This is a genomic window from Lacrimispora xylanolytica (assembly GCF_026723765.1).
In the GTDB taxonomy this organism is placed as follows: domain Bacteria; phylum Bacillota; class Clostridia; order Lachnospirales; family Lachnospiraceae; genus Lacrimispora; species Lacrimispora xylanolytica.
Genome location: NZ_CP113524.1, coordinates 2,356,785 through 2,472,127 on the forward strand (window position 1 = coordinate 2,356,785; position 115,343 = coordinate 2,472,127).

Annotated in this window: 112 protein-coding genes, 1 tRNA gene and 1 other annotated feature (2 of these 114 cut by a window edge); of the genes, 22 read left to right on the top strand and 91 right to left on the bottom strand. The window is 42.7% G+C overall.

Annotation, left to right across the window (positions count from 1 at the left end):
- On the bottom strand, positions 1-280 hold the 5' portion of the coding sequence (locus tag OW255_RS11135) for a non-oxidative hydroxyarylic acid decarboxylases subunit C (protein WP_024835855.1). 1,160 nt of this gene lie to the left of the window's left edge; the window shows 280 of its 1,440 coding nt (coding positions 1-280); the start codon lies at positions 278-280; its stop codon lies off the left edge, out of view.
- 434 nt (positions 281-714) lie between these two features.
- On the opposite strand from OW255_RS11135, the gene OW255_RS11140 reads away from it, so the two are divergent.
- The gene (locus OW255_RS11140; RefSeq protein WP_024835854.1) at positions 715-1,629 is read left to right on the top strand and encodes a LysR family transcriptional regulator; all 915 of its coding nucleotides are present in this window, start codon (positions 715-717) and stop codon (positions 1,627-1,629) included.
- A gap of 51 nt (positions 1,630-1,680) precedes the next feature.
- Here OW255_RS11140 and OW255_RS11145 read toward each other — a convergent pair whose 3' ends face one another.
- Entirely contained in the window at positions 1,681-2,304 is a 624-nt protein-coding gene (locus tag OW255_RS11145; RefSeq protein WP_024835853.1) for a DUF47 domain-containing protein, read from the bottom strand.
- Positions 2,305-2,333: 29 nt separating this feature from the next.
- A complete protein-coding gene (locus OW255_RS11150) occupies positions 2,334-3,395 on the bottom strand; it encodes an inorganic phosphate transporter (protein WP_024835852.1) in 1,062 nt (353 codons plus the stop codon).
- Between the two features lie 458 nt (positions 3,396-3,853).
- On the opposite strand from OW255_RS11150, the gene OW255_RS11155 reads away from it, so the two are divergent.
- The 3 genes from OW255_RS11155 to OW255_RS11165 are packed head-to-tail and all read left to right on the top strand — an operon-like array spanning position 3,854 to position 6,806.
- Positions 3,854-5,107 carry an ABC transporter substrate-binding protein gene (locus OW255_RS11155; RefSeq protein WP_268114140.1) on the top strand — a complete coding sequence of 418 codons (1,254 nt, stop codon included), beginning with the start codon at positions 3,854-3,856 and terminating at the stop codon, positions 5,105-5,107.
- On the top strand, positions 5,104-5,805 hold the full coding sequence (locus tag OW255_RS11160) for a GTP-binding protein (RefSeq protein ID WP_268114141.1): 702 nt from the start codon (positions 5,104-5,106) through the stop codon (positions 5,803-5,805). Before OW255_RS11155 ends, OW255_RS11160 begins: the two co-directional genes overlap by 4 nt.
- A complete protein-coding gene (locus OW255_RS11165) occupies positions 5,802-6,806 on the top strand; it encodes an ATP-binding cassette domain-containing protein (RefSeq protein ID WP_024835849.1) in 1,005 nt (334 codons plus the stop codon). The genes OW255_RS11160 and OW255_RS11165 overlap by 4 nt, the downstream gene beginning before the upstream one ends.
- Positions 6,807-6,894: 88 nt before the next feature.
- Here OW255_RS11165 and pepT read toward each other — a convergent pair whose 3' ends face one another.
- From pepT to OW255_RS11240, 15 genes are all read right to left on the bottom strand, one after another.
- A complete protein-coding gene (pepT, locus tag OW255_RS11170) occupies positions 6,895-8,121 on the bottom strand; it encodes a peptidase T (RefSeq protein WP_268114142.1) in 1,227 nt (408 codons plus the stop codon).
- A gap of 175 nt (positions 8,122-8,296) precedes the next feature.
- On the bottom strand, positions 8,297-9,580 hold the full coding sequence (gene hisIE / locus OW255_RS11175; protein WP_268114143.1) for a bifunctional phosphoribosyl-AMP cyclohydrolase/phosphoribosyl-ATP diphosphatase HisIE: 1,284 nt from the start codon (positions 9,578-9,580) through the stop codon (positions 8,297-8,299).
- The gene (hisA, locus tag OW255_RS11180; protein ID WP_024835846.1) at positions 9,577-10,320 is read right to left on the bottom strand and encodes a 1-(5-phosphoribosyl)-5-[(5-phosphoribosylamino)methylideneamino]imidazole-4-carboxamide isomerase; all 744 of its coding nucleotides are present in this window, start codon (positions 10,318-10,320) and stop codon (positions 9,577-9,579) included. The genes hisIE and hisA overlap by 4 nt, the downstream gene beginning before the upstream one ends.
- Positions 10,321-10,332: 12 nt before the next feature.
- On the bottom strand, positions 10,333-10,920 hold the full coding sequence (gene hisB / locus OW255_RS11185; protein ID WP_024835845.1) for an imidazoleglycerol-phosphate dehydratase HisB: 588 nt from the start codon (positions 10,918-10,920) through the stop codon (positions 10,333-10,335).
- Positions 10,921-10,941: 21 nt separating this feature from the next.
- A complete protein-coding gene (hisD, locus tag OW255_RS11190) occupies positions 10,942-12,243 on the bottom strand; it encodes a histidinol dehydrogenase (protein ID WP_268114144.1) in 1,302 nt (433 codons plus the stop codon).
- Positions 12,240-12,890: an ATP phosphoribosyltransferase gene (hisG, locus tag OW255_RS11195; protein WP_024835843.1), complete on the bottom strand. Its 651-nt coding sequence runs from the start codon at positions 12,888-12,890 to the stop codon at positions 12,240-12,242. The genes hisD and hisG overlap by 4 nt, the downstream gene beginning before the upstream one ends.
- 13 nt (positions 12,891-12,903) lie before the next feature.
- Complete coding sequence (gene hisZ, locus OW255_RS11200; protein WP_268114145.1) at positions 12,904-14,166, bottom strand: ATP phosphoribosyltransferase regulatory subunit; 1,263 nt, start codon at positions 14,164-14,166, stop codon at positions 12,904-12,906.
- 129 nt (positions 14,167-14,295) lie between these two features.
- On the bottom strand, positions 14,296-14,829 hold the full coding sequence (locus tag OW255_RS11205; RefSeq protein WP_024835841.1) for a Holliday junction resolvase RecU: 534 nt from the start codon (positions 14,827-14,829) through the stop codon (positions 14,296-14,298).
- A 9-nt stretch (positions 14,830-14,838) separates the two neighbouring features.
- Entirely contained in the window at positions 14,839-15,801 is a 963-nt protein-coding gene (locus OW255_RS11210) for an RluA family pseudouridine synthase (protein ID WP_024835840.1), read from the bottom strand.
- A gap of 24 nt (positions 15,802-15,825) precedes the next feature.
- A complete protein-coding gene (locus tag OW255_RS11215; protein ID WP_268114146.1) occupies positions 15,826-16,614 on the bottom strand; it encodes an SDR family NAD(P)-dependent oxidoreductase in 789 nt (262 codons plus the stop codon).
- A gap of 34 nt (positions 16,615-16,648) precedes the next feature.
- The gene (locus OW255_RS11220) at positions 16,649-18,586 is read right to left on the bottom strand and encodes a YgiQ family radical SAM protein (RefSeq protein ID WP_268114147.1); all 1,938 of its coding nucleotides are present in this window, start codon (positions 18,584-18,586) and stop codon (positions 16,649-16,651) included.
- The gene (locus tag OW255_RS11225; RefSeq protein ID WP_268116600.1) at positions 18,583-19,248 is read right to left on the bottom strand and encodes an HAD family hydrolase; all 666 of its coding nucleotides are present in this window, start codon (positions 19,246-19,248) and stop codon (positions 18,583-18,585) included. The genes OW255_RS11220 and OW255_RS11225 overlap by 4 nt, the downstream gene beginning before the upstream one ends.
- Positions 19,238-19,984 (bottom strand): pseudouridine synthase, encoded by a 747-nt coding sequence (locus OW255_RS11230; protein WP_268114148.1) that lies wholly within the window; start codon positions 19,982-19,984, stop codon positions 19,238-19,240. Before OW255_RS11230 ends, OW255_RS11225 begins: the two co-directional genes overlap by 11 nt.
- On the bottom strand, positions 19,984-21,339 hold the full coding sequence (locus OW255_RS11235) for an RsmF rRNA methyltransferase first C-terminal domain-containing protein (RefSeq protein ID WP_268116601.1): 1,356 nt from the start codon (positions 21,337-21,339) through the stop codon (positions 19,984-19,986). Before OW255_RS11235 ends, OW255_RS11230 begins: the two co-directional genes overlap by 1 nt.
- A 53-nt stretch (positions 21,340-21,392) precedes the next feature.
- On the bottom strand, positions 21,393-22,202 hold the full coding sequence (locus tag OW255_RS11240) for a M23 family metallopeptidase (protein WP_035317596.1): 810 nt from the start codon (positions 22,200-22,202) through the stop codon (positions 21,393-21,395).
- A gap of 51 nt (positions 22,203-22,253) precedes the next feature.
- Between OW255_RS11240 and OW255_RS11245 the strand changes: the two genes are divergently transcribed.
- Positions 22,254-23,180, top strand: a complete 927-nt coding sequence (locus OW255_RS11245) for a nucleoside recognition protein (RefSeq protein WP_268114149.1) — start codon at positions 22,254-22,256, stop codon at positions 23,178-23,180.
- Here the strand turns inward: OW255_RS11245 and OW255_RS11250 are convergent.
- The 10 genes from OW255_RS11250 to OW255_RS11295 form a co-directional block, all read right to left on the bottom strand.
- Positions 23,137-23,718 carry a vacuolar family H+-ATPase subunit H gene (locus OW255_RS11250; RefSeq protein WP_051629703.1) on the bottom strand — a complete coding sequence of 194 codons (582 nt, stop codon included), beginning with the start codon at positions 23,716-23,718 and terminating at the stop codon, positions 23,137-23,139. The genes OW255_RS11245 and OW255_RS11250 overlap by 44 nt on opposite strands.
- 21 nt (positions 23,719-23,739) lie before the next feature.
- Entirely contained in the window at positions 23,740-24,228 is a 489-nt protein-coding gene (gene coaD / locus OW255_RS11255) for a pantetheine-phosphate adenylyltransferase (protein ID WP_268114150.1), read from the bottom strand.
- Positions 24,229-24,247: 19 nt separating this feature from the next.
- Positions 24,248-24,802, bottom strand: a complete 555-nt coding sequence (gene rsmD, locus OW255_RS11260; protein ID WP_268114151.1) for a 16S rRNA (guanine(966)-N(2))-methyltransferase RsmD — start codon at positions 24,800-24,802, stop codon at positions 24,248-24,250.
- A gap of 194 nt (positions 24,803-24,996) precedes the next feature.
- Entirely contained in the window at positions 24,997-25,200 is a 204-nt protein-coding gene (locus tag OW255_RS11265) for an alpha/beta-type small acid-soluble spore protein (protein WP_024835829.1), read from the bottom strand.
- 162 nt (positions 25,201-25,362) lie between these two features.
- On the bottom strand, positions 25,363-25,980 hold the full coding sequence (udk, locus tag OW255_RS11270; protein ID WP_268114152.1) for a uridine kinase: 618 nt from the start codon (positions 25,978-25,980) through the stop codon (positions 25,363-25,365).
- A 41-nt stretch (positions 25,981-26,021) separates the two neighbouring features.
- Positions 26,022-27,872 (bottom strand): leucine-rich repeat domain-containing protein, encoded by a 1,851-nt coding sequence (locus OW255_RS11275; protein WP_268114153.1) that lies wholly within the window; start codon positions 27,870-27,872, stop codon positions 26,022-26,024.
- A gap of 144 nt (positions 27,873-28,016) precedes the next feature.
- On the bottom strand, positions 28,017-28,712 hold the full coding sequence (locus OW255_RS11280; RefSeq protein ID WP_268114154.1) for a DUF975 family protein: 696 nt from the start codon (positions 28,710-28,712) through the stop codon (positions 28,017-28,019).
- Positions 28,713-28,745: 33 nt separating this feature from the next.
- Entirely contained in the window at positions 28,746-30,797 is a 2,052-nt protein-coding gene (gene recG / locus OW255_RS11285; RefSeq protein WP_268114155.1) for an ATP-dependent DNA helicase RecG, read from the bottom strand.
- An 80-nt stretch (positions 30,798-30,877) separates the two neighbouring features.
- On the bottom strand, positions 30,878-32,548 hold the full coding sequence (locus OW255_RS11290) for a DAK2 domain-containing protein (protein ID WP_268114156.1): 1,671 nt from the start codon (positions 32,546-32,548) through the stop codon (positions 30,878-30,880).
- Between the two features lie 14 nt (positions 32,549-32,562).
- Positions 32,563-32,919, bottom strand: coding sequence for an Asp23/Gls24 family envelope stress response protein (locus OW255_RS11295; protein WP_024835823.1), 357 nt, complete (start codon positions 32,917-32,919; stop codon positions 32,563-32,565).
- 168 nt (positions 32,920-33,087) lie between these two features.
- Here OW255_RS11295 and rpmB point away from each other — a divergent pair, with 168 nt between their 5' ends.
- The gene (gene rpmB, locus OW255_RS11300; protein ID WP_024835822.1) at positions 33,088-33,273 is read left to right on the top strand and encodes a 50S ribosomal protein L28; all 186 of its coding nucleotides are present in this window, start codon (positions 33,088-33,090) and stop codon (positions 33,271-33,273) included.
- 336 nt (positions 33,274-33,609) lie between these two features.
- Here rpmB and OW255_RS11305 read toward each other — a convergent pair whose 3' ends face one another.
- From OW255_RS11305 to OW255_RS11350, 10 genes are all read right to left on the bottom strand, one after another.
- Positions 33,610-34,020 carry a GerW family sporulation protein gene (locus tag OW255_RS11305; protein ID WP_026891390.1) on the bottom strand — a complete coding sequence of 137 codons (411 nt, stop codon included), beginning with the start codon at positions 34,018-34,020 and terminating at the stop codon, positions 33,610-33,612.
- A gap of 17 nt (positions 34,021-34,037) precedes the next feature.
- Positions 34,038-34,931 carry a DUF2953 domain-containing protein gene (locus OW255_RS11310; RefSeq protein ID WP_024835820.1) on the bottom strand — a complete coding sequence of 298 codons (894 nt, stop codon included), beginning with the start codon at positions 34,929-34,931 and terminating at the stop codon, positions 34,038-34,040.
- Between the two features lie 7 nt (positions 34,932-34,938).
- Positions 34,939-35,271 carry a hypothetical protein gene (locus OW255_RS11315; protein WP_268114157.1) on the bottom strand — a complete coding sequence of 111 codons (333 nt, stop codon included), beginning with the start codon at positions 35,269-35,271 and terminating at the stop codon, positions 34,939-34,941.
- The gene (locus tag OW255_RS11320) at positions 35,249-36,589 is read right to left on the bottom strand and encodes a hypothetical protein (RefSeq protein WP_268114158.1); all 1,341 of its coding nucleotides are present in this window, start codon (positions 36,587-36,589) and stop codon (positions 35,249-35,251) included. The genes OW255_RS11315 and OW255_RS11320 overlap by 23 nt, the downstream gene beginning before the upstream one ends.
- A 23-nt stretch (positions 36,590-36,612) precedes the next feature.
- Positions 36,613-37,860, bottom strand: coding sequence for a competence/damage-inducible protein A (locus tag OW255_RS11325; RefSeq protein WP_268114159.1), 1,248 nt, complete (start codon positions 37,858-37,860; stop codon positions 36,613-36,615).
- A 5-nt stretch (positions 37,861-37,865) separates the two neighbouring features.
- Positions 37,866-38,408, bottom strand: coding sequence for a CDP-diacylglycerol--glycerol-3-phosphate 3-phosphatidyltransferase (gene pgsA / locus OW255_RS11330; protein ID WP_024835816.1), 543 nt, complete (start codon positions 38,406-38,408; stop codon positions 37,866-37,868).
- Positions 38,392-39,732, bottom strand: a complete 1,341-nt coding sequence (gene rimO, locus OW255_RS11335; RefSeq protein ID WP_024835815.1) for a 30S ribosomal protein S12 methylthiotransferase RimO — start codon at positions 39,730-39,732, stop codon at positions 38,392-38,394. Before rimO ends, pgsA begins: the two co-directional genes overlap by 17 nt.
- A gap of 69 nt (positions 39,733-39,801) precedes the next feature.
- Positions 39,802-40,056 (bottom strand): DNA-directed RNA polymerase subunit omega, encoded by a 255-nt coding sequence (rpoZ, locus tag OW255_RS11340; protein ID WP_024835814.1) that lies wholly within the window; start codon positions 40,054-40,056, stop codon positions 39,802-39,804.
- 23 nt (positions 40,057-40,079) lie between these two features.
- On the bottom strand, positions 40,080-40,700 hold the full coding sequence (gene gmk, locus OW255_RS11345) for a guanylate kinase (protein ID WP_024835813.1): 621 nt from the start codon (positions 40,698-40,700) through the stop codon (positions 40,080-40,082).
- A gap of 16 nt (positions 40,701-40,716) precedes the next feature.
- Positions 40,717-41,595, bottom strand: a complete 879-nt coding sequence (locus tag OW255_RS11350) for a YicC/YloC family endoribonuclease (RefSeq protein WP_024835812.1) — start codon at positions 41,593-41,595, stop codon at positions 40,717-40,719.
- A gap of 145 nt (positions 41,596-41,740) precedes the next feature.
- Here OW255_RS11350 and OW255_RS11355 point away from each other — a divergent pair, with 145 nt between their 5' ends.
- Complete coding sequence (locus tag OW255_RS11355; protein ID WP_024835811.1) at positions 41,741-43,483, top strand: Rqc2 family fibronectin-binding protein; 1,743 nt, start codon at positions 41,741-41,743, stop codon at positions 43,481-43,483.
- Between the two features lie 120 nt (positions 43,484-43,603).
- Here the strand turns inward: OW255_RS11355 and OW255_RS11360 are convergent, their stop codons facing one another.
- The 4 genes from OW255_RS11360 to OW255_RS11375 all read right to left on the bottom strand — a co-directional run bounded on the left by OW255_RS11360 (position 43,604) and on the right by OW255_RS11375 (position 47,485).
- Positions 43,604-45,862, bottom strand: a complete 2,259-nt coding sequence (locus OW255_RS11360) for a rhamnogalacturonan lyase family protein (protein ID WP_268114160.1) — start codon at positions 45,860-45,862, stop codon at positions 43,604-43,606.
- Positions 45,863-46,242: 380 nt separating this feature from the next.
- Positions 46,243-46,422: a hypothetical protein gene (locus tag OW255_RS11365; protein WP_024835809.1), complete on the bottom strand. Its 180-nt coding sequence runs from the start codon at positions 46,420-46,422 to the stop codon at positions 46,243-46,245.
- Positions 46,423-46,775: 353 nt separating this feature from the next.
- The gene (locus OW255_RS11370) at positions 46,776-46,913 is read right to left on the bottom strand and encodes a hypothetical protein (protein ID WP_024835808.1); all 138 of its coding nucleotides are present in this window, start codon (positions 46,911-46,913) and stop codon (positions 46,776-46,778) included.
- Positions 46,914-46,930: 17 nt separating this feature from the next.
- Positions 46,931-47,485, bottom strand: coding sequence for an accessory gene regulator B family protein (locus tag OW255_RS11375; RefSeq protein ID WP_268114161.1), 555 nt, complete (start codon positions 47,483-47,485; stop codon positions 46,931-46,933).
- 398 nt (positions 47,486-47,883) lie between these two features.
- On the opposite strand from OW255_RS11375, the gene OW255_RS11380 reads away from it, so the two are divergent.
- Both OW255_RS11380 and OW255_RS11385 read left to right on the top strand, forming a co-directional pair.
- Positions 47,884-48,972, top strand: a complete 1,089-nt coding sequence (locus OW255_RS11380) for a sensor histidine kinase (protein WP_197029648.1) — start codon at positions 47,884-47,886, stop codon at positions 48,970-48,972.
- A 10-nt stretch (positions 48,973-48,982) separates the two neighbouring features.
- Positions 48,983-49,723: a LytR/AlgR family response regulator transcription factor gene (locus OW255_RS11385; protein ID WP_024835805.1), complete on the top strand. Its 741-nt coding sequence runs from the start codon at positions 48,983-48,985 to the stop codon at positions 49,721-49,723.
- Positions 49,724-49,825: 102 nt separating this feature from the next.
- Here the strand turns inward: OW255_RS11385 and ilvA are convergent, their stop codons facing one another.
- From ilvA to OW255_RS11440, 11 genes are all read right to left on the bottom strand, one after another.
- Positions 49,826-51,055, bottom strand: coding sequence for a threonine ammonia-lyase (gene ilvA, locus OW255_RS11390; protein ID WP_024835804.1), 1,230 nt, complete (start codon positions 51,053-51,055; stop codon positions 49,826-49,828).
- A gap of 4 nt (positions 51,056-51,059) precedes the next feature.
- Positions 51,060-52,001, bottom strand: coding sequence for a signal recognition particle-docking protein FtsY (gene ftsY / locus OW255_RS11395; RefSeq protein WP_024835803.1), 942 nt, complete (start codon positions 51,999-52,001; stop codon positions 51,060-51,062).
- Between the two features lie 11 nt (positions 52,002-52,012).
- Entirely contained in the window at positions 52,013-55,573 is a 3,561-nt protein-coding gene (gene smc / locus OW255_RS11400; RefSeq protein WP_268114162.1) for a chromosome segregation protein SMC, read from the bottom strand.
- A gap of 64 nt (positions 55,574-55,637) precedes the next feature.
- The gene (rnc, locus tag OW255_RS11405) at positions 55,638-56,333 is read right to left on the bottom strand and encodes a ribonuclease III (RefSeq protein ID WP_024835801.1); all 696 of its coding nucleotides are present in this window, start codon (positions 56,331-56,333) and stop codon (positions 55,638-55,640) included.
- A gap of 73 nt (positions 56,334-56,406) precedes the next feature.
- A complete protein-coding gene (acpP, locus tag OW255_RS11410) occupies positions 56,407-56,637 on the bottom strand; it encodes an acyl carrier protein (RefSeq protein WP_024835800.1) in 231 nt (76 codons plus the stop codon).
- Between the two features lie 19 nt (positions 56,638-56,656).
- Positions 56,657-57,673: a phosphate acyltransferase PlsX gene (plsX, locus tag OW255_RS11415; RefSeq protein ID WP_268116602.1), complete on the bottom strand. Its 1,017-nt coding sequence runs from the start codon at positions 57,671-57,673 to the stop codon at positions 56,657-56,659.
- 165 nt (positions 57,674-57,838) lie between these two features.
- On the bottom strand, positions 57,839-59,185 hold the full coding sequence (locus OW255_RS11420; RefSeq protein WP_268114163.1) for an MATE family efflux transporter: 1,347 nt from the start codon (positions 59,183-59,185) through the stop codon (positions 57,839-57,841).
- Between the two features lie 163 nt (positions 59,186-59,348).
- Positions 59,349-60,011, bottom strand: coding sequence for a YczE/YyaS/YitT family protein (locus OW255_RS11425; RefSeq protein ID WP_051464602.1), 663 nt, complete (start codon positions 60,009-60,011; stop codon positions 59,349-59,351).
- Positions 60,012-60,063: 52 nt separating this feature from the next.
- Positions 60,064-61,968, bottom strand: a complete 1,905-nt coding sequence (locus tag OW255_RS11430; protein WP_268114164.1) for an FAD-binding protein — start codon at positions 61,966-61,968, stop codon at positions 60,064-60,066.
- A 13-nt stretch (positions 61,969-61,981) separates the two neighbouring features.
- Positions 61,982-62,737: a 3-ketoacyl-ACP reductase gene (locus OW255_RS11435; RefSeq protein ID WP_024835795.1), complete on the bottom strand. Its 756-nt coding sequence runs from the start codon at positions 62,735-62,737 to the stop codon at positions 61,982-61,984.
- 13 nt (positions 62,738-62,750) lie between these two features.
- A complete protein-coding gene (locus OW255_RS11440) occupies positions 62,751-64,121 on the bottom strand; it encodes an oxidoreductase (protein ID WP_268114165.1) in 1,371 nt (456 codons plus the stop codon).
- Positions 64,122-64,379: 258 nt separating this feature from the next.
- On the opposite strand from OW255_RS11440, the gene OW255_RS11445 reads away from it, so the two are divergent.
- Entirely contained in the window at positions 64,380-65,249 is an 870-nt protein-coding gene (locus OW255_RS11445; protein WP_024835793.1) for an AraC family transcriptional regulator, read from the top strand.
- A 54-nt stretch (positions 65,250-65,303) separates the two neighbouring features.
- Here OW255_RS11445 and rbsK read toward each other — a convergent pair whose 3' ends face one another.
- From rbsK to OW255_RS11480, 7 genes are all read right to left on the bottom strand, one after another.
- Complete coding sequence (gene rbsK, locus OW255_RS11450) at positions 65,304-66,251, bottom strand: ribokinase (protein WP_268114166.1); 948 nt, start codon at positions 66,249-66,251, stop codon at positions 65,304-65,306.
- A gap of 142 nt (positions 66,252-66,393) precedes the next feature.
- Complete coding sequence (locus tag OW255_RS11455) at positions 66,394-67,407, bottom strand: LacI family DNA-binding transcriptional regulator (protein WP_268114167.1); 1,014 nt, start codon at positions 67,405-67,407, stop codon at positions 66,394-66,396.
- A gap of 102 nt (positions 67,408-67,509) precedes the next feature.
- Entirely contained in the window at positions 67,510-67,959 is a 450-nt protein-coding gene (locus tag OW255_RS11460; protein WP_268114168.1) for a PTS sugar transporter subunit IIA, read from the bottom strand.
- 11 nt (positions 67,960-67,970) lie between these two features.
- The gene (locus OW255_RS11465) at positions 67,971-69,938 is read right to left on the bottom strand and encodes a BglG family transcription antiterminator (RefSeq protein WP_268114169.1); all 1,968 of its coding nucleotides are present in this window, start codon (positions 69,936-69,938) and stop codon (positions 67,971-67,973) included.
- A 13-nt stretch (positions 69,939-69,951) separates the two neighbouring features.
- Entirely contained in the window at positions 69,952-70,836 is an 885-nt protein-coding gene (locus OW255_RS11470; protein ID WP_268114170.1) for a class II fructose-bisphosphate aldolase, read from the bottom strand.
- 32 nt (positions 70,837-70,868) lie between these two features.
- Positions 70,869-71,975 (bottom strand): PTS fructose transporter subunit IIC, encoded by a 1,107-nt coding sequence (locus tag OW255_RS11475; protein WP_024835787.1) that lies wholly within the window; start codon positions 71,973-71,975, stop codon positions 70,869-70,871.
- Positions 71,976-72,010: 35 nt separating this feature from the next.
- The gene (locus tag OW255_RS11480; RefSeq protein WP_024835786.1) at positions 72,011-72,319 is read right to left on the bottom strand and encodes a PTS fructose transporter subunit IIB; all 309 of its coding nucleotides are present in this window, start codon (positions 72,317-72,319) and stop codon (positions 72,011-72,013) included.
- Between the two features lie 229 nt (positions 72,320-72,548).
- Between OW255_RS11480 and sufC the strand changes: the two genes are divergently transcribed.
- From sufC to sufU, 5 genes are read left to right on the top strand one after another with little or no spacing between them, the layout of a single operon-like run.
- Complete coding sequence (sufC, locus tag OW255_RS11485) at positions 72,549-73,295, top strand: Fe-S cluster assembly ATPase SufC (RefSeq protein ID WP_024835785.1); 747 nt, start codon at positions 72,549-72,551, stop codon at positions 73,293-73,295.
- 4 nt (positions 73,296-73,299) lie between these two features.
- Entirely contained in the window at positions 73,300-74,718 is a 1,419-nt protein-coding gene (gene sufB, locus OW255_RS11490) for a Fe-S cluster assembly protein SufB (RefSeq protein ID WP_024835784.1), read from the top strand.
- Between the two features lie 14 nt (positions 74,719-74,732).
- Positions 74,733-75,821 carry a SufB/SufD family protein gene (locus tag OW255_RS11495; RefSeq protein WP_268114171.1) on the top strand — a complete coding sequence of 363 codons (1,089 nt, stop codon included), beginning with the start codon at positions 74,733-74,735 and terminating at the stop codon, positions 75,819-75,821.
- Positions 75,802-77,022 (top strand): cysteine desulfurase, encoded by a 1,221-nt coding sequence (locus OW255_RS11500; RefSeq protein WP_024835782.1) that lies wholly within the window; start codon positions 75,802-75,804, stop codon positions 77,020-77,022. Before OW255_RS11495 ends, OW255_RS11500 begins: the two co-directional genes overlap by 20 nt.
- On the top strand, positions 77,012-77,473 hold the full coding sequence (gene sufU / locus OW255_RS11505; RefSeq protein ID WP_268114172.1) for a Fe-S cluster assembly sulfur transfer protein SufU: 462 nt from the start codon (positions 77,012-77,014) through the stop codon (positions 77,471-77,473). The genes OW255_RS11500 and sufU overlap by 11 nt, the downstream gene beginning before the upstream one ends.
- A 123-nt stretch (positions 77,474-77,596) precedes the next feature.
- On the opposite strand, the gene OW255_RS11510 is transcribed toward sufU, so the two are convergent.
- From OW255_RS11510 to OW255_RS11530, 5 genes are all read right to left on the bottom strand, one after another.
- Positions 77,597-78,733, bottom strand: coding sequence for a sodium ion-translocating decarboxylase subunit beta (locus tag OW255_RS11510; RefSeq protein WP_268114173.1), 1,137 nt, complete (start codon positions 78,731-78,733; stop codon positions 77,597-77,599).
- Positions 78,734-78,753: 20 nt separating this feature from the next.
- The gene (locus OW255_RS11515; protein ID WP_155857717.1) at positions 78,754-78,909 is read right to left on the bottom strand and encodes a hypothetical protein; all 156 of its coding nucleotides are present in this window, start codon (positions 78,907-78,909) and stop codon (positions 78,754-78,756) included.
- Positions 78,910-78,980: 71 nt separating this feature from the next.
- Positions 78,981-79,045 (bottom strand) — a sequence feature (sodium ion sensor (DUF1646 type); this cis-regulatory element may regulate processes involved in with the transportation of sodium ions).
- Positions 79,046-79,112: 67 nt separating this feature from the next.
- Positions 79,113-79,967, bottom strand: coding sequence for a carbohydrate ABC transporter permease (locus OW255_RS11520; protein ID WP_024835779.1), 855 nt, complete (start codon positions 79,965-79,967; stop codon positions 79,113-79,115).
- 13 nt (positions 79,968-79,980) lie between these two features.
- Positions 79,981-80,868 (bottom strand): carbohydrate ABC transporter permease, encoded by an 888-nt coding sequence (locus tag OW255_RS11525; RefSeq protein ID WP_024835778.1) that lies wholly within the window; start codon positions 80,866-80,868, stop codon positions 79,981-79,983.
- Positions 80,869-80,943: 75 nt separating this feature from the next.
- Positions 80,944-82,302: an ABC transporter substrate-binding protein gene (locus tag OW255_RS11530; RefSeq protein ID WP_268114174.1), complete on the bottom strand. Its 1,359-nt coding sequence runs from the start codon at positions 82,300-82,302 to the stop codon at positions 80,944-80,946.
- Positions 82,303-82,619: 317 nt separating this feature from the next.
- Between OW255_RS11530 and OW255_RS11535 the strand changes: the two genes are divergently transcribed.
- Positions 82,620-83,480: an AraC family transcriptional regulator gene (locus OW255_RS11535; RefSeq protein ID WP_024835776.1), complete on the top strand. Its 861-nt coding sequence runs from the start codon at positions 82,620-82,622 to the stop codon at positions 83,478-83,480.
- On the opposite strand, the gene OW255_RS11540 is transcribed toward OW255_RS11535, so the two are convergent.
- The 6 genes from OW255_RS11540 to pduL all read right to left on the bottom strand — a co-directional run bounded on the left by OW255_RS11540 (position 83,477) and on the right by pduL (position 89,395).
- The gene (locus tag OW255_RS11540; protein WP_268114175.1) at positions 83,477-85,003 is read right to left on the bottom strand and encodes a glycoside hydrolase family 43 protein; all 1,527 of its coding nucleotides are present in this window, start codon (positions 85,001-85,003) and stop codon (positions 83,477-83,479) included. The two genes, OW255_RS11535 and OW255_RS11540, sit on opposite strands and share 4 nt — an antisense overlap.
- A 28-nt stretch (positions 85,004-85,031) precedes the next feature.
- A complete protein-coding gene (locus OW255_RS11545; RefSeq protein WP_268114176.1) occupies positions 85,032-86,543 on the bottom strand; it encodes a sialate O-acetylesterase in 1,512 nt (503 codons plus the stop codon).
- Positions 86,544-86,786: 243 nt separating this feature from the next.
- A complete protein-coding gene (rpmF, locus tag OW255_RS11550; protein ID WP_024835773.1) occupies positions 86,787-86,969 on the bottom strand; it encodes a 50S ribosomal protein L32 in 183 nt (60 codons plus the stop codon).
- A 2-nt stretch (positions 86,970-86,971) separates the two neighbouring features.
- Complete coding sequence (locus OW255_RS11555) at positions 86,972-87,499, bottom strand: YceD family protein (protein WP_024835772.1); 528 nt, start codon at positions 87,497-87,499, stop codon at positions 86,972-86,974.
- 111 nt (positions 87,500-87,610) lie between these two features.
- On the bottom strand, positions 87,611-88,804 hold the full coding sequence (locus OW255_RS11560) for an acetate/propionate family kinase (protein ID WP_024835771.1): 1,194 nt from the start codon (positions 88,802-88,804) through the stop codon (positions 87,611-87,613).
- Positions 88,805-88,825: 21 nt separating this feature from the next.
- The gene (pduL, locus tag OW255_RS11565) at positions 88,826-89,395 is read right to left on the bottom strand and encodes a phosphate propanoyltransferase (RefSeq protein WP_024835770.1); all 570 of its coding nucleotides are present in this window, start codon (positions 89,393-89,395) and stop codon (positions 88,826-88,828) included.
- Between the two features lie 163 nt (positions 89,396-89,558).
- Between pduL and OW255_RS11570 the strand changes: the two genes are divergently transcribed.
- Entirely contained in the window at positions 89,559-90,821 is a 1,263-nt protein-coding gene (locus OW255_RS11570) for a nucleotidyltransferase (protein WP_268114177.1), read from the top strand.
- Here the strand turns inward: OW255_RS11570 and OW255_RS11575 are convergent.
- From OW255_RS11575 to OW255_RS11615, 9 genes are all read right to left on the bottom strand, one after another.
- A complete protein-coding gene (locus OW255_RS11575) occupies positions 90,816-91,325 on the bottom strand; it encodes an NUDIX hydrolase (protein WP_035317591.1) in 510 nt (169 codons plus the stop codon). The two genes, OW255_RS11570 and OW255_RS11575, sit on opposite strands and share 6 nt — an antisense overlap.
- A gap of 34 nt (positions 91,326-91,359) precedes the next feature.
- Positions 91,360-91,704 carry a phenylpyruvate tautomerase MIF-related protein gene (locus OW255_RS11580; RefSeq protein WP_024835767.1) on the bottom strand — a complete coding sequence of 115 codons (345 nt, stop codon included), beginning with the start codon at positions 91,702-91,704 and terminating at the stop codon, positions 91,360-91,362.
- Positions 91,705-91,782: 78 nt separating this feature from the next.
- Complete coding sequence (locus tag OW255_RS11585) at positions 91,783-92,955, bottom strand: class I SAM-dependent methyltransferase (RefSeq protein ID WP_024835766.1); 1,173 nt, start codon at positions 92,953-92,955, stop codon at positions 91,783-91,785.
- A 61-nt stretch (positions 92,956-93,016) separates the two neighbouring features.
- Positions 93,017-94,381, bottom strand: a complete 1,365-nt coding sequence (locus OW255_RS11590) for a PFL family protein (protein WP_024835765.1) — start codon at positions 94,379-94,381, stop codon at positions 93,017-93,019.
- Positions 94,382-94,420: 39 nt separating this feature from the next.
- Entirely contained in the window at positions 94,421-94,693 is a 273-nt protein-coding gene (locus OW255_RS11595; RefSeq protein ID WP_024835764.1) for an ACT domain-containing protein, read from the bottom strand.
- Positions 94,694-94,710: 17 nt separating this feature from the next.
- Positions 94,711-95,508 carry an MBL fold metallo-hydrolase gene (locus OW255_RS11600; RefSeq protein ID WP_024835763.1) on the bottom strand — a complete coding sequence of 266 codons (798 nt, stop codon included), beginning with the start codon at positions 95,506-95,508 and terminating at the stop codon, positions 94,711-94,713.
- Positions 95,505-96,098: a dephospho-CoA kinase gene (coaE, locus tag OW255_RS11605; RefSeq protein WP_024835762.1), complete on the bottom strand. Its 594-nt coding sequence runs from the start codon at positions 96,096-96,098 to the stop codon at positions 95,505-95,507. The genes OW255_RS11600 and coaE overlap by 4 nt, the downstream gene beginning before the upstream one ends.
- 17 nt (positions 96,099-96,115) lie before the next feature.
- Positions 96,116-98,659, bottom strand: a complete 2,544-nt coding sequence (polA, locus tag OW255_RS11610) for a DNA polymerase I (protein ID WP_268114178.1) — start codon at positions 98,657-98,659, stop codon at positions 96,116-96,118.
- An 11-nt stretch (positions 98,660-98,670) separates the two neighbouring features.
- A complete protein-coding gene (locus tag OW255_RS11615) occupies positions 98,671-99,018 on the bottom strand; it encodes an anti-sigma factor family protein (protein ID WP_024835760.1) in 348 nt (115 codons plus the stop codon).
- 133 nt (positions 99,019-99,151) lie between these two features.
- On the opposite strand from OW255_RS11615, the gene OW255_RS11620 reads away from it, so the two are divergent.
- Positions 99,152-99,234: transfer RNA gene (locus OW255_RS11620), tRNA-Leu, on the top strand.
- Between the two features lie 124 nt (positions 99,235-99,358).
- On the opposite strand, the gene OW255_RS11625 is transcribed toward OW255_RS11620, so the two are convergent.
- The 7 genes from OW255_RS11625 to OW255_RS11655 form a co-directional block, all read right to left on the bottom strand.
- Positions 99,359-100,603 (bottom strand): nitrogenase component 1, encoded by a 1,245-nt coding sequence (locus OW255_RS11625; RefSeq protein WP_268114179.1) that lies wholly within the window; start codon positions 100,601-100,603, stop codon positions 99,359-99,361.
- Between the two features lie 25 nt (positions 100,604-100,628).
- Positions 100,629-101,879, bottom strand: a complete 1,251-nt coding sequence (locus tag OW255_RS11630; protein WP_268114180.1) for a nitrogenase component 1 — start codon at positions 101,877-101,879, stop codon at positions 100,629-100,631.
- A complete protein-coding gene (locus tag OW255_RS11635) occupies positions 101,872-102,630 on the bottom strand; it encodes a nucleotide-binding protein (RefSeq protein ID WP_024835758.1) in 759 nt (252 codons plus the stop codon). Before OW255_RS11635 ends, OW255_RS11630 begins: the two co-directional genes overlap by 8 nt.
- A 109-nt stretch (positions 102,631-102,739) precedes the next feature.
- Positions 102,740-103,780 (bottom strand): FecCD family ABC transporter permease, encoded by a 1,041-nt coding sequence (locus OW255_RS11640; protein WP_268114181.1) that lies wholly within the window; start codon positions 103,778-103,780, stop codon positions 102,740-102,742.
- Entirely contained in the window at positions 103,777-104,817 is a 1,041-nt protein-coding gene (locus OW255_RS11645) for a FecCD family ABC transporter permease (protein ID WP_268114182.1), read from the bottom strand. Before OW255_RS11645 ends, OW255_RS11640 begins: the two co-directional genes overlap by 4 nt.
- 81 nt (positions 104,818-104,898) lie before the next feature.
- Positions 104,899-105,855 carry an iron-siderophore ABC transporter substrate-binding protein gene (locus tag OW255_RS11650; protein WP_268114183.1) on the bottom strand — a complete coding sequence of 319 codons (957 nt, stop codon included), beginning with the start codon at positions 105,853-105,855 and terminating at the stop codon, positions 104,899-104,901.
- An 87-nt stretch (positions 105,856-105,942) separates the two neighbouring features.
- Positions 105,943-106,773, bottom strand: a complete 831-nt coding sequence (locus OW255_RS11655) for a helix-turn-helix domain-containing protein (protein WP_268114184.1) — start codon at positions 106,771-106,773, stop codon at positions 105,943-105,945.
- Positions 106,774-106,970: 197 nt separating this feature from the next.
- On the opposite strand from OW255_RS11655, the gene OW255_RS11660 reads away from it, so the two are divergent.
- From OW255_RS11660 to upp, 3 genes are all read left to right on the top strand, one after another.
- Positions 106,971-107,759 carry a polysaccharide deacetylase family protein gene (locus OW255_RS11660; RefSeq protein WP_268114185.1) on the top strand — a complete coding sequence of 263 codons (789 nt, stop codon included), beginning with the start codon at positions 106,971-106,973 and terminating at the stop codon, positions 107,757-107,759.
- A 71-nt stretch (positions 107,760-107,830) separates the two neighbouring features.
- Positions 107,831-109,171 (top strand): uracil-xanthine permease family protein, encoded by a 1,341-nt coding sequence (locus tag OW255_RS11665; protein ID WP_268114186.1) that lies wholly within the window; start codon positions 107,831-107,833, stop codon positions 109,169-109,171.
- 16 nt (positions 109,172-109,187) lie between these two features.
- Positions 109,188-109,817, top strand: coding sequence for a uracil phosphoribosyltransferase (gene upp / locus OW255_RS11670; protein ID WP_024835751.1), 630 nt, complete (start codon positions 109,188-109,190; stop codon positions 109,815-109,817).
- A gap of 58 nt (positions 109,818-109,875) precedes the next feature.
- On the opposite strand, the gene OW255_RS11675 is transcribed toward upp, so the two are convergent.
- The 4 genes from OW255_RS11675 to OW255_RS11690 all read right to left on the bottom strand — a co-directional run bounded on the left by OW255_RS11675 (position 109,876) and on the right by OW255_RS11690 (position 114,781).
- The gene (locus OW255_RS11675) at positions 109,876-111,123 is read right to left on the bottom strand and encodes an MFS transporter (RefSeq protein WP_268114187.1); all 1,248 of its coding nucleotides are present in this window, start codon (positions 111,121-111,123) and stop codon (positions 109,876-109,878) included.
- Between the two features lie 278 nt (positions 111,124-111,401).
- Positions 111,402-111,881, bottom strand: a complete 480-nt coding sequence (locus tag OW255_RS11680) for a MarR family transcriptional regulator (protein ID WP_268114188.1) — start codon at positions 111,879-111,881, stop codon at positions 111,402-111,404.
- 146 nt (positions 111,882-112,027) lie between these two features.
- Complete coding sequence (locus OW255_RS11685; protein WP_268114189.1) at positions 112,028-112,711, bottom strand: LbetaH domain-containing protein; 684 nt, start codon at positions 112,709-112,711, stop codon at positions 112,028-112,030.
- Positions 112,712-112,723: 12 nt separating this feature from the next.
- Positions 112,724-114,781 carry a DNA topoisomerase gene (locus tag OW255_RS11690; RefSeq protein ID WP_268114190.1) on the bottom strand — a complete coding sequence of 686 codons (2,058 nt, stop codon included), beginning with the start codon at positions 114,779-114,781 and terminating at the stop codon, positions 112,724-112,726.
- Positions 114,782-114,937: 156 nt separating this feature from the next.
- On the opposite strand from OW255_RS11690, the gene OW255_RS11695 reads away from it, so the two are divergent.
- On the top strand, positions 114,938-115,343 hold the 5' portion of the coding sequence (locus tag OW255_RS11695; RefSeq protein ID WP_024835746.1) for a YbaK/EbsC family protein. It continues 77 nt past the right edge of the window; the window shows 406 of its 483 coding nt (coding positions 1-406); it begins with the start codon at positions 114,938-114,940; its stop codon lies off the right edge, out of view.

The following is a 115,343-nucleotide window of genomic DNA, read 5'->3' on the forward strand; positions in this document are numbered from 1 at the left end:
GGTTAATCTCATGAAATTGTTCTTTTGTCGAAGCTGTTTTAGGCATACCAAGCATAAGGGCATGATTGGCCCAGGAACCATGTACATTGGTTACAACGCTGTAGGGATACCCTTTGACTTTTTCAAATAGTACTGCCGGAGCATTCTCGATATTGGCCGCAGCTCTGCCAGCCGCTGCAATGTCAGGTTCTGGATTTACTTCTTCCTTAATACGAACCAATTGACCGTTTTCTTCTAACGTGGAAAGAAAACTTCGCAAATCTTGATAAACGTTTGCCATAACTCATCCTCCTGATCTTTTGTGACCTGTTTGCGGTTTCCAGGTGAAATACCACCAGTTTCTTCGATTATAGCATTTGAAGAAACCATGGCAATTCGAAAAGAAACGGGAGCATATTCCAAAACAGAAAGACGCACTCCATATCGGCTCATTACATTTGGAGGAAATAACAAAAAAATAGGTTGAATTCAAAGAATAACAAATGAATTGTACTAAATTAGGTATAGTTGTATGTCACTGTTTGTCGAATTTAATCACTTGGCCCTATTCTAAAATGTCAGCACAAATTAGTAAAATTGTATTTTCCTTCTGGTGATTCTGTATTATAATATGATCAATGACAAAATATCTTATAAAAAGACAATTTTTCATTATTTTATAACTACAAAAGATGCTTTATAGACCATATGAGGCAAAAGGGGGGGGCACCAATCATGATCAGATGGATCGACGATTTTTTGGCATTGGCGGAGCACAAGAGTTTTTCTACAGCAGCTGATAGTATTTATATCTCACAATCAGCGTTATCAAAGCATATTAAAGCGATCGAAAATGAACTTGGTGTAGTATTGTTTGTAAGAAGCAACACAAAGGCAGAGCTAACGGAAGCGGGAAAAATATATTTAGAATACGCTCTTAACATACGGAATTTTTCCCATGAACTCCGGCTCAAACTAAATAAGTTTGGTATCTCTCCATGTATTTACCGCTTAAACATTGGGACAATCCCATGCTTGGCAGAAAGCGGAATCATGGAGCCGCTTCTGGATTTTCAAGAAACATACACCAACTATTCCGTTCAGATCTCGGAATCAGATCAAAGCTACCTGATGAAACAGCTTACACAAAAGGAAATTGACGCTGCGATCTGCCGTACTGATTTATTGCCGGATAAAGGATATGACATCGTACCTCTTGTAACAGATGAGATGGTCCTCATTTGCAATAAGGATACATTTCCCTTTGAACAGGGAAGTGAAATCGATCTGGCTGGTTTTAAACCGGATCACGTATATACCATCTCTAAGAATTCAGATATCTATAGATTAGCTAAAATGCAGTTAGATCAAATTGGATATAAAAAAGAAATATCAGGTACCGTTCCAAGACATATGATGATTTTTCCCATCCTGATTCAAAAGGGAGGCTGCGCCTTGCTGCCAAAGCAGTTGGCTAATCTCTATATGTTTCCCCAGCTTACATACTATCGGATCAGAGGTGCGGTCAAAACAGGCATTGGACTTGTGAAGTTGTCTGCTAACGACGATAATCCCCAGTTATATGAAAAAACAAATGTATTACTGGATTTCTTTAAACAGATGAAAGAGAATAAGAAAGTAATGATGTGATATCAAAAAAACCTTGATTTTCTTTCTATAAAGAAACCAAGGTTTTTTTGATTAAGTATTTTTAACAATGACGCACTCAACAACATCTGCAGCGTGTTCACAAGTGTCGCAGCATTTTTCCAGCTGCTTGTAAACTTCTGACCAGGCGATAACTTCCAGAGGATCGCCGCCCTTTGTGTAAAGGTTACGGAACGCTTTGATGTATAAATCATCGCCGAGCTCTTCTAAATGGTTGATCTCAACAATGTCCTTTAAGATAGTATCTGATTTACGGAAGTTTGAGAATTCTACCACTAAACTGTTCACTTTTTCACAACACTGTCCAACGACTTTAAGCATTTCCATCGCTTCTGGTGTAATGGATTTGATATTATACATGTAGATTTTAATCAGGATATCTTCTATATTATCTGTAATATCATCAAGCTCTCTTCCAAGGGCAATGATATCATCTCTCTCAATTGGAGTAACAAAATCCTTTGCAACTCTCTTCATAAGCTCATGGGTATGACGGTCTCCTTCTGATTCAAGCTCGTGAAGATTGTCAAGCTGTTCCGGCAGCTTGTCCAGATCAAAATTACTCAGTATCTCTGTCAGCATCTTATGAGTCTTTAACGCAACCTCTGACATTTTGACAAACAGCGTAAAATACTCATTGTCACTTCTTTTTGCCATTCCTTTATCTCCCTTCAGAATAACTCACTTTAAAAAATACGCAAAAACAGATGGGTCATCAAAAATCCAACCAATCCACAACCCGGAAACGTAAGAATCCATGCAAGTGCCATCTCTCTTGCAACTCCCCAGTTTACAGCACTGATACGCTTTGAAGCGCCTACTCCCATCATTGCTGTCGTTTTTGTATGGGTGGTACTAACCGGCATTCCGGTCAGAGTGGAAACCATCAAACAGGCAGCCGCCGCAATATCGGCAGAAAATCCCTGATATTTTTCCAATTTAACCATACTCATACCTACTGTTTTGATGATGCGCATACCACCAATGGAGGTTCCAAGTCCCATAACTGCGGCACAAAGAACCATGAGCCAGAAAGGCACTGCAAAGGTACTTTCACCACCATTTCCTCTAGCAAGAAATGTACCCAGCAAAAATACACTCATGAACTTCTGTCCATCCTGTGCTCCGTGCATAAATGCCATGGCCGCAGCACCAGCAATCTGAGCCCCTTTAAAAAATGGCTGAGCAGCTCCTCTGTCTACGTTCCGGCATAAGCGTTCCGTCAGCTTTGTCATGATCCATCCAAGGCTAAAGCCTAATACTGCAGATGCCACCAGTCCGTACAATACTTTCACCCATTCACTTCCGTTTACGCCGGAAAGGCTTCCGTGAAGAGCAATGGCTGAACCGCTAAGACCTGCAATCAGTGCATGACTTTCGCTTGTAGGAATACCAAACTTCCAGGCAAGAACTGCCCAAAGTACGATAGCTGCCAATGCTGCACAAAGTGCGGTCAGCGCATCACCGGCCTGGTTTGCTCCCTGCCCGAAATCTACCATATTATAAATGGTCATGGCAACGGTAGCATTAAAAGAGGTCATAATCAAAATCCCGGCAAAATTCATTATTGCCGCCATTAAAATCGCCGTTCTTGGCCTCATAGAACGGGTGGATATGCATGTCGCTATCGCGTTCGGTGCATCAGTCCAGCCATTAACAAGTATAACACCTAATGTCAGAACAGATACGATAAGGAGTGGCAGATTTTTTGTCAGCTCCACTAAAAACTCACCTAAGGTAACACCCAAGCAATCACCTCCAAATTTTTTGCCGCAAAAGTAAATACTAAATAATCAGCGGTCAACAATATTCTTTGTGGCGTGCCATTTTAACACAAAATTAGCATTCATTTTACAAAAAAATGACAAACCTTAGTAAGTATAGCATAAACCTTAAAACAACACAATCCTTTTTCCGCGCCACAAAGACAGATATTTTTAAGGTTTTTAATGAGAAATATTTAGAATTCCAGATTTTTCGAGGCTTTCACTTAAAAAAATAATAAGAAAATCTACAATAATTTTATCAAAGTATGGTATCATTTTAGTTACATGCCTCCAATGAGGTCTCATAATAATTTATATCAATAATGTTTTGGTACTTGGTTGTATCTACAACAAACAAAGAGGAAATGTTATGGTATGATAGTACCTACGAAAGATAGTTTGAAAAACATTTACTTATTACCATCAGAAAGGAAGAAACTATGTCAAATCATTTAAAAGTAACTGATACTATATATGATATAACAGAAAAATACCCGGAGACAATCAACTTCTTTGTGGCTAACGGCTTTGATAAAATGAGCAATCCCATCATGCGAAACACCATTGGTAAGACAGTCACACTGGAAATGGCTCTTTCCATGAGAAAGATGAATGCGGAGGCATTCCTTGCAAAACTTGACGAAGTCATCCATCAGGCACTTCCGGATGCGGGCACAGGACTTGCTCCTATGGTAAAGGAAGATGGCGGTGATATCAGAATTGAAGGAGTCCTTCCCTGTCCCATCCGCCTTCCGCTGATGGAAAAATTCGAATCCTGGCTCAGTGAGCAGTCCGATAAGCTTGGCTATAAAGTGGATTATAATTTGAAATCTGCCAATTTAGGCCTGGATGATGTAAAAGAACGTGTGATTGCTGCAAATGGCAATGCAGATGCACTTTCTGATCTGTATTTATCCGCAGGCTTTGATCTTTTCTTTGATAAGGAAATGATGGGCCGTTACCGGGAAGCTGGAGAATTTGAAGATATCTCCGGTCTGGATCATATTAATCCTGATTTTGATAACGAAAAGATATCCTTAAAGGACCCAAAGGGCCAGTACGCGATTATTGGCGTGGTTCCAGCTATCTTCATGGTAAATACCAATGTTCTTGGAGATCGTCCTATGCCTGAAAGCTGGGCGGATTTAATGAAGCCTGAATTTGAAAACAGCATCAGCCTTCCCATGAAGGATCTTGATATGTTCAATGCATTCTTACTCCATATCTACCGCTACTACGGAGAAGAAGGCGTAGAAAAAATGGGAAAGGCACTTCTGCGCAGCATGCATCCTGCTCAGATGGTGAAAGCACATCTTGCAAAGGGAGAGGGTAAAGTTCCAACCATTACGGTTACCCCTTACTTTTTTGCCAGCATGGCTGATGGAAAAGGACCAATGCGTCCTGTATGGCCAAAAGACGGCGCTATTTTAAGCCCAATCTTCCTTCTGGCGAGAGCTAAGAATAAGGATAAGGTGAAGCCTTTCGTAGACCTTCTTTATTCTAAAGAGATCGGCGAGATCCTTTCCTCCAACGGAAAATTCCCATCTACCAATCCTCTGGTTGAAAATAATCTAAAAGAAGACCAGAATTTCATGTGGCTTGGCTGGGACTTTATCCACAATCATGATATCGGCGAACTGATAAAGAACATAGAGCAGAAATTTTATCAGGCGGCAGAAAAGGAGATTTTATGAATCTGATTATATTTTCAGGTCCCCCTTCTTCCGGGAAGACCTCCATTATATTAAAGGTCATTGCTTCTTATAATAGAAGAAACATTAAAGTCGGTGTGGTGAAATTCGACTGTTTGTATACCGATGACGATGCTGCCTATGAAAAAGCAGGCATCCCCGTAAAAAAGGGATTATCCGGCGCTTTATGTCCCGATCATTTCTTTGCCTCTAACATTGAAGAAGTGGTCAGCTGGGGCAATCAGGAGAAACTAGATCTCCTGATTACAGAATCAGCAGGGCTGTGCAACCGCTGTTCTCCTTACTTAAAGGACATTAAGGGCGTTTGCGTCATCGATAACCTATCCGGTATCAATACTCCGAAAAAAATTGGCCCCATGTTAAAGTCCGCAGATTTTGTAGTCATCACCAAGGGAGATATTGTATCCCAGGCAGAACGCGAAGTTTTTGCTTCCTGTGTAAGCTCCGTCAATCCCCGTGCTGTTACCATGCATGTAAATGGCCTGACCGGACAGGGTGCTTATGAACTTGGCAGCTTATTATACGATGAAGACCAGGATATAAAATCGGTTCAGGGAATGAAGCTTCGGTTTCCTATGCCATCTGCGCTCTGCTCCTACTGTCTTGGCGAGACCAGGATCGGAGAAGCTTATCAGATGGGTAATATTAAAAAAATGGATTTGGGGGCTGATAAGAAATGACAAACTGGACAATTTCAAGGATATTAGAAGAATACCCATACTCTATGTCTTACTTTGAGCAGAATAAATTAGATATCACAGGTTTTGAGAATCAGACACTGGAAGAATATTTGGATCATTTTTCCGAAGTGGAATTAGAAGATCAGGCCATTGATAAAGAAAAGGTCTTATCCGATCTTCCGGTATATATCGAACAGATGCAGGCGTTTCTTGGTATTGAAAAGAAGAACCAGGTACTCTCTCTGACCATTCTTGCGGGACATGATAAGTCAGGAGTGACAGAAGGCTTTGAGGAGCTGACCATTCACACCTCTCAGATTATCTCTATTGTAGGCCCTACCGGTTCCGGGAAAAGCCGCCTTCTTGCAGATATCGAGTGGGCAGCGCAAAATGATACACCTACCGGCCGGAGCATCCGCATCAACGGAGATGTACCGGATAATAAGTGGCGTTTTTCCTCCAACAACCGATTGGTCGCTCAGCTCTCTCAGAACATGAATTTTGTTATGGATTTAACGGTTCAAGATTTCTTAAATATGCATGCAGTCAGCCGTCTGGTGGAGGATCCACAGTCAGTGATCAATGAAATTATAAAAGCGGCCAATAATCTGGCTGGCGAGAAGTTTGATCTGACCACGCCCGTAACCAGCTTAAGCGGAGGTCAGTCAAGAGCTCTTATGATTGCAGATACTGCTATTTTAAGCTCCTCTCCCATTGTCCTGATTGATGAAATTGAAAATGCAGGAATTGACCGAAAAAAAGCCCTGGAGCTGTTGGTCACTTCAGACAAAATCGTCTTGATGGCGACCCACGACCCATTGCTTGCACTTATGGCAGATAAGAGAATTGTCATTAAAAACGGTGGAATCAGCAAAGTCATTCATACCAGTGACGAAGAAAAAGAGCTGTTAAAGGAACTGGAAAAGATGGATACCCTCATTCAGCATGCAAGACAGGAACTTAGAAAAGGAAGCAATTTAACTTCTGATCTATTAGGATAATCGAAGAAATAAAAAAGAGCTGTTGGTAAGGCAAAGAAACTATTCTTTTAGCCGTCCAACAGCTCTTTTATTTGAAACAGTAAAAAGCTTACCGCTCTGTAAATTTCTCAACAATCTTTAACAATAACTCTACTACCTTCTCCATGGACTGAACCGGAATAAATTCAAATTTACCATGATAGTTGTAACCACCAGTACAGATATTAGGACAAGGAAGTCCTTCATAAGAAAGACGGGCCCCATCGGTTCCTCCTCTGATTGGTGTTACCAAAGGTTCAATTTCCAGTTCCTCCATGGCTGCTTTCGCAATGTCGATGAGGTACATATGTGGCTCGATTTTTTCTTTCATGTTAAAATAACTGTCTCTTAACAACACCTCGACAGTGCCTGCTCCATAGCGGCTGTTCAAATACTCCTCCACTCTGCGGATGAACTGTTTTTTCTCTTCGAACTTTTCTTTGCTGTGGTCACGGATAATATAATCCATGGCTGCTTCCTCAACGCTTCCCTCCATGGAATCCAGGTGGAAAAAGCCTTCGTAGCCATCTGTATACATAGGATTGTCAAAGGCAGGAAGCATGTTATGGAATTCCATAGCCATTAATAGCGCATTCTTCATCTTTCCTTTGGAAGAGCCTGGATGAATGCTTGTACCATGAATCTTCACCTTAGCAGAGGCTGCATTGAAATTCTCATATTCCAATTCTCCCAGACCACCGCCGTCAACGGTATAGGCAACCTCCGCACCAAATCCCTTGACATCAAAGAAATCAGCTCCTCTTCCAACCTCTTCATCTGGAGTAAAGCCAATACGGATTTTTCCGTGAGGAATTTCAGGATGAGATAACAGGAATTCTGCCATCGTCATAATCTCTGCTACTCCGGCTTTATCATCAGCTCCTAAAAGGGTGGTGCCATCCGTTGTAACAATATCCTGACCTTTATATTTTAATAAATATGGAAAATCACTTACCTTCATGGTGAGTCCTGTTTCCTGATTCAGCAAAATATCATTTCCGTCGTAATTTTTTACAATCTGTGGTTTTACTCCTGCTCCTGAAAATGCCGGAGAGGTATCCATATGAGAAACAAATCCCAGAACTGGTACGGGCTTATCTGTGGTTGCAGGAATCGTTGCGTAAACATAGCCATGATCATCCACGATCACATCTTCTGCCTTCATGGCCCGAAGTTCTAAGGCCAGTTCCTGTGCCAGCACCTTTTGTTTTTCTGTACTTGGAACCGCCTCCACTCCATCTTTTGACTGGGTATCATAGGATATATACTTTAAAAAATGATTTAGTACTTCTGACATAATAATCGCCTCTTTTTCATGATTTTAGTTTTAATAGCTTTCCCTTATCCCAATTGGTTTATTATACCATAGTGATATTATACTGTCTACGCTGTGGTATCCACAAAATTTCAAGTACACAAAAAGGGCATCTAACATAAGCTTTAAAAGCTATGTATAAGATACCCTTAATTATCTAACGATTAGCCAGTTCCCTGGTTATGTCTTCCCAGGTAACACCTTTTTGAGCCATTAGAACCATCATATGATAAAGAAAATCTGAAATTTCGTATTTTACCTCTTCCGGGTTAGGGTTTTTAGCAGCAATGATAATTTCTGTCGACTCTTCTCCCAGCTTTTTCAGTATTTTATCCAGTCCCTTATCAAAGAGGTAATTGGTATAGGAGCCTTCTTTGGGGTTGATTTTTCTATCGAGAATCACCTGAAAGACGTCTTCGAATACTTTAAGTGGATTGGAGTCCTTGAATTCTTTTTTAATCAGGCTCTGGTGGAAACAGCTTTGCTCTCCTGTATGGCAGGCAGCCCCGATCTGATTGACTTTTGCAAGCAGCGTATCATTATCACAATCAAGAGATAAAGCCTTTACATATTGGAAATGGCCGGAAGTCTCTCCTTTTTTCCAGAGACTTTGACGGCTGCGGCTATAATATGTCATACAGCCGGATTTTAATGTTTCCTTAAAGGCTTCCTCATTCATATATGCCAGCATGAGAACTTCTCCTGTGCGGTATTCCTGAACTACCACCGGAATCAGGCCATCGGAATTTAACTTAAACTGGGAAAAATCCACGCTGCTTTCAAAGGTATCTACTCCAATGCCCTGGGACTTTAATTCCTGTTTTAAATCCATGAATACGGAATCTTCTAACAGACAGGCGATAAAGCCATCCACCAGATCCAGCTTTAAGGAATCTGAAAGCATATTTTCATCAGAACCAGTCAGCAGAAAATGTTCCTCACAAGAGGAAATTGCGAAAAGAATCTCTTCTGTAATGTCTGGATTACCAAGTATCATGACCGAGGCTCCAAGCTGAGCATATTCCCTGGTTCGGTTAAGATAGGAGGAATCTGGTAAATAAGCATAGATTTTATCGTCTCCAAACCGGTCGGCGGCTTCTTTCATAAGATCCACATTATCATCATCCCCAGCATCCAGAAATGCTGCTTTTGATCCTGCATAAAGATATTTTTTTACATCTTCCAGCCGCCTTACTCTGCCTCCGGCAATGACAGGGATATCCGAAAGCCTGACGATCTCTTTGATAAGACCAATGGTTTTTTCATGGTCTTCTTCCGTATCCGATAAATCATAAATAAATAGTTCATCTGCCCCGCTGTCTCCAAAATAACGGGCCAAAGAAAGCAGGTCTTCCTTATAACAGACCTGTAAATCATCAAGCCTGCACGCCTTGCCCTGCCGTATGCCAAAACCTGCAATCAGTTTTTTGCATTCCATCAACTTTTCCTCCCCTGATGGTCCTGTCCTTCAAAAGCAACAATAGCTTCTTTTAAATCAATTCTGTTCTCATACAGAGCTTTTCCGATAATTGCACCACATATGCCTGCATGGTATAGTTCCTCTAAATCTTCCATGGAAGACATTCCACCGGAAGCGATAATGTCAAGACCTGTTTCTTCCGTCAATTTCCTGGTGTATTCCACATTAGGACCTGACAGCATTCCATCTCTGGCGATATCTGTATACACCACATGACGAATTCCGTATTCTTTCATTTGGTTTGCAAGCTGGGATGCGGAAAGATTGCTGATTTTCTCCCAGCCTTCTACAGCAACCATGCCATTTTTTGCATCGATTCCTGCTACAATACGCTCCTGTCCAAATTTATTCACCATTTGCCGAATAAATTCCGGATTTTCTGCAGCTTTTGTTCCGATAATGACACGGCTTACCCCAAGAGACAGAATAAACTCAATATCTTCTTCCTTTCGGATGCCGCCGCCCATCTGAACAGGGATAGAAACTTCCGCCGCAATCTTCTTCACAACCTCTTTGTTCACTGAATGACCAGCCAGAGCACCGTCTAAGTCCACCAGATGGAGAAAGGTAGCTCCCTTTGACTGCCATTTCGCAGCAATCTCTTCTGGTCTGTCAGAATATACTGTTATATCCTTAAATTCGCCCTGTCTTAAGCGGACGCACTGCCCGTTTTTTAAATCAATCGCTGGATAAAGCTGCATACGAATTCTCCTTTATAATGTCCCTTTCGTAGATAACACTCCACGAATCCTGTCATCTATCATGGTAGCCTCATCAAGTGCCTTTGCAAATGCTTTAAAGATTCCTTCGATGATATGGTGATTGTTTTCTCCTGCCAGTTTTCTGATATGCAGATTCATCTCGCTGGCATAGGAAACCGCATAGAAGAACTCTTTTACCATCTCAGTCTCAAAATCTCCTACCCGTTCTGATGTAAATGGAACGTCAAAGCTGAAATAAGGTCTTCCGGATAAATCAATGGCACAAAGAATCAGGGTCTCGTCCATGGGAAGAATCATGCTTCCGTAGCGTTTGATGGACTTTTTATCACCAAGGGCTTTTTTAATTGCATTTCCCAGTACAATTCCAGTATCTTCTACCGTATGATGAGTATCTACTTCCAGATCTCCATCTACAGAAAGATTTAAATCAAAAAAACCATGACGGGTAAAACTGTTCAGCATATGATTAAAAAAGCCTATGCCTGTGTTTATCACTGCCTCTCCCTGTCCATCCAGATTAAGACACATGTGAATGTTTGTTTCCGCTGTCACTCGTTCAATCTCACAACTTCGTCCCACGTTCCTGATTCCTCCCCTGCGTTATGATTCCTCTTCCTCAAACCGGACCTTCACCGAATTGGCATGAGCGGTTAAATATTCTGCATTTGCAAAAGCCTCAATATCCTGGTGAACCTCATATAAGGCTTCTTTGGAATAATAAACAATGCTTGACTTTTTCACAAAATCATCCACGCTTAAAGCAGAGAAGAAACGGGCAGTCCCATTGGTGGGAAGCACGTGGTTAGGACCTGCAAAATAATCACCCAGGGGCTCTGAACTGTATTCTCCGATGAAGATAGCTCCTGCATGTCGGATCTTTGTCATATCCTCAAACGGATTCTTTGTCACGATTTCCAAATGCTCCGGTGCAATTTCATTGACGGTCTCAATGGCTTCCTTCATAGAATCTGCTACCAGAATATAGCCGTATTGATCCAGGGATTTACGAATAATTTCAGTTCGGGAAAGCTGGTTTGTAAACCGCTCTGCCTCCTCTGATACCTTTTGGGCCAGTTCCATGCTGGTGGTTACTAAAATAGAAGAAGCCAGCTCATCATGCTCTGCCTGAGAAAGAAGATCCGCTGCAACAAAACGGGGATTGGCACTCTCGTCTGCAAGGACCAGAATCTCACTTGGTCCTGCAATGCTGTCAATGCTCACATGACCGTAGACTGCCTTTTTTGCCAGGGCAACAAAGATATTGCCAGGGCCTACAATTTTATCCACCCGTGGAATGGATTCTGTACCAAATGCCAGGGCTGCGATTGCCTGGGCCCCTCCCACTTTATATACTTCAGTGACTCCTGAAAGACGGGCAGCGGTCAAGGTAACTGGATTGACCTTTCCATCCCTTCCCGGAGGAGTCACCATGACGATGCGATCCACTCCAGCCACTTTTGCAGGAATGATGTTCATTAAAACAGAAGAAGGATAAGCGGCCTTCCCGCCTGGAACGTATACACCGGCACTTTCCAGCGCAGTGACCTTTTGACCCAGAATGGTACCGTTTGGCTTGCTGTCAAACCAACTGTATTGTTTCTGTTTTTCGTGAAATTCCTGAATGTTTTTCAGGGATTTCTTCATTACCTCCAAAAGCTCTGGTTTTACTTCCTTTAGCGCTTCCTCCATCTCCTCTTCTGTTACTCTGATGTTGGAAAGATCGATATCCGCATGATCAAATTCTCTGGTATATGCGAAAACGGCCTTGTCCCGGTCCCTTTTTACCGTATCAATGATGTTCTGGACTGCATCTGCATACGTACCATATTGATTGGGATCCCGTTTTAAGAGATCTGCGAGAATGTTTTTTCTGGATGTTTCATCTAATCTTACGATTCTCATTGGTTTTCCTCCTGCAGTAAGGTGCGAAGATCACGGATCAGCTTTGTGATCCTGTCATTTTCCCGTTTTAAGCTTACCTGATTTACCACCATTCGGGCTGATAGGGGACAAATTTCCTCTAATACTGTAAGACCATTTTCCTTTAAGGTTGCTCCTGTTTCCACAATATCTACAATGACCTCGGAAAGTCCAACAATAGGAGCCAGCTCAATGGAACCATTCAACTTAATGATTTCCACCGTCTGGTGCTTCTTGTTGTAAAAATAGTCCTTGGCAATGGCTGGATATTTGGTTGCTACCCGGATTCTTTCGTGATGCTTTAAAAGCTCTCTGGCTGACTCGGGACCACAGACGCACATGCGGCAGCTTCCCATGCCAAGATCCATCACTTCGTAAAGCTTACGACCTTCTTCCAATATGGTATCCTTGCCCACCACGCCGATATCCGCCGCACCGTATTCCACATAGGTGGGAACATCGCTGGCTTTTGCAAGGAAGAATCTGATGCCTAATTCCTCATTCACAAAGATCAATTTTCTGGAGTCTTTATCCTTCATCTCTTCACAGGTAATACCTATTTTTTCAAACATGGAGAGGGATTTGCTGGCCAGACGCCCTTTTGCCAGGGCAAAGGTTAGATATCTCATACATTCCCTCCCGTCATTTTAAATATTCTGAAAGCGGTATTTCATCTTCTCTTCCAAGAGACAGATTTTTAATGGTAACAGCAATTCCCCGGGAATCCAGATACAAGAGATTGGTAAGCTCTCTGCGAAGGGCATAGGCTTCATAATCTTCCATGGAGCGTTTTCCAACCCTTGACTGAAGCTGGACCGACAAACCAGTGCTTCTAAAATGATCTGCCAACAAAATGGCCTGTTCCCTGGATTCCTGTTCATAAAGGATCATGGTATTGGTCACAGGAATCTCTGTTTTGATCTTTTGTCTGGATAAAGCTAAAAGCAGCTCATCCACAGAGATTCCAAATCCCACGGCAGGAGAATCTTTGCCAAACTGCTCTAAAAGCTTATCATATCTTCCGCCATTTACGATATAATCGCCGGTTCCATAGGAGTATGCCTTAAAGATAATCCCTGTATAATACTGATACTGGCTCAGCATTCCAAGATCATAGGAAACGTAATCAGAAAGCCCGTAAAAGGAAAGGATTTCATTTACCTCTTCCAGACGTTCAATGGCTTTTAAAGCTCTTTTATTACTCGTTAGTTCTTTGGCTGCCTTAATCTGATCCAGGGAGCCAAAAAGCTCCGGAAGCTTTAAGAACACCTGTTTTAATTCATTGGATATAGGCTGAGAGTTAACAAGCTCCTCCACACCAAAGTAATTTTTATTTTCAATCAGCTCTCTTAGACGCTCTTCCTGCTCCTCATCCATGCCTGCTTCTTCTAAAAGCCCTTTAAAGAAATCCACTTCTCCTAATTCCACCTGGATTTCCGTAAGTCCCGCACTCATCAGTGCCCAGATTACCATAGCGAGAATCTCGCCGTCAGAGTCCGCGGAATCATCTCCGATGAGCTCTACGCCAGTCTGACTGGCTTCCTTTAGTCTGCCTTGATAGCTGGAATGATTGATAAAGGTCCGTTCCATATAACAAAGGCGGATGGGCATATCCTCATGAAGGAAATACTTTGCCGCACATCTTGCAATTGCAGGCGTCTCATCGGGCCGAAGTACAAGGGTATGATTGTCACGGTCAAAGAACTTGAACATTTCCTTGGCCTTTACACTGCCTCTTGATTCATTAAAGATGTCAAAGAATTCAAAGGTAGGAGTCTCTATATCCTGATACCCGCACAAATGAAATACCTTTAACATCTTTTCCTGTATGACTGCCTTTCTGGTACACTCTGCTCCGTATATATCCCGGACACCATCCGGAGTATGTAACAGTTTATTTGCCATATAAACCTCCTGACTGCTGAAATCAGTGAAGAAATTCTATTTCATGCATTATCCTTCGAAATCACTTTATTGTAGTAAAGTGATAATTCAATGATGTGCTGTTTATTATAGGTTACAAATCCTGACTTGTCAATCTCTTCCTGTCAAATCTTTTTGAATCATCTCCAAATAGTGGACAAGAATATCACGGCAGCTTCCAATCTTCCATGCCTTATCCACCTCTTCGTAGGTGAAGCTTTTTCTGCCGCCTTCCTCCATTCTCTTCCAGTATTCTTTTAACCGGGCAAATGGAAGATAATAAATCTCGTTTTTCTGGGTGTAGGATAAGATAATAAAGGCAATTCCTCCCTGTTGCTCAAAGGCTTCCATAAAAGCGACCTGGTGAGGATGGATATTCTGTAAGGGAAAGGTATTAGCTCCGCACTCTTTTGCATCAAAACAGATAGGAATTCCCTGTACCGCACCAATATAATCCACCGTACTTTTCTGGTCAAAATACGCCAGTGTAATATGCCGGCTTTCCTTATCGATGGAGATTGGTGTGATTGGAGTCGGTATTTTCTGAATCAATGCAAGTCCCTTTTCCCGATATCCTTCATTGCTTCTGTTAATCAGTTCTTCCAGGGTAGATCCCCTTAACCCCCTAGTTTTCCAGGTTCCCATATCTCCCTCCTATCTCCAGTCCCTGCATATCTTTGAAAATGTTTTGGGAAGAGAGGCTTTATATGATTTACCTGATAAATACTCCAAAGGCTCTCTTAGTTCAGGAAATATCACCTGATAAGAATGGAGCATCTGGGAACTAATATGGTAAAGCTTTTTTGCCTCTTCATTGACCCGGCTGTCCCCATATTTATAATCCCCCACAATGGGGTGTCCAATGGAAGACAGATGAGCCCTGATTTGATGGGTTCGCCCTGTAATCAAGGTGACCTTTAAAAGAGTATATCCTCCGAAATACTGCACCGGCTCATATTCTGTGGTTATCGGCAGACTTCCAGGTATTGATGTTTTATGAATGGTTACCTGATTGGTCTTTTCATCCTTAATTAAGAAGCCATTAATAGTCTGACGTCCGGATACCTCTCCCTTCACCACACATTGATAAAACTTGTGTATGCTTCTGTCCTTAAAGACTTCTGACATAATTTGAAGCCCGGCAAGAGATTTTCCTCCTACCACAAGACCGCTTGTATTCCGGTCAAGGCGGTTGCAGATGGAAGGGCGGAAGCTTTTTAACTGTTCTGTAGATAACTGGTCACTGGATAATAAATAATCAATGAAGTATTCCACCAGAGACTCATCTGTGTCCTTTGCTTTTTGGGAAAGCATCCCTGCAGGCTTATTTACCAGCGCAATATTATCATCTTCGTAAATAATATCTAATTTGACTTTTTTAACATCCGGTATTTTTACTTCGGAAAATTTTAAGATAGTCTCTTCCGACAGAAACAGCTTGATTTCATCTCCTGATAATAATTTTTCCGAACCGTCACATTTTTTGCCGTTTAATGTGATGTTCTTTTTTCTCATCATCTTATAAAGAAATCCTTTTCCGGCCAGATTTAGATATTTGGTCAGTAGCTTGTCAAGACGCTGGCCTGCTTCATTACTCGATACAATCAAAGACTGCATGTGATATCCTTTCTGTAATCCTCATTAGAGTCTTTCATTTTTTACCTTCATTACACCAATTGCTCGAAAAAGGCGTAATATAAAGCTGTGAGGCATTACCTTTGCAGCCAGACGGAGAGTCTTCATCGTTCCTCCGTAAACGGAAACAGGACGGCCCATCATACTTTCCCGAAGTGCCTGGCGAACCACTTTTTTAGGATCGGCCATGACTACCTTTTTGTAAGCAGGAATACGCCCTGTTGTTTCAGCAATATCAAAAAATTCTGTTCTTACAGGCCCAGGGCATACTGCCGTAACGAATATACCCCTATGATTTAATTCTTCATTCAATGCCCGGCTGTAGCTTAAAACAAATGATTTTGTAGCAGCATAAATAGCAAAGCCTGGCTGGGGTAAAAAGGAAGCAGAAGAAGAAAATTGTATGATCCGGCTGTTGGATGAAAGATATGGAATCACCATATGAGTAACAGCAATAAGTCCTCTGCAGTTTAAATCAACCATTCCCATCTCGTCGGAAAGACTCACGCTGCCCACGGTACCGATTTTACCGTAACCGGCTGCGTTGATGAGCATTTTTACCTCTGGTTTCTCTCGTTCAAGAATTTCCTGAAGTTCTCTTAAGGAGCTTTCATCTGTTAGATCTATCGAAAAGGTCCGGAGCTTTACAGGCACCAGGGGAGATAATTCCTCCATGAGCTCCTGCCTTCTGGCAATGGCCCATATTTCACCGATTCCGTTAAAACGATCGGCAATCTGCATGACAAATTCTTTACCCATACCGGAAGATGCACCGGTTACAATTGCAATCTTCATATTAATCCCTTCTTTTCCTGAACTTCTATTCCTATTATTTGACAGCTTTTTTATGAACGTTACGTATGGTCTTTTTCTTGCGGTTCTTTTGTCCTTCCTGGGACGAAGCTTCCGCTTTTCTCATATTACCATTATATTTCCCGTTTTTCCCATCCATATTACTTTTAGGACCACCTGTTTTAGGGCGAATGAGGCATTTTTTATCAAAACCGATGAGATCGGTTCTTCCTGCCTGCTTTAACGCTTCTACCACCAGGTCGTAGTTCTTAGGGTTGCGGTACTGTATGAGAGCTCTCTGCATGGCTTTTTCGTGAGGATTGGTCGGCACGTAGACCTTTTCCATGGTACGGGGATCATGCCCGGTATAATACATACACGTAGAAATGGTGGAAGGAGTTGGATAAAAGTCCTGCACCTGCTCCGGCATATATCCCAGATCTCTTAAATATTCTGCCAGCTCTATGGCCTCATGAAGACCAGAGCCTGGATGAGAAGACATGAGATAGGGAACCAGAAACTGTTTCTTGCCTATTCTCACATTCATCTCGTTATACTCTTTTACGAACTGACGGTATACCTGATTTTGGGGCTTGCCCATCTTGGAAAGCACTTTATCTGCTACGTGCTCCGGTGCGACCTTTAACTGACCGCTGACATGGTGCTCACAAAGCTCCTTTAAGAACTTTTTGCCCGGATCTGCCAGAACATAATCAAATCGGATCCCTGAACGGATAAATACCTTTTTCACCTTAGGCAGATTCCTTAGTTTCCTTAAAAGCTCGATATAATCTGAGTGGTCTGCTCTTAAATTCTTACAAGGTTCCGGAAACAGGCACTGACGGTTGGAACAGGCTCCCTTTGTGGTCTGCTTTTCGCAGGCTGGATACCTGAAATCTGCGGTAGGGCCGCCAACATCGTGAATATAACCTTTAAAATCCGGTTCCTCTGTCAGTTTTTTTGCCTCATCAATGAGGGAATTATGGCTTCTTGCCTGAATGATCCTTCCCTGATGAAAGGTAAGAGCACAGAAACTGCAGGCTCCAAAGCAGCCCCTATTATTAATAAGGCTGAATTTTACCTCCCTGACTGCCGGAATTCCTCCCTGTTCCTCGTAGGAGGGATGGTAGTTGCGCATATAGGGAAGGTCATACGTGAAATCCATCTCTTCCTCAGACAATGGCTTTGACGGAGGATTCTGAACCACAAATAAATTATCCTTATACGGCTCTACCAGGCGTTTTCCGAGAAATGGATCGGTATTGGAATACTGAACATAATAGCTTTTTGCATATTCCAGCTTATCAGCCTTCATGCTGTCATAGGATGGGAGTAATTTATAATCATAAACGGATTCCAGGCTGCTTGCCTTATAAACCGTTCCTTCAATAAATGTAATATCTTTAATATCAATTCCGCTGTTTAAGGCATCTGCAATCTCTACAATTGATTTTTCGCCCATTCCATAGGAAATCAAATCTGCCTGGGAATCAATTAAAATGGAGTGTTTTAACCGGTCAGACCAGTAATCATAATGAGCAAACCGACGCAAGCTGGCTTCAATGCCTCCGATGATAACAGGAGTATTCTTATAGACGGAACGGATTAAATTGCAGTAAACTGTGGTTGCATAATCCGGCCGCTTCCCCATGACTCCGCCAGGGGTATAGGCATCCTGCTGTCTCCGTTTCTTTGAAACAGAGTAATGATTTACCATAGAGTCCATATTTCCGCCGGAAACTAAAAATCCAAGTCTTGGCTCCCCGAGGACCTGAATGCTCTTTTTATCCTTCCAGTCTGGCTGTGCGATAATTCCAACTTTATATCCATGGGCCTCCAAAAGACGGCTGATAATGGCATGTCCAAAAGAAGGGTGGTCTACATAGGCATCTCCGACGACGTAAACAAAATCGCATTGTTTCCAGCCTCTGATATTCATATCAGTCCTGCTGATAGGAAGATAATCGTGTATCATTCGTTTGCTCCATTTCTATTAAATATCTGATGATAGTCATGTATAAAATAATCTGCCAGTCTTCTCTTTTCTTCTTCCATATCCTTGGAAAAATCATCGTCTACTGCACAAACTGTCATGCCGGCTCTCTTTCCTGCAAGAATGCCCGCAGGGACGTCTTCAAAGACGAGACAGTGAGCAGGGTCTACAGAAAGCTCACTGGCCACTTTTAAGTAAATATCCGGAGCAGGCTTTCCAGCCGCCACCTCACAGGAGGTCGCCACTACCTGAAAATATTGCCCGATATGAAGGGATTCAAGCACTGCCTCTACCATTTGCCGGCCATTGCTGGTAGCGATACCCGCTTTTAGCCCATTTTCTGCTATATATTTTAGCAGTTTATCTGCACCGGGCTTTAAGGGCACTTCATTTCTATACTTTTCAATGGACATTCCTACCCAGATACCCTTGATCTCATCGAGAGACTCTTCCAGCTTAAACCTCTCCTTAAAGTAAAAGGCAGTTTCTGAAAAACTCATACCTTCTATATCCTTTTGGAGATCGTCTGGGCATTCAATCCCTCTGTCTCCTAAAAAATCTATATCAATAGACTTCCACATCCACATGGAATCCACCAGGGTTCCATCCAGATCAAAAATCACAGCTTTTTTCTCATTTAACATGGTCTGTTCTCTTTTCCTTTCCATGACGCTTCAGTTCTTCTAATTCCTCATTGGTCAGAGGACGGTAATCTCCTGGTTTCAATGTTTCATCCAGTGTAAGGCTTCCCATGGATAGCCTTTTTAAGTATACCACAGGAGTGCCAAATGTTTCAAACATACGTTTTACCTGATGGAATTTTCCTTCTCGTATAGTAAGGAGTATTTCAGATATCTCTCCTTCTTTCAAAATCTCAAGCCTGGCCGGAAGAGTAGGCGTTCCATCGGAAAGCAGAATTCCTTCCTCCATCTGCTTTGCCGCATCAGAAGGCAGCACTCCCTCTATCTTAGCATAGTAAACCTTGTCCACATGTTTTTTTGGAGAAAGAAGCTGGTGGGCCAGATCTCCGTCGTTAGTAATCAGAAGGAGTCCTTCGGTATCTATATCAAGTCTTCCCACAGGAAATAAGTCATCCCTCATTCGGTCTCCGATAAGACCGATCACGGTCTCATATCGCTTATCCTCCGTTGCAGAAACAACTCCCTGCGGTTTATTCAGCATATAGTATTCAAAGGCCGCATAGGCAATTCTATGACCGTCTACCGCCACCTTAGTCAGCTCCGGGTCTATTTTTCGTTCTGTCTTTTTCTCCGGGGTGCCGTCTACCGTGATCCTGCCTTTTTTTGCCATTTCCTTAATCTGGCTCCTGGTTCCGATTCCCATTTCACCTAAATATTTATCTAATCTGATTTCTTTCATTACTGCCACCGCCATCCAGGATAGTATTTGTTTTTCAGTGTGTTTCCGCTCCCCTTGGCAAAACCTAATGGATGCCCATCCACACAAATGAGACACCAGCCTTTTTTTTGCCCTTCCTCTTCCGTTAAGAAAATAGTCTCTCCCTTTAAATAGCGGATTACCCTTTCATCCGATTTGTTCCAGGAGATTGTCTGTTTAAATTCCCCCTGCTTTAAAGCCATAGCCAGAGGCTGAGCTGGCTCAAATCTTCCTTTTTTCAATTCTCCTAGCAGTAAGCCAGTTCGCAGATAACGAAGCTTTTTCCCCTGTTTCGGGAAACACTCCGGCAAATAATAGACACAGTCTTCTTTCATATAGATTCTTCTGGTGTCAAATTGTCTTGAAATCAGGGAAAGAAATTCTTTCAATTCCTCGGGAAGCGGTTTTTCCTTCTCTGTCTCTTTACTAATAATATCTTCTCTTTCATGACTTTGTTTTTTTCTTAACAATGCCATAAAATGACCTTCTCCCTTTACCTTGTGCGGAAAAAGTCTAAGGCAGCCGGAAAGACCGATTCCATCCGATGCTCCCTCAAACAGGGGAAGAGGCAAAAGTTCCATTTCCTCATATTCTTCTAACATCCAACGGATAATATCCTCATCCTCACATGGGGAAAAGGTACAGGTGGAGTAAAGCATCAGCCCGCCGGGAACCAGCATGTCCACAGCCTGAGCTACGATTTCTTTTTGAATGACAGCATAATACTCCGGTCCATGCTCCTCATAGCTTTTGACCATGTCCGCATCCTTTCGGAACATCCCTTCGCCAGAACATGGTGCATCAATTAAAATCTTATTGAAAAATGGTCCAAAGGTATCTTTTAGCTTTCCTGGCTCCTCACTGGTAACACAGATGTTTTCAATGCCCCAAAGCTCTAAGTTCTTAAGAAGTGCTTTTGCTCTTGAGTTACTGATATCATTGGATACCAGCATCCCTTTTCCTTGCAGCCTGGCTCCAAGCTCGGTGCTTTTTCCTCCAGGGGCTGCACAAAGATCAAGAACCCTATCCCCCGGTGCCACAGGAAGAAGGTCCGCCGGAGTCATGGCACTTGGCTCCTGCAAATAATAGAGGCCAGCATAATAATAGGGATCCTTAGCCGGACGTTCGTCCCCATTGTAGTAAAAACCATTCCTGATCCATGGAACTGGTTTTAGGCTTAAATCCGTTATATTTATAAACTCCTCTGGAGAAATTTTAAGAGTATTAACCCTCAGGCCATACAGCCTTTCCTCTTCAAAACTTCTTACGTAAGCCTCGAATTCTTCTTCTCCAAGTAAGTCTTTCATTCTGTTTAAAAAATCTTTTGAAATTTTCATTTCTTTCACGCGTTTTGCTCCTGTTTCCTGTCTATGTAAGCAATCTTAATATACTAATAGGAATATTTCAACCGGTATTTTTCCAGATATTTAAGAGCCCAGTATGGATTGACGCTCATCTCCTCATTATGGTCTGTTTTTAAATAAATTCCCACATGAAGATGAACATCAAAATTCCCTGTCGTCCCCTCAATCTCACTATATCCTGTGTCTCCCATAAATCCTAACAGTTCTCCCGCCTTCACAGGATCCCCTGCTTTCCATTCTTTGCTGTATCCATACAGATGGGCATAATATATATACGCCCCTCCTGGCGCCCGGATTCCAATCCGCCAGCCGCCCTTATTGAGCCAGCCTACCTTTTCCACCACGCCATCACTCATACTTACCACCGGATAGTAACCCCTGGGCTTCTTATTTCCCATAATGTCACACCCTTCGTGTCCTCTGTCACCGCCATAGGTCCTTGGCTGCATCCAACCATTTTCAAAGGTTATTTCAGGAGCATCCCCTTTTGTATTCAGTGGTACCGGAAAAAACTTAAGATCCCCCAGCAAAGTGACATAAGCATTTTTAAGCTTTCGGTACTCCTGAGGCTTTATTTTCCGCAGCTGGTTTCCATGGTTGTCCTTGTCCTTCACCTTTGTCAGGTCATACTGATGCTCTACCATAAGAGAGGTCAGCACATCGTAATCAATGGTATCCCAGTCAGCAACCATATTTCCAAGCTTTAAGCTCCTGAAATCCTCGCTTTCCCAAGTATATGCATTTAGCTGATAAAAGGTTGGATTGTTATATAAATAATCGATCATGGTCACATGGAATACGGACAGGATCAGAATCAAAAAAAGAATCACCATCATATCGGTCACGCCCCCTCATATAAATATATAAAACAATTTATTCAGGTGCACATGAAAAAATCCTTTTTCCGTCTGCTTTCCGTAGCGGCCCTGCTTTTTCTCTTATTCCGGCCGGCCATTGCTTACGAAGGAGCAAAAAATGGGCTTATTTTGTGGGGCTCAGTGGTGGTACCCACACTTTTGCCTTTTATGATCTGTTCTAATGTAATTGTGACCTTAAATGCAATTCATATCCTGATATTTCCGGTAAAAAAACTTTTGCACCGGTTTTTCTGCCTGTCTGATGCCGGAAGCTATGCCCTGGTATCCGGACTCCTGTGCGGTTATCCCATGGGAGCAAGGACCTGCAGCGACTTTATGGACAGCGGCCGTATTTCAAATAAGGAAGGGAAATACCTTCTTGCCATCTGCAATCACCCAAGCCCCATGTTTTTACTTGGCTATGCCGCTTCCGCTCTGCCCGCCCAGGTTCCGGTTTCACTACTACTTCTTTCCATTTACCTTCCCATATTCCCGGTCTCACTGGCTGCAAAGGCACTTTACCAGGTGACAGAACCAGAACGCTCCCAGCCTGTAAGCAAAAAGGCCCAGCGTTCTTTTGATGACAGTCTGATGGATTCCTGCGAGGTCATGGTAAAAATAGGCGGCTACATCATGCTGTTTTCCATTTTAGCTCTTTACATAACAAAGTTTCCCATGGATGCACCAAAGTACAAGGCAGTGATGCTTGGCCTTGTGGAAATCACCACGGGAATCAAAGCCATTTCAGAAGCATTTCCCGGCGCCTTATGCGGATTATGGATTGCAGCCGCTTCTGCTTTCGGGGGATTTTCCGGTATCTTTCAGACAAAGAGTGTCATAAAAAATGCCGGATTATCCATCCGGCACTATGTAGCATGGAAGGCTTTTCACAGCCTCCTAACCATTATCCTGTTTATTCTGCTGTCCCGGGTTCCGGCACTTGTTCCGTTCCCATAACAGCTCCGGTCAGTTCCTGACGGTTTGAGGAAACGATATCATAGCTTGACTGCATGGATGTCATAAAGGCATCAAAACGGCCTTGTGCACCTTCCATGGAGTGGCTGATAATCGTCTGCAGGCTTTTAAGCATATCATCGGTATACTGGACAGAGCTCTGTCTGATTCCGTTTGCATCTGCCACTGCCTTCTCTACGATCTGCTGTCCCTGCAGGCTGGCCTGTTCAATTATTTCATTGGCCTGGGCGTAGGCTTTCTGCATAATTTCGTGTTCATTGACCAGTTCATTGGTCTGAGCATTGGCCTGGGCCAATATGGAATCCGCCTGCTGGCGTGCTTCGTTCATAATTGCATCCCGGTTGCTGATGATTTTTTGATACTGCTTGATCTCATCCGGAATACGAAGACGAAGTTCCACTAAAAGCTCCTCCAGCTCGTCCCGGTTCACCACGATCTTACTGTTAGACAGGGGCTGATACTTGCAGCTATCAATATATTCTTCAATTTCACCAATTAACTGCTCAATTCTACTCATCATAAATTCGAACACTCCTTACTTTTATTTCATTCTATCTTCCATTTTCTTCATTACACGTTTCGCTACTTCTTCCGGCACAAACGCGTTTATCTCTCCGCCAAAAGCGGCAATCTCCTTCACAATGCTGGAACTCAAGTAAGAATATTTAAGATTCGTCGTCAAAAACACAGTATCCACTTCCGGTGCTATGACACGGTTGGTCTGTGCAATCTGCAATTCATATTCAAAATCTGTTACAGCGCGAAGCCCGCGGACAACCGCATCCGCCTGATTGGCTCGTACAAAATCAACTAAAAGTCCTCCAAACGCTGTTACTTCCACGTTCTTTAAATCCCTGGTTAGACTCTTTAACATATTAACACGTTCTTCTACAGAAAACAACGGCGTTTTTGAATTATTATTTAAAACTCCTATAATTAAATGATCGGACATTCTGGCTGAACGTTCTATGATGTCCAGATGTCCAAAGGTTACCGGATCAAAGCTTCCCGGATACACTGCTTTTCTCATAAGCTTCTCTTTTCCCCTATTACTTTTTCTCTATAAAAATATGCTTGTTGGTTTTATAAGTTTTATCCTTTACCATCTGATATCCCATGTCTTCCAGATAATCAAACGAAGTCTCCAAAGATGCCTCTGTAATAATGACGGTATGCTCATCTATCATCGCTGAATTTACTAGTGCTTCCAAAACCCTTTTTTCCCATTCCATGTTATAAGGGGGATCCATGAAAACGTAGTCAAAAACATATCCCTTTCCTTCCATTCTGGAGATGCCTGTTAAAACATCACAGTTCATGACAATTGCATCGTCTTCCAGTTTAGTTGTTTTCAAATTTTCCCGGATACACTCCGCTGCTTTTGGGTTTTGCTCTATCATAACTGCAAATCTTGCTCCGCGGCTTAATGCTTCAATTCCAATGGCACCGCTTCCAGAAAATAAATCCAGAAAACAACAATCAGCCATATCTGTATTTATCATATTAAAAAGAGTTTCTTTGATTCTGTCTGTGGTAGGTCTGGTATCCTGACCTTCTATTGTTTTTAATAAAAGCCTTCTGGCTTTTCCTGCAATCACTCTCATTACGATTCCTCACTTTATTTATCCAAACTATTATAGTATGAAACTTAAAAGTATACAACAAGATTTTGTCCCGAGATTCTTAAATTTATCAGTTACTCTGTCTTAATTATTTACAAAGAAAAGGAGCCGCAGCCCCTGTAAATAAAATCTTATTTACCAGGCTGCGGCTCCACTTTTCTTTTTTCTTTTACAGATTATTTACCTGCAAGCTGTCTCTCATAGGATTCGATCATTTTCTTAACCATATAGCCGCCTACAGAACCATTCTGTGCGGAAGTTAAGTTACCGTTGTATCCATTTGTTAACGGAACACCTAATTCGTTAGCTACTTCCATTTTGAAACGATCCATTGCTTCTCTTGCCTCTGGTACATTTGTAGTGTTAGATTTTCCTGACATAATAAAATGCCTCCTTTTCATCTATTTCACCATGTGTTCGTTTGTTTTTTTTACATGGTGTGTTTTGTGCTACACTCCTATTATGGCTGAAACAGAATGAAATACACTAGAAAATTTTAGGAAATTTTTTAACCCTCATAAACATTCTTACGCAATGGATTTTTATGATTCAGATGACAGCATTTTTTCAATGTTTGTGCGCATAAGCTGAAATGCCACTTCATTCATCCCGCTGTTAATAATCACGTCAGCAAGCGGCTTTGTGGGCTCAACATAAAGATAATGCATGGGCTTTACCGTTGTAAGATACTGCTCTACAACTCCTTCGATATCTCTGCCCCGGTCTTTGACATCCCGGATTACACGGCGTAGAATACGCTCATCTGCATCTGCCTCTACAAATATTTTAATATCAAACATATTTCTTAATCGCTCATCCGCAAAGACTAAAATTCCTTCTACTAAAATAACTTTTTTGGGCTCCACTCTTACGACTTCATCGGAGCGGTTATGCATGGAATAATCATAGACCGGACACTCCACAGCTTCTCCTGCCCGCAGCATGGTTAACTGATTCAGTAAAAGCTCTGTTTCAAATGCCTCCGGATGATCATAATTCATCTTTTTTCTTTCCTCAAAGGGAACTCCATCTTGCTTTTTATAATAATTATCATGATAAAGGACTGCTATGTTGTCACAAAATGCCTCCTTTAACCGATTCGTAAAGGTTGACTTTCCTGAACCGGTTCCTCCGGCAATACCTATTAATACACTTTTCATCTTCCGCACTCCTTTAAACTCTTTTGGATCGTATTCATTTTTTATCTTACTATGGTAACGTTATCACTTAATACCCGGTCATTCCCAATGGGATTATCTGTACATACGACCTTTTTTAATTGATTTAAATTTTGTAATGGTTTTAAATCAGATACATAATTTCCACTGATGTTAAGTTCTTCCAGCAACGAAAGAGAAGAAGCAAATTCAATCCCTGTAAGAGTATTATCTGCCAAACTCAGTTTCTTAAGTCCTGGAAATTTCGTAAAAAAATCTTTGTGTTCGTCAAGAACTACCTTATCATAATCTACAGAATAGATTCCGTTACCGCCGGCTACTTTTACGTTCTTATATAACTTTACACCGTCCATTTCCAAAACCTTCAAAGTTTCTGTGGGCTGAATTTTATCAAAATTAAGTTCGCATTCTACTCCGTTTAAATAAAGTTCCTGTATCGATGGAACCTGGAATATATTAGAAATATCTTCATACGTCGACATTCCGCTTACATTGAGATATTCAAGAGACGGTATGGCTGATACAAAATTTAAATTTTGAAAACTACCGGATAACCATCCACAGGTCAGTTTTTTCAAATTTGTAAGGCTGGCAAAAACATCCGGATTATTCACCTTACAACGATCCAGATTCAGTTCTTCCAATGAAGTCATAGAACTTAAAAAGCCTACATCAGAGGCCCGAACCAAATTAAGCTTAGTGATTCCAGGAAAATGTGTCATATCTGGCTGCGGACTAGTGCTTGGTATTTCCAGAAAAAGTTCCTTAAGCCCAGAAAGTCCCTCGATTCCGCTCAAATCCTTTATCTCATCGCAATCTGCAATGGTCAGATTCGTCAGACCAGAATGATTTCTAAGTTCGTTAACATCTAAAATCTTAGCATCTTTTAATGAAAAGTTTTTTAAGTTTGTAATGCCTGATAAAAAGCTTAAATCCCGGATCATTTCTGATTCAAGGGAAAGCGTTTCAAGATTAGGAAGTACGGAAAGTACGGAAAAATCGTTGATACTGTCTCCGTTTGTAATCGTTAAGCTCTTTATGGACTTGGCTGTGACCAGCGATTTAATTTCATTTATATTTATACCATTGATAGTAAGACTTTCAAGATTTTTAAATTGATCCAACCCTTCCAGATTGTAAAGACCTGATACAAATTGGACCTCTTTTAAATTAGATACATCAGGATATATTTCTGCCAGTTTTAAGGGAGAATCCATATTACAGCTGATTCCTTCCAAAGTAAGACCCTTTAAAGATTCTTCACTTACATATCCGCCCATCTCCAGCTTTTTAAGACCAGTAAATCGTGGCACCAGATCATAATCAAATATTCCACTTCCTTTTGGATATGAAAGCCATGTAAGCTGCGCATTTGTATCTTCATAAGGATTATCAAGGCTGTATCCTATTTGAAGATCGTCTATTGTGTATGTAATGTTGAGCCATTTAATCTTAGACAGCTCTTCTTTTGTCAGCTCCTGGGCAGGACGGCCAAGTGCAGCCTCTGCCATCATCCCAAGAGGCCCTGATAAGGGTTTTACAGAGGTCTGACTGCTATCAACAGTAGCTTGAACTTCTCTTTCCCCTTTGTTTGCCCCAGATTTGAAAAAGGTACCTCTGACTACCACATTAATTATAAATAATACAAGTACCAACAACAATATCCTGGGTAGTATTCCAGCTCCTGAGTTTACTCTCTCTGCCTGGCCCAATGATCCTGCGTCCTTTTCATGAGAAAAGTGAACATTGTCATCGTGGTCTGATTCTATCGCATACGTTGTATTGCAATACTCGCAGACTGCTATATGAGGGTTTTTTTCATCAATTCTTAATGTACCATTACAGGACTTACATTTTAATTCTGTTATTTTCATCTCAAGCTCCCTAAATGCTGATTTCAAATATTTACCATACATATTCTAGCAGAATCAATGGTTATATTCAATTCTTTTTCCAGACTAATTTGTCACCAAAGAAAGGTTCAATTCCTGAAAGCAAGAACTGAACCTCTCATCATTCTATGTAAACGCAGTATATTCATAGTCTGCAGCTGCTTTGGGTTTTAAGGCATTATAATAATTAGCTTTGGTTACTGTTACATACGGATTAACATAAATAGATGCCAGGCCAAATGTAGCAAATAACAACAGGAACCACAAAATGAACGACAGTTCAAGAACAAAATATTCAAATTTATGACCGATCATCATTTCCTTACTCTCCCTGATACACTGCAGAATTCCTTTTTCCGGATTCTCTGCCAATATAAATACAGCCTGGGAGTAGCGGTAAGTTGCAATAATACCTGGTACAATAAACACAAAAAGCCACAATACGGTAAAAATAAACATCATTAGATATAAACCAAGGACTTTAAACAGATACCGAATTCCAATGAAAAGATCACTATAGGACATAGAAGAATCCCTGTTGGAAAATTTCAGACAAAGCAGCTGGTATCCAAAATCAAGAATTGAGGAAAACAAAAAATAAATGATAAAAAATCCAAGGCTGATAAGTACATACGATGATAATTGGGATAGATCTTCATATTCTCCCGTCTGAAATAATATCATTCCCCAATCATCGAGAGCCTTTTGAACACCAGATATGATGAACATGATAATACCATAGATAATAGTTACGCCATATGGGCTGATTGCCGCAACTCTCATGGCTTCCTTTGCTCCCATCTTTAACTCTCTTCTATCCATTACACTCCTCCTTTCTCACTATAAATAATTCTATTATAGATTCAGCTTATCATAGCTCTTAGCCAGATACTCTTCCAATCGAATCTTAAGTTCATGATGCTCTTCTTTATGAAGCTCTGGATCACCTTGAAATAGCAGCTTTACTTCCTCAGATACCGTTTTTAAGATATTGGCATCCGTAAAAATATCACCCAGCTTAAATTCCAGATCACCGCTTTGCCGAATACCAAAAATATCACCAGGTCCACGAAGCTTTAAATCTTCAGAAGCAATAAAAAAGCCATCATTTGATTTGTTTAGAATGTCAAGCCGCTCCTTTATTCCGTCCTGATCAGAACTATTCACCATGATACAATAGGACTGGTGTTTTCCACGGCCAACTCTACCTCTTAGCTGATGAAGCTGAGCCAGACCAAACCGTTCTGCATTTTCAATCATCATTACGGTAGCATTCGGTACATTAACTCCTACTTCAATTACAGTAGTGGATACTAAGACTTTTATCTCCCCGCTGGCAAATCTCTCCATAATCTTATTTTTTTCTTTTGGTTTCATCTTCCCATGGAGATATTCTACTGCAATGCCTGGAAGTTCTCCTTTAAGAACCTTTGTATAATCCACTACATTTTCGGCATCTATCATCTCACTCTCTTCCACCATAGGGCAGATGACATAGGCCTGACGGCCAGCAGCAACTTCCTGGCGAATAAATTCATAGGCTTTCTTCCGATATCCTGTATCTACCACACAGTTTTTAATTGGAAGACGGTTTGCTGGCAATTCATCAATGACTGAAATATCCAGATCCCCATAAATAATAATGGCAAGGGTCCGTGGAATAGGAGTTGCACTCATGACCAGCACGTGAGGCTCTTCTCCTTTTTTTCCAAGCAGCTCTCTTTGCCCGACTCCAAACCGATGCTGTTCGTCCGTAATTACAAGGGCGAGCTTATCATATACCACCTTTTCCTGAATGAGAGCGTGGGTGCCTACAATGATATCGGCTTCGTGAGAAGCGATCTTTTCATAAGCAATCCTCTTTTCCTTTGCGGTCATAGATCCGGTAACAAGGATTGGTACCTTCTCGATTCCATGAGCCTCAAAAAGCTCTGTCATGGATTCAAAATGCTGTTTTGCCAATACCTCAGTTGGTACCATAAGAGCTCCCTGATATCCGTTATAAGCAGCTTGCAGAAGTGCCAGAATGGCTATAATGGTTTTACCGGATCCAACATCACCCTGTACCAGACGATTCATTACCTGGCCTCCGGAAATATCTTTATAAACTTCTTTCAGCACATTTTCCTGGGCCTTTGTCAGCGAATAAGGAAGGCGTTCCTTTATCTCTTCCACAGTAGGAGAAAGCTGGAAAGAAAACTTACTTTTTTTATCTTCTCTCTGCTCCTTTAGTCTCCTGACTGCCATTAAAAATAAAAAGAATTCATCAAATACCAGTCTTTTTCTGGCAAACAGCAGTTCTTTCCGGTCTTCCGGAAAATGTATATGTTCAATGGCAAAATTATATTCCGCCAGTTCATGCTTCTTTCTTAAATCGGCAGGCATATAATCCCGAACCATCATACGATTCTCCAAGGCCTGTTTTACAGCTCTGACCACCGTTTTATTGCTGAGTCCCTTGGTTTGTCCATAAATCGGCTGCATGGAGTGAACGACCTGCTCATAAGCCTCTGGAGTAAATACCTCCGGCTGCTCCATGGTAAGGCGGCCGCTTTTCTTTACGATTCTTCCACGGAAAATTGCCCTCATACCAGCCTTTAGAGTGGAATGTAGATAAGGCATATTATACCAGGTCAAGGCAAGGGTCCCCGTAGCATCCTTTAAAGTCGTTGTAATTACCTGAATATGACTGTAACGTTTTACATCCGGAGTTTTATAAAGCATTCCTGCCACAGTCATGACACGGTCCGGCTTTAAATCTCCAATCAATGACGGCTCCTCATAGGCATCGTAAGCTCTTGGATAATATTCCAGGAGATCTTCCACCGTTTCCACTCCCACTTTATGAAACAATTTTCCGGTTTTATCTCCAATTCCCTTTAAGGTATCAATGGGTTCACGGTTCATGGAACATACACCTCCAGGTTCATTTTAAATAGCAAAAATCCGGGCAGACGAAATCCCGTCTGCCCGGGAAATAATATACCTTATTCCACTGAAATCAGATAATAATAGATGGGCTGCCCACCCGCGTGAAGCTCTACTTCACAGGCAGAGAAAATCTCCTCTGCTTTCTCTTTTAAAACATTGGCATCGTCCTGGTTTACATCTTTTCCATAGTAAATAGTCACAAGCTCAGATTCTTCTTCTACCATTGACTTAAGGGAATGTAGCACAGTAGATTCTATGTCTTTTCCAACTGCCAGAATACCGTCATCACCCAAAGCCATGATATCGCCTTCCTGGATCTCTATGTCGTCAATCACAGTATTGCGCACTGCATAAGTAATCTGTCCGGTTTTTACTCTGGACATTTCTTCAATCATATTTCTTTCATTGTCTTCCGGAGAAAGATCTGCCGCAAAATTGATAATTGCAGTAATTCCCTGAGGAATGGTCTTTGACGGAATCACAACTACCTTTTTATCTTCTACCAGTCCCTTTGCCTGCTCAGCTGCCAGGATGATATTCTTATTGTTAGGAAGAATATAGACCGTATCGGCATTTACACGGTCAATGGCATTTAACATATCTTCGGTACTTGGATTCATGGTCTGGCCGCCTTCGATCAGATAATCGGCTCCAATACCACGGAAAATCTCATCAAGCCCTTCACCTGCAGAAACAGAAATAAATCCATAAGGCTTTCTTGGTTCCGCCTTTTTCTCTCTTTCTGCTTTTTGCTGCTCCGCCAGTTTTTCTGACTCTTTAATTAACTTCTCCTGATGCTCTTCTCTCATGTTATCAATCTTCATACGGGATAAAGAGCCGTAAGTAAGAGCCCGTTGAATGGCAAGCCCAGGATCATTGGTATGAACATGAACCTTTACCATATCATCATCAGAAACGACTACCAGAGAATCGCCAATAGATTCTAAATAGTCTTTGAATTGCAGTTCAGTCTTTTCGTCGTATGGTTTTTCCAGATTAACAATAAACTCGGTACAATAGCCGAATTTAATATCAATATCTCCCAGGTGAGCGGTTTCCGTTCTGGTCTGGAACAGCTGGCTGCTTCCTTCTACTGAAAGGTCAACCTCTTTCCCCATAAGGCAGTCAAAGGCTCCCTTTACCACCTGCATGAGGCCCTGTCCGCCGGAATCCACAACGCCTGCCTGCTTTAATACAGGGAGCATCTCAGGAGTCTGACTTAAAACGTAATCTCCGTGTTCAATCACCTTCTGGCAAAATTCGATTACATCTTCTGTCTCAGTCACCAGTTCTGCCGCTTTATCCGCCATACCCTTTGCTACGGTAAGAATGGTACCTTCCTTCGGCTTCATTACTGCTTTGTAAGCAGTCTCCGTAGCTCTTACAAAAGAGTTGGCTAAAACTGTTGTGGTCACCTGCTCTGTTCCGGATATCTCTTTTGTAAAGCCACGGAACAACTGGGATAAAATTACGCCTGAGTTTCCTCTGGCTCCTCTTAAAGAACCGGAAGAAATTGCTTTTGCCAAAGTTTCCATGGTTGGATTTTCAATGGCGGCAACTTCCTTGGCCGCTGACATAATTGTCATGGTCATATTCGTTCCGGTATCTCCATCCGGTACTGGAAACACATTTAATTCATTAATCCATTCTTTCTTGGCTTCCAGCCCTTTTGCACCTGCCAGAAATGCCTTCTGCAGCATTTTGGCGTCTATATACTTCATACCCACAGGTAGTTTCCTCCTTAATCGATCACTCTTACGCCTTCAACGTAGATGTTAATTTTATCTACCGTCATTCCGGTGAATTCTTCTACTTTGTATTTTACATTTTCAATCAGATTATCAGCTACTGCAGAAATACTGATTCCATATGCAACAATTACATGGAAATCAATGATAATATGGTTGTCCTGAATATTCACATTGATTCCGTGAGTCAGGCCCTCCCGCTTTAAAAGCTTTACGAGTCCATCCTTCATGCTGACAGCCGCCATACCGACAATACCGAAGCATTCTACCGCAGTAGTTCCGGCATACATAGCGATAACATCAGGGCTTACCTGGATTTCGCCCAGTTTATTATTGATATAACCCTTCATAGTCTCTACCTCCGTTCTTTCTGTCTGTTTTGATTATACATGATTTTTCCAAAAAAAGAAACAAATTTTTATTTTTCACTTGCAAATCATGGTGTTTTCTGTTATCATACACTTGTTGTGGATTTTTCAACCATAAAAAATCCAAGTAGCTTTTAAGGAGGTGCAATCATGGCTAAATGTACAATTTGTGAAAAAGCTGCTCACTTTGGTAACGCAGTGAGCCATTCCCATAGAAGATCCAATAAGATGTGGAAAGCAAATGTAAAGTCCGTTAAGGTGAAGGTTACAGGCGGCTCTAAGAAGATGTACGTATGTACTTCCTGCTTAAGATCCGGATTAGTTGAAAGAGCTTAATCGAAGGAAACTCCTGGCTGGTTACAGTCAGGGGTATTTTTTTATTATATAGGAAAGTTCTACGAACTCCCCTATATAATAAATTTTTAAAGGGGGACGGTTTCTCATGACCAGTCCCCCTTTTATGATTTATGGCAATGCTCTCTCAACAGCAGAACAGATTATATCCCAATACCAGACATCCAATAATGAACAAGATCGTAACGATTGTCGCCGGGATAAATAGCAGGATCGCCATACCTGCTCCGAAACAGAACAGCATAAGCCCGCATACTCTTCTCATATCATCCCTCAATTCATTCAGCTATATGATATCCTATGCGGCTTATCCCCTGCTTATTCCTCTCCTTTTTCCTTCTCCTGTGCGGCAGCCATTTCTTCTGCTACTTTTAGCGCATCGGAAGAGACCTCTTTTGAGCCTCCGGCAAACTTATTCACAAAATCAGGAACCATGTCAAGAATCTTAGTAACTGCATCCTGCTGTTTGATGTTTACCAGCTTTGTTACTCCATTCTGAATAATCAGAACGGCACTGGGGCTCATCTTCGCGTGCATTCCGCCTGCTCCCCGCTGTTTTGCGTTTTCTGCAAAAGAACCGGCAGCCATGCCACAGGTCACATCAACCAGGGGTAGAATGATTGCATCATCAACCTTAACTGCATCTCCCACTACTGTTTTCGTCGCTACAAAGGCATCCATCCCTTTAAACAGGGCCTCTACCGTAGATGTAAAATTATTCTCTGCCATCGAAAGCAATTCCTCCTTTATCGAAGCCATTTCCTCAACAGAATTCTGAAGTTTTTATCCATCAGCATACGCAGTCCTATCATCAGCACTGTACCCAGCCGAATCCTTCCGCGAAATGTTCCTTCTGCCTGAAACACCGCACTGTCAAAGACCGGATATAAATCCAGATGCTTATGACAAAACGGGTAGACCACACTTGCATACATCAACACCTGACCTGTCAGATAAGGGTCATCAAATCCAAATGTAATACTTCCTTTTCCCCTTAAGGGGAGAACGTGACGGATGAGTTTTTTCCCTTGCCTTAAAAGCAGCTTTACTGTTTTTTTGTTATTCTCATTGTTAATCCAGGAAAAAATTTCATCTTTTTTATCTTTTACTGTCTTCAGTGTATCATATACTCTGTGAAAAAAAAACTTAAGTTTTGCGAAAAACCTAAGGACTCTTCGCTTCACATTCTCCCACCATGTTTTATAAAAGGGAGTTTTTTTTGTTTTCACTTCTTTTTTGGCTGGTGGAATGTGTTCAGGACGTTCCTGTATTTCCTCCTGAACTTCCTCCTTCATCTCTTTGGCATCCTTTACGGGCTCCGGCTCGATTCTTTCCATGGCATGAACCATAATATCTTCTGCTTCTTCCAGTTCTCTGTCCAGTTTTTTTTGCTTTAAAATTCGAAATCCGAATAAACGAACCGTTACCGTCAGGCTCTTATCGTAACGCAGCCGTATGGAAAGGATATGTAGCAACCAGGATATACCGACACTTCCCTTTCCTTCCTCATAATAGGAACCAGAACCACGATACCTGACAGGTACAAAAAGCACGGCCAGAAGAACCGCCAAAACAAGTCCCAGAATGACCAGCAAAAGAAGTCCTAAGATTTTTAATATCATTAAAATTATATGAAGCATGGACACCTCACACCTTACCGGCTTCCTCTTCCAAAAAGGCGGATAGATCGAAGCCACCTGTTATCCGGTACATGTCGTAAACCATTCGCCCGGCCACCTCCAATGCTTCCCAGTAATCGGCTGCAATGCCTAATATAAGAACATCATCCAGCTTAAAAAATGGGGCAAACAGCTCCGCAGTGGGGTAGATATCAAGTATATTATTCCCATTTGAAGCGGGCATAATCACATAAATATCAGGTCTTGGCTTTGATTTACGAATTCCCTGTATAATTTTGTACCGTTTCTTCTTGGCCTTTTCGCCTACGTACAGACGGTCAAACCAGCTTATTTTCATCATCCATCAGCTCTTCCAATAATTCCTTGCAGGTTTCTTTTTCCGCTTCGTCAAGACAGCTTGTAAGACTTCCTGTGATATACGACTGAATTTCATCCATCGAACCAAAGTACACAGGAAGGTCTGATAAAACCTTCGCCATTATGGCACGCACCACTTGTTTGGAAGACCCGGCAAAAACTTCTTCCAGTTCTTTAAAATACGCACCTGCTTCTTTTTCCAGAAGAATACGGTCTACCAATTCCCCTTCCTCTGTCTTTTCGGATTCTTCCTGAGAAGATAAGTACTTTAATTCTGCAAAACTGCTTCCGGACAGCAGTCGATCTACATTAACTGCTCTTATATAATCCGGATCCCTGTTCCATTCTTCACTCTCCTGGGGAAGCTCAGTCTTTAAATACCGTTCAAAGAACGCTTCCTGTCGGCCTTCCATCTGAGTGAGCTTATGAAAAAGCTCATCGGATCCAAAAGAACCTTCCTCCTTATGAGATTGTTCCAGAACTTCTTTTACAATGGAGGAGTAAAGCTCCTCTTCCTTCACATCCACAACAGCATCTCTTCCAGCCATTAAAAGAACACAAAAATCATTCACAATTTCCTGAATCATCACATAAAAACCAGATTCCTTTGTAAGCCCTTCGGATGCATCTAAAAGCTTATCCATAGCACCCTCAAAGCCTTCTGCTGTCATATTCTTATAATCGGTTTTTTGAAGCTGCTCCAGAAGCTGAAAGAACTCCTCATATCCCAGGCCCATATCTTTTGGAAGCTGTACCATGGATTCCGTGCGGAGCGTATACATCATATCTTTAAGGCTTTCCATGGAAGAACCGATATATACCGATAACCCCTCCATAACCAGACTGAAAAATTTCTGTTTTGTCAACCGGACTGGTAACTGACCAATTACCTCTTTGATTCTTCCATTCATCACAGCTGTTTCGCTGGACCCAGTAATGTACTCCATCAAATGCTTTGCAAATTCATCATCAGAAAGAGAGCTTTCTGGCATAGAATTAAACTTTCTCTCCATGCGGTTTAATACGTATTCATAGATCTGAAAGCAATCTGCATAGGAAGTCATTACCTCAACCTTACCAGTAATATCTTCTCTAAGCTTCAAAACTTCCTCAAGTACATCCTCACCGGAATAATAATGAGAAAGAAGCTGATTCAGACGTATTCTGCAATCAGAAATTTGGGGAGAAACAAGAAGCTCTTCTTCTAAAGCTTCAAATAGAGTATAGTAATTCAGTGCAAGCCTTACATAGGAATACTGGTAAGCTGCTGTCATCTGTTTTTTCAGTAATCGGGTATCCAAATTATATCTCCTTTCGGAATCTGTCACGTATTGTAATTGGTAAGAATCGACCGCCTTAATAAATCCAGAGCCTTCACAACTGACTGCTCTCTGATTTTCTCACGATTTCCTTTAAAGTGGTATTCTTCCACCTTCACCTTATCTTTCAGATAGCAGGCAATATACACCAGTCCCACAGGCTTCTCTCCTTCGGATACTGGTCCTGCAATTCCTGTCACGGCAATACAAACATCCGCACCTGTAGCAAAGACACCGCCTAACGCCATCTCTTTTGCCGTCTGCTTGCTAACGGCACCGTATTTTTTCAGAGTGCTTTTATTTACATTGAGATGCTTTCTCTTTGCCTTATTGGAGTAAGTGACAAACCCTTCCCGAAACACCTGGGAAGCTCCCGACACATTGACGATACGGCCTGAAATCAGACCGCCTGTACAGGATTCTGCCGTTGTCACTGTTAATTCATGTTTTTTCAGAAGACGGACCACTGCCATTTCTAAGGTCTCTTCTTCCTTTGTGGTATAGACATCATTGCCGAAACGACTCTTAATCTCTTTTACAACAGGCTTTAAAAGCTCCTTTGCCTCTTCTTCACTGGAAGCTTTGGCCGTGACCCGTAAATGCACCTCAGCTGTCTTAGCATAGGTAGCAATGGTAGGATTTGACTGGCAACTAATTAAATCAAGCAGCTTGTCTTCCACCTGGCTCTCTCCCTGACCACAAATTTTAATCATCTGGGAACGAATCACTTCCGGCTGATGCTTCTGTAAATAAGGAAATACCTGTTCCTCAAACAAAGGCTTTAATTCACCTGGAGGTCCGGGCAGTAAAATTGCTGTTTTCCCGTCCTTTTCCATAATCAGACCAGGAGCCGTACCATTATGGTTGTCGAGAACCATGGCCCCCTGAGGAGTCATGGCTTGTTTCCAATTGTTGTCCGGTATCTCTTTATAAATACTGTTTTTAAAATACTCGCTGATCCGATCTCTGGTATGGGTATCTTCCGCTAATGAAAATCCCATAACTTCAGCGCAGACCTCTTTTGTCAGATCATCCTCCGTTGGTCCAAGACCACCGGTTAAAATCACTACATCTGCACGATTTAAGGCAGTCTCCACCACCTGGGACAAACGTTCCCGGTTGTCACCCACCGTTACCTGATGATACATGGATAATCCCAAAAGAGCACACTTTTGTGCAAGGTACTGAGTGTTCGTATTTACAATATTTCCGAGCAATAGCTCCGTTCCAACTGAAACAAGTTCGACAACCATAATGATTACATGCTCCCTTCTGTAAGAACCTTATAATTTTTTACAATATAATCAACCAGCGATACGATCGTAAGTATGGTTGCAAGCCAGATAAACACGGCTGTAACCGGTGATAGCAGCGGTATATTTACAATAAGAAGAACAGACATGACCATCTGGGAGACTGTTTTAAATTTCCCCCATTGGCTTGCCGCAATCACTACGCCGTTGTCAGAAGCCACCAGACGGAAACCGCTGATAATAAATTCACGGCTTATAATAACGATAACGATCCAGGCTGAAAGCTGATTCAATGCGGTAAAACAAATCAGGCCAGAACAGACCAAAAGCTTATCTGCCAACGGGTCCATAAACTTTCCGAAATTTGTTACCAGTCCATATTTTCTCGCAATCATTCCATCTAACATATCCGTAAAGCTTGCAATCACAAATATGGCCGCCGCAATCCAGCGGTAAGTAACATTCGTGCCACCCTCTAACAGAAGAAATAAAACAAAAAACGGAATCATGATAACCCTTAAAATCGTAAGCTTATTCGGTAAATTCATCTTCCAACTCTCCCATCAAATCATATTCCATAGCTCCGGTAACCCGAACCCTGGCAAAATCACCTGACATCAGTTCTACACCGGTCTGGACAAATATCATACCATCCACACCAGGTCCATCCATATAAGTACGTCCCACATAAGCATTTTCATCTGCCACTTTACCCTCGATCATAACTTCAACGGTCTTTCCAATCATAGACTCTGAATGCTCTAATGAAATTTCCTGCTGAAGCTCCATAATTTCATCACGGCGGTCTTCTTTCACTTCCTGATCTACGTGATCCGGGAAACCAGCCGCTGGTGTATCTTCTTCTGCAGAATATGCAAATACTCCAAGACGTTCAAACTCCATCTCATCTACAAATCCCATGAGTTCTTCATGGTCTTCTTCTGTTTCACCAGGGAAACCAGAAATAAGTGTGGTTCGAAGGGCAATGTCCGGGATTTCTTTTCTAAGCTTTTCCACAATTCCACGAAGCTGATCCTGAGTCGTTCTTCGTCCCATGCGCTTTAAAATACGATCACTGGCATGCTGAATCGGCAGGTCAAGATAATGGCAGATCTTCGCTTCTTCCTTCATGGTCTGAATCAGCTCATCTGTAATTTCCTCTGGATAGCAATACTGAATTCTGATCCACTGAATGCCTGAGATACGGCAAAGTTTCTTCAGCAGTTCAGGAAGAGACTTTTTGCCATAGAGGTCCACGCCGTAAAGTGTGGTTTCCTGTGCAACTAAAATAAGCTCTTTTACTCCTTTTTCAGCCAGTTCTTGAGCTTCCTTTAAAAGTCTCTCCATAGGAACGCTGCGGTAGTTTCCACGAAGGGTAGGGATAATACAGTAAGTACAGTGCTTATCACAGCCTTCCGCAATTTTAAGGAATGCATAATGACCTCCGGTGGTAAGAACTCGTCCAGTCTCCACCTCTGGAATTCCGTCTAAATCGTGGAAACGCTGCACGTGTTCTACGCCGCTTAAAGCTTCCCTTAACACATTGGAAATTTCGTCATAGGTGGAGGTTCCAAGAATTCCATCTACTTCCGGAATCTCATCAATGATCTCCTGCTTATATCGCTGAGCAAGACAACCTGTTACAATAAGTGCCTTGCATTTTGCGTCTACCTTTCTTTGAGCCATCTCCAGTATGGTATTGATGCTTTCCTCCTTTGCATCTCCGATAAAACAGCAGGTGTTAACTACAATAACATCTGCCTCATATTCATCATCCGTAAAGGTATATCCGTCTTTATTTAAAAGGCCCAGCATCATCTCCGTATCAACCAGATTCTTGTCACAGCCCAGTGAAACACATAATAATTTCATCCTAAAACTCCTGTCGTAAATATTCGTATATGAGAAAAGCCATCTACCAAAAGGGAGACGGCCTTCTTCTTAATTATCGTCTTCTTCTGTTGCGTCCGCTTCGCTCAAAATCTTCACTTGGCCTTCATACAGCTCTTCTACGGCAACAGAAAGCGGTTTTTTACCGTATCCCGGTACAGAAGGTTCAGAACCTCCAATGATCTGTCTTGCTCTTTTCGCAGCTGCAATCACGATAGAATAACGGCTCTGGACAACAGGAGCATCTCCTGGTTCAACCTCACTGTTTACTACATTAATCAAATCTGAATAAGATGGATGTAACATCTTTGTTCCCCTTTCTAAGTCAACTATATATTCTTTAATTCTTCCCGAATGTGGGATAAAAATGCCGTATTATTGGATGCCCGGTTATGCTGGACCTGTATCATCTGGTGCATTGCTTCCACGCAGGTTTCAATTTTGTCATTGATGAGGATATAGTCATACGCTTCCATTCCCTCTGCTTCTTCTGCAGCCCGTTTCAGCCTGGCGTTGATTACTTCCATGCTCTCCGTGCCCCTTCCAATCAGCCTGCGCTTTAATTCCTCTGCGTTTGGCGGCATAACAAAAATCAAAATAGTCTCAGGAAAACGTTCTTTGATTTTAAGTGCTCCCTGGATTTCAATTTCCAGAATAACATCCTTGCCCTGTTTCATCTGATTTAAAACATATTCCTTGGGAGTTCCGTAAAAATGTTTTACATACTGGGCATATTCAATCAGGGCATCTTTCTCAATCATGTCCCGAAAGGATTCTTCTGTTACAAAAAAATATTCTCTCCCATCAGCTTCCCCTTCTCTCGGGCTTCTGGTGGTAGCAGATATGGACAGCGCATAATTATCGTATCGTTTCAGGAGTTCCTTCATAAGAGTTCCTTTTCCAGCCCCTGAAAAACCGGATACTACTGCCAACATGCCTTGCTCATTCATGAATCTGTTACACTCCCTATTCAATATTCTGGATCTGCTCTCTAACCTTTTCAATCTCGGTCTTTAACGTAATCGCTTTGTCAGAGATCTCCAGATCATTGGCCTTGGAAAGAATGGTGTTGGCTTCCCGGTTCATCTCCTGTGCGATGAAATCCAGTTTCCTTCCTACACTTCCCCCAGCTTCCAGTTCTGTCCGGGTATTATCAATGTGGCTTCTTAACCGAACGGTTTCTTCATCCACACAAATTTTATCAGCAAATATCGTAACTTCTGTGGCAATCCTTCCTTCATCAATGGAAGCACCAGCCAGCAGTTCTTTTACCTTGTCCTCAAGCTTAGCACGGTATTCCATAAGAATCCTTGGAGAGCGTTCCTCGATAAAGTTAAGAAGGTCGTTCATCAGTCCAAGCTTTTTAAGAAGGTCATTCTTCAAGGTCTCGCCTTCGGTGATTCTGGTTTCCACAAAACGCTTTGCAGCCTCTTCAATGGTTTCAGAAAGGAGCTTCCACATCTGGTCCTCATCTTCAGGAACCTCATCCATGGTAAGAACCTCCGGGCATTTTGCCAGGGCAGATACCTTAATATCGTTCTGGATTCCGAACTCTGCCTCCATCTTTGCGAAATAATCCATATATTCAGCGGCCAGAGCGCTGTTATACTTTAAACACAGCTTATTCTCTGTATAATCCTCGTAGCTGATAAAAACATCAACCTTACCCCGCTGTATATAATTCTTTAACAGATTTCTGATTCCTGCTTCAAAGAAATTAAACTTTTTCGGCATCTTTACGCTTAAATCCAAATACCTGTGATTTACAGCTTTCATCTCGACGGAAATCTTATATTCATCCGTGACGGTCTCGTACCTGCCGAAACCTGTCATGCTCTTAATCATTGCAAATGCCTCTCTTTCGCCATAGATATTAACCATTATAAGTCATAATAAAAAACAAGTCAATTGGTTTTAAATTTTACACAACCGCGTTTTTGTGGTATACTATCCTTATTTTAATCAGACTTTTACCGGAGGAAATAATACAATGGCTTTAGACGGAATTGTTATGGCTAATCTCGCAGCAGAAATGAAAAACCGGCTGGAAGGTGGAAAAATCGCAAAAATCGCCCAGCCCGAAAAAGACGAACTGCTGTTTACGATTAAAAATCAGAAAAATACATGGAGGCTTTTAATCTCCGCCAGCGCCAGTCTTCCACTGGTCTACTTTACAGAATCCAACAAGCAAAGTCCCTTGACCGCGCCTAATTTCTGTATGCTTTTGCGAAAACACATCGGAAATGGCCGTATTTTAAAGATAAGTCAGCCTGGACTGGAACGTATTCTATGTCTGGAGATTGAACATTTAGACGAATTAGGGGACAAGCGTGTAAAAAAACTTATCATTGAAATCATGGGCAAGCACAGCAATATCATCTTCTGCAATGAGGAAGATATGATCTTAGACAGCATCAAGCATATATCCGCCCAGGTAAGCTCTGTACGGGAGGTACTTCCTGGCAGAACCTACTTTATCCCCCAGACCACTGAGAAAAGAGATCCTCTCACCATCACCCAGGAGGAGTTTATTAAGACCATTGGCACAACGCCAGCCCCTATACAAAAAGCCTTGTATTTAAAGCTCACTGGCTTTAGCCCTATTATGGGCCACGAGCTCTGCCACCTGGCGTCTATTGACGGTGACCATTCAGCTAACGAGCTGTCTGAAATGGAGATGATTCATCTATACCGGACCTTCTCTCATCTTATGGAAGATATCAGGCAGGAGAAATTTTCGCCTAATATCATTTACCGCCAGGATGAGCCTGTGGAATTTTCTGCACTTCCTATGACCTGTTATGAAGGTGACGGCTACGAGGCAGTTTCTTTTACATCCATCAGCTCATTGTTAGAAAGCTATTATGCTTCTAAAAATACCATTACAAGAATTCGTCAAAAGTCCGTGGACCTTCGTAAAATTGTTCAGACGGCACTGGAGAGAAACTATAAAAAGTTTGACCTACAGGAAAAACAGCTTAAGGATACAGAGAAAAAAGACAAATACAAGGTATATGGAGAGCTTTTAAACACTTATGGATATGAGCTGTCCGGCGGGGAGAAAAAATTCACCTGTTTAAACTACTATACCAACGAAGAGATTACCATTCCTCTTGACGACCAGCTATCCGCAAAGGAAAATGCACAAAAGTTTTTTGATAAATATAATAAGCTGAAGCGTACCTTTGAGGCTGTTACAGAACAGATCAAGGAAACCAGACAGGAAATTGATCATCTGGAATCCGTGAGCGCAGCTTTGGATATTGCTCTGAAAGAAGAAGATTTGGTTCAGATTAAAGAAGAGCTGATGGAGTACGGTTATGTCAAGCATCGCCGTGCTGGTGATAAAAAGCCGAAGGTGACCAGTAAACCATTTCATTACATCTCATCCGACGGCTTCCATATCTATGTAGGAAAAAACAATTATCAGAACGAAGAACTGACATTCAAGGTGGCAACCGGCAATGACTGGTGGTTTCATGCAAAGGGAATCCCAGGCTCCCATGTTATTGTAAAATCGGAAGGTAAGGATTTGCCGGACCGGGTATACGAAGAAGCTGGAGCTCTGGCCGCTTACTATTCTAAAGGCAGGGACAGCGACAAAGTTGAAGTGGATTATATCCAGAAAAAACAGATTAAAAAGGTGACTGGTGCCGCTCCCGGCTTTGTCATTTACCATACTAATTACTCCATGGTGGCAGAACCAAAGCTTTACTTGGAGGAAATTCAATAAAGAAAGATGAAAAGGGTACCGCTCTCACAGTTGTTTCATAGCCATGAAAGCGGCACCCTTTTCCTTTCGATACGCTCTTTGCAAACTACCTAGCAAACTACTTTGCTACATTTAATAATACTACTGTGTTTTTCCTGTAACCGGAAATGATCGGAAGGAGGAAACGCCATCTACAATAGCAGCTACTTGATAGCGGTACTCCACTCCCTGTGTCAATCCAGAATCCCGGTAAGACCGGGTGCCTTCTCCTACCGTACCAATCTGTCTGAAATCCTGTCCTGGCTCGGCGCGAAATACTGCATAGCCAGTGATCTGGTGCCCGTATTTCCCATCACTTCCTTCAGTCCAGTTTAATTCCAAGGATTGTGAATTAAGTTGTTTTGCAGTCATCTCCGGCACTTTGATTCCGCTGGATAATAAATAGCTTAAATTGGCAGGCTGATTATACGCCGTATTCTGCCAAGCCACACCTTCCCTGTAAGCCCGGTCCGTTAAAAGACAGGGAACCCGATAAGAGGTTTCAATGGGAGTACTGTAAATCCTGATTTTATTCTTGTCCTGCGCGTCACGGACAATCACTTCTTCTCTCCAGTCTCCTATGATATCTGCTACAAGACAAGCGTTTGATTTTGTTCCATTATTCGTAAGAGTACCATTCATCTGGATGAGTACATCTGTTTTCTTGTTTTCATAATCCCACTTTTGAACCTGAGGAATCAACTGTGTGGAATTATTGGAATCAAATAATTCCATAAGCAGATCTCCATCCCAGAATATGGAGAAATTCTGGCTTGGCTTGATTCCTTCCTCATATATCCGTTCTCCTTTGGCATTGTAGGTAATTGCATTAACAGCTGCCCACATTTCCGCACCAGGATATCTTGGATCTATATCAGCAGCTACGCCACGTCCCGTATCCTTGCCATACTGATATCCCCATAGTATCTTTCCTGTTTGGGCATCGTGAAGTTCCACATGATACTGGGCATTTTTCTCTTCATGTACCTGGAACACTTCCAGTCTTCCGTCATCATTCCAGTCACTGACATGCATGGCATCCCCATGACCGAGGCCAGTGGTATATTTGGGTTTTCCATCATGGTCAAGCGTCAGAGATCCGTAGATGATTTCATCCTTTCCATCACCATCCACATCATTGATAGAAAGATTGTGATTTCCCTGACCTGCATATTTGTCACCTGTAGGCACATCAAACAGCCATTTTCTCGTCAGCTTCCCATTCTTTAGATCCCATGCAGCAATTGCTGTTCTTCCATAATAGCCACGGCAGAATACAGCACTTGGATTCGTTCCATCCAGATATGCCGTAGCCGCCAGAAAACGATCCACCCGGTTTGCATATCCCTGAGGTTCTTTATTTCCCTTGCTGTCCAGCCCCCACATGGAGGTATCCCAGATTCCTGTTTGTGCATTGTAGATTCCTCTGGAAGGAAGATAAGCTGTGGTATCAATGATTTTTCCTGTCCTGCCGTCAAATGCAGTTAAGTACTCGTCGCCCTTTACAATCCTTCCGATTCTTCCGCTGGAGCTGCGAAAATCATATTTTTCGCTGATTTTATTCGTTGGAAGCGCTTTCGCACTGACAGCACCCACGTGCCCGGTTTCCTTTAAACTTCCATTTACATTCTGGTAGGTGGTTGAACCATCGGCAGTCTTTACCATCACCTCTGCACAACCATCGCCGTCATAATCCCAAACCTGGAACTGGGTATAATGAGCTCCAGAACGAATATTAACTCCTAAATCAATTCTCCACATCAGATTAGCGGCGCCTGTGCCCGTATCAATATCATAGGCATCCAAAAAGGTGGTTCCCGTATACCCGTCAATGGAATTGTCCTGAGCGTTATCAGGATACCATTTGACAATAAGCTCCAACCGTCCGTCTCCATTTAAATCTCCCACAGACATATCATTGGCCGTATAATCTGTGACAGAGCCGTCCGGCATGGTCTGAGAATCGGGTGCTTTAAGAGTCAGCTCCAAATATTCCTGCTTCCACGCTAAAGTTGTTAAACCAATACGATTCCTGCCCGAGTTATCTTCTAAACTATATCTGTCTCCTGCCCTTCCCTGCCGGTCAAAATAATTAGTATTGCTCCCACGATACACTTCCAGTCCGTTACGCTTTAGCGTAAATTCCGTTCCACTTCCATCTTCCGGATAATACCGCCAGCTTACCAATACTCCCTGATTGGTCGTAACGGCTGTCAGTGCCCTGTCAGACGTATTTTCCAGTCCTCCATAAGATTGTTTGGAAAACATATTTTCTGCATTGGCAGTCATCCCTGGCGATCCGCTGATTATAATTAAAATACCTGTCAATGCAACAAAGCTTTTTCTTATTCTTCTCTTCAAATACATTCCTTCTCCTCCATCTTCATAATAATCCCCTTACTGTTAATTGAAACAGGAGTATCCCCCCATGATCTGTTCAGCCCTCCTTCCGATATTGTTAATAAAATTCAGGAATCTCCTGAAATAATTCTAACATCAGCATATAATATCTGTAAATAATCATGTTATGACCCAATATTGCCCCCTAAACATCAGGGAATAAATTGCTTGTTATCATAATAAATACCAGCATAACCTCCCTTAAGAAAGAGAGTCAGTTATTCCAGACCATATGATGTGTGACTATTCTTTTGTTAATATACAAAAAGCAGGTCCAAGAAAGAATATTTCATTCTTTCTTGGACCTGCCATATATCGTCCCACACTGTAAGATTTTCTTTTTAATTATCAGAAAGCTCTACTACAGCCTTTCTCCCGGGAACGTTGGTTATCACCTCAATATAATATTTCTCTGGAATCAAAATTTTTCTTCTGCGCTTAGAGAGTACCCTTTTCTCCGCAGAGGCAGCTGACTTTTTTTCATCCAAATTGAGAAACTTCTGAAACAAAGACCTTCTCATGAATACGTTCTCCTAATTCCTTTTACCACATGTACACAAAGCAATTATTCCGTTTATCCAATTCTTTATTAACTCATTCACCCTATTGTCATATCCATTTATAAAATCACGGACTATAACTACTATTGCACTGAACAACTTATAAAACAATGATTGTATTGACGCCTTGTCAATCAAATCATTATTTCCCCCTTAGTTATTCAGTGCAATTTAATTAATTCATCAAACAGCTACTCACACTGTTTGAAGTAATCTAGCTTTTTCATTATCCCTGGCCTTAGCCTTTTTACATACTCATACCGGACATCTTGCTTATAGTTGCTTTTACCGCTTTTCTAATCTGTCTAAAATCATTATTTTGCATCGCGAGCTTTTAATACTTCTACCGGGATTTTTCTTTCATAAATTCCAGCAGGTATACTTCTCCCCACCGAATTTAAGGACACCTTTACTAAAGCCTTCTGAACTCTTTCAATCAATGTTTTCTTCATCCCTTGTACTCTCCTTTTTATATTTTTTTATTTTGGGGAAGTAATGTCAATACTTCCAAAATAACAGGTACCATAATCAGCTCTCTGATTGACGGAAAGATTGAGGCTAACGCCATCAAAACAATCAATACTACAAAGGAAAATATCTTCTTTTGTAATTTGTCCTGAGAACTGAAATACTCAATATTGATGGTGCGGGGAACACAAAGCAGAATCACCAATGTGGACGCAGCAAATATCAGAGGCAGTACGGAAATATGTATATTAAACCAATTGTCTGCCAACAGAGAAACTGCCCATACCAGGACCATGCTGATTCCACAGCCCAAGCCGGTTTTGGCATGAATGCCTCCAGCCTGAAGCCTTAGACCGCAAAAGGATGATAATATAATAAAAGTTTCAAAGCCCTTTCCAATAAAAATACCAATTAATTGAATTAAGGCGAACTTTATCATATTATCCAGCAATAATTCCATTCCATATTGAATCACTTTGTTTTCGTCTTGACTTTTTGGACTTATCTTATTCATCCAATTACAAAATCCGACAGCAATCCCAGATATATTCATCATTATCACCACCACATATTGCTATATTAGCACAAAATTTTACATATGAATGTTTTTGCAATTTTCGTTGAATTTTTCTTCTTAAACGTTAGATGTTTATTTTAAGGAAACAATTCTCTTTACTTTCCTTATGCAACAGGGTAAAATGGATATACTTACCAACGAGAGGAAACATCATGACTTACTTAATTTACACCTTGACCGGCGGCATATGTATATATTTTTCAAGCATTCATCTGTTGCCGAATAAAATGACGAACGTCAGAAAACTTTGTATCTTTATGTACGCGTTTGGCAGTCTTTTTTTATTTAACAGAATTTACGGACAAGCCAGTACATACATTACCTTTGTAGGGATCTTATTGCTTATTTTTATTTTTGCAAAGGAACCTTATTTTAATATGTCGTGTTATTTATTTGGATACCTTTATACCATCGCTTTTAATTACCTTTTCATGTGGATTGCCGGCTTTCTGCTTCAAATGGATATGCAGGATTTGCTGACACATAACAGGCTGAATATTATATTTTCTATCACTTACAGTGTATACTGCGGAATTACTACGAAACTGCTGGGTTGGTATATCCATAAAAAGCTGAATATATCCCAATACTTAACAAATTCTCATTTATTAAAGGCTATATTTATTGACCTTTTTATTTTGGTATTCTTTTATATCTTTAACTTCTCCTATGGGGAGTATCTGGGGTATAATTATGGGGTGATAGCGTTAAATGGTATTATATTCCTTTTGCTGTTTGGCATTACCGTTTATCTCATGTATTCCATCTATAAAGCCACCATGGGAGAACAGGCTTATAAGCATCGTATGGCCCAATTTGAGAACCTACGCCACTATACAGAGCGGCTGGAGAATTCTTATGGGATCATGCGTAAATTCAAGCATGATTATATGAATATTTTAAGTACCATGTCAGGCTATATGGAAGAAAATAACATGGATGGCCTGATGAAATATTACGGGGATCAGGTTCTTCCTATCAGTCATGCCTTTGCGGAATCAGATACGAAACTGGGAGCCTTGTCAAATGTGAAAAATACCGCTTTAAAAAGCCTCCTTTCCTCTAAATTCATCTATTCCATGGAAATTGGAATTAAAGCAGAAATTGAATTACTGGAGCCCATTGAATCCCTGCCTATGGATTCCCTGGATCTTTCCCGTGTTATTGGAATCTTTCTGGATAATGCCATTGAGGCTGCAACAGAAACAAAGGAAAAACAATTGGCTTTCTGTATGTTCTACAAAGAGCAGGATCTTTATATCATCATCAGAAACTCCTCTCCTGAACTGGATCATCCCATCTCGGAGCTGCGCAATCAGGGAATCTCTTCAAAAGGAGTGAATCGAGGAGTAGGCCTTTATAATGTGGAGGTGATCCTCAATCATTATGAAAATGTCATCTGGAATACTACATACGAAAATCCTTATTTTACACAGGAAATAATCCTTAGGAAAAACAACTTATAAGGAGTAAGAAATGATACATATATATCTTTGTGAAGATAATAACAGACAGTTGACACGTTGGAAAAGCGTTGTGGAAAAATATTTGCTGATGAATTCTACAGAATCTCAGCTTTATTGTACTGCTAATAGTCCGGACGAGCTGCTTGAGATCAGAAAAAAATCAACGGTTACTGGCCTGTACTTTTTAGATATTGATTTGCAGTCTGAGAAAAATGGAATTGAACTGGCTCAGGAGATACGAAAATACGATCCAAGGGGATATATTGTATTTGTCACCACACACAGTGAAATGGCAGTTCTCACCTTCCAGTATAAGGTGGAAGCCATGGATTTTATCGTGAAGGATGAAATAGAAACACTTCCTGACCGGATATGTGCCTGTATTAAAAATGCAGAAGTCAAATATAAAACTCAGCTGGACTCTTCCAGCCGTCTTCTCTCGGTAAAGGTAGACAAGACCTCCCTGATTCTTGACCAGGATGATATTGTAGCCATTACTACCTGTGAAGATTATCATAAAATCATGATTCATACGAAACATGGGGTAAGACAGATGTCAGGGTCCTTAAAAGAACTGATAGCAGTTCTAAATCCTGCATTCTGTCAATGCAGCCGTTCTGCCATAGTAAATATGAAGCACGTAGTGAAGTATTCCAGAGAAGAAGCGCTATTAACCATGGATAACAAAGAAACGTATTCTGTCTCCATCCGAATGCTTGGTAAGATTCAAAGGGCTTTAAAACAGCTTTAGACAGTAAGAAAGAGGGGAGTTGCAAAACTAACGTAAGTCGGTTTTGCAGCCCCCCTCTTCTCTTTTTATGTTCGCAGTAGATACGATTGATACAAAGTAGTTTTAGCAGCCATCGCTATATGTGCCCTTGGATTTTACCAGCTTGGGACGATATCCCTGGGAAGTCAGAGCTGCCATGATTGTATTCTTATGATCCGTTCCAAAAGCCTCAAGGGTAATGCGCAGCTCTACCGCTGAGTTTCTGTTGATGCTGATAAACTGGTTATGTTCCAAACGAATGACATTGCCCTGTTCCTTGGCAAGCAAAGCAGACACTTTCGCAAGTTCTCCTGGCTTGTCCGGAAGAAGAATGGAGACAGTAAAGATACGGTCTCTCTGAATTAAGCCCAGCTGAACGATAGAGGCCATGGTAATCACATCCATATTTCCGCCGCTTAAAATAGAGACAATTTTCTTGTTATCCACCTTCATATGCTTTAATGCTGCAACCGTAAGAAGTCCGGAGTTCTCCACTACCATCTTATGATTTTCAACCATATCAAGGAATGCTACGATGAGTTCAGAATCTTCTATGCTGATGATTTCATCCACATTGTCCTGAATATAGGAGAAAAGCTTATCTCCCGGACATTTTACTGCGGTACCGTCTGCAATTGTGTTGACGCTTGGAAGAGAAACCACCTTACCCTGGCGTATGGATTCCTGCATGCAGTTAGCTCCTGCCGGCTCTACCCCTATGATCTTAATCTTTGGATTTAACATCTTGGCAAGCGTGGATACTCCTGTACACAATCCGCCACCGCCGATAGGAACCAGAATATAATCAACGGTTGGAAGCTCCTTAACAATCTCCATGGCGATGCTTCCCTGTCCGGCGGCAATGTCTAAATCATTAAATGGGTGAACAAATGTCAGCCCCCGCTCTTCTGCCACCTTGTAGGCGTGATTACATGCTTCATCAAAAACATCGCCTTCCAGAATTACTTCAGCACCGTACCCTTTTGTTCTGTTTACCTTCATAAGAGGTGTGGTAGTCGGCATAACAATCGTAGCAGGGATACCAGCTAACTTTGCCGCATAGGCGACACCCTGGGCATGATTGCCGGCAGATGCGGTAATCAGACCTCTGGATTTTTCTTCCTCCGATAAAGTACTGATCTTATAATACGCCCCGCGAACCTTGTAGGCTCCGGTATACTGCATATTCTCCGGCTTAAAATACACCTTGTTCCCGGTCTGGGCAGAGAAGTACTCACTGTATACCAGCTTAGTTTCCAGAGTTACCTTACTTACGACTTCTGATGCTTCTTCGAACTTTTCCAATGTCAACATTTTTTTAAGCCTCTACTTTCTCATCTGCGTGAAACAATGCATTCACAAACTCGTTTGCATTGAACTTCTGTAAGTCATCGATTTTCTCCCCAACACCAATATATTTTACAGGAATGCCAAGCTCAGACTGAATGGCTACAGCAATTCCTCCTTTTGCAGTACCGTCGAGCTTTGTCAGGATGATTCCAGTAATATCTGCAACCTCCATAAACTGTTTGGCCTGAACAAGTGCATTCTGTCCGGTGGTTCCATCTAAGACCACCAGTGTTTCCCGGTAGGCATCCGGATATTCCTTATCAATGATCCGGTTGATTTTCTTAAGCTCCTCCATAAGATTTTTCTTGTTATGGAGACGCCCTGCCGTATCACAGATTAGAACATCTGCCTGTCTGGACTTTGCAGCTGCCACTGCGTCGTATACAACGGCGGCCGGGTCAGAGCCTTCCTGCTGGGCGATGATATCGACATTCGCTCTTCTGGCCCATTCTGTAAGCTGTTCAATGGCGGCCGCACGGAAGGTATCAGCAGCTGCAACTATGACCTTCTTCCCGTCGTCCTTCATCTGGCCTGCCAGCTTTCCAACGGAAGTGGTTTTACCTACACCATTGACGCCGATGACAAGGAGCACGGATTTGCGGTTCTCAAATTCATATGCATTTTCGCCAAGGTCCATCTGCTCTCTGATACTGTCCATCAGAAGCTCTTTGCATTCGGAAGGATCTTTAATTCCTTTTTCTTTCACTCTCTTTTTTAAATCTTCAACAATAGACATGGTGGTCTGGATTCCCAGATCTCCCATGATGAGAATTTCTTCAATCTCTTCATAAAACTCATCATCAATCGCCGAGAAGCCGCTGAAAATGGAATCCACGCCGGCAATAATGTTATCCCTTGTCTTTTGAAGTCCAGCAACCAGCTTCCCAAAAAATCCCTTTTTCTCACTCATAGTCGGTCTCCTTAACTTTCTAGATCTTCCTCGATCAGATTTACTGATACAAGCGTTGAAACGCCTTTCTCCTGCATGGTAATACCAAACAGGCGGTCCGCAGATACCATAGTACCACGTCTATGTGTAATTACAATGAACTGCGTATATTTCGTCAGCTTATGGAGGTATTTTGCAAAACGGTCTACGTTAGAATCATCCAGTGCCGCCTCAATCTCATCCAAAAGGCAGAATGGGGATGGCTTTAAGTTCTGAATGGCAAACAGTAAGGCAATGGCAGTCAGTGCCTTTTCTCCACCAGAAAGCTGCATCATATTCTGAAGCTTTTTTCCTGGCGGCTGGGAGATAATCTGGATTCCTGCTTCCAGGATGTCTTCATCTTCCACCAGCTCTAAGGTTCCGCGTCCTCCTCCGAACAGCTCTTTAAATACCTTATCAAATTCTGCCCGAATTTCCCGGAATTTTTCCTCAAACTGCTTTCTCATTCCAGAATCCAGCTCATCTATGATCTTTAACAGAGTTCCCTCTGCTAAAACAAGATCATCATGCTGAGTCTTCATAAACTCATATCGTTCTGAAACTTCCTTGTAATCTTCAATGGCATTGACATTTACATTACCAAGCTTTCGAATCTCATCCTTTAACGATGCAATCATCCGCTTAATGTCGGGAAGTGATGTCCACTCATGATTCCTCAATGCCTCAGCGGATGAGAAGGTCAGTTCATATTCGTTCCACATATAGTTTACGTGGCCTTCCATTCGTTCATTCAGCTTTTCTTTCTGGCTTTGTAGACGGAATAATTCTTTATCCAAAAGACCGATACGGCCGGTGAGCTCTTCCCTGGTCCGAAACAGTTCTTTCTGCTCCTTTGACTTTAACTCCTTTTTACCTGCCTTATCCGCTATCGACTGTTCCAATTCTTCCCCACGGGACTTTTCTTTATGGATCTGGTCCTTTAAAAGCTCAATTTCTTTTTCCTTTTCCCCTACAATGAGCTGTGAATCATCGGAACCGTTTGTAAGCCCTGAAAGTTCTTCTTCCAGTCGCCGTATCTCATCTTTGATACGCTTTATATTCTCCTGTTCAAAATCATCCTTTTGTTTTAAACCTGAGGTCTCAAGCTGTACGGCAGATAAATTTCTATAAAACTGCTCTCTGTCCGACTTCGCCTTTTCCAGACCGGAATTTAACAGCTCCAGTTCCTCACCGGTATCCCGGTTCTGCTTTTCCAGAGTTTCCACTGCGGTAAGAAGCTCTTGCTGACTTCCTCCTATTTCCCGGATCTGTGCCTCCAGCTGAACATTCTCCCGTTCCAGATCTCCGTAGGATTCCCGGATTTCCGTCTTTTTATCTTCGATTCTCTTAAGATTGATACGAACGGTATTCTGCTTTAAATAAAGACTCTGCTTTTCACTCCGGATTCGGTCAAGCTCTTCCTTGCTTTCCGTTAAAAGACCTTCATTCATCACCAGTTCTTTTTCCAGTTGTTCTACATCGGTAAGAGCTTTCGTACAGCGTTCTTCCAGTTCTTCGATCTCTCTTTTCCGGCCAAGAAGATTACTTGTGTTTTTAAATGCACCACCGGTCATGGAACCGCCTGCACTTAAAAGTTCACCTTCCAGGGTAACGATCCGAAGGGAGTACTGGAATTTCTTAGCAAGGGCAATGGCATTGTCAATGGTATCTACCACAACGACGCGGCCCAGAAGATAATTCATCAGGCCTTCGTACTGCTTGTCTGCTTCTACCAGGGTATTGGCAAGGCCAAGAACACCTGGTTCCGAAAGGGCCTTTTCCTGGGAAAAGGAATTCTTATTTGATATGTTTGTAAGAGGTAAAAAAGTAGCCCGTCCAAACCGGTTCTTTTTTAAATATTCAATCAGCTGCTTGGCAGTCTGGTCTGAATCTGTAACAATATTTTGGATGCTTCCTCCCAGAGCGGTCTCAACGGCAATTTCATACTGTTTCGGCACTGTAATTAAATCTGCTACAACGCCATGAATGCCCTTAATCCGGCCTCTGACTTCCATTACCTTACGGATGCTTCCGCCATAACCTTCATACCGTTCTGCAAGGTTTCTTAAGGACTCAAGCTTCGTATAGCTGGTATGATACTCCTGCTGTTTGTCGTTTAAGTTCTTATTCAGCCGTTTCACCTGGGCTTCCAGCTCCTCGGTTCTGCTTTCGCATAGAGACTGGGCCTCATCCCGCTGTGATATTCCTTCATCGATTTCATCTGCTTCTTTTTTCAGATTTAAAAGCAGCTCATCCTGCTCGGATTCATCACTTTTAAATTTTAAAAGCTTCTGACATACTTCGGAACGGCGGACATTCACCTGCTCAAGCATGGCTTCATACCGCTGCTGTCTAGCTGTTAGGGATCCTTTGTCATTTAAAAGATCCATCATACGGCCTTTGCCTTCCTCCAGCTTTTGCTCAAAGGTGCGGATCTTTTCATCCTCTGCAGTAAGAATCCCTTCCGCTTCCTTTAGTTTCTCCAGAGCTGAGTTTACCTGGCTGGCAATATCTGCACGCGCCTGCTGGTAAGAAACCTCCTGTTCCTGCCTGGAAGCGATCTCCGTATGGATGGTTTTAATACGGCCTGCAATATGTTCTGCATTCATACGCTCCGTATTAATCTGCTCCTTCAATACGTTAATTCGGCCTTCCAGACCGCTGATCTCCATATTGGAACTGTTTTTTTCATTCCGCAGGGCAGTAATGGCTTCGTCCAGTTCCGTTAAGTATGTATCAAGGGCATCGTATTGTTCTTTGATTCCCTCGGAAATCGTCTTTGCATCTTCCAAATCTTTGGCTACAATGTTTTCCTTATCTTCACTCTCTTTCATCTGAAGTCTGAGTCCTTCAGTCTCCATTAAGAACTGGTTTACATCGTATTTTTTTAATTCCTCTTTCAGTCGGAGGTATTCTTTTGCTGCTTCGGATTGTCTGGCAAGTGGACCAACCTGCTTTTCCAGCTCCGTCAGAATATCATTGACACGGACCAGGTTTTGTTTCTCATCTTCCAGCTTTTTCTGTGCGATTGCCTTACGGCGCTTGAATTTAACAATACCAGCCGCTTCATCGAACAATTCCCGGCGTTCCTCTGGTTTTCCGCTTAGGATTTTATCAATCTGACCCTGTCCGATAATGGAATACCCCTCTTTGCCGATTCCAGTATCATAAAACAGTTCGTAGATATCTTTTAAACGGCAGGCACTGCCGTTGATCATATACTCGCTTTCACCAGAACGATAAACTCTTCTGGATACGGTTACCTGATCATAATCAATGGCAAGATGCTTGTCTGAATTATCCAGGGTAATGGCAACATAAGCAAACCCCTGAGGCTTACGCTGTTCGGTTCCTGAAAAGATTACGTCCTGCATGCTGGAGCTTCGAAGCTGCTTTACCTTCTGCTCTCCAAGTACCCAACGCACCGCATCAGCAACATTGCTTTTTCCGCTCCCATTAGGCCCCACAATGCCGGTAATTCCATTATGGAAATCAAATACGATTTTATTGGCAAATGACTTAAAGCCCTGTATCTCAATACTTTTTAAATACATATTTCACGCCGACAGACTGTTAACGCCTGCCCTTTCTTCGTTTTTTGGACATGAAAACCCGCCATTAACGCGCTTTCTCTTTTTTCAGTGCAAGAATACCATGGTAGGCAGCTACCTGCTCGGCTGCCTTTTTGGTTCTGCCGCTTCCCTGTCCGATGGCCTGATTTCCTATAAGAACCTGGGCTTCAAATAATTTGTTATGATCTGGTCCTTCTTCCCGTAAAAGCTTGTAGGTCAGCGGTTCCTCTGTCTGGCTCTGTACAATCTCCTGCAAGATAGTCTTGCTATCATAAAAGAGCTGTTTGTGTTCCAGGTCATTCATAATAAAACGCAAAATGAACTCTTTTGCATTAGCAAAACCACCGTCCAGATAAATAGCCCCAATCAATGCTTCCATGGCATCAGACACGATGGAAGCCCGTCCTCTTCCTCCGGTCGCTTCTTCTCCCTTACCTAAGAGAAGATATTGCCCAAGCTTTAATTCTTCCGCGCAATATGCCAGTGTAGGCTCACAGACTATACTGGCCCGTACCTTTGTTAAATCACCCTCCGGCTTGTCCGGGTATTTGTGGTAAAGGCAGTCGCTTGAAAATAATTCTAGCACAGAATCTCCCAAAAACTCCAGCCGTTCGTTGCATTCCAGCTTGTTTAAGCGATGCTCGTTGGCATAGGAACTGTGAGTCATTGCCTGCGTCATCAGATGCTTATCCGAAAAACGGTAGCCGATCCGTTCCTCCAGTTCTTTTAAATTTCTACTCATATAATCCCTCTTTCCCTATTATAAAAGAAGGTGCTGCTAAAAGACCCTACGGTTCCAGCAGCACCCACATCTATTAATTTAAAGCATTCTTGATCTGATCTACTGCATCGCTGACACTAACAATGTTTTCTGCCACTTCAGTTGGAATCTCAATATCAAATTCCTCTTCAATGCCCATAATGATCTGGAACACATCAAGGGAGTCAGCTCCAAGATCATCCACAAATGTGGAGTTCAAGTTAACCTCATCCGGCTCAATATTTAATACCTCTGCAATAATATTCTGTAACTTCTCAAATTCCATTTCTTTTCCTTCCTCTCTCCTATTCTTTACTTCCTTCATTCACTGATTTAAGACTTTCTCTTATCTTATCATTAATTCCCTGTTCTTTGAAGGTTACACACTGAAGTATGGAGTTTTTTACTTCTACCGCTTTTGAATTTCCGTGGGTTTTTACAACCAGACCATTAAGTCCCAGAAGCGGTGCTCCGCCGTATTGGGATGCGTCAAATGATTTTAATGTTTCCTTCAAAGCGGGCTTTACTAGTAAAGCTCCTATCTTGCTCCTTAAGCTTCCCATCATACCGCTTTTCACCTTGCCGATCAAGGTTGCGCCCACTCCTTCATAAAGCTTTAGGATTACATTTCCTACAAATGCTTCACAGACTATAACATCTGCTCCGCCGCGGGGAATCTCCCTTGCTTCAATGCTTCCGGTAAAATTGATGTCTTCACATTCTTTTAACAGTGGAAAGGTTTCTTTCACAAGCACGTTTCCCTTTTCTTCTTCTGCGCCGATATTGACTATGGCTACTCTGGGATTTTTAATCCCCATAACGTGCTCCATGTAAATGGAACCCATTCTTGCGAACTGTACCAGATGTGACGATCTGGCATCTACATTGGCTCCGCAGTCAATCAGCAGGGAAACTCCTTTTTCTGTAGGAATTAACGGAGCTAACGGCGGTCTTTCCACGCCCTTAATCCGGCCGACAATTACCTGACCGCCAACTAAGATGGCGCCTGAGCTGCCTGCCGATACAAATGCATCCGCTTCCTTTTGTTTTACCAGATTCATTCCCACAACAATAGAAGAATCTTTCTTCTTTCGTATAGCATTAACCGGAGATTCTTCCGTCTCGATTACCTCTGATGCGTTTACAATCTGTATCTGTTCTTTCTGATACTGATGCTTTGAAAGTTCTTCTGATACAATCTGCTCTTTCCCTACTAAGAGAACCTGGATCCCTTTATTCGCATTCACAGCCGCCACAGCACCTGCTACCATCTCTGCTGGCGCATAGTCTCCACCCATGGCATCTACAGCTACTTTAATCATCATGATTCCCCTTTCAAGTACTTCCTTAGATAATCTATTACATAATATACTAAATATTATTCTATAAATCAATAATAAATTGAGAAATTTAAAAGAGGAACCAAAAAACAAAATTCAGGATTCCAAATCCTAGTATGCCCGCTTTTTACAAATGATTTTAATCTTTTAGGATGTCAAATTCTTTTCTACCTTTTTCATAACAAAAATATAAGCAATGCCGGTAAATACTGCTGCGCTGACCCAGGCCGCCGGATCACCTGCACAGGATAAGGGAAAGCTTAAGAGACGGATTGCAAATACAGCCATGATAAGGCGCGCTATAAGCTCTACCACGCCGCCCATCATGGGCAGAAATCCATACCCACAGCCCTGCATGGTATTTCTGAATATGAAAATTGTACTTAAGGGAATGTAAAATAAAGCGCATAAATAAATATAAGTCTTTGCCCAGGGAAGCATTTCTGATATATCCACATCACCGGAAAAGAACAGAGAAAGGGCGTATGGAAGCGCGAGGCATACCGCGGCGGAGCATACGATGGCATAGACAAATTCTGTGGAAAGTGCCAGGCGGACTCCTCTCCGGATTCTCTTAATATCCCCCTTTCCGTAATTCTGACCGGTATAAGTTGCCATGGTCTGGCCCATTGCCATCATTCCCTGCATAGCAATGTTTTGAAACTTGCTGGCAGCCGTAAAAGAGGCAACTGCCGTTGAACCAAACAAATTGATTGCAGACTGCATGATCATGGTACCGGAAGCTGTTATTCCAAATTGGAGTGCCATTGGGATACCTACAGACAGCTGATGCCTTGTATCGCTAAAACTTAGCTTCCAGTGATGCGCAAAAGGTGCAAGCACTGGTACTTTCTTAAAAATGTAAATAAGGCATAGAATGGTGGAAATTGCCTGTGATATATTGGTCGCCCAGGCCGAACCTGCAACACCCCACTGAAAAACAATTACAAAAAGCAGATTTAACAAAAGATTTAACAGCGAGGAAAATGCCAGGAAGTAAAGAGGAACTCTGCTGTTTCCCACCGCCCGTAAAAAAGAGGAAAACAGATTATAAAATACGTTTGCAACAATACCTATGCAAATGATTGATATATATGTCAATGCATCATTAAAAATATCAGCCGGAGTGTTCATAAGTCTTAAAAGCGGCCTCATAACTAAAAGGCTGATCAAGGTCATAAACACGATTACAAAAACAGATAATATTGTACCGTTTGCCACGGAATGCTTGGTTCCCTCCCGGTCGCCGGCTCCAAACCTCTGGCTGGTAAGAACCGTAAAACCAGTGCTCATTCCCTGAGAAAAACCTATCACTAAAAACATGATAGTTCCTGTGGAACCAACTGCTGCAAGTGCACCTGGCCCTACAAAACGGCCCACAATAATGGTATCCACCATATTATAAAGCTGCTGAAAAATATTACCTAGAAAAAGTGGCAGTGTGAATTTTAAGATAATTGGTAGGGGACTGCCTTTTGTCATATCTGTTTCCATTGTTTTTTATCCTTCTTTGCTGATAAGTATCCTGTTTTTAATCAGTGCAAACGTATTCTATCATGTTCCAATGGGCTTGTCACCGATATTTTATAATATAATGAAAAAACAGCCACATCGCTTATGACTTAAGCCTTGTGACTGTAGTTTCAATCCTTATTATTTAGCTTTTTGCAGGTTTTAATTCCTTGTCATAAATATTACGGAACCAGCTTCCAAACTTCTTATTAATAAAATGAATGATATTTCCTATGGTAAAGAATGCAACAACCGTTCCAATCCCAATGCCAATGATGGTTCCAGTGGATATCATGCTGATGACAACAGTGATTGCAAGCATAATGCCGTCATAAAGCACTTTTGCACGTCCAAAAGGCAGCTTTGTAATGGCAGAAAGGGCTTGTACTCCGCCATCAGGAGGATTTGGTACAAAGTCCATATTAACTACCATGCTGATACCAATTGCGATACAAAGAATCGCTGATACCAGGAGCACGATTTTCATCATGATACTTGGATTTGATATGATTATAAATTTATTATAAAAATCCACAATCCAGCCAAAAACAAAGGAAAAAGGAAACTGGAGAAGTACTTTGATTTTTATCTTACGGTAAATGATGCACTGAAATAATACATCTGCCAGATATACTACGGTACAGGCTGTTCCCAGTGTCATTGAGCTGATTTTGCTGATAACAAACGGAACGGAATTTGTTGTGGATACTCCAAGTAAGCATTTTGTGTTTAGTACGACTCCCAGTGCAAGCAGAAGAACCCCAATTACGTATACAGCGATGCGCTGTGCCATTTTAGTATAATTCATATGAATACCCCTTTTTTGTTGGTATGAAATAGAATGAAATGAGACCGTTACTTTATTGCGTTTGTTTGGACTGGCGCAGCGTTCGATGCTCTGCCCATATTGTTTCAAACCAGTCATTTTTCTGGGGAACCGGAGTCACTTCTTCCGTAAGGCTTGTGAAGCGGCCATTTTCCTGCCTTGTAATCAGGCGCAGGTTCTTATCATGAGATTTGGTTGGCAGATACCCACCCATCTCCTCTTTTACCAGGCAGCTTCCCCTGCTGCCAAATAAAGCTGCCGACTGCTCCATAGCCTCTAAAACAGCACACTGGGTCACAATCATATCGTATGTCTTTAATAAGATAGGAAGCGTTCTGATATTAGGAACCCTGACCAGGCTCTTAAAATGAATCCGGTAGTGTTCCACGTTCTCACGCAGTTTAGATAACCCCTTTATATCACGGACCTGGGCCGCCACACAAGACATGGCATTTTGAAGGTCCTCTCTTACCGTAAGGGCGTTATTTTCTTCTCCTATCATGCTTAAAAGACTGTTTCCTATTTCCTTAGCCAGCTTGTCTGGGGATACCTTCCACAACGAAGGATCTGGTGTCTCCTCCTCACTGGTGTAAGAAATGTGCTGAGCGGCCCGCATAGAGCCTACCTGAGTGGAATTTAAAGCGGAACCGCCTGGACGATGGACTCCAAAGGTACCTGCTGCTTCTCCTGCTGCAAACAATCCTTTCATCGAAGTCTCCCAGTTGGCATCCACCAATATTCCCCCATTGTGATGCTGGGCACAAACACTGATTTCAAGCATTTCTTTTTCAATATCAATGCTGTGGCTCTTATACAGGTCAATGGCAAGAGGATTCATATGCTTTAACCGCTCAATGGGAGTGCCAAACAGAGCATTGGATTTTAAAAGATAGGAATGAGCCTCTTTTGACAGGCATTCAAACCCGCCCTCTAAACCAGCTGGATTATTCATGAAATCCAGATACACTCTGCGCCCTTTTATTGCAGTTTCCTCATAGACACATAAATCGATCCGTGAAGAAGCATCTTTTTTACTGGCATCAAAGGGCCATTGATAACCTTTTAGGAACACCAGATTCAGTGCCTCTTCCTTACTCATATAGTCCATAAGGAATTCTCGCTCCACTCCATCTTTATCAATGGATACATACCGTGGCAGTACCTGCTGATAAGTACCTGATACATTCCAGCGAAACTTGATGGAAGCCAGTCCGTACTGCCATTCCTGAAGATTCACCCCCCTGACACCTGCATCAAGGAGTGTCCCTGACATTCCTGTATGACCTGCCGGATAGACCACATTTTTATAACAGGCGCTTGGTCCTCCGGTACACCAGATCACATGATTTGCTGCAACTACTACCAGTTCCAGCTGATTATCGGAAAGCTTATCTTTATTTAGGCAGATAATTCCCCGGATTTCATTGTCCTCTTCATAAATCTGAAAAGCCAGCAGCTCATTTAAAATTGGCATATTCTTTTTACTTACTGACCTTTCCAGGGCTTCTGTCATGTAGCGGGATGTAAGAGGCCCTGCAGAAGTTGCTCGCTGACGCGGATCATGATCTGTCTTATAGCCTGTGTATACTCCAAACTCATCGGTGGGAAAATCCACTCCCAGATTCGCCAGCTTGTAAAAACAGCGCAGGGAATTGGCTGCCTCTGCCAGGGCAACGCTGCCGTCTACCCCCTCCCCGTCATATAGTGTCTGAGCCATCTCGTACACAGAATCGTTCTCATGAAACCCCACGGAAAGCTTATAGTAGGTCTGCTTATCACTTCCCGTATTCCGGGAGGTTCCCATGCGGATTCCTTCTGTCAGCAAGGCAATATTTCTCCGGCCAAGATCATAGAGCCAATCGACCGCATTATAAGCTGCCGCACCGCTTCCTACTACGACTGTATCATATTGTAAGAACTTATAACTAACTTTCTCCATTGTGTACCTCTGCTTAAAGTCGTTTGATGTGAAATCCTCCGTCCACATCAATAAAGTTTCCTGTGGTATATGGGAATTTTCCTCCTGCAAACGCGCTTACGGCCAGTGCCACATCTTCTGGCAGTCCCCAGCGGCGAATAGGAAATACGCCATCTTCAATCATCTTTTCGTACTTGGATTGCACAGTACTGGTCATATCCGTTAAGATAACACCCGGTCTGACTTCATAGACCAGAATTCCCTCTGCGGATAACCGATCCGCATAAAGCTTAGTCAACATGCTGACTCCAGCCTTTGAAATACAGTATTCTCCTCGGTTTACAGAGCTTACTTCCGCGGAACAGGACGAAACATTAATAATGATTCCTTTTTCCTCCTGCTTTATCATCTGGTTCGCAACCAGCTGGGTTAAAAACATATTTCCCCGAAGATTAATTGAAAGCACATAATCAAAGCTTTCCTCGCTCATAGTAAGGAGATCTGCTCTTACTTTGGGAGCAACTCCGGCATTATTAACAAGGACGTTTATTTTCCCGTAATGTGCCACGCTTTCCTTTACAATGTGGATTCTGTCTTCATGGTTTGAAATATCACCGGTTACATAGAAATAATCCTTATTATTATCGTCAAACCACTTTAATTGATCTGCATACGCTTCCTTTTTACGGGTTCCGACAATGACAACCTGGAATCCATCTTCTGAAAGCTGCTTTGCAATGGCTAATCCAATACCACGGGTTCCTCCGGTCACTACTGCTGTTTTTGCCATTTGAGACCTCCTGTTATCGTTTCGCTGCTGCCAAAGCTTCTGCCGCTGCTCTTGCTTCTTTGTATTTAGGAACGTATACGGCTGAATCCCGGACTACACAGCCTGTGCTGCCATGATCTCTCATGATCTGGGTACATTTGCTGCAGCATACGCATACCTTTTTAGAATCCATTTCACCATTTGTAAAAATGTCATGGGCTGCGTCCGGATATGCAAAGCTGGAACGGCCAAGACCTACCATGCTGCAGGAATGGGATTTAATATTAGCTGCGGCTGCATTTGGAATATATTTACGAAGCCAGCTGTAACCATTTCCAATAATGGGCACATCACCTGCTGCCTCTTGTGCAATTCTGGTGTATTCAAATATCTTCTCAATGATAGAAAGCTGAGATTCTTCCGGCTCTGGGATACCTAAGCTTGGAATATCGAAGGGACGTCCAAACTGAGGGTAAACAAAGTATGGGTTGCTGGAAGAGAGTGCAAATACATTGACCCCAGACTTTACCAGCATTTTGATTAATGCCACTGGCTCTGTGCTGTCAAATTGATAAATGTCATTTTTATCACATCCAAATCCATATGGGTATGGGTGAACATCGAACACATTTAAGCGGCAGCCGATAATAAAATCATCGCCAACGGCTTTTCGGATGGCTTCCACCGTCTGAACCAGAAAACGACTGCGGTTCTCCAAGCTTTCTCCGCCGTACTTTCCTTCCCTGGTAAATCCACCTAGAAGTTCACTTAAAAGATATTTATGGCATGCCTTGATATCAACTCCGTCAAATCCTGCCTCTTTGGCCAGCAGAGCAGATTCCACATATTTTTCAGTCAGGGAATCCAGATATTCATCGGTAACCACCTGATCATCACGAAATACGCCGCTTCTCTCATCTAAGATTGGATCACGGAATGCCACCATAGGAGCTCTTTCCTCTCCTGGACGGCTATAGCGGCCAGAGTGGGTAAGCTGAAGGATATGAATGAGGGAAACATCATTTGCTTCCTTTCCTGCTTTTCTGCTCTCTTTTAAGAATTCCTGAAAAGAACCAACATTCTCTTTAGTCAGCATCAAAGACTGAGGATTTGCTTTTCCTTCTTCTACCACTGCATTAGCTTCCCACCAGATCAGACTGGAACCGCCGGTTGAAAATCTCATATAGCGGCGCCTCGTAAGCTCAGACATGGAGCCGTCTGGATTGCTGTCGCAACCTTCCATTGGAAGAATTGCCATCGCATTTGATGTTGTCAGGTGTCCTACGTTTACCTTGTTTTTAAGGGGGGATAAATCCTCTGTTAAATCAATGTTTACAGCCTGATCCTTGATTTCCTGTCTTAATTCATCCAATGACATATACCGGAACATTTTGTGCTTCGTCATGCTTATAACCTCCAAAGTTGAACTATTAATATGACTTAATTATAAAAAGTTTTATTCATAATAGCTAGGCAATAAATTGTTGCAAAATACACCTTTCTTGTTTTCATGTTGACTTAATACAGATTTACAGTTGACTTCCATAAAAAAATGGTTATAATTTACAAAACAGCTTGTTTTTCTTTTATTTACTCCATTTGTCAATGATATTGCTGTTATATAGAGCAATAACATTCCCTGTATAAGAGGAGGAGGTTTGGTATGGGAGATAAGATAAATACGGCACAAAATGGGAACTTTCACTCAAAGGATTTCGCTCATGCCTATTATGATGAAAGCAATCATAATGCTGCACTTACAAGACACCATCACACCCAAAATGAAATTATATTTGTAAAGGAAGGTCAATGTACCTTTGACATTTCCGGAGAAGCGTATACCATCAAAAAGAATCAGATTGTGCTCATCAGTGCCCTTGAGAACCACTCCACCCATTCCATGCACACGCCTTATCATCGATACGTGTTTGTATCTTCCATGGACCTGTGTTCTGACTACATTCACGATCCCATCATGGCCTCTGCCTTTGTCAGAAGCAATCATCATCTGGGCGTTATTGACCTGCCCCCTGAAATAGCTGACGAAATGGAGGGCTATTTTAAAACCCTTGTTTCAGAAACAGCAAAGCATGAAGTAAAATGGAAAGAACGATGTGCAACCACCCTTTTTAACATATTAATATTACTTTACCGCAGCAATCCGGAAACATTTGCAATCCAGAAAAACCCCGATGACCTGAATGTTATCTTTGCCATTAAGGATTACATTGACCATAATTACAGCCAGCCCTTAAGTCTTGAGACAGTCGCTCAGAGTTTTTACATCAATAAATATTATCTCTCTCACCAATTTAAGGAAATCATTGGCTATGGATTTAAAAAATACATTCAGCTGATCCGGATAAATAAGGCAAAAATATTATTGCAAAACACAAGTCTTACGGTAAATGAAATCTGTACTAAAATCGGTTATGATAATATCAATTACTTTATCCGCTTATTTAAGGAAAAGGAAGAAATGACCCCCTATCAATATCACAAGATGTTTTATCAACATCATTCAGGAAAATAAGAGAACGAAAAAAAAAGCTGGCTGTATCTGCCGGCTTTTTTATTATTTGTTTATTCAGGATAAGACCCACTCTCCTTTTCCGTGCTCTGCCACAAATGTATCAATTTCTTCCCGGTCAGGCATAGACGTTGTGGTCCCCATTTTCTGTACCGATAAAGCAGCAAGGGCATTGGCAAATTGGGCAGCTTCCCACAAATCCTTTCCTTCTGATAAGGCCGCTGTCAGCCCTCCATTAAAGGCATCCCCAGCACCAGTGGTATCCAAAGCATTTACTTTATATGCCGGGAGAAAGCCTCTCTTTTGTGGTGTAGCAAGGAATACTCCACTGCTTCCCATGGTAATCAACACATTCTTAACACCTTTTTTTAAGAAATAATCAGCTGCTTTTTGGGCACCTTCCTGATTGTCTACTTTGATACCACTTAATATTCCAGCCTCAACCTCATTGGGCGTAATTAAATCCACCCGGCTTAATAAATCATCACTGATCGGTTGGACTGGAGCTGTGTTTAAAATTATCTTTACTCCCTTTTCAAAAGCCATGGCTACGATTTTCTCTACCGCTGTAACATTGGTTTCAAGCTGGGTCAGCAGATACTCTGACTGATCCAAAAGATCAGAGAGAGATTCCACCTCCTTATCGGTGATATTACCACAGGCACCAAGGACCACAACAATTTCATTTTGTGCTGTATTCTCATCTACCAGAATCAGCGCGCTGCCGGTTTCTGTTTCGCTGGTCTGAAAAATTCGTTCCGTATTCATACCAAGTTTATTCATAGTATTTAAGGCGACGTCTGCAAAGGCGTCACTTCCAAGCTTTGTTACCATGGTGACGTCAGCTCCTGCCTTATAAGCTGCTACCCCCTGGTTAAAGCCCTTTCCTCCAGGCCCCATGCGAAAGACACTCCCTTTTACCGTCTCACCCGGTGCCGGAAGATGAGGACACCGACTCATAAGATCAACTACAAAACTGCCAAAAACTGTTACCTTCTTACCCATACCTTTCTCCTTTACTTAGAGCAGTATCATTCCTGCTAGATTCATGATTCTTTCTCCTTTTGTTATCTCTGTGCTTGTATTATTTCGGACAAATATGTAACCGGTTACATACTTGCCCGAAAAATAAACTGCTACCTGCAGCTTATTTTATCTTTTCGGAGCCGCGCAGTACCACCTGATACGGAACATATATCTTTTTTCCGGTACTTTTGCTTTCTTTTTGGGAAAGTTTATCAATGAGCATTGCCATTGCCTCATATCCCTGTTTTTTTGCATCCCTTTCTATGGTGGATAGCCTGTAATCTATGATTTTAAGGGACTCAATCTGGTCAAAACCCACAATCGAAAGGTCCCTTCCGATCTTCAACTTATTCTCTGTCAAATATTTTAACACGCCCAGGCTGGTCTGGTTATTGGAAGCGAAAATTGCAGTGGGCGGATCTGGCAGCTCCAATAATGCCTTTGTCTGTTCATAGGCTTTCATGCTTTTAAAATCTCCGGAAACTGCATATTCCCTCTTAAGCTCAACTCCATAGTCCCTTAAAGCAGCTTGATAGCCTTTATAGCGTTCCTTTCCTGGCATGGAAGTACTGGGTCCTTTGATCATGGCAATCTTTTTGTGCCCTGCCTTTATGAGTGCCTCTGTTCCCTCGTAGGCAGCCTTCACATTATCTACAAAAACTCCATCCAGATTGGAATCTTTTATATTCCGGTCAACTAATACAACTGGAATTCCCTTATTTTCAAATTGCATCAGTTTGTCACAAGTCTCTGTATCAAGTTCAGATACCGGCGTGATTAATAGCCCGGAAAGTCGCTGACGTTCTGCTATTTGAAGACATTGATTTTCCCTCTCCTGCATATGTCCAGTATCAAAAAGAACAATGTTATACTGATGAGTGGAAGCCATTTCTCCCATACCGCTGATAATACTAGAAAAAAACTCATTGGCAATATCCGGGACAATCACTCCTATACTGGACGTATCGTTAATACTTAAGCTTCTGGCGATTGCATTGGGCACAAAGTTCGTCTCTGCAATGGCCGCCAGTACTTTCTGCTTCGTTTCCTCTTTCACATATCCAGATTCATTGATCACTCTGGAAACCGTTGCAGAAGATACTCCTGCTTTTTTTGCTATATCCCGTATATTCATGTAGATTCTCCTTTATGTAACCGGTTACATATATAACATTACCATGATTTTCTAGCACTGTAAAGTCATTTTGTGTAAGCTTTCTATGTCATTTCTTCTGGGTTAAGAGAACGCTTCTAAAAGCTCTTCATAACTCCTGGCTGTCTGAAGTTTTTCCATTGTTTTGGCGTTTCCAAGCTTTCCGGCCAGCTCAGAAATCAGACGAAGGTGCTCCGATGCCCCCTGACTGTCAGAAGGGACTGCAAACAGGAAAAACAAATCAGAAGGTTCCCCATCGTAGGACTCCCATTCTACCATTTGTTTGGTCCGCCCAACGGCAATGCCTACCTGGCTTACGGAATCTGACTTACCGTGGGGGATGGCAACGTGACTGCCAATCCCTGTCACTCCTTCCGATTCTCTTAAATATACATCTTTTAAATACGCTTCTTCATCCTCTATATATCCAGCTTTTTTTAAAAGCCCGGATAAATGTCTTAAAACCTCATCCTTATTTCTTGCTTCCATGCTAAGATCAATGACTCTTTTGTCTAGTATTTCTGATACAGCCATAACATCACTCCTTATCGAATAAAATACTGGTATACTTCCAGCGGGGAATTTAACTTCTTTAAACTTTCCATGTTTTTTTCATTTTCTGTCAGCAGTAAGAAGTCTTTGTAGAACTGTTTTGTCCGTTTGATTTCATATTGGGAAGTCATCTTTACAGAGAGCAGGAATACGACATCCACAAGATCCCCTGCCCACTCAATGGGGCTGTCTAAGATGGCCACTGCTATTCTGGATTCATTCACCTCCATCATGTTTCCGTGGGGAATGGCAATGCCGTGTCCAATACTGGTAGTGGTGGCTTTTTCCCGGTCAAACACACTTTCTAAATATTTCCGGGTCACATCTCCTTTTTCCTCCAGTTTACGAACCATTAGACGAAGCAGCTCCCCTTTCTCTTTTACAGACGGCCGAAAGAAAATCAAATCAATTTCAAATAGCTGATGACACAGACTGTGAAACTGAAAATCAGAAACTGGAATGCTTTTTCGTATTTCCTTTACCTTCCTGCGAATGACATCTATATTTTCCTCTGACATCCTATCACTGATTCTAACAATTCTGGAATCGGTATCCGACAGGGGAACGGTACTGATAATAAGGTCCATGCTCCCGTACTGGGAGAGCTTAAAATCATGGTGGCTGACCGCCCGGATTTCAGAAATCTCCGGTATACTGTATTTAATCAGTTCCATCATGAGCTGACTGGAAGCCAGCCCCTGCCTGCTGACCATAAGAGCTTTAAATGGACGCTCTCTGTTTAACCGGATCAGAGAAGCCTGAATATATAAGGCGATCCCAGCCAGTTCATCCTCTGTCACCTGAACTCCATAATATTCTTCGAACAAGTTGCTGGTAGACCATGTGGCAAGAAAGGTCTGTTTATATTCCTGCTTCACGTATTTACTAATGCTATCGGAATTAGTTGTGGAATATTTCATGCGGAAAATGGCGGAACGCATATGGCTTAAAAGACTGTCAAACAGAATGTCATCTAAGGACAAATCCACATCCAGCACCGAATCTATGGTTTCAATGACTAGCTTTACAAACTCTCTTAAATCCTCATCGTATTTTTTTGCAGACTCCCCGTCTTCCATGCCGGAAAACCCCTCAATTTTCCTGGCAGACAGTAATAACATGGACAAAAGACTTACGTCATCCGAATGAATGGAAATTCCATATTCCGACTCGATTCTCTGATAAATGGATTGAGCAAAGGAATATTCGTTATAATGCTGTACCTCTTCCTCTTCTCCCGGTGGGAAATGGCCAAGTGCTCCCGAATAGCCTCTGGAAAGAGAAAGGCATATCATGATCCAGACCATATTAAAGGAAACATCCGCCAGCTCAATTCTCCAGGCGTTTTCCGCATTTACAATAATCTTTCGAATTCTGCCGGCATCAATACCTGGTGCATAGGTTCCAAGAAGTGCCTCCATAATATCCGGCATCATATAGAGAATATAGTCCTTTATGGCGACCCGGTAGTTATACTCATCCCCAGCCACACAGATTCCTTTGTTCCGTACGGAAGTAATCTGGAGATGGCGGGTTTCGAACCAGGGAGAAATCTTTTTTAACATAGAGGCAACCGTTGGCGGACTTAAATAAAGACTGTCCGCCAATTGCTGCAGGGTAATGATTTCTCCAGGCTTAAGCTTTAATAGCTTTCCGGTAAGCTGTCGGTTGCGATTTTCAAGATCCGCAGAGAGGTCAACATTTGAATGGTCAGAAAATGTCTCCTTTAAGGCACAAAGCTGTTCCTTGTTACAGTCAAGCCAGATACCCTGCCCCTGCTTTTTTGTAATGCTCCCAAGACCGTTTGACTTCATCCAGTCGTTAAGCTGGTCGGTCTTTGTCCGTATTGTTTTTTCAGATAAGCCCATACCATCAGCCAGCTGCTTTACCGTGTACGTCTTCCCTGAAAAAAGATATGATAATATTTGGTTGTAGTATCGTGTATTTTTGTCCTGCTTCAAATGACCACCTCAATCATTCATATCCAATATGTCTAGTCTCCCCATAAATGTAACGCCCGCTGGAACCAATCACTTTCATATAATCCTTTACAAAAGCTTTCATTCCAGCCTCGGCTGCCATGCATAAGTGCATGTAATCTAAATCTGGCTTCTCCTCCAATGCTTCTAACATAGAGCGTTTCCCAGCCTCAAATGCATCGGTGCACACATTGATTTTATTAATCCCGCATGCTACCGCTTTCTTTAAATTTTCTTCTCCAGAGCCTGATCCGCCATGAAGAACCAGAGGCATCCGAAGTGTTTCCTTTAACTTTTTAAGTCTCTCAAAATCAAGTTTTGGTATTTTTCCCTTAGGATATGCACCGTGAGCCGTACCAATGGCAACTGCCAGGGCATCCACTCCGGTTCTCTGTACAAAATCAAGGGCCAGACCAGGATCTGTATAAAGGTCTACATCCGTATCATCGGAATCGATTGCCTGGCCTACGTGTCCCAGTTCTCCTTCCACCGAACAGCCCATTCCATGTGCCAGAGCCGTGATGATTGCAGTTCGGCTCACATTTTCCTCATAGGGTAGGGAAGAACCATCAAACATGACATTGGTAAAGCCACGGTTAATACAGTCTGCGATCACATTAAAGTCTGTACCGTGATCTAAGTTAAGGGCAACAGGAACTCTCACTCTGGAAGAGAGCTCCTTAATCACAGGTAGCATCTCTTCTGCATGTGCATGGTTTTTCATCTGGCCGGGACCAAACTGAATAATGATAGGAGAATGTTCTTCCTCTGCTGCCATAATACCGGCCCTGGCCATCTCCATATTGATGCTGTTCATGGCCATAACGCCGTAATTCATCTTATTTGCGTCGTCAAGAATTGCTTTCATTGATACCAGCATAATCTCACCCTTCCTCTCGTATATCTGGTCATTTACTGGATCTGGATATCAAGATCAAAGTCCTGCTCCTCTTCCTTCTCATCATTTCCTTCCTGACTTGGTCTTTTAATTGCTGCATAGATAAATCCAGTTACCAGAGAACCGATGAGTAAAGCAATGAGGAACCACATAGGGTTTTTCATCATTGGAACTACGAAGATACCTCCATGGCCTGCTGCCGATTCACAGCCCATACCTACGGCTATGGCTCCAGCCACCGCTGATCCTATCATACAGCTGGGAATGACTCTTATCGGGTCTGCAGCTGCAAATGGAAGCACACCTTCCGTAATAAAGCATAAGCCCATGGGGAATGCAGTTTTGGCTGTATCAAATTCTACCTTGGAGAAACTCTTTCTCTTAATCAGTGCTGCTATGAAAATACCGATAGGAGGTGTCATACCGCCAATGATTTTCGCTGCCATAGGACCGTAGATTCCATCGGCGCCAAGTGCGTTTGCTGCCATGGAAGCCGTCTTATTCACAGGTCCCCCTAAGTCAAAGCCCATACAAGCTCCAATCACGCCACCGATGACTGCCTTTGCCCCTCCATTTAAGGAAATGATCCACTGCTGGAACACATTCATCACATAGGCAAGTGGAATGGAGAATACACATAAGAAAATCATTCCGCAGACAAGGGTGGATAAAACCGGGATAAACATAACAGGCTTTAAGCCCTCGCACCACTTTGGCATCTTCCACTTCTTCATCCAGTTGACGAATCCCCCGATGATAAATGCCATAAGCAGTCCCCCCAGGAACCCGGCCTTTGATTGGGACGAACAATAACCGATTACAATACCCGGCACTATTCCCGGCCGCCCTGCAATGGAATAAGCTACTCCAGCCGTCATGACTGCAACTGCAAAGTCCATTGCGATGGAACCAAGCTTATTCACTCCCCACCAGAAGCCCAGCCAGGTAAATGGATTTAAATTCGTAAATGGTGTGGCTCCAGCCTCTATGGCGCTTCCGATATCATATCCCCCAAACCCTTTTGCCAGTGCAGATAAGATCCCCCCACACACTACGATAGGTATCATATAAGAAATCCCCGTCATAACATGCTTTTTGATTTCAAACTTCTGCTTTGCCATTGATATCCCTCCTCGAATACTTCGCTAGTCTCCTGCTATTTCCCCAGCTTTTCGTGAATTTTAGAAATTACACTTTTGGGAGACTTCATGATCATGCTGATTGGTACGTCAACCACTGCCTTTCCGGCAAAACGCTCCTTTCCTACCCTTATGTCAGCTGCAATTAAAATCACATCTGCCTCCTTAATTTCTTCCGGTGTCAGCTCATTTTCCACCCCAATGGACCCCTGAGTTTCAACCTTGATGAAATCTCCCATTTCCCTTGCAGCGTTCTCGATTTTCTCCTTTGCAATGTAAGTATGGGCGATGCCTGCGGTGCAGGCTGTAATGGCCAGAATCTTCATAACTGATACCTCCTTCTCTTTAAGTTACTTAAAGTTTACCATATCATGTACGCTTATGGTAAATATAAAAAGGCATATCGAAACGGTAATTTTTATGAAAAAGATTGTGTAAAATCAAAAAAAGGCTTGTAATTCATACCAAAAAGGTATAGTATTATTATGAAAGGTAAGTTAGCATGTGCTAACCCTGTAATTGCCTGTGATCAGGCAAAAAAAGGAGGTTGAAAATATGAGCAGACCATTGCTTGAAATAGTAGATTTATGTGTATCAGTAGAAGATAAAGTAATTTTAGACGGAGTAAATTTAAAGGTGAATCCTGGTGAACTCCATGTCCTCATGGGGCCAAACGGAACTGGAAAATCCACGCTTGTTTCCACCGTCATGGGAGATCCAAGATTTACCATCAGACGGGGAAGCATTCTTTTTGAGGGAAAAGACATTACTGAGGATAAGGCAGATGCAAGGGCCAGGGCAGGACTGTTTCTCTCCTTCCAGGTTCCGGAAGAGATTCCAGGAATTACTCTGGAGAACTTTCTCCGTACAGCCAGAGGAGCCGTCGAAGGGCAACAGCCTAAGATTCTCTCCTTCCGTAAGGAGCTGTTGGAGCAGATGAAGGCACTGGATATGGATTCTTCCTATGCGGAACGTTACTTAAACGTTGGATTTTCCGGCGGCGAAAAGAAAAAGGCAGAGATCTTACAGATGCTTATGTTAAAACCAAAGCTTGCACTGTTAGACGAAACAGATTCCGGCCTTGATGTGGATGCCGTTCGTACCGTAACAAAAGGAATCCGCACCTTCTCAAATAAGAAAAACGGACTTTTTATCATTACTCACAACGCAAAAATTCTGGAGGGACTTGACGTAGATGTGGTCCATATCCTAGAAGGCGGACGCATCATACGTACCGGCGGAAAGGAACTCATCTCCTTAATTACAAACGACGGTTTTACTATACTTGATAAGGAGGAATGAGGCGATGAAAGACTTTAACCAGGAAAAGACCCATATAAGCGAAGTAGACCGAAGCATTTATGACATCAAGGACAAAGTAGATTCTTCCTTTGAAGTGGATTCCGGCCTGACTTCTGCCATTGTTTCAAAGATATCAGAGGAAAAAAACGATCCGGAATGGATGCGCATCTTCCGCTTAAAGGCTTTGGAGACGTATCACAAAACTCCCATGCCTGGCTGGGGACCACCCTTAGACGGACTTGATATTGGAAACATCGTTACTTATGTCCGTCCTAAGACAGACATGCGCACAGACTGGTCTGACGTCCCCGACTACATCAAAAACACCTTCGAGCGGCTGGGAATCCCGGAAGCAGAGAGAAAATCTCTGGCAGGCGTCGGTGCTCAGTATGATTCAGAAGTGGTCTACCACAGCGTAAGAGCTGAGGTGGCTGCCCAGGGCGTGGTTTATACTGACATGGAAAGTGCACTTACCGGTCCTTATGCAGAAATGGTACGAAAGCACTTTATGCGGCTGGTACCGCCCTCTGATCATAAATTTGCAGCTCTTCATGGAGCCGTTTGGTCCGGCGGTTCTTTTGTATACGTTCCAAAAGGCGCTTCCGTAGAGATTCCTTTGCAGTCTTATTTCAGGCTGAATGCACCTGGCGCCGGACAGTTTGAACATACCCTTATCATTGTAGACGAAGGAGCTTATCTTCATTTTATCGAAGGCTGCTCCGCTCCAAAGTATAATGTGGCAAACCTTCATGCCGGATGCGTAGAGCTCTATGTAGGAAAAAATGCCAGACTCCGCTACTCTACCATTGAGAACTGGTCAAAAAATATGTATAACTTAAACACAAAACGTGCGGTTGTGGAAGAAGGAGGAACCATTGAATGGGTATCCGGGTCCTTTGGCTCCCACACCTCTTATTTATATCCCATGAGCATTTTAAAGGGGAAAAATTCCCGAATGGAATTTACGGGAATTACCTTTGCAGGCGAGGGTCAGAACCTAGATACCGGAGCCAAGGTACTTCATTCCGCACCTGATACGACCTCTCATATTACGACCAAGTCCATTTCAAGAGACGGAGGCGTATCCACCTTCCGAAGTGCCATTACCGTTACCCCACAGGCGAAGGGAAGTAAATCCGCCGTATCCTGTGAATCCCTTATGTTAGACAGCATATCACGCTCCGATACCATTCCTGTCATGGATATTCAATGCGATGAAGTGGATATCGGACACGAAGCCAAGATTGGGCGAATCAGTGAATCTGCCATCTTCTATCTCATGAGCCGGGGGCTATCTGAGGAAGATGCAAGGGCCATGATCGTAGGCGGCTTTGCAGAACCCATTGCAAAGGAGCTTCCTTTGGAATATGCGGTTGAAATGAACAATTTAATCCACCTGGAGATGGTGGGAAGTATAGGATGAGAGGAGGAACTGGTATGAACGAAAGAATAAATATACTGCCGGTTCCCACCTGGAACCGTATGGGAGTCAACTGGGCAGAGGCAAAAGCCGATCTGCCAAAAGCATCGTTACCCAAAGGGAAAAAAGAACCATACACTGGCTCCGTTTCCCACGGAATGCAGACCTTAAGAGAACTCCCCACTGAGGTGACCCAGATCCAAAGCGGAATGGGCGCCTATTACGATGAATATGTTATGGATCAAGCGGATAAGACCTGTTATTTACAGGTAAATGATGACGTAAAAGAACCATTTATAATTACAGAACAACTAGATTCCTCCAACCCGGCAAGCCGGACCCATTGGGGCATTGTGGCGGAGGAAGGCAGCCGCCTTACAGTGGTACAGATAAGCAGAGGAGACGCTATGGATGGTGCAGCTATGACCCTGACCCAGATTCATGCCAAGGCAGGCTCCTTTGTACGGCTGATTCAGCTCCAGCTTTTAGGGGATACTAGCCGAAGCTGGGAGGCCGTTGGCGCACGAATCGGAGAAGGTGCCAAGGTAGAGTTAGTCCGGGCCGTGCTTGGGGGCCAGGTGGCTGCCTCCGGCTCTCTTATGAAGCTGGAGGGTGCAAAAAGCGGATATGACTTAAACTCCGCCTATTTCGGTCACAAGGAACAGTATCTTGACTTTAACGATACTGCGGAGCATATGGGAAGGGAATCTTCCTGCGAGATGTACACCTCAGGTGTGCTTGCTGATTACAGTACGAAGATATTACGTGGTACCATTGATTTTCGCAGTGGAGCTGTCCGTGCAGTTGGACATGAAAATGAAACTGTACTCTTACTCAGCCCCACAGCCCGCAACCGTACCACTCCTCTCATACTCTGCGGAGAAGAACAGGTAGAAGGCCAGCATGCTGCTACCCTTGGAAAATTTGATGAAAAACAGCTTTATTATCTCTGCTCCAGAGGACTTACCCCCACTCAGGCAAAGCGGCTTATGGTAGAAGCCCGTTTCATGCCGGTGCTGGATCTGCTTCCAGAGGAAGACTTACGCACTGAAATACTGGAAGGCATCGAAAGGAGGCTTGACCGCCATGAAAACAATCCAGGATGATTTCCCCATACTATCCGTTTTAGAGAATGGAAAACGGCTGGTGTATCTGGATAATGCCGCCACCACTCAGAAGCCTCTGGCTGTTTTAAATGCGGTGGAGTCATATAACAAACAAGACAATGCAAACCCTCATCGCGGCGTTTATGAACTGGGTGCCCGCGCTACAAAGGCCCATGAGGATTCCAGAAGCATTGTTAGCGGCTTTTTAAATGCTTCGACTGATGAAATTATATTTACTCAGAATACCACAGAAAGCCTGAATCTTGTTGCATACAGCTACGGCATGGAATTTTTAAAGGAAGGGGACGAAATTGTCCTCTCCGTAGCGGAGCATCACAGCAATCTGGTTCCATGGCAAAGAGTCTCCAAAGTAACTGGGGCTAAGCTGGTTTATCTCTATCCCGATGCCTTCGGCCATTTGACAGAGGAAGAACTGGATCAAAAAATCACTTCCAAAACCAGGCTGATTGCAGTTGCCCAGGTATCCAATGTTCTTGGCATAGAAATCCCCGTTGCCTCCATTGTCCGCCGGGCCCGTAAAGCTGGTGCAGTCGTTGTTTTGGATTGTGCCCAGAGTGTCCCTCATATGCCGGTGGATGTAAAAGCCCTGGATGTGGATTTTGCAGCATTCTCCGGCCACAAGCTTTATGCTCCCATGGGAATCGGAGTTCTGTACGGAAAGAAAGAGATTCTTGATAAGATGCCCCCATTTTTAACGGGAGGTGACATGATTGGTAACGTTCATGAGCAAAGCTCCACCTATGCTGAGGTGCCCCGCCGTTTTGAGGCAGGCACTAGAAATGTAGGAGGCGAAGTCGGTCTGGCTGCTGCCATCGGTTATTTGAATTCCCTGGGCTGGGATAACATTCAGAATCATGAACGGGATCTTATGATACGTGCATTAAATGGATTGGCTGAAATTCCTCATATAACCGTATATGGAGACCTCTCCCCGGATAAGCGGCACGGAGTTATCGCCTTTAATGTAGAGGATGTCCACCCTCACGATACCGCTTCTCTTCTGGATTCTGACGGCATTACAATCCGGGCCGGACATCATTGCGCCCAGCCGCTCATGGAGTATTTAAAAATTAACTCCTGTGTCCGTGCCAGCTTTGGAATTTATAATACGCCAGAAGATGTGGATGCCTTAATTAACAGCTTAAAGAATGTAAGGAGGTGGATGGGCTATGGATCTTAAGGCTTTGTATAATCAAATTATTGTAGAAAACAGCCGCGCTTCCCATAACCGCCATAAGGTAGATCATGCAACAGCCGTTTTAGAGGGAGTCAATCCAAGCTGCGGCGATGATATTACACTGGAACTAAAGGTTTCAGACGGAAAGATTAAAGAAGCAGGTTTTACCGGAACCGGCTGTGCCATCTCTCAGGCTTCCGCCTCTTTGATGATTGATTTAGTCACAGGAAAAACCGTAGAAGAAGCAAAAGAACTTCTTTCCACCTTTTATGGAATGATTAAGGGAGAGATTACCGATGATGATCAACTGGAAGTCCTTGACGATATCGTTGCCTTAAAGGGAGTATCCCATATGCCAGGAAGAGTAAAATGTGCTGTGCTTGCATGGCACACCCTGGAAGAGGCCCTGGACGGAAGAAACGAATCCACTGGATGTAATGACGGCCATTCCTAATACGGTTCCAATGTTTCTTAAGCAATAGCAAGTATAGGGGAGTTCATAGAACATTCCTATATCATAAAAAATAAGCTCTGATGGTCCAAGGACCAGATCAGGGCTTATTTTTATGAAAAAATTCTATCCAAACAGGGACAGGAGAATACCAGCGGCTACTGCAGAACCAATGACACCAGCTACATTAGGACCTATGGCATGCATCAGCAGGAAATTGGCTGGATTGGCCTTCTGCCCCTCTATATGGGATACTCTGGCCGCCATGGGAACAGCAGAAACTCCAGCAGACCCAATCAAAGGATTAATTTTGCCTTTCGTAGCCCAAAACATCACCTTTCCAAGGAGTAATCCCCCTATTGTGCTGAAAACAAAAGCCAGGAGTCCCAGTCCAACGATCATAAGAGTCTGAGGACGTAAAAATGTTTCCGCATTAGCAGTGGCTCCCACCGTAACACCTAAAAATATAGTCACAATATTAATCAGGGCATTTTGCGCGGTATCTGACAAACGTTCCACAACTCCGGATTCCCGAAATAAATTTCCAAGCATAAGCATTCCAATGAGAGGAGCCACAGATGGAAGTAAGAGCACACATAAAATAGTAACGATTACAGGAAAGCATATCTTTTCCAGCTTTGATACCACCCGAAGCTGTTCCATCCTTGTCTCCCGCTCCTTTTTCGTCGTCAGCAGTCTCATGATGGGCGGCTGTATCAGAGGAATCAGAGCCATATAGGAATAAGCCGCTACTGCAATGGCTGGCAATAATTCCGGAGCAAGTCTTGACGACAGGAAAATAGCTGTCGGTCCGTCAGCTCCTCCTATGATTGCGATGGAGGCAGCTTCTGATGGCTGAAATCCCAAGGCATTTGCAAGAACAAATGCAACACAGATACCAAACTGGGCACCAGCGCCAAGAAACAGACTGCTGGGCCGGGCAATCAATGGGCCAAAATCAGTCATAGCTCCAATTCCCAGAAATATCAGCGAAGGATAAATTCCCAATTTGACTCCCTGATACAGATAATAAAGAAGTCCTCCAGGCGCTGTGCCAGCACCAGGGCCCGTCATTAAGCCTGTCAGGGGAAGATTAACGAGCATCATCCCAAAGGCAATCGGCAAAAGCAAAAGGGGCTCAAATTTGCGGACAATGGCAAGGTAAATCAAAAAACAGGCCACCATAATCATTATCGCCTGCTGCCAGGTAAGTGCAGCAAACCCTGAGCTTAACCATAAGTTTTTTAATGCATTTATAAACATAGTTTTTCTCCTCTTAATTTTCAGGTTTTTATATTTTTATCCGTTGACGTACTTCCTCTTTGAACCTTTTCCATCACAAAAGAAAACAATCGGATTGAAACGTACAGACAGAACAATACAAAAAACACAACCGCCAGCAAAAACAAGGAAACAGTCATACTTTCAATAAAATTCATCCATTATACCTCCTTTTATTTCTGTCGATTCCGGTTTGAAACACGCAAAAAAGGGCAGGGACTTCCAAAGAAGCCTCCACCCTAAAAGCAACAATTCTTGAAAACAGATACAAAATACAGAAATATCTGTCCAACCGGATCAATCATATTCATTTTTTATATCATATCGTACCACAAAGGATTTGTCAATACGGCGGAGTCTGCTACCCTTTTACTGCCCCTGTGGTCAGACCATCAACAATCTGATTGCTAAAGATACTGTACACGACTATGGTCGGCGCAATGGCTATAATAATGGCAGCAAACATCTGAACGTAATTCGTTGCATAAGGCCCTACGAAATAGGTCAAGGTTACTGGCAGCGTCTTTTTTAAAGGATCGGATATAAATACCATTGCCAGCAAAAGCTCATTCCAGTTTCCTACGAAGGTCATGAGCCCGGCAACAAACATGCCAACCCTGGCTAAAGGCAGACCAATTCTTATAAAGCAGCCGTAAATAGAACATCCATCGATACATGCCGCTTCAAACAGCTCATTGGGCATACTCTTAAAAAATCCCACCATAAGAAAAACAGTGATTGGAAGGGAAAAGGTTATGTAAGGAATGATGAGACCAATTAGATGATTGGTCAGATTCCAGCTTGAGAAACGAACAAACAGAGGTATCAATACGCAGTGAACCGGTACCATCATACCAATTAAAAAATACTGCATAAGATAACGCATGATCTTCAATCTCATTCTTGCAATGGCAAATGCTGCCATAGAACCAATTAGCAGGCTGATAATCAATGCCGCGGCACAGACAATCATGGAATTTAAGGTCGCAATTCCCAGCTTACCATTTACCCAAGAAAATATATAATTCCCTAATTGCAATACCTGGGGTATGGAAAATGGATTCGTCAGTACTTCCCGGTTGGTTTTAAAGGAAACACTGAGCATCCATAGCAAGGGAAGAATATAAATCAGTGCAAGAATAACAAGACCTATATATATAATAACATCGACAATGGTAATTTGTTTCTTCTTCTTTACCAATTCATTTGTTTTCATTCTGCCACCTCCCTTAAGCCTCATAAGTTTCAACTTTTATGCACTTGCTGATTACAACTGTCATGACCATACATAAGATCAGTAAGACAATGGAAATCGAACTGGCATATCCGTATTTAAAAAATTTAAATCCCTGGGTATACAAATGAGATGCCAAAACCTCTGTTGTATGGTTCGGGCCACCTTGTGTCATGTTGTAAACCAAGTCAAAAAATTTCAAGGAACCAATGCAATTTAAAGAAAGGGTGGTAACTAACATAGGCCGGATAAGAGGAAGCGTAATATGCATGAAAGCTCGGGATTTCGATGCTCCGTCAATATAGGAAGCTTCGTAAATATCTCTTGATATTCCACTGATCTGCGCCATATAAAGCATCATTGTCTGCCCTACATACTGCCAGAGTGCTACAAACCCAATGACCCACATAGGAAGTGGAATCAGTCCTTTGGTAGCAAAAAGCCAGTTTGGTCCCTGAACCCCAATCATACCTAAGAGTTGGTTTAATCCTATCTTAGGATTAAATAAAAATGCCCACAAAAGCCCAAGCGCTGCGGAAGACAGTACGCAAGGAAGATAATAGATATTTTTAAAAAGGTTTCTTCCCCATTTCAGATTTGTTAATATGACAGCAAGAAATAACCCTATTACCTGTTGCGTGATGCCAGAAAAAACCATAAAGAATATCGAGTTTTTCAAAGCGGTTTTCATTGTTTCATCACTGGTGAACAGATCTATATAATTCTTTAGTCCCACGAAATCTGGTTTCGTAAGCCCCGTATAATTACAAAGAGAATAATAGATCACCTGAATGATTGGAACAAATAAAATCAGTGTAAACAAAAGGAATGCCGGTGCAAGAAATATAACTGCTGCTTTTTTATCTTCCAATAACTTGTTCATGTAATATCCCTTTCCTTTCAAAGCGAAGGTATACGAATGTATTTCTGCACCGTATACCTTCTAATATCCTATGATTTATTTCTTCCAAACATTTTTATTATAAAAATCCTGAACCTTTTGGAATGCTTCTTCTGGAGTTGCATTACCAAGATAGATATCTACCATTGCATTATCAAAGAAATCTCCTGCTTCAACGCTAGCTAAAGATTCATTGTAAAAGCCTAAGGTTCCAGTAACATTCTTCATTATATCACTGATATAAGCAAACTGCTTTGGTGCTTTATCAAAATCGATCTTTACAGCAGTTACAGGAATCTTACCTGCTACTTCAGCCGTGTATCTCTGTGCAGTATCATCTGTAAACATCTTCAACAAAGCAAGGGAAGCTTCCTGATGCTTTGTAGATGAACTCATAACCAGGTTATCCGTCTTAACAATCATACGGTTAGGATTTGCTCCGCCTTCAATAGCTGGGAACTGGAAGATACCACATTTTTTTTCAAACTCAGGATTGTTGCCGTTGATCTGAGCAATAGCCCAGGATCCCTGTACCAGCATTGCTGCTTCTCCATTGTAGAAGTTAGCAGTTGCCTGATCATTGGAATCTCCAGCAGCAGAGTCCTGGAAATACTGGGACAGCTCTTTTAACTTCGTTCCTGCATCGATAAAGCTTTTATTTGTCCAATCAAGCTTACCTTCATTGACAGCAATCAGATTATCCGGACCGCCTTCTCTATCACAAAGATATCCAGCAATCATGGATAAACACCAGGAAGTACCTGCGGAACAGGAAATTGGTGTGTAGCCTGCTTCTTTAATCTTCTTACAAGCTTCGATTAAATCAGTATAGTCCTTTGGTACCTCAACTCCTGCCTTTTCAAAGATCTCTGTATTATAAAATACACAGGCTGCGGCAAAGTTTGTAGGAACCGCCATAATCTTTCCGTCATATGTAATACGCTCGAAAATACCATCGTTAAATGTCTTATACCATTCAGATTCTTTGTTTTTCAGAATATCTGTTAAATCTGCTGCTACTCCTACATCCACATACTGGTTAAGGTTTGGTCCTGGATCACAGATAAATACATCAGGTGTATTCCCTGCTGCAACCAAAGCATTCAGCTTGGTATAGTAATCATCCAGATTGGTTGTAACAACATTACAGTAGTATTTCCCCTTATACTGCTCGTTGAAGCGGTCAATGACCTGCTTGTACCCCTTACTGATAAGATCTTCTGTTGCATCCAGATTATCCCAGAACATCCAAGTGATCTGTTCTTCTGTACCGGTAGCTTTCACTGCCTCTGCTCCGCTTTCTGTGGAACCGCCTGCCGCCTGGGTAGCCCCTGTATCGGTTGAAACCCCACAACCAGAAAGTGATCCGATAACCAATCCTGCAGCTAAGAAACCTGAAATGAATCTTTTGATCATACCTTTCTCCTCCATGACTCACATTTTTTTCATATTTACTTGATGTTTTAACTTTAACAGAATTCATCAGTGATTTCTTTAAAATTATTGCCTCCAGATTATCAATTATTGCTATCATCCATTATTCGCACTTTTTATTTTTTCATATTATATACAGTATGAAGGCTTACGAATGGGTTTTTTTATGCTTTTTCACAATATAACGATTATTTGCTGTTACAATTTTCCTTTTATTATTGTAATTTTCACATATGCATCCTATAATAATTTCATTACAACAAGCAATTATTTATTGCTGATTTATAAGGAGCCGGAAAATGATAGAAAATCTGAGAGGAATTCACGAAACGGTTAATTACAAGGAATACACAAATGTTCGCCTCTATGACAACACTGAGGCAGAAAACTACCCCGCCCACTGGCATACTCCCCTGGAGATCATTATGCCAATTAAGAACAACTATTCTGTTGTCTGTGACACTCATACCTTCGAAATAAGGCCTGGGGAGATCATCTTAATATGTCCTGGCGTCATCCATTCCCTGAAAGCACCTAAGACAGGACGAAGAATTATCTTCCAGGCAGAGCTTCCCATGTTTAACGCAATCAAAGAACTAGAATCCATTCTTACACTCCTAAGTCCGACCTTAATCATCACTCCACAGGCATTCCCTACCATTCACGACAAACTTTATAACTACATGCTGGAGATTACAGAAGAATACAAAAAAGACATCCCATTAACAGAGACAAAGATCTACTCTGCCCTCTTAGACATGTTCGCCCTTATCGGACGAAATCACACAGAGCAGGTAAGCCTTCTGGATTCAGATAATATCAAACAGAAGAAATACACAGAAAAATTTATTTTTATTTGCAATTATATCAGCTGCCATTGTACAGAGGATTTGTCACTGGAGGAGGTGGCCTCACTGGTTGGATTCAGTAAATACCATTTTGCACGCTTATTTAAGCAATTTGCAAACATATCCTTTTACAAATACGTAAATAAAAAGCGGATAGCCACTGCCGAAACGCTGCTAATCAATCCCCAGCTTTCCATTACTGAGGTTGCTCTTCGTTCCGGCTTTTCAAGTCCATCCGCTTTTATCCGTATGTTTAAAATCGTAAAATCCTGTACTCCTACGGAATTTCGCCGTATGTACAACGACAGCTAATCCATAAAGTCAAGATAAAGAGTGCCAAATGATGCCATACGCTCCGATTCTCCCCGCTCCGATGCTGCATAGACTCCAATGGTGCACCCGGTAAAACCTCCTGCCATCTCCGAGCAAAGCTCTTTTAACTCCAGGGAATCGACAAGGACCGTCTGGTCTGCTTCCCCGAGGAGCCGCTGGTCTTCCCCCTTTAGGTATATGGTATGCAGACTGCCGGATATAACAGGGTTCCCCCACTCCGACACTTCATCTCCCGTTCGTTTTATCATAACTGCTTCTAAGCTTCCAGCCCGGTTCTTTATGACTGCTTTTACATAATGATTCTCATCATAGAAATAAATGAGCCCGGCCTCTTCTCCTTCCATCAAATCCGCATCTATCTCCACCCAGGCTTCAAAGCTGCGGGACAGAAGTCTTGTACAGATAAAGGAGGGAACCGACAGATCCTCAATAGTTACAGTCTTAAAAGGAAGATAAAGCTTTCCCTGTTCTATCTTAAGGGGCAGCATGTCTGGATTTCCCCTTAAACCAAGACACCTCATATCAAGAGGAGATGTCCATAGGATATCCCCCCTTGCAGCCGGCTTTGCTCTGTCACAACCAGGTAAGAACTTCATCTTTTGCTGCTCCATGACCGTTCCCACCATTGGGTTTACAACGGGCCAATCTTCTTCCCATTCTACTTTTGCTAAAAATGTTTCCCTGCCAAGCTCCGCACATCCATTCTTCGGCCTCGTTCCCAACATGACCATAAACCAATCCCCGCTTGGGCTCTCCACCAAATCCCCATGACCAATATTTTGTATGGGGTAACCATGGCCCAGATGACGGTGAGTGAGAATCGGATTATGAGGACATGATTCATAAGGACCAAAGACAGACCGGCTTCTGGCAACTGCTACGCTGTGATGGAAGGCTGTTCCTCCCTCTGCCAGCATCAGATAATAAAAATCATCCTTGCGATATACATGAGGCCCTTCCGCCCAGATAGTGTGTTTCATACTTCCATCAAAAACACTTACTGGTTTGCCCAGGAGCTTTCCTTCCCTTAAATCAAGCTCTTGAATCCATATCTCACAGTCTCCATAATAAGCCGCGTTCTCTTTTGCTCTCTGGCCTACATAATAGCAGGTTTCATCATCAAAAAACAAACTGGGGTCAATACCAGGGGCATTTTCCAAGTATATAGGATCCGACCACGGCCCATTTGCTGTCTCTGCTGTGACATAGAAATTCCCCCCGCCAGACACATTGGTAGTAATCACATAAAACAATCCATTAAAATACCGTATGGTAGGCGCATAAATCCCCTGGGAGACTTTGGCTCCATTTAAGCAAAGCTGCTCCTCCCGTTCCAGCACATGGCCGATCTGTTCCCAATCACTTAAATTATCGCTTTTAAAAACCGGTATTCCAGGTGCATATGCAAAGGTGGAATGAACCATATAAAACTCTTCCCCCACCCGGCATATGGAAGGGTCCGGGTAAAACCCCTTTTGAATGGGATTTGTAATCGTTATCATCTTAATCACCTCTCTTTGAATACCATTCCTATAAGCACACCACAGAAAACGGTTTTACAGGAAGTAAAGCCTCATTAAACAGGTTCACCTCGCAATATCCCTCTTTTGCAAACTGAATCTCTATGGGATCCTCTGATAAGGATTCAAAGGTAAGTGTAACGCTTGTATCAAGACTAAAAGTTTCTATTTCTTTTATCTGTTTCCCTTGCCAAATCTTCAGGCTTTTAATTTCTTCTCCTTTGAGGGTGAGACTCTTACCTGTATCTGAGAAATGAAGAATGAGCTTATTCTCTATTCTCTCAGCCTTTATAAACTCCGGAGATTCACAAAGAATGTCTTCCCCATATATTTTTCCACGTGCCAGAAGGGCAAGCCTTTCCCCAACTTCAATCTTCTCCTTAGGATGGATATCCTCGTACATGCCAAGGTCCATGATAGAAATCATATAAGCACCTGGAACAAGCTTGGAGACCAGTTCCTGCCGTTCCCTGATAGCTGGGTAGCCGTTGCCATCATTTCCAAGCCACCAGCCAAATGGAGCCAGCTGAACAAAAAGAAATGGCAACTCATCCTTCCAAAGCTTTCTCCAGCAGCGGATCATTGTTTCAAAGGTCTTATCGTATATGTCTGCATGACCTGCATCGGATTCTCCCTGATACCAGAGAACTCCTTTTACTGGAAAAGGTGCAAGCTTTTTGAGCATGGTCTCATAAAGGCCTGATGGGCGATAATGATGGTATGGTCCAAGAAGAACTGCGGGATCACCTGCATTTCTTTCCATCCATTCTTTCTGATCCTCTTCATTCATGCCATACATCATGGCTCTCCAGTCAATCTGATGCTCATAAGAGTCTTCAAATGCCCAGCCCTCCATGCTCTTATTCTTAATCTCTTCTTCTGGCATAGAAGATAAGGCCTGTTGATACTCTTCTTTAAAAACATGTAACGGTTCTTCATCAAAACAGGACCAGTCCATCCAGGCACAGGCAGGTGTCCCGCCCCAGTTACAGCCAATAACACCCACTGGAACGCCAATGACCGGCTGCAAAGATCTGGCAAAGGAATATCCCGGTGCAGAAAAGGTCTCCCACTGAAAATCATGCTCTAAAAACCAGCTCCCGGAATCTGGCAGCTCCCTCTTCTGGCCTTCAAATGCAATTCTCTTACAGTTGAACATATGTATATCATCATTTCTTTCCCACTTCTTTATATCATTCCAGTGAGCGTCGTATCTTAGAAAATACTCCATGTTGGACTGGCCTGCCGCAATATAGATATCTCCTATGCTTATATTGGAAATGGTGACTTCCGGAGCTTCCTCCTCATCCACAAAAATGGACAGAGTAAGTCCCACACCAGCATTCTGTTTTGAAAGCTCGCAGTAAAAGGTAACTCCATGGATCTCTGCCTCCTCCATATCATTGCAAAGGCTTATGCGAAGCCGTTTTGCCCCTGTTACTGTCCCCCATACTTTAATGGTCTTATCCCGTTGAAGCATCATTCCATCTTGAAAGATTTCAGGTAATTCAATTCGTGCCATACACTTCCCCCTAAGTATAAAATATGAAACTATTTTTCTATATTGTAGCATAGATATTTTTTTATCAAAACATAAAACTTGCTCATTTTTTATAATTATAGGCAAACAAGAAAGAGTCTGACTCGTTTGCAGAACTTTCTTATAAAATAAAAAAGCCGTCACCCGCTATCGGGTAACAGCCTTCTTTTCACCATGTTTGTCCAGAAACTACATGAAGCAGTTTCTGGTTACACAAAACTTGAATTAAGCTTCAACGTTGATGATTTCTTTCTTGTTGTAAGAACCGCAAGCCTTGCAAACTCTGTGAGGCATCATCAGCTCACCGCATTTGCTGCACTTCACTAAGTTTGGAGCGCTCATCTTCCAGTTTGCTCTACGTTTGTCTCTTCTAGCTTTAGAAGATTTGTTCTTTGGACAGATAGACATGGTTACACCTCCTTAAACTGTTTAAAAATATCCTGGATGACTGCCATTCTAGGGTCTGTAGGCCTAATATCGCAGTCACAAGTCTCACGATTGAGATTTGTTCCACATCTATTACAAATCCCCTTACAGTCTTCACTGCAGAGAACCTTCATAGGCAGGTTCAGTATGAGTTCATCACAAACCAACTGGTCTACATCCAGATTATAACCACTAACATATGGTTGTTCATCGAGATCTTCTTCACGCTCTTCCTCTGATTCACCTAAGTCAATCGTACGGATGATATCAAAATCCAAATCAATTGGAACAGGTTCCAGGCAGCGGTCACATGGAATAACAAGGGTAAGCTCTGCTTTCCCTTCCACTACCAGCTTTTTGCCTCCCAGATTGATAATCCGCAGCGTAACTGGTTTCTCAGCCGCTACTTTATAATCACCGTTTGGCCCATGATAGACTGTCATCTCGATATCTGGCGTATAAGTTTTCTCTTTCCCTTCCAGGGTAAACAACTCGGTTAAATTAATAAGCATATTAGTCTCCTAATACGCACCTATGTAATTATACATAGATGCGCACTATTTGTCAACAAAATATTTCCATATTTGATGTTACATCACTAGGATGTACCACCCTGTCCAGGATTATACCAGAGCTTTTGTTTCTCTTGCGATTGCAAGCTCTTCGTTGGTAGGAATTACACATACCTTAACCTTGGATTCCGGTGTGGAAATCATGTTATCAAATCCTCTCTTGCTGTTAGCTTCGTCGTCAATTTCAACACCAAGGTATCCTAAATAGGAACAGATTTCTGCTCTGATTGCTCTGTCGTTTTCGCCAACGCCTGCAGTAAATGCAATTGCATCAACACCGTTCATTGCTGCTGTATAAGAACCGATGTATTTAGCTACACGGTATACATAAGCACTGATTGCTGTATCAGCAAGGTGGTTTCCTTCTGCCTGAGCTTTCTGAACATCACGGAAATCGCTGGAGATGCCGCCGGACATACCAAGGATACCGGATTTCTTGTTTAAGATATCAATTACTTCAGTAACAGTCTTTCCTTCTTTGTCACAGATAAACTGTACAACCGCTGGATCAATATCACCACTTCTGGTTCCCATGATAAGTCCCTCTAATGGAGTAAGACCCATGCTGGTATCTACACATTTGCCGCCGATGGAAGCAGAGATGCTTGCACCGTTGCCTAAATGGCATACGATTACTTTGCCCTTGTTCTCATCAAGGCCACAGAACTTTAAGGTTTCCTTAGATACATAGCTGTGGCTTGTACCATGGAAGCCGTAACGACGAATGCTGTATTTCTCATAATATTCTGTAGGGATTGCATATAAAGCAGCCTTCTCTGGCATACCCATACCAAATGCTGTATCAAATACAGCTACGTTAGGAACGCCTGGCATAGCAGCTTCACAAGCTTCAATACCCATTAAGTTTGCAGGATTGTGAAGAGGTCCTAAATCGAAACAGTCACGTACTACTTTCTTTACATCTTCTGTTACAACGATAGAATCGCTATAGATGGTTCCGGCATGGAGAACTCTGTGTCCTACTGCGGAGATTTCACTTGTATCTTTGATTACGCCGTATTGAGGATCAACCAACGCATTCATAACGTGCTCAATCGCTAAGGTATGGTTAGGCATATCTTCTTCGATTACCATCTCGCCTTTTCCTTCACCCTTATGAACTAACTTTGAACCAGGGATACCGATTCTCTCACATAAACCTTTTGCTAAAACTCCCTCATTCTCCATATCGATCAGCTGATACTTTAAGGAAGAACTTCCACAGTTGATAACTAAAATTTTCATAAAAATATAATTCTCCTTCGATTATTTAACGATTTCGCCGTACTGCTCTCTACCGCAGCCAGCTGCGTTAGATTCATCGGTGTCAATATGCATAGCCAGAGCATAGGATTCGCTTACACGAACAACTACATCTCCAAAAACAAGGCTTCTGCCATCAGTGTCAATTTTTACAGATACGATCTCGCCGTTCTTTACGCCAAGCTGTTCTGCATCTGCAGGTGTTGCATGAATGTGACGCTTTGCAGCGATAACACCTTCTGCAAGTTCAATCTCACCTGCTGGTCCAACGATCTTGCAGGCACCGCTTCCAGCGATATCACCGGATTCTTTTACTGGAGCTGCAATTCCAACGGAACGAGCGTCGGTCAGGGAAAGTTCTACCTGAGTTGCTTTTCTTACGGGTCCTAAGATAGAAACGCCCTTGAACTCACCTTTGGAGCCAACAACCGCTACTCTCTCTTCACAGGCAAACTGCCCTGGCTGGGATAAATCCTTCTTCTTTGTGAGTTCATATCCCTTACCAAATAAAATCTCAAGATCTTCTTGAGATAAATGTACATGACGTGCTGATGTTTCAACAATAAACTTCATGTTTCGATATTCTCCTGTTCTCTTCCTGAAAGTTTTTAAATTAACTCTCACTCTATTCTATGAGCATTCCTCAAAATTTTCAAGTCTTGTCTTTAAATTATTTGCATTTTTTGCAAAACAATAGCATAATAGAGTATAAAATATCATAAAAAGGACTATTTTCATGGCAAACCATACTCATTGCAGTGCCGTTGGCATCATTGCTGAATACAATCCATTCCACAATGGACATGCATATCATATCAAAAAAGCCAAAGAATTATCAAAAGCAGATTACTGTATTGTTGTTATGAGCGGGGATTTCGTTCAAAGAGGCGCCCCGGCCATATTCGACAAACATACCCGCGCTACCATGGCACTTTCCTGCGGGGCTGATCTTGTAATCGAACTTCCATCTATCTTTGCCACCAGCAGCGCCGAAGACTTTGCTGCCTGCAGCATTGCCCTTCTCAGTAGTCTGGGAGTTGTAGATTCTGTTTGCTTTGGCAGCGAATGCGGAGAGATTCAAACGCTTTCAGACATCGCATCCATTCTGGCCGAAGAACCAGAGGAATATAAGCAAATACTCCGCATGGAATTAAAAAAAGGGCTGAGCTTTCCTCAGGCAAGGAACAAAGCAATCATCTCCTGCGAAAGCTTAGACGAGGAAGATGCCTCGATTCTCCTGACTCCCAATAACATACTTGGCATTGAATACTGTAAGGCGATCCACCGTCAAAACAGCAGCCTGACTCCTCTTACCATCAAGAGAGCAGGAAGCGGCTATCACGATCCTCTGGTAACCCCGGACCAATATAGCTCAGCTACTGGCATCCGAATTCTGCTGAAAGAAAACGAAGGTGGAATTACGGATACGAATTCTCTTTATCTGCAAATTCCTGAATCAGCAAGACAGATAGTAAAAAACAGCCAGCCTGTATTTCCAGATGATTTCAGTCCCCTGTTAAATGCAGCTCTCCTTCGTCTCTCCATGGATGACTCATCTCTGGAAAGGTATGCCGACGTCTCCAGGGAGCTGGCTGCCCGAATAAAAAAGCAACTGCCTGATTTTCTTCCTTTCGAAGAAAAAATAAGCAGTTTAAAGACCAAGCAGTATACCTATACAAGAATCAGCCGTGCGCTGCTCCACATCATATTAGGGATCACAACGGAGCAGATAAAGGAAGGAAAAGAATTAGGTTACGCTCCCTATGCCAGAATTTTAGGGTTTCGGAAGGACTCAAAAGACTTATTAGGGCACATAAAAATGAGAGGGAGCATCCCTCTCATTACGAAAACAGCAGGCGCAGAACTCACACTCTCAGAAGCAGCCAGTTCCATGCTCCGGCAGGATTTTTACTGTTCCCACTTATATCAGACCGTACTTCAGAACAAATATCATATTCAGAATAAGAATGAATTCACTCGTTCCGTCGTCATCTTATGACGGCGGAACAAGGAATGCGTGAATGGCATCTTTATATAGAAGAAACCGGGTTTTGGGAACAACAATTCCTTCTTCCCACATGTCTAAAAGTTCTTGAAAGGTTACAAACTTAGCATCAACCACTTCCTCTGGCTGAAGGACCAAATCCTTCCATGCAACCTTCTGGCGGGTAATATAAGTATCTACAAACCGGTCCTTAAACTGGATGGTATGGATCAGTTTTAGTTCATCCTCCCCTACCAGTAATCCCGTTTCTTCCAATAGCTCCCTTACCGCTCCCTGAAGGCTTGTTTCTCCTGCCAGTACAGATCCTCCGCTGCACTCCCACATCAGGCCGTAGGTTTTCTTTGGATGCCTTCTGGTGATTAAAACTCTTCCGGATTCATTGACAACCCAGATATCTGATATAAGATGATAATCCCCCTCCGGCATGGGAACCCCTCTCACATGGGTTTTCCCTGTCTTTTTTCTGCCTTCATCATAAACGTCCCAAAGCTCCATCATCCATTCCTCCTGCCATAAAACTCAATCAGTATGGTTAAAAGTTTGTTCCATTCCAGCCCCAATGTTCTGCTTCTTCATATTTAATATATATCTTATCCTGAGCAATCCCAACCGTATCACGGTAAATCTTGCTGATTTCCTCTGTCAGACGTTCATAATCACGCTCTGCTGCACGTCCGAATATTTTTACTTCGATAAAAGCCATCTTCGTATTGTTCTTCCCTTTAAAATAGAGAGAACAGTTATCCTCAAGGCTTACCATGAGCCAGTTTTCCGATTTTCCCGGAATCAGGCTGATTGCTTGGCCAAGTTTCGTTTTTAATGCTTCTTTTACTTCTTCGGTTAAGGGAACATTCACTTTTGAATTAATAAACGGCATGATATTCCTCCTTCATTTATATAATTTCCTTTCCGTGATTATATCATATAATTAAGGAAATTTCTATCTTTCAAAGCATTACACTTCTTTTTCTTCAAATAGTCTTGGCAAGGTCAAATCACAGTGAAGAGATTCCATAATTTCCTTGATCTCTTTTTGATTGTCCTTCTTTCCTCCCTGCTTTACGGCGCGGATCAAGATGTTTTTAGGAGTGTGTTCCATATCAATAAATTCAAGAATCTGGGTCCGGTATCCCTGGTTTTCTAATACTTCTGCACGCAATGCATCCGTATAAAGGGCTGCTGTCCGTTCTTTAATGAGCCCATACTGGTAAATTGGCGCCATCAGATCGTTTTTTAGCTGGCGGTTCATCTCATGCTGACAGCAGGGAACGGATAAAATCACAGATGCCCCCCAGCGGACTGCTTTATAAAGAGCATAATCCGTAGCGGTATCACAGGCATGAAGAGTCACCACCATATCTACATGCTCGACTCCTTCATAGGAGGCAATATCTCCATGATAGAAATTCAGCTTATGGTATCCGTATGCTTCCTTTAGCTGGTTGCATTTATCTATAACGGTCTGCTTTAAATCCAATCCGATGATACGAATGGGATATCCTTTTAACTCATGAAGATAATAATACATGGCAAAGGTGAGATAGGATTTACCACAACCGAAATCTATGATTACATTTTCCCTGTCTGAATGAAGTCTTGGAAGAATATCTTCAATAAATTCTAAAAAACGGTTGATCTGACGAAACTTATCATATCTGGTTCTGACGATTTTGCCTTCCTCTGTCATGACACCTAAATCCACCAGAAACGGAACCGGGATTCCTTCTTGTAAGATATAGCTTTTCTGTCTGTTATGTTCTGGTATGAAAGGGGCAGCCTCCATTTTTGGCTGCTGCCTTTTCTCCTTCATACTTAAGGTTCCTTTTTTACTTACCAGAACCCTTACCTGGCCTTTATTAGAATCAAGCTCCATTTGCCGAAGCTTGTCTTCCAATAAATCAGCCAGATAAGCGGCACACTCTATGACAGAAAGATTTTTGTGGAAAGCCTGGTTTCCCACCAATTCCTCTGCCTGAAATACCAAAGTCCCTTTGAGTAAGAGAGGACGTATCTTTACCTTTGAAACTCCCTCTTTTCCTGATGGATTGCTGACTATAATGCGAAGCAGGGCCTCGTCAAGATATTTCTGGACAGTTTGAATGAAATGTTCTCTTTCCTTTTGTTCCATTGAACTAAGTAATTCCTTTCTCTACAGTTTCATGCCTTCTTCTGGCTGATACAATCGAAACTTAATTTTTAAAGCTATGAATAGGAGCCGGGATTCTTCCGCCTCTGTTTACGAACTTCTCACAGGAGTACTTATTTACCGGCATAACGGGTGCATATCCAAGGAGTCCACCGAATTCTACCGTCTCACCTACGGACTTACCAACAACCGGAATAATACGGACTGCAGTTGTCTTCTGGTTGATCATACCAATGGCAGATTCATCTGCGATGATTCCGGAAATGGTAGAAGCAGGCGTATCTCCAGGAATTGCGATCATATCAAGACCAACGGAGCAGACACAAGTCATTGCTTCCAGCTTTTCTAAGTTAAGGGCTCCCATAGCAACCGCATCGATCATACCCTGATCCTCGCTGACCGGAATAAATGCGCCGCTTAATCCTCCAACATAAGAAGAAGCCATAACGCCGCCTTTTTTTACCTGATCGTTTAAAAGTGCAAGAGCTGCTGTTGTTCCAGGAGCTCCCACTCTCTCCAGACCGATTTCTTCCAGTATCTCAGCCACACTGTCTCCAATGGCAGGAGTCGGAGCAAGAGAAAGATCAATGATACCAAATGGAATATTAAGACGCTTGGACGCTTCCTGAGCTACCAGCTGTCCAACACGTGTAATCTTAAATGCTGTCTTTTTAATGGTTTCGCAAAGTACCTCAAAGTCCTGTCCTCTGGCTGACTCAATGGCAGTCTTTACAACACCAGGGCCGCTGACACCTACATTGATGATGGCATCTGCTTCTGTCACCCCATGGAACGCTCCCGCCATAAATGGATTGTCATCCGGCGCATTGCAAAATACCACCAGCTTGGCGCAGCCAAGAGAGTCAATTTCCTTTGTTTCCTCCGCAGTTTCCAATACAATCTTACCCATAAGAGCTACGGCATCCATGTTAATACCTGTCTTTGTAGAGCCTACATTAATGGAGCTGCACACACGGTCGGTACAGGCAAGTGCCTTTGGTATGGAACGAATCAGGTACTCATCAGCGGTTGTCATTCCCTTGCTTACCAGTGCAGAATATCCGCCGATGAAATTAACGCCCACTTCTTTTGCTGCACGGTCTAATGTCTTTGCAATGGTTACGAAATCTTCCGGTTTTTTGCAGGCAGAACCACCTACCAATGCAATGGGAGTCACTGAAATCCGCTTATTTACAATGGGAATGGCGAAATCTTTCTCGATTTCTTTTCCTACGGAAACAAGGTCCTTGGCTACGGTTGTAATCTTGCGATAGATTTTTTCATTCACTGCATCCAGATTGCTGTCACAGCAGTCAAGAAGGCTGATACCCATGGTAATGGTACGTACATCAAGCAGTTCCTGTTCAATCATCTTATTGGTCTCGTTTACTTCAAACATATTTAACATATCGGGAACCCATCCTTTTCTTAAGCCTTGCAGTTATCATTAGATACGGTGCATTTTAGTAAATATCTCTTCTCTCTGGCATTTTACCTTTACGCCGATCTCGTCACCGATTCCCTCCAGTTCATCAGCAAGCTCTCCAAAAGGCTTTGCAGATTCATCCATATCGACAATCATCATCATATTGAAGTATCCCTGTACGATGGTCTGAGAAATATCCAGGATATTCACCCGGTTGTCTGCCAGGTATGTACAGATTTTTGCGATGATCCCAACGGTGTCTTTTCCAACTACTGTAATAATCGTCTTGTTCATAATGATCTCCTCTTTGATTATATAGTGATAATTTCCGACATCTGGTCTCTTTTCGCTACCGTGATAGAAAAATCAGATGCCCGAAATGGGTTATCGCCTTCTGTAATTTCCAGCTTTACTGTTTCATAAGCCAGCTCCTCATAATTGTTTTCCTTACTTAAATGACCCAGCAAAATCTTCTTTAAATTGTCATGGAGAATACAGCATAACAGCCGGCCTGCATTCTCATTGGACAGATGTCCGTGATCTCCCAGAATTCTGCGTTTTAAATAATAGGGATAAGGTCCTGCCTGCAGCATATTCACATCATGGTTGGATTCTAAAAGAAGAGCGTCCAGCCCCTGGAGATGTTCGATGATATACTGGTCATAATGGCCCATGTCCGTAGCTACTGCTACCGATTTGCGTCCGTGCTGCACCCGGTAAGCCACTGGATTTGCCGCGTCGTGATCAATGGAAAACGGCTTTACATCAAGATCTCCTACCTGGAAATCCACGTCCGGGCGTATGGCACAAAATAATTCCTTTGGATATTCTCCCAGATACTTCTGCTTTGATATTTCCTCCAGAGTTTCCTTTGTTCCATAAATGGGAACACCGTACTTTCTGGCAAGTACTCCCAGTCCCTTGGTATGATCGGAATGCTCGTGGGTAATTACAATTCCTGTCAGCTCATTTCCCTTGACACCGATTTCATTTAACCCCTGCTCAATCCGTTTGTTGCTTATGCCTGCATCCACCAGGATATGGGTGGTGTCAGAGCCTACGTAGATGCAGTTACCACTGCTTCCGCTTGCTATGCTTACCAGTCTCATGATTCTTTCTGTCCCCTGTTTTTCAATATTTGCGCCAGCTGGTCCCTGATTTCTTCCATGGAACCATCATTTTTGATGACCCGGTCGCAACGGGCCAGATATTCCGACTCGGCTGCCTGGCTTGCCATTATTCGCTTTGAATGTTCCTCTTCATAACCCCTGTTTTCTAAAAGCCGACGGATTCGAACCTCTTCCGATGCATAAACATACCACATTTCATCATAACCGACATCCGCCTTTTCACCCATAATTGCAAATTCTACCACAATAAGCTTCGCTTGGGAAGAAGAAATTTTACCCTTTATGAATTTCCATACAAGAGGATGAATAATTCTATCAACTGCATTCCTGATTGTCTCATCCCGAAAAATGCATTGGGAAAGAATCGTTCGGTCTATGGAGCCATCGGGTTTTAAGATGCTATCTCCCAAAGCCGTGACAATGAGTTCATATCCTTCCTTCCCAGGTTCCATTAATTCCCTGGCCACTTCATCTGCCTTTATCACTTCTGCCCCATATTCATTCTCTAATATAGAAAGAACCAGGCTCTTACCTGCGCCTACCCCTCCCGTTAATCCAATTACTCTCATGCGTTGCCACCAGTTCCTTACTTTGCGTCAAACCAGGATTCTCCCACATTGGCTTCCACCTCAAGGGATACCTCTAAGTCAGCCGCATGGATCATCTCATTTGTTAAAAGTTCCTTTACTTTCTCCAGCTCTTCCTGATAGGCTTCAATCAGAAGTTCATCATGAACCTGAAGAACGATTCGGGATTTAAGACCCTGTTTTTTTAGTGCCTGATCTACCCGTATCATAGCTATCTTCATGATATCGGCTGCCGTTCCCTGTATGGGAGAGTTCATAGCGACTCGTTCTCCAAAGGACCGCTGCATAAAATTCGATGATTTCAACTCAGGCACCGGACGCCGTCTTCCAAACATGCTGACGGCATAGCCGCTTTCCTTTGCTTTTGTTACCAACCCATCCAGGAAGGATTTCACTCCTGGATACGTTTCAAAATATTTTTCTATATATTCGGAAGCTTCTTTTCTGGTAATGCTTAAGCCTTCACTTAAGCCAAAGGAGCTGATACCGTATACAATTCCGAAATTTACTGCCTTGGCATTTCTTCTTTGCAGCGACGTCACTTCGTTAAGAGGAATGTGGAACACCTCTGAGGCAGTGATGGCGTGAATATCCTCCGCCTGCTTATAAGCATTGATGAGACGGGTATCTCCTGACATATGTGCCAGCACCCGAAGCTCAATCTGGGAATAGTCAGCATCCACAAACACACAGCCTTCTTTTGGAACAAAGACCTTACGAATCTCTCGCCCAAGCTCCATTCGAACCGGTATGTTCTGGAGATTTGGCTCTGTACTGCTGATTCTTCCCGTTGCGGTGATGGTCTGATTAAATGTTCCATGAATCCGTCCGTCTGGCCCGATATAAGCTGCCAGGCCGTCGGCATAGGTTGAATTTAATTTGGTCAGCTGACGGTAGTCCAGAATAAGTGTGACCACAGGATAATCCTGGGCAAGCTTTTCCAGTACATCGGCGGCTGTGGAATAACCAGTTTTAGTCTTTTTCCCTCCCGGTATTTTCATATGGTCAAAGAGTACCTCACCAAGCTGCTTGGGGGAGTTGATATTAAAGGTCTCTCCTGTCTCCTCATATATCTTCTGTTCCAACTCTTTGATCTGAACCTTTAACCGGTCTCCGTATTCCTTTAACCGTTCCCTCTCCACCTGAATTCCGGCTGTTTCCATGGAGTAAAGGCTATAGATCAAAGGCATCTCTATTTCATGGAAGAGCTTCTCCATCTCCGCTTCTCTTAAAGCTTCTAAAAGACGGTCTCCACAGAGGAAGGCAATATAAGACATATAGCAGATAAAGGAGACACCATTCTCCCGGTTATCAATAAGAGTGCGACTTATGGAGACTTTTCCTATCAGCTCTATTCTGGAAGGAACGGTCATATTAAGGTAATCCTCTGCAAGATCCTTGTAGCTGTAGGAATCCTTTAATGGGTTTAACAGATATCCCGCTACTCCAGCATCAAACACCGGACTTCCTGCCTCCAGTTTTAAATAGGGAAGCTGGCTCTTTAAATCAAGTACCGTAACATGTCCAGCCTTTTTACAAATTTCCTCTGCCTTGCCAGCCAGATAGTCTCCGCTTAATAAGCCTTCCGAAAGGATACAATAGCAGTCTTTCTCTCCATAACATATAGACAACGCAATTACTGCTTTATCTTCAATGATCAGCTGAAGGCCAAGACGGTCTGCTGAGATACCTTTGCCAAACACTGCTTCCGCTTCTGAAAAATCAGTAATCACATGAAAGCTAGTGGTTGGAGAAGATTCCTTCTCTGATTGATTCTCATCATCCGGAAATTCTGCGGGTACAAAGTCCATATCCATGATTTCCTGAATTTCAGCCTCGGATATTGATTTTGTATCGTCCAGGGTTATATCGCAGTCTTCCTTTAAAAAAATTCGCTTTTCCTCCTCAAGAATCCTGTTTTCAAATGTCTTTAAAATTTCTTTGATTCTCTGGGATTCCATGCTTTCCAGATGTTCATAAAGACCGGCGATGTTTTCATACTGTCTGATCAGCCCACAGGCGGTTTTTTCTCCAAGTCCGTCAGCGGCTATAAGAGAAAAGACTTCCTTCAGGCCCGCTGGCTCAAGTCCATACTCTTCCCGGATGGTTTCAAGATGGTAAGACTTTAAAATAAGTCCCTCTTCTCCCATAGCCGGAATCTGGACTGTCACATGCTCTGCTGCCGTCTGCAAAAGTCTTTGATCTTTCGTAATTATGGTAATATCACGCTCTTCGCTGCTGCACTTCTTTGCCAGGGAAGCCAGAATATCCGCAGATTCATATCCTTCTTTTATAAGAACCTCTGCCTTAAGGGATGGTGCTATCCCTTTTAGAAGCTCTTCCTGTATCGTTATCTCCTTTTCTATCATGGACTGGCTGGCACCGGTCAAAGAAAAGGCAACGGCCAGATAATCAGCTTCCTTTCGTTCCAGGATTCCTGTCATCAGGCTTTTGACTCCACCTGCGCCATTAGCCGGAAGGCTGTAAAAGGCTTCCTTTACCATACTGCTTCCATCTATTAAAACAATTCGTTTTCTGCTCATCTGTTCTCCTATCATAGTAAGCCCTGCTGCATCCAGATTCTGCATTGCAGGAGGACCGTAATTATCAATGCCATAACACTTAAGGTTGCTACAGAATACCTTGTTATTTTTATGAGCCTTATAGCCTGTATCCTTTGTCTTGACTGCTCAATGGCAGCTTCAAGAGCACCCTTTATATTATAGTTCCCAGTTTCGGAGTCCAGCTGTCTGATTCCCACCTCAACAGTGAAATAAATTTCCAGTTCATCACGACAGCCGGGACAGGATTCCATATGTTCCAGAAATTCCTTCAGTTCTTCATCCGTAAGTTCATCTCTGATGTATGGCATGACGAGACGCTCTGCTTCTTTGCATGTCAAAATCCCGACACCTCCTTAACAATTTCTTTCATCTATCATACAATATATTTTGCCTATTTTCAATTTAATAATCCAAAAAAACACTTGCCAAATGGAAATTCCTGTGATAAAATAATCATCGTTGCAGACGAGAGCCGATGTGGCGGAACTGGCAGACGCACTGCACTCAAAATGCAGCGGACACTCTCCGTGCCGGTTCGAATCCGGCCATCGGCATTCTAGTATGGGCAAAAGAAATCGGTTTTATATCGGTTTCTTTTTTTATTTCTTCTATAAGTCAATATATATGAAAAAGGCGGAACCATGGGTCCATTTTACCCTACCGGTGCCGCCTCTTTTATTACTCTTCTTCCTCTTCCTGCTCTAACAGAGCATTGAGCCATAATCCTGCCAAATGAATGGCTCCATGAAATCCAACGAAAGGAGGATCATAAGGACTTAGTCTCCATCTGACATCCGGATTGCTGATTTGAAGTTCCAATCCTTTTCCTGCCCATTTTAAAGCTTCTCCACTTCCCATGAAGATTCCTTTCTTTCGATTTTTCACTGCTTTGGACCATTCCTCCTCTAAGAAGTATGGTATATCCTCATCTCCCATGTCCGGACTATCACACCAGCAGTCTCCCCGGTACAAAGACAGCTCCTTATGACCATATTCCAGAATTCCTTTTACTATATCCGCGTGACCTCCCAGAGAAATCGTAGCTTCAGCCGGGTGGGAACGAATCATATGGTTTAAAACAGGCATTGCAGGTCTTAAATGATTCCTGGCTCTATTGGCTTCCTGGTTCACAAAGTCATGGTCTGCCTCCACCCCCAGGATATTTGATATGTTTGCAATCCACGAAAGAGTTCCTTCTATTCCATAAGGCCTGCCGATCACATAGGGTGTGCCAAATCGCTTTTCTAAATATTTTGCCGCCTTTTCTCCTTCTCTTCTGACCACTATATTGATATGAGCTCCTCCCATATCCATTACCTGGCTTGCCGAGGTATGAGATGTCATCACGCAAACCGGGTCTATTCCAAAGGCTCCTTTAAGAATTCTCACCATTTCTTCTGCATCTGACTGAAAGCGAAACATATCTGCGCAGGACCCAATGATATTAAAGCTGGGCCGGGTCGTTTTTTCCCTTTCTTTTGGAAGCTCCTTCGCCAGTAAAAGAAGGGCTTCTTCCACCCCTTCGTATCCATGGACATGAAAGCCTCCTGCCCCAAATGGGAGTAAAGGAATATCCGGATATTCTGGCTGCAGTTCCTTGCAGATTGCATTTAAATCTGTTCCAATGACGGTTGGAACGGAAGAAGGAAGGAAAAAGATGATTTCCGGCTTATCTTTTTCTACGATTTCAGCAATTGTGCGGTTAAGCCGCTTGGTATCGCCCATGGAAATATCTGTTTCGTCAATGTGCGTCGAGTACAGCCTGCACCCATCTGCCACTCCAGCCTGATTTAAAAACACCCGGCTATACAGCATATGTCCCATACAGCCATATTCAATCAGAGCTGCACCCCGAATGGATCCAAGGGTGCGCAAAGTACCCATTCTTCCGGAAAGAGGCGGCCTGAATCTATGTAATCCCATTTCAATCATCTCCTTACCTGTTGGTTTATTTGAAAGCGTTTATCAGTCTTTTTAATAATAATTCTGTCCGTTCATAACCTGCCTGCCCGTATAGTTCATCTAAGTGGGGGACACAAGGAATCATCCCATTTCCGCCAGGTATCTCTCCAAAAGAAACATCTGGGCTTATCACCTCCAGTATTCTTGCATCGGAGGGTTCATTTACCATATGGCAGAGATAGGGATTCTGTCCTTGTTCCAGAAGAAGATTAGACCATTTTTTATCATCCGGATAATATTCTTCCATGTGAAGCAGCAATGGCTCCATCCCCAGCCTTAACAGATAATGAGCCAGTGGCAGTGTCATTAAGGTGTTACGATGGGTCGAGACAAAGCGGAGCCCTTTTACCATTTCTTTTGCTTCTGCCTCCAAATGGGCAGCTGCCTTTCTTGATTTTAGAAAACCGTCTCCCCACTGAATGCCTAACTTTGAAGCAATGTCATGATATAGATAGTCAATACCATCTACGTCATAGACTTCATGAACGCTGACAAAGGGGACTCCAAAACGATTTTCCATCCGTTTGGCAAGAGGATTCATATAAGGGGAAAGCACGAGATTCAGCGCTCCGTCTGGTGCGGAGACAAAATCTGTGATATCAGATTTAGGTGCCAGATAACGAAGGGTCATTTCTCTGGTTTCCAGTGCCTGTAAAAGCTCTGGCATTGGAATATGGTCCTCTTCTTTGCTTCTGCCCAGAATGTTTACCACATCCGGGCGTTTTTTAATAGGCTTCATCATCTCTCCAAAGGACTCCAGCGTTTTATAGAAACCGGAAGGATAGCTGTTGCATTTAAAATGAGGCATTTGCACATAGTTAAGTCTGGCTTTTGTTTGGGGCTGCAGCTCCCGAATGATTCCTTCCATATCCTCTCCTATGACTTCGGGAACACAGGTGGAAATCAGCATAATCGCCCTTGCTCCAGCTTCATCCATTTCCTTAACAGCCTGCATGACTCCCTTTCTGCATCCAAAGACCACCTCATTGGAATCCAGCACATACATCCAGTGGAAGGTATGATCCTCCGGCTTATTTTTCTCAATAATGCTGCGGCTGTAATTGCCGCATTCTGCCGTTCCGATTAATAGGGTTGACATTCCTTTAATATTGGAACTCAGCGCCAATGCAGTGTGCATGGGGCAATGATTGCCGGGAAAGGCAGCTGGAGTTAGAAATTTAATTCCAGCATTGGATTTAACGGCAGACAACCTCTTTAGATGCTTTAGCTCATTCATCCTCAAGCCCTCCTTCCAGCAACAGCCTTGCTAAAGAACGGTAATGCTCTGCCATATCAGAATCCGGCAAGGCCTCAATCACAGTCTTTCCTTCTGCCTCCGCCTGTTGCACGGCGCCATCTCTTGGCAGACGGTAAAGGATTGGGGCATCGATTTCAGAGGCTGCTTTTTTAACCAGCTCCTCTTCCAGCTCAATATTCTTGGAATTTAATATAAGCCCCCGAAGACTTGCGTAGCCCCGGCTTCCAAAGCTTTTCACCGCATGAGCAATATTCGAAGCCGCATAAAGGGACATCATTTCCCCAGAGGTTACAATACACACCTCATCCGCATAGCCGCCGCGAATGGGCATGGCAAATCCTCCGCAGACCACATCTCCAAGCACGTCATAAAGCACTACATCCGGCCGGTATGTATCATAGGCCTCTAACTCTTCCAATTTTTCAAACGCAGTTATGATTCCTCTGCCAGCACAGCCGATTCCTGGCACGGGACCACCCGCTTCCACGCAAAGCACTCCAGTACTGCTTTTGACCACAAAATCCTCAAGCTCCGCATCTCCCTGGTCTCTTAAAATATCCAGTACGGTGGGAATATTTTTTCCGCCAGTTAAGTTCCTTGTAGAATCCGCCTTTGGGTCACAGCCTATTTGCAGCACGGTTTTCCCCATTTCAGCCATTGCAGCCGATATATTTGAAACTGTGGTGGATTTTCCAATTCCGCCTTTTCCGTAAATTGCGATCTTTTTCATCTTCTTCCTGCCTTTCTTTGCTTCTGCCTTGTTTCAATTCTGTTTTCATCTCAGAAGATATCTTGTCGATTGTAGACTCTATGTCCATATTTCTTATTTCATATTTCACTCAGTTTCTGCGCTTCCTTAACAGATATAAAAAGTAAGGTGCTCCAATAACGGCTGTTACCAGACCGGCCGGCAGCTCAGAGGGCTGAACAATGGTTCTTCCTACGGTATCCGCTGCCAGGACCAGTACTGACCCTGTCAGGGCACATACGGGCAAAAGGATCTGGTGACGCGATCCTACCAGTTTCGCTGCCAGGTGGGGTGCAATTAGTCCCACAAAGCCAATGCCACCGCCAACAGCCACGCAAGAACCAGCCAGCGCTACTGCTGACGAAAGAAGAAAGATTCTCTGACGCGAAACTGAAATCCCCAGTCCGCCAGCCACTTCTTCTCCCAGACTTAACACATCAAGAACAAGTGCCTTTGACCAAACATAGAATCCAAGTATAAAAATCCATGGCAGCAAAGCCATGACGTAGTTCCAATTTGCCCCCCATATGGTCCCTGCCTGCCAGGCGGCCACAAAATTGTATTGGGTTTCGTCAAGCCTGACCACAGTTACCGTCGTCAGGGCAGTTAAGCCTGCCTGTAAAGCCACCCCCACTAAAATCAGACGAACCGGGGAGGCTTCCCTTCGTCTGGCATACGCCAGAATATATATGAAAAAGGACGTTACTCCTCCCCCAGCCATGGCAATAAAGGGCATGGTAAAGACCGCCAAAAAGGACTGTGTCCCAAGAAACAGCACATACATAGTAACTGCAAAGCCAGCCCCCGCATGAATACCCAGAAGCCCCGGATCTGCCAGGGAATTTCCCAGTACCGCCTGTATAATGCGGCCTGAAATAGAAAGACCTGCCCCCACCAATATGGAAATCACGATGCGAGGAAGACGAAACTGAAATAAAACCAGATTTTCTTTCCCGCTGCCGCCTCCAAAAAGAGTGCGGAGCGTATCAAATGGAGATAGCCTTATTTGACCTGTATTCATACTGACCAGCAGAGTAAAGAGAAGTATTCCACATAAAATCACCACCACTCCATGGTTTCGAGAAAGACGCCTACCCCTGTCAGTCCTAACTAACTCTCTCACGGGATTCATACGTTACGCCTCCTTTGGCTACATGCCAGATACAGAAAAAACGGGCCTCCAAGCAAAGCAACCACAGCACCTAAGGGTGTTTCAAAGGGTGGATTGACCAGCCGGGCGCCTAAATCCGCTGCAACAACCAACGCTGCCCCAAAGATGGCGGAGACAGGAAGAATGCTTCGATAATCCATACCAACAAAATAACGGACGATATGAGGGACCATAAGCCCTACAAATCCAATTCCGCCAGCTATGGATACCGCTGCACCTGCAAGTATAAACACCAAACAGGAGCAGACTGCATTTACTGCCCCGGTATTCACACCAAGTCCTTTTGCGGTTTCCTGACCAAGACTGAGCAGTGATATTGACCTAGCCAGAAGAAAAGCTCCAATAAGTCCTGCTGCAATCCAGGGAGATATCCCCTTAATCTGCTGCCAGTTTGCGCCTGCTGTCCCTCCTGTTGTCCAGAACATCACCTTCTGAGAAACATTATAATGCAAGGCAATTCCCTGGCTGAATGCAGTAAGTAGCGCACTGACCGCAGCTCCTGCCAGTACAATTCTCCCAGACTCATTTGTTCCTCCTCTCATGCCAGAGGCCCCGATAACTAAGCCTGCTCCCAGGGCTGCTCCAGCAAATGCCGCCCACATCATCTCCTGATAACGCAGACCGGGAAAGAAGGCAAAGCAGACCGAAAGAGAGAAGACTGCCCCGGCATTAAGGCCCATAAGCCCGGAATCTGCCAAAGGATTCTTCGTCATTGCCTGCATCATTGCCCCGGCTACAGCAAGGGAAGCTCCAACCATTGCCCCAGTGACCACCCTGGGGAGCCGCAGATCCATAATAATTAAATGCTGGGACTGTCCGGCATCATACTGTGTCACTGCCTCCCACAAGGTTTTAACAGGTATATCTGACGCCCCGCCCATCACGGAAACTGTCATGGCGTAAAGAAGTAATAAGAGACCTCCTAAAAGAGCCAGACACGTCCTCCTCAGAAGATTTTTTTGGTAACCGGTTTGTTCTGTAAAAATGCTCGGTTTCATTGAACCCTCCTAAATTAAGTATACAAAAAACCGGGCAACTCACTGTCTTAATGTCGCCCGGCAAATCCTATGATAAATCCGTTACCTTACCAATGCTTCCGTCAGTCCCTTTGCTGCTGCCTGTATGGCAAGAGGACTAGTGGTATTCAAAGAGCCATCCAGATAAACGACTTGCTGGTTCCTGACCGCCGTTAAATTATTCCATACAGCAGACGCTTCCAGGGACGTTACAAGGCCTTTGGCATCGGAGATAAAGTCCTGAAAAATAATATAATCCGGATCCAGCTCAGACAGAGTCTCTAAAGAAATTACGCCCCATTCCTCAGGATATCCATCTGGTATGGAGAGTCCAAAGCCGGAGGTTTTATCATAATAGTAAGGATATCGGGAGGTTCCAAGGGCAAATACTCCACCCTTTCCATCGGAACGAACAAAAACCGCCGTTTTATCGCCTATGCCTGCAAGCTTTTCTCCTGCTTCCGACATGATTTTTTCTGTTTCCCTGATTCGCTGCTCTGCTAAGTTTTCCTTACCTGCAATCTTGGCACAATCACGTATGGAATCCTGCCAGCTTGCTGTATAATCCAGCATAACTACCGGAGCTATTCGTGTCAGCTGGTCATATATTTCATTTACTCCCCCATGTCCGTTAAAGGTAACGATGACATCTGGCTCTGCTGCAAGAATTGCTTCCAAGTTAAGCTGACGTGCACTTCCTAAGTCAATAATATCCGCGGTTCCCTTAAAGGGGCGAAGCGTTTCAAATTCTTCCAGCGCTTTCATGGCTGTTCCTGTATTAGCACCAGCGGAAGCAATTGGGGGCGTATCCAGTGCAAAGAAATACTCCAGATACATGGAATGCAGGATTGCGATTCTCTCCGGCTGCTTCTCTAAAACCACCTCATGCCCTGCCGCGTCTTTAAAACTTCTTGGCCACTGGGAACCAGTGACTGCCGTCTCTTTGGGCGCTTTGGTACAACCACTGATCAGGCAGGAGAAAACTGCAATGGAAAGAAGTATTCTCATCATTTTTTTCATGTCATATCCTCCAGGTACTGAATGATGTGTTCCGTATTCAACTCATACAGTATAGCAATGGAAGAAATTGATTGGAATGGAATAATCCTAAGATGGACATGGATTATTCCTGAATTTCTCACGAAAGCCGCTGGGTGTTATTCCAAACTGCTTTTTAAATAACCTGCTAAAATACAGTGGATCATCGTAACCAACTCCCCGGGCAACGTCACTGATTAAAGCATCACTTGTAATGAGAATTTCCTTTGCACGATTTAAGCGGTACCGGAGAAGATAATCTCCCGGCCCCATTCCGGCATAGCTTCGAAATACATAAAACAAACGGTTTGCAGTCACTCCATTTTGTTCCGCCAGTCCTCCTACCGTCAGCCCCTCCATATAATAATCGTGAATATAGGAACGGACAGATTTAAAAAGCATATGGGAGCTGTCACTTGTCTGGCTCGCAGCACTGATAAACATTTCCTCCAAAATGCAGCGAAACAACACTTCTGACTGAAAGGAAGAAAGGGCCCCGGGTTCTGAAAAAGCTCTGCGAAGACGCCATAAAAGACCGTTCAGCCTGGGGCTATGCCCAACCGTCAGTTCAAAATGGGTATCAGGAAGAAACTCTCCCTCCGGCTTCTTCCCTGTTATGTCATAAAAAACAGATATGTATTCCCACCTTCTATTTCCCAGAACAAGCTTGTCTAACATCATATCCGGCACACCATGAATGATTTTCCGGGAATCTGTGGTATAGAGAGTTCCATCAAAGGCATACTGCGCCCTTCCGCTGATGGGAAATATAAATCCACGAAATGGGGCCGTTTTCTGTCTGCCGGAAGATCCTGGCTCTATTGCATAGTGATAAACCCCTTGTACACATATAGAGGCATTGGAGTAGCTTTTTATAAACTGTTCTAATTCTGCATCCATAGTTCTATCTCTTTTCTTATCTTTTTAAGTTAGTCGTGTCTAACTATCAAATTATACTATTTCTCCTGGTTTCCCGCAAGCAAAGGTGGAAAAATGACGCAGAAATACAATCATTTCCACATTCTTTTCCCCATATTTTCATACTTTATGATATACTGAATTTGAATGTGAACAAAAAGAAAGGTGGTAGTTCTAATATGTTCCGCAAACAGCTTCTCTTTTTTTCTGCTCTCTGTGTTCTAATTTTATCCGGGTGCAATCAAAAGAATTATATCAAAACCGTCTCCCCGGAAGCTTCCAAGGTGGAAAGCCAGGCAAGCACCATTGTAATCAGAGATTATTCAGAAAAACCAGTCACTCATCCAGTCATCACCACATCAATAAAAACGCATAAAGACAAAAATGTCTCCATTCAATATCCTGCAATCTCTAATTTAGAAGATAAGAAAAAAGAAGAAAGCGTCAATCAACTGCTGAAAGACAATGCCCTCAGCTTTCTAAGCATTGCTTCCGTTGATTCCTTAAAGGACACAGTGATTGTTGATGCTGAAATTATTTCTGCTGATCCCAAACGGATTACAGCCGTTTACACCGGTACCTTTTACGCAGAGGGAGCTGCACATCCTATTAATCTCTTTTACACAAATACAATTGATATCAACCAGGTGAAGGATCTTGGTCTGACAGATTTTGCAAATCCCGAGGCTCTGGCAGAGTACGTTCTTTCCGATCAGGTGAAATTCTACAATGCTTCCCCGGAACTTACAGAAGCACTTATGGATGCAAGAACGCAGATGGACCTTTCTTCGTATGTCAAATTATTCCAGGAAGCTGACTTTCCCATTAAGACAAAGCTGCCGGGTGGAACCCCAGCATTCCCGGATTCCTTTAGTTATGAAGACAAGGGAAACATCATTTTCTCCATTCCAGTGCCCCATGCTTTAGGCGATTCTGCCCTGGTTTCTTACACTCCTGTGACAAAATAGGAAAAATAGTTGCCATTTACTCCTTTCTCTGTTAAAATAGGACGGAAAATAAATAGAAATGGAGTCGAAAAATGAGTAATAAAGAAAAACTCACCACGCGAGATTATCTGCTCAGTATCCAGCATCTGTTCGCTATGTTTGGCGCAACCGTACTGGTTCCTTTGCTGACTGGTCTCAACCCATCGCTGGCACTATTTTCTGCAGGCGTTGGTACCTTAATATTCCACTGCTGTACTAAATTTAAGGTTCCTGTGTTTCTTGGTTCTTCCTTCGCATTTCTGGCCGCCGTTAGCTCTATCATCCGCCCGGAAGGAACCGTGATTCCAGAGAACGTACCTTTAGCACAGGGTGGAATTATTTTTGCCGGTTTAGTCTATCTTTTCTTTTCCCTTCTTGTTTTTATCGTAGGTTCGGACAAGATTAAGAGGATATTCCCTCCGGTAGTAACAGGTCCTGTCATTGTAGTAATCGGAATTAACCTTGCAAGCACGGCAATCAATGATGCTACCGGCAACCTAAGCCTTGCCGACGGAATGACTCCAGCCATAGCGTTAAACCTGGGAATTGCCTTATTTACCCTGCTTGTAGTAATCCTATGCTCTATCTTCGCACACGGATTCTTTAAGCTTGTCCCGATTCTTATCGGAATTGCGGCAGGTTATTTGTTGTGCATAATTTTAGGAAGCTTAGGCGTCTTTCACATGGACTATTCCGCCATTACATCTGCAGCCTGGATCAACATTCCTTATGTAACCAAAGATCTAAATGGAGTAGCTTTCATGACAGTTCCAAAATTCAGCCTGGGAGCAATTCTCTCCATCGCACCGATTGCCTGTGTTACGTTTATGGAGCACATCGGTGACATTACTACCAATGGAACAGTCGTAGGAAAAGACTTCTTAAAAGATCCCGGACTCCACCGCACTCTTATGGGTGATGGTGTTGCAACTCTTTTTGCAGGTTTCACAGGCGGTCCAGCTAATACTACTTATGCGGAAAACACTGGAGTGCTTGCAACTACAAAGAACTATAACCCAAGACTTCTTCGTATTACCGCAGTGTTTGCAATCATTTTAGGTCTATTTGGAAAAATGGGCGCAATTCTTCAGACCATACCCGGTCCTGTAAAAGGCGGCGTTGAAATCATGCTCTTTGGTATGATTGCTGCCGTAGGTATCCGTTCTCTTGCCGAATCAGATTTGGATTTTACACATAGCAGAAATTTATCCATTGTTGGACTTATTCTGGTGTTTGGTCTTGGATTTGGCCAGATCGGCGGTCTTAATGCAGAGATCGGTTCTGTTACTTTAAACATTTCAGGCCTTTTCATCGCAGTTGTAGTAGGTGTCATTATGAACCTGATTCTGCCGGAAACCCCTGATACAACAAGAGATTCAAGAAAGGACAAATAACATTATGGATTTTTCAATGGACAATGTAACCGTTTTTACCCACCCCCTGATTCAGCACAAAATTTCTATCTTAAGAGATAAAAGAACAGGCACCAATGAATTCCGTGCTCTTATTGAAGAAATTGCTATGCTGATGGGCTTTGAAGCCTTAAGAGATCTCCCTTTACAGGATGTAGAAGTAGAGACTCCAATCGAAACCTGCATGACTCCAATGATTGCCGGCAAGAAAATGGCAATCGTACCAATTCTCCGCGCAGGACTGGGTATGGTAAATGGTATTTTGGCTCTGGTTCCTTCTGCAAAAGTAGGACACATCGGCTTATACCGGGACGAAGTGACTCACGAGCCTCACGAGTATTACTGTAAGCTTCCAAGCCCAATCGAACAGAGAACCATCGTTGTCACAGATCCTATGGTAGCGACCGGCGGTTCTGCAGTTGAAGCAATCAATTTCATCAAGCAGTACGGCGGCAAACACATTAAATTCATGTGTATCATTGCTGCTCCAGAAGGCTTAAAGAAGCTTCAGGAAGCTCATCCTGATATTCAGATTTATGTAGGACATTTAGACCGTGGATTAAATGAGAATGCCTACATCTGTCCAGGACTTGGCGATGCAGGCGATCGTATTTTCGGAACAAAATAGAGATTTAATAGATAGAAACAGGGGTACAAGACTTCATTCAAGTTTTGTACCCCTGTTTTTATGTTGTAAGATGATTGTATACACGTTCCTTCCGGCCCAATACCAGTAAAGCCCCGGTGATTAAAACCACTCCCATTAAGGCTGGTGATACATGGCCAAGCAATACATAGAGCTGGCCCCCAATGACCGGTCCTGCAATTCTTGCCAGGGATTGTATGGCCTGGCTCCCACCCTGCACTCTCCCCTGTTCGCTTGATTCCACCGACTTAGAAATCATACCATTAAAGGATGGTCCAAAAATGGAATCACCAAATCCAAAGACAAACATACCTAAAATGAAAAAGGGATAGAAGGAAAACAAGGCGGATACTGCAATCAAACAATACCCTAATATCTCAGAACTCATCCCAAGAATTACAATTTGCATATCACTGCACTTTTTTAGAAGCCTTGGCATGATAAAACCTTGGGATATAATATCCTGTATCCCAATAATGGAAAACATGAGTCCTATGATTACTGGCTGCCAATGGAAGGTATCTATGATGAATTGTGAAAAAACCGCCTGTAGTGATCCATTGGGTATCCAAAGTAAAAAAGCAGAGATCAAAAGCCGTTTCAATTTTTTCATAGACAATACATTCATAAGCTGCTTAAGAGGATTTAAGCTTGCAAGAGAAATTATTTCAGATCTGAGACCTTTATGAAGACTTTCAGGCATAAAAAAGATTCCAAATCCAAAGTTCAACAAGGTAATGGCAGCTCCAAAGAACATAGGTACCGAATAACCAAACCTGGCGAGCAATCCTCCTATGGCAGGCCCTATGGCAAAACCAGTTCCAGTGACCGCACTTACCCACCCAAAGTATTTAGTTCTTTGCTCTCTGGGAGTGATGTCTGCAAAATAAGCAAAAATAGTACTTATGCTGCCACCTGTTATTCCTTCAATGATGCGCCCGGCAAATAATACCCATAATGCGCCTCCTATACCAAAAACAATATAACCGGCTGCCGATCCTAAAAGGCAAGCTAACAGCAAGGGCCTGCGCCCATACCTGTCGCTTAAAGCTCCTAAGCCCGGAGCAGCCAGAAAAACACAAGCGGCATAAACGGAAGTTAAAAGCGTGACCATAATTGCCTGTTCTTCGGGGGATTTAACATATGGTGCTACTAAAAACGGAATTACAGGGGTTATAATACTAAACCCTAATCCACAAAGAAATACCATCATAAGGCCAAAGATCAAAGCCTTTCTATCTATCGCTGCTTCATGATTTTCTTCTTTTCGCAATTTAAATGTAAACATAACAATTCTCCTCTCATTGTTTTATTGTTTCCTTGGAAACATATTTATCATAGCCTATTTTTGTTTCCTTGTCAACAATAATCAGAACAATATAAAGAGTCTGCCTTGCCAGATTCCGCCGCTAACGCGCCGTCACTTTATTGACCTCTTCCTCTTAAGCGTCATGTACCTCCTGCAGGTCGTGCTTTTTATTATATAGGGGAGTTCGTAGAACTTTACTATATAATAAAAAAGCGGCCTCACGTTGTCCGTTGGCCGCCTGTTCTATGAATATATGATTAATTTTTATCTGAATAAATATCAGAATCAAGTTTCTTTATTTCTTCATCCAAATGACTGCTGTACCGCTCTATAAAGCGGAGCATGCCGTCAAACTGTTCATCCGTAATTTGCTCAAAAACAGCCTTGTCACGTTCCCTGAATTCTTTGTGAAGGCGCTCATGGATGTCATATAGTTCTTTTCCCTTATTGGTAAGCTTGAAATAGATTTCCTTCTTGTTATCAGGCTTTTGATAACTTTCAATAAAACCTTTTTCCATCAGTTTTTTTGTTATTTTACTCATGGCGCTTCTGGTCATATAGAAGGACTCTGAGAGTTTTGTCACGTTAGAATCTGAATTTCTCCCAATGTATTCAATGCAATGCACTTCGGAAGGCTTATAGTCCTTAAGTACGTCTTCCATCTTAATTTTATTCAGCCAAGACATCTTATTTAACAAATCCCTTAATCCCATAATGACATGTTCTTCTTTATCCATTGCCAGCCCTCCCACTCTCAAGAAACAATTTACACGATAAATAATTCTCTTATTACATACGAAACTATTTTAAAAAGAGGCCATCTCTCACCGAGACAGCCCCTCTCTTGCACGTTGTTCTTTCTCTTATCTGAGATTACAATTCATTACTCTTCTGTTACAGTCTTCTCTACAACTTCACCCTGATTTTTGTAGATAGAGTTTGCATCTACACAGCTTCTTACAGAAGAAAGAGGATAAATGCTGGATTTTGGTCCGATTACAGTTCCTGGATTTAAAACTGCACCGCAGCCTACTTCTGCATAATCACCAAGGATGGCACCAAATTTCTTAAGACCAGTTTCGATATCCCCATCCTCTGCGTGTACAGTAACCAGAGATTTGTCTGATTTCACATTGGAAGCGATGGAAGAAGCACCCATATGAGACTTATATCCTAAAATGGAGTCTCCTACATAGTTAAAGTGAGGAACCTGAACGCCGTCAAAAAGAATGGAGTTCTTTACTTCAGAGGAGTTTCCAACCACAGCAAATTCACCAATGATGGCATTGCCTCTGATAAATGCACAATGACGGATCTGAGCTCCCTTACAGATAATTACGTGCTCACCCATACATGCTGTTGGCGGAAGATTTACAGATTTATGAATCCATACGGCCTTTCCTACATGTACAAACTCATCTTTAGGAAGACGTTCTCCTAAAGAAACAATGAACTCACTGATTTTAGGAAGAACTTCCCAAGGATATGTTGTCTGCTCAAATAATAATTTTGCAACAGTATAGTTTGTATCAAATAGATCTTGGTTTGTCATATCTTCTTTTTTCATGTTTGTAATCTCCTATTTTTCTTTAATATAATTAGCTGCCGCTGCATCAAATACACTGCGAAGATCGTAGTGGTTATTGAGCCTGAGCACCCCAGAGGTGCGTCCGGCAACAAAATTTTCTAATTTCTGCATATATTCTTCGGAGGTAATGGACCCCTCAGAAACATAAGTAAGACCCTTTTCCCAGCTTGCAGTAAGCTCTGGATTCAATAGCTGCTTGATGGAAGCATTCACCACATCATAAATCAGCTCTCCAAGTAGTGTCGGGGTAATAACCTGTGTTTTCGTATTCAGGGAAAGATATTTGATGTTAAACAGCTTTTTCAAAATCTCCGCCCTGGTAGCACTGGTTCCAATGCCGCTTCCCTTGATCTGAGCTCTTAATTCCTCGTCCTCAATCAATTGTCCTGCATTCTCCATAGCAAGAATGATAGAACCGGAGGTATAGCGTTTTGGTGGGGATGTTTCCCCTTCCTTTATGGTAAATTCCTTAACAGAAAGAGCCATTCCCTTTTTTAAGGTGCCAAGCATAGCAATGAATGCCGGGTTATCCATATTCTTTTGAGGTGCATCTGTATTGTTTTCATCTGAATTTTCCTCAGACGATGATTTTCCCCCGTCTTTATCCTCTTGAGCTTTCTTTTTCATGCCTGACACGTCTGCAATTTTTAAATATCCCGCTTCCAGCATGACCTTGAAACTGGAATAGAAATGCTCCTTGTCCACCACCAGCTCCAGCGAATATTTCTGATAAACAGCCGGCGGATAAAAAATGCTTAGAAATCTCCTGGTAATAACTTCGTAGACTTTATAAGTCAAAGGAGAAAGGCCCCTCATTGCTCCCAGGCCCTGCCCGGTAGGTATGATTGCATAATGATCTGTGATCTGCTTGTCATTGACATATCTGGTCTTTTCTATATTACGGTAAGAACCTTTTTCCAAAACCTCAGCTGCTGCATCTTTTAACAGCTCAAAGCCTTTCAGCCCACCGATATTTTTATGGATTTCCTTTGCAACTGCACTGGAAAGCACTCTGGCATCGGTTCTGGGATATGTGACCATCTTCTTTTCGTAAAGCTCCTGCACTACCTTTAAGGTTTCATCAGGACTGATCTTAAACATCTTGGAGCAATCATTCTGAAGCTCTGCAAGGTTATAAAGAAGAGGCGGATTCTTCGTTTCTTTTTTCTTTTCAATAGAAGCAACGGTTCCTTCCAGGGGCGTGAGAGAAGTCAGGATTGAAATCAGCTCTTCTGCATGCTTTCGCTCCTTAAAACCATTCTCCTTATAAAGGTAAGGGGACTCAAAATATTTAGACCCTGGAGCGCTTCTCCACTCACCTTCAAAGTCCAGCTCGTCCTTTAAAAATGTACCGACAACCCGGTAGAAGGGAGTTTTTACAAAGCTTCTGACTTCCCTTTCTTTACGGATTACCATTCCCATGACACAGGTCATGACACGGCCAACCGATATGACTGTATTTTTCCCACTTCGCATATAGTTGGAAATATGCTGTCCATACCTTAGTGTAAGCAATCGGGAAAAATTAATTCCCATGAGATAATCTTCTTTTGCCCGTAAATATGCGGAAGCTGAGAGATTGTCATATTCTGAAGAGTCCTTTGCCTCACGGATTCCTCTTAAAATCTCATCTTCTGTCTGGGAGTCGATCCATACCCTTTTTTGGCATTTGTCTTTGACTCCCGCCATCTGGGCAACCAGGCGGTATATGTATTCTCCCTCTCGTCCGGAGTCAGTACAGATATAAATGACATCTACATCCGAACGGTTCAGCAGGCTGCTTACAATCTTAAATTGTTTTTCAGCGCTGGGAATTACCTCGTATTTAAACTCTTTTGGAAGAAACGGAAGGGTAGATAAGCTCCACCGCTTAAACTTCGGATCATAGCTTTCCGGATAACTCATGGTCACCAGATGGCCTACGCACCAGGTAATAATTGCCTCATCAGACTCAATATAACCATCACTGCGCCTTCCCTTCACTTTCAGAGCATTGGCAAATTCCTGCGCTACACTTGGTTTTTCTGCAATGTATAACGATTTCGACATATAACTCCCTACTGCTCTTTTTTAGTAACCTGACTATTATACCATGTAAGCCTTGGAATAGCAAATATTTGACCGTTTAAAACTTATTATACCATTGAAAAAAAGGAATATCAATGGTACAATGGTTTACAATTTTATTAAAAGGAGTGTTGAACCATGTCAGTACAAAAGGTAAAAGAGTATTTAAAAGACTTTGGCAGAGACTGCCAGGTAAAGGAATTTCCGGTATCCAGTGCCACGGTCTTACTGGCCGCCAAAGCCCTTGATGTATCTCCCGCCCGCATTGCCAAAACCCTGTCCTTTCGTAAAGAAGGTTCAGACAGCTGCATTTTGGTGGTTACTGCGGGAGACACAAAAATTGATAACGCAAAGTTTAAAAAGACATTTGGCTACAAGGCAAAAATGCTGGCAGCTGAGGAGGTTTCCTTACTAACCGGCCATGAAATAGGCGGCGTCTGCCCCTTTGCTAACCCGGAACAGGTATCTACCTACTTAGATACCTCCATGCAAAGATTTGAAACCGTTTTCCCGGCAGCCGGAAGCTCCAATTCTGCCATTGAAT

Bases quoted from the DNA above. Each gene is read 5' to 3' on its own strand.
- rbsK (WP_268114166.1), bottom strand. From the start codon at position 66,251: ATGGGTAAGAAGGTAACAGTTTTTGGCAGTTTTGTAGTTGATCTTATG.
- OW255_RS11230 (WP_268114148.1), bottom strand. From the start codon at position 19,984: ATGAAAGAAATCAGATTAGATAAATATTTAGGTGAAATGGGAATCGGA.
- rsmD (WP_268114151.1), bottom strand. From the start codon at position 24,802: ATGAGAGTGATTGCAGGAAAAGCCAGAAGGCTTTTATTAAAAACAATA.
- OW255_RS11575 (WP_035317591.1), bottom strand. From the start codon at position 91,325: ATGATGGAGCTTTGGGACGTTTATGATGAAGGCAGAAAAAAGACAGGG.
- udk (WP_268114152.1), bottom strand. From the start codon at position 25,980: ATGAAAAGTGTATTAATAGGTATTGCCGGAGGAACCGGTTCAGGAAAG.
- OW255_RS11510 (WP_268114173.1), bottom strand. From the start codon at position 78,733: ATGTTTATAAATGCATTAAAAAACTTATGGTTAAGCTCAGGGTTTGCT.
- OW255_RS11460 (WP_268114168.1), bottom strand. From the start codon at position 67,959: ATGGCTGTATCAGAAATACTAGACAAAAGAGTCATTGATCTTAGCATG.
- OW255_RS11445 (WP_024835793.1), top strand. From the start codon at position 64,380: ATGGGAGATAAGATAAATACGGCACAAAATGGGAACTTTCACTCAAAG.
- sufB (WP_024835784.1), top strand. From the start codon at position 73,300: ATGAAAGACTTTAACCAGGAAAAGACCCATATAAGCGAAGTAGACCGA.
- OW255_RS11215 (WP_268114146.1), bottom strand. From the start codon at position 16,614: ATGAAGATTGCAATTGTAACCGGTGCATCTTCCGGTATGGGTAAAGAA.
- OW255_RS11590 (WP_024835765.1), bottom strand. From the start codon at position 94,381: ATGTTAAATATGTTTGAAGTAAACGAGACCAATAAGATGATTGAACAG.
- OW255_RS11545 (WP_268114176.1), bottom strand. From the start codon at position 86,543: ATGGCACGAATTGAATTACCTGAAATCTTTCAAGATGGAATGATGCTT.
- OW255_RS11580 (WP_024835767.1), bottom strand. From the start codon at position 91,704: ATGCCGTTTATTAATTCAAAAGTGAATGTTCCCTTAACCGAAGAAGTA.
- OW255_RS11430 (WP_268114164.1), bottom strand. From the start codon at position 61,968: ATGGAGAAAGTTAGTTATAAGTTCTTACAATATGATACAGTCGTAGTA.
- OW255_RS11310 (WP_024835820.1), bottom strand. From the start codon at position 34,931: ATGCTTCATATAATTTTAATGATATTAAAAATCTTAGGACTTCTTTTG.
- OW255_RS11420 (WP_268114163.1), bottom strand. From the start codon at position 59,185: ATGGAAACAGATATGACAAAAGGCAGTCCCCTACCAATTATCTTAAAA.
- OW255_RS11540 (WP_268114175.1), bottom strand. From the start codon at position 85,003: ATGATAACGATTACAAATCCCATTCAAAAGGGGTTTTACCCGGACCCT.
- OW255_RS11295 (WP_024835823.1), bottom strand. From the start codon at position 32,919: ATGAAGGGTTATATCAATAATAAACTGGGCGAAATCCAGGTAAGCCCT.
- OW255_RS11305 (WP_026891390.1), bottom strand. From the start codon at position 34,020: ATGGCAGAGAATAATTTTACATCTACGGTAGAGGCCCTGTTTAAAGGG.
- OW255_RS11650 (WP_268114183.1), bottom strand. From the start codon at position 105,855: ATGAAAAAAATGATGAGAATACTTCTTTCCATTGCAGTTTTCTCCTGC.
- hisZ (WP_268114145.1), bottom strand. From the start codon at position 14,166: ATGGCAAATAAACTGTTACATACTCCGGATGGTGTCCGGGATATATAC.
- OW255_RS11560 (WP_024835771.1), bottom strand. From the start codon at position 88,804: ATGAAAATTTTAGTTATCAACTGTGGAAGTTCTTCCTTAAAGTATCAG.
- OW255_RS11665 (WP_268114186.1), top strand. From the start codon at position 107,831: ATGAGTAATAAAGAAAAACTCACCACGCGAGATTATCTGCTCAGTATC.
- OW255_RS11655 (WP_268114184.1), bottom strand. From the start codon at position 106,773: ATGGATGCAGAATTAGAACAGTTTATAAAAAGCTACTCCAATGCCTCT.
- OW255_RS11685 (WP_268114189.1), bottom strand. From the start codon at position 112,711: ATGAAAAAAGAAGATATGACAAACCAAGATCTATTTGATACAAACTAT.
- OW255_RS11470 (WP_268114170.1), bottom strand. From the start codon at position 70,836: ATGCTGGTATCAATGAAAGCAATTCTTGACGACGCAAATAAGATGAAT.
- plsX (WP_268116602.1), bottom strand. From the start codon at position 57,673: ATGATTAAAGTAGCTGTAGATGCCATGGGTGGAGACTATGCGCCAGCA.
- OW255_RS11570 (WP_268114177.1), top strand. From the start codon at position 89,559: ATGGCAAACCATACTCATTGCAGTGCCGTTGGCATCATTGCTGAATAC.
- OW255_RS11235 (WP_268116601.1), bottom strand. From the start codon at position 21,339: ATGAAAATTTCAAAAGATTTTTTAAACAGAATGAAAGACTTACTTGGA.
- smc (WP_268114162.1), bottom strand. From the start codon at position 55,573: ATGTATTTAAAAAGTATTGAGATACAGGGCTTTAAGTCATTTGCCAAT.
- OW255_RS11210 (WP_024835840.1), bottom strand. From the start codon at position 15,801: ATGCAGTCTTTGATTGTATCGAGTAATGAAGCAGGCCAGCGTCTTGAC.
- OW255_RS11240 (WP_035317596.1), bottom strand. From the start codon at position 22,202: ATGATGGTGATTCTTTTTTTGATTCTGATCCTGTCCGTATTCCATGTG.
- OW255_RS11265 (WP_024835829.1), bottom strand. From the start codon at position 25,200: ATGTCAGGAAAATCTAACACTACAAATGTACCAGAGGCAAGAGAAGCA.
- sufU (WP_268114172.1), top strand. From the start codon at position 77,012: ATGGATCTTAAGGCTTTGTATAATCAAATTATTGTAGAAAACAGCCGC.
- OW255_RS11145 (WP_024835853.1), bottom strand. From the start codon at position 2,304: ATGGCAAAAAGAAGTGACAATGAGTATTTTACGCTGTTTGTCAAAATG.
- ilvA (WP_024835804.1), bottom strand. From the start codon at position 51,055: ATGTTGACATTGGAAAAGTTCGAAGAAGCATCAGAAGTCGTAAGTAAG.
- coaE (WP_024835762.1), bottom strand. From the start codon at position 96,098: ATGAGAGTAATTGGATTAACGGGAGGGGTAGGCGCAGGTAAGAGCCTG.
- OW255_RS11155 (WP_268114140.1), top strand. From the start codon at position 3,854: ATGTCAAATCATTTAAAAGTAACTGATACTATATATGATATAACAGAA.
- OW255_RS11425 (WP_051464602.1), bottom strand. From the start codon at position 60,011: ATGAATTATACTAAAATGGCACAGCGCATCGCTGTATACGTAATTGGG.
- OW255_RS11595 (WP_024835764.1), bottom strand. From the start codon at position 94,693: ATGAACAAGACGATTATTACAGTAGTTGGAAAAGACACCGTTGGGATC.
- OW255_RS11245 (WP_268114149.1), top strand. From the start codon at position 22,254: ATGAAAAAATCCTTTTTCCGTCTGCTTTCCGTAGCGGCCCTGCTTTTT.
- OW255_RS11315 (WP_268114157.1), bottom strand. From the start codon at position 35,271: ATGATGAAAATAAGCTGGTTTGACCGTCTGTACGTAGGCGAAAAGGCC.
- OW255_RS11660 (WP_268114185.1), top strand. From the start codon at position 106,971: ATGTTCCGCAAACAGCTTCTCTTTTTTTCTGCTCTCTGTGTTCTAATT.
- OW255_RS11355 (WP_024835811.1), top strand. From the start codon at position 41,741: ATGGCTTTAGACGGAATTGTTATGGCTAATCTCGCAGCAGAAATGAAA.
- upp (WP_024835751.1), top strand. From the start codon at position 109,188: ATGGACAATGTAACCGTTTTTACCCACCCCCTGATTCAGCACAAAATT.
- OW255_RS11160 (WP_268114141.1), top strand. From the start codon at position 5,104: ATGAATCTGATTATATTTTCAGGTCCCCCTTCTTCCGGGAAGACCTCC.
- OW255_RS11625 (WP_268114179.1), bottom strand. From the start codon at position 100,603: ATGGGATTACATAGATTCAGGCCGCCTCTTTCCGGAAGAATGGGTACT.
- OW255_RS11325 (WP_268114159.1), bottom strand. From the start codon at position 37,860: ATGGTTGTCGAACTTGTTTCAGTTGGAACGGAGCTATTGCTCGGAAAT.
- OW255_RS11585 (WP_024835766.1), bottom strand. From the start codon at position 92,955: ATGGAACAAAAGGAAAGAGAACATTTCATTCAAACTGTCCAGAAATAT.
- OW255_RS11525 (WP_024835778.1), bottom strand. From the start codon at position 80,868: ATGAACAAGTTATTGGAAGATAAAAAAGCAGCAGTTATATTTCTTGCA.
- OW255_RS11680 (WP_268114188.1), bottom strand. From the start codon at position 111,881: ATGGATAAAGAAGAACATGTCATTATGGGATTAAGGGATTTGTTAAAT.
- OW255_RS11250 (WP_051629703.1), bottom strand. From the start codon at position 23,718: ATGATGAGTAGAATTGAGCAGTTAATTGGTGAAATTGAAGAATATATT.
- pepT (WP_268114142.1), bottom strand. From the start codon at position 8,121: ATGTCAGAAGTACTAAATCATTTTTTAAAGTATATATCCTATGATACC.
- OW255_RS11640 (WP_268114181.1), bottom strand. From the start codon at position 103,780: ATGAATCCCGTGAGAGAGTTAGTTAGGACTGACAGGGGTAGGCGTCTT.
- OW255_RS11555 (WP_024835772.1), bottom strand. From the start codon at position 87,499: ATGCTTATTAATTTAACCGAGTTGTTTACCCTGGAAGGGAAAGAGAAA.
- hisA (WP_024835846.1), bottom strand. From the start codon at position 10,320: ATGCAGCTTTATCCAGCGATTGATTTAAAAAACGGGCAGTGCGTCCGC.
- OW255_RS11280 (WP_268114154.1), bottom strand. From the start codon at position 28,712: ATGGATAGAAGAGAGTTAAAGATGGGAGCAAAGGAAGCCATGAGAGTT.
- OW255_RS11480 (WP_024835786.1), bottom strand. From the start codon at position 72,319: ATGAAGATTCTGGCCATTACAGCCTGCACCGCAGGCATCGCCCATACT.
- hisD (WP_268114144.1), bottom strand. From the start codon at position 12,243: ATGAGAATCGTAAGATTAGATGAAACATCCAGAAAAAACATTCTCGCA.
- OW255_RS11380 (WP_197029648.1), top strand. From the start codon at position 47,884: ATGTCGTGTTATTTATTTGGATACCTTTATACCATCGCTTTTAATTAC.
- polA (WP_268114178.1), bottom strand. From the start codon at position 98,659: ATGAGCAGAAAACGAATTGTTTTAATAGATGGAAGCAGTATGGTAAAG.
- OW255_RS11220 (WP_268114147.1), bottom strand. From the start codon at position 18,586: ATGATACACGATTATCTTCCTATCAGCAGGACTGATATGAATATCAGA.
- OW255_RS11365 (WP_024835809.1), bottom strand. From the start codon at position 46,422: ATGAGAAGGTCTTTGTTTCAGAAGTTTCTCAATTTGGATGAAAAAAAG.
- hisG (WP_024835843.1), bottom strand. From the start codon at position 12,890: ATGAGATATCTAACCTTTGCCCTGGCAAAAGGGCGTCTGGCCAGCAAA.
- OW255_RS11435 (WP_024835795.1), bottom strand. From the start codon at position 62,737: ATGGCAAAAACAGCAGTAGTGACCGGAGGAACCCGTGGTATTGGATTA.
- OW255_RS11140 (WP_024835854.1), top strand. From the start codon at position 715: ATGATCAGATGGATCGACGATTTTTTGGCATTGGCGGAGCACAAGAGT.
- OW255_RS11225 (WP_268116600.1), bottom strand. From the start codon at position 19,248: ATGTTAAATGAGAAAAAAGCTGTGATTTTTGATCTGGATGGAACCCTG.
- OW255_RS11675 (WP_268114187.1), bottom strand. From the start codon at position 111,123: ATGTTTACATTTAAATTGCGAAAAGAAGAAAATCATGAAGCAGCGATA.
- OW255_RS11275 (WP_268114153.1), bottom strand. From the start codon at position 27,872: ATGAAAATAACAGAATTAAAATGTAAGTCCTGTAATGGTACATTAAGA.
- OW255_RS11375 (WP_268114161.1), bottom strand. From the start codon at position 47,485: ATGATGAATATATCTGGGATTGCTGTCGGATTTTGTAATTGGATGAAT.
- OW255_RS11205 (WP_024835841.1), bottom strand. From the start codon at position 14,829: ATGGGAACCTGGAAAACTAGGGGGTTAAGGGGATCTACCCTGGAAGAA.
- OW255_RS11165 (WP_024835849.1), top strand. From the start codon at position 5,802: ATGACAAACTGGACAATTTCAAGGATATTAGAAGAATACCCATACTCT.
- ftsY (WP_024835803.1), bottom strand. From the start codon at position 52,001: ATGAGTGAGAAAAAGGGATTTTTTGGGAAGCTGGTTGCTGGACTTCAA.
- OW255_RS11535 (WP_024835776.1), top strand. From the start codon at position 82,620: ATGATAGAAAATCTGAGAGGAATTCACGAAACGGTTAATTACAAGGAA.
- rnc (WP_024835801.1), bottom strand. From the start codon at position 56,333: ATGAGTAGAAATTTAAAAGAACTGGAGGAACGGATCGGCTACCGTTTT.
- rimO (WP_024835815.1), bottom strand. From the start codon at position 39,732: ATGAAATTATTATGTGTTTCACTGGGCTGTGACAAGAATCTGGTTGAT.
- OW255_RS11455 (WP_268114167.1), bottom strand. From the start codon at position 67,407: ATGAATATACGGGATATAGCAAAAAAAGCAGGAGTATCTTCTGCAACG.
- pduL (WP_024835770.1), bottom strand. From the start codon at position 89,395: ATGAAGTTTATTGTTGAAACATCAGCACGTCATGTACATTTATCTCAA.
- OW255_RS11600 (WP_024835763.1), bottom strand. From the start codon at position 95,508: ATGAGACTGGTAAGCATAGCAAGCGGAAGCAGTGGTAACTGCATCTAC.
- OW255_RS11520 (WP_024835779.1), bottom strand. From the start codon at position 79,967: ATGAAAACAAATGAATTGGTAAAGAAGAAGAAACAAATTACCATTGTC.
- gmk (WP_024835813.1), bottom strand. From the start codon at position 40,700: ATGAATGAGCAAGGCATGTTGGCAGTAGTATCCGGTTTTTCAGGGGCT.
- sufC (WP_024835785.1), top strand. From the start codon at position 72,549: ATGAGCAGACCATTGCTTGAAATAGTAGATTTATGTGTATCAGTAGAA.
- rpmB (WP_024835822.1), top strand. From the start codon at position 33,088: ATGGCTAAATGTACAATTTGTGAAAAAGCTGCTCACTTTGGTAACGCA.
- OW255_RS11385 (WP_024835805.1), top strand. From the start codon at position 48,983: ATGATACATATATATCTTTGTGAAGATAATAACAGACAGTTGACACGT.
- OW255_RS11635 (WP_024835758.1), bottom strand. From the start codon at position 102,630: ATGAAAAAGATCGCAATTTACGGAAAAGGCGGAATTGGAAAATCCACC.
- OW255_RS11630 (WP_268114180.1), bottom strand. From the start codon at position 101,879: ATGAATGAGCTAAAGCATCTAAAGAGGTTGTCTGCCGTTAAATCCAAT.
- rpoZ (WP_024835814.1), bottom strand. From the start codon at position 40,056: ATGTTACATCCATCTTATTCAGATTTGATTAATGTAGTAAACAGTGAG.
- OW255_RS11500 (WP_024835782.1), top strand. From the start codon at position 75,802: ATGAAAACAATCCAGGATGATTTCCCCATACTATCCGTTTTAGAGAAT.
- OW255_RS11645 (WP_268114182.1), bottom strand. From the start codon at position 104,817: ATGAAACCGAGCATTTTTACAGAACAAACCGGTTACCAAAAAAATCTT.
- OW255_RS11370 (WP_024835808.1), bottom strand. From the start codon at position 46,913: ATGAAGAAAACATTGATTGAAAGAGTTCAGAAGGCTTTAGTAAAGGTG.
- rpmF (WP_024835773.1), bottom strand. From the start codon at position 86,969: ATGTCTATCTGTCCAAAGAACAAATCTTCTAAAGCTAGAAGAGACAAA.
- OW255_RS11475 (WP_024835787.1), bottom strand. From the start codon at position 71,975: ATGGCAAAGCAGAAGTTTGAAATCAAAAAGCATGTTATGACGGGGATT.
- OW255_RS11690 (WP_268114190.1), bottom strand. From the start codon at position 114,781: ATGTCGAAATCGTTATACATTGCAGAAAAACCAAGTGTAGCGCAGGAA.
- OW255_RS11515 (WP_155857717.1), bottom strand. From the start codon at position 78,909: ATGAATTTTATTGAAAGTATGACTGTTTCCTTGTTTTTGCTGGCGGTT.
- recG (WP_268114155.1), bottom strand. From the start codon at position 30,797: ATGAACCGTGAACCCATTGATACCTTAAAGGGAATTGGAGATAAAACC.
- OW255_RS11495 (WP_268114171.1), top strand. From the start codon at position 74,733: ATGAACGAAAGAATAAATATACTGCCGGTTCCCACCTGGAACCGTATG.
- OW255_RS11530 (WP_268114174.1), bottom strand. From the start codon at position 82,302: ATGATCAAAAGATTCATTTCAGGTTTCTTAGCTGCAGGATTGGTTATC.
- coaD (WP_268114150.1), bottom strand. From the start codon at position 24,228: ATGAGAAAAGCAGTGTATCCGGGAAGCTTTGATCCGGTAACCTTTGGA.
- acpP (WP_024835800.1), bottom strand. From the start codon at position 56,637: ATGGAATTTGAGAAGTTACAGAATATTATTGCAGAGGTATTAAATATT.
- OW255_RS11350 (WP_024835812.1), bottom strand. From the start codon at position 41,595: ATGATTAAGAGCATGACAGGTTTCGGCAGGTACGAGACCGTCACGGAT.
- OW255_RS11440 (WP_268114165.1), bottom strand. From the start codon at position 64,121: ATGACGAAGCACAAAATGTTCCGGTATATGTCATTGGATGAATTAAGA.
- pgsA (WP_024835816.1), bottom strand. From the start codon at position 38,408: ATGAATTTACCGAATAAGCTTACGATTTTAAGGGTTATCATGATTCCG.